Origin of the sequence: Pseudomonas sp. MYb118, assembly GCF_040947875.1 — a bacterium.
Classification (GTDB): domain Bacteria; phylum Pseudomonadota; class Gammaproteobacteria; order Pseudomonadales; family Pseudomonadaceae; genus Aquipseudomonas.
The window spans coordinates 968,457-1,081,595 of the sequence record NZ_JBFRXN010000002.1 but is presented as its reverse complement, the minus strand read 5'-3'; the positions used below and the strand labels follow the sequence as shown (position 1 = coordinate 1,081,595).

Annotated in this window: 107 protein-coding genes (2 of these 107 running past the window's edge); 67 read left to right on the top strand and 40 right to left on the bottom strand. The window is 62.4% G+C overall.

Annotation, left to right across the window (positions count from 1 at the left end; genetic code table 11):
- The 12 genes from rpsE to bfr all read left to right on the top strand — a co-directional run.
- Nucleotides 1–292 carry the 3' portion of a 30S ribosomal protein S5 gene (gene rpsE / locus ABVN20_RS10780; RefSeq protein WP_003186035.1) on the top strand. It extends 209 nt beyond the left edge of the window, so 292 of the gene's 501 nt are visible here — the last part of the coding sequence; its start codon lies beyond the left edge, outside the window; it ends in the stop codon at nucleotides 290–292.
- A 2-nt stretch (nucleotides 293–294) separates the two neighbouring features.
- The gene (gene rpmD, locus ABVN20_RS10775; RefSeq protein ID WP_003176408.1) at nucleotides 295–471 is read left to right on the top strand and encodes a 50S ribosomal protein L30; all 177 of its coding nucleotides are present in this window, start codon (nucleotides 295–297) and stop codon (nucleotides 469–471) included.
- Between the two features lie 3 nt (nucleotides 472–474).
- Nucleotides 475–912, top strand: coding sequence for a 50S ribosomal protein L15 (gene rplO, locus ABVN20_RS10770; protein WP_003228720.1), 438 nt, complete (start codon nucleotides 475–477; stop codon nucleotides 910–912).
- On the top strand, nucleotides 913–2,241 hold the full coding sequence (secY, locus tag ABVN20_RS10765) for a preprotein translocase subunit SecY (protein ID WP_368555605.1): 1,329 nt from the start codon (nucleotides 913–915) through the stop codon (nucleotides 2,239–2,241).
- Between the two features lie 27 nt (nucleotides 2,242–2,268).
- On the top strand, nucleotides 2,269–2,385 hold the full coding sequence (rpmJ, locus tag ABVN20_RS10760) for a 50S ribosomal protein L36 (protein WP_002555468.1): 117 nt from the start codon (nucleotides 2,269–2,271) through the stop codon (nucleotides 2,383–2,385).
- 130 nt (nucleotides 2,386–2,515) lie between these two features.
- A complete protein-coding gene (rpsM, locus tag ABVN20_RS10755; RefSeq protein WP_009045849.1) occupies nucleotides 2,516–2,872 on the top strand; it encodes a 30S ribosomal protein S13 in 357 nt (118 codons plus the stop codon).
- Between the two features lie 30 nt (nucleotides 2,873–2,902).
- A complete protein-coding gene (gene rpsK, locus ABVN20_RS10750; RefSeq protein WP_002555466.1) occupies nucleotides 2,903–3,292 on the top strand; it encodes a 30S ribosomal protein S11 in 390 nt (129 codons plus the stop codon).
- Nucleotides 3,293–3,310: 18 nt separating this feature from the next.
- A complete protein-coding gene (rpsD, locus tag ABVN20_RS10745) occupies nucleotides 3,311–3,931 on the top strand; it encodes a 30S ribosomal protein S4 (protein WP_122852423.1) in 621 nt (206 codons plus the stop codon).
- 22 nt (nucleotides 3,932–3,953) lie between these two features.
- A complete protein-coding gene (rpoA, locus tag ABVN20_RS10740; protein ID WP_368555604.1) occupies nucleotides 3,954–4,955 on the top strand; it encodes a DNA-directed RNA polymerase subunit alpha in 1,002 nt (333 codons plus the stop codon).
- A 42-nt stretch (nucleotides 4,956–4,997) separates the two neighbouring features.
- Nucleotides 4,998–5,384, top strand: coding sequence for a 50S ribosomal protein L17 (rplQ, locus tag ABVN20_RS10735; protein ID WP_007955635.1), 387 nt, complete (start codon nucleotides 4,998–5,000; stop codon nucleotides 5,382–5,384).
- 199 nt (nucleotides 5,385–5,583) lie between these two features.
- A complete protein-coding gene (locus ABVN20_RS10730) occupies nucleotides 5,584–7,038 on the top strand; it encodes a catalase (RefSeq protein ID WP_368555603.1) in 1,455 nt (484 codons plus the stop codon).
- 149 nt (nucleotides 7,039–7,187) lie between these two features.
- Nucleotides 7,188–7,652 carry a bacterioferritin gene (gene bfr / locus ABVN20_RS10725; protein ID WP_368555602.1) on the top strand — a complete coding sequence of 155 codons (465 nt, stop codon included), beginning with the start codon at nucleotides 7,188–7,190 and terminating at the stop codon, nucleotides 7,650–7,652.
- Nucleotides 7,653–7,717: 65 nt separating this feature from the next.
- On the opposite strand, the gene uvrA is transcribed toward bfr, so the two are convergent.
- A complete protein-coding gene (gene uvrA, locus ABVN20_RS10720; protein WP_368555601.1) occupies nucleotides 7,718–10,552 on the bottom strand; it encodes an excinuclease ABC subunit UvrA in 2,835 nt (944 codons plus the stop codon).
- Nucleotides 10,553–10,742: 190 nt separating this feature from the next.
- On the opposite strand from uvrA, the gene ABVN20_RS10715 reads away from it, so the two are divergent.
- Complete coding sequence (locus ABVN20_RS10715) at nucleotides 10,743–12,140, top strand: MFS transporter (RefSeq protein WP_368555600.1); 1,398 nt, start codon at nucleotides 10,743–10,745, stop codon at nucleotides 12,138–12,140.
- Nucleotides 12,141–12,149: 9 nt separating this feature from the next.
- The gene (locus ABVN20_RS10710; RefSeq protein ID WP_110965122.1) at nucleotides 12,150–12,662 is read left to right on the top strand and encodes a single-stranded DNA-binding protein; all 513 of its coding nucleotides are present in this window, start codon (nucleotides 12,150–12,152) and stop codon (nucleotides 12,660–12,662) included.
- A 76-nt stretch (nucleotides 12,663–12,738) separates the two neighbouring features.
- Here ABVN20_RS10710 and ABVN20_RS10705 read toward each other — a convergent pair whose 3' ends face one another.
- Entirely contained in the window at nucleotides 12,739–13,293 is a 555-nt protein-coding gene (locus ABVN20_RS10705) for a cysteine hydrolase family protein (RefSeq protein WP_368555599.1), read from the bottom strand.
- Nucleotides 13,294–13,395: 102 nt separating this feature from the next.
- On the opposite strand from ABVN20_RS10705, the gene ABVN20_RS10700 reads away from it, so the two are divergent.
- From ABVN20_RS10700 to ABVN20_RS10690, 3 genes are all read left to right on the top strand, one after another.
- Entirely contained in the window at nucleotides 13,396–14,364 is a 969-nt protein-coding gene (locus tag ABVN20_RS10700; RefSeq protein WP_368555598.1) for a GlxA family transcriptional regulator, read from the top strand.
- A gap of 305 nt (nucleotides 14,365–14,669) precedes the next feature.
- Nucleotides 14,670–15,776, top strand: a complete 1,107-nt coding sequence (locus ABVN20_RS10695; RefSeq protein WP_368555597.1) for a DUF3182 family protein — start codon at nucleotides 14,670–14,672, stop codon at nucleotides 15,774–15,776.
- Complete coding sequence (locus ABVN20_RS10690; RefSeq protein ID WP_368555596.1) at nucleotides 15,766–16,524, top strand: alpha/beta hydrolase family protein; 759 nt, start codon at nucleotides 15,766–15,768, stop codon at nucleotides 16,522–16,524. The genes ABVN20_RS10695 and ABVN20_RS10690 overlap by 11 nt, the downstream gene beginning before the upstream one ends.
- A gap of 108 nt (nucleotides 16,525–16,632) precedes the next feature.
- Here the strand turns inward: ABVN20_RS10690 and ABVN20_RS10685 are convergent, their stop codons facing one another.
- From ABVN20_RS10685 to ABVN20_RS10670, 4 genes are read right to left on the bottom strand one after another with little or no spacing between them, the layout of a single operon-like run.
- Complete coding sequence (locus tag ABVN20_RS10685) at nucleotides 16,633–17,619, bottom strand: lysylphosphatidylglycerol synthase domain-containing protein (RefSeq protein WP_368555595.1); 987 nt, start codon at nucleotides 17,617–17,619, stop codon at nucleotides 16,633–16,635.
- On the bottom strand, nucleotides 17,606–18,901 hold the full coding sequence (clsB, locus tag ABVN20_RS10680) for a cardiolipin synthase ClsB (RefSeq protein ID WP_368555594.1): 1,296 nt from the start codon (nucleotides 18,899–18,901) through the stop codon (nucleotides 17,606–17,608). Before clsB ends, ABVN20_RS10685 begins: the two co-directional genes overlap by 14 nt.
- Complete coding sequence (locus tag ABVN20_RS10675) at nucleotides 18,898–19,695, bottom strand: endonuclease/exonuclease/phosphatase family protein (protein WP_368555593.1); 798 nt, start codon at nucleotides 19,693–19,695, stop codon at nucleotides 18,898–18,900. Before ABVN20_RS10675 ends, clsB begins: the two co-directional genes overlap by 4 nt.
- The gene (locus ABVN20_RS10670; protein ID WP_368555592.1) at nucleotides 19,692–20,618 is read right to left on the bottom strand and encodes a DUF72 domain-containing protein; all 927 of its coding nucleotides are present in this window, start codon (nucleotides 20,616–20,618) and stop codon (nucleotides 19,692–19,694) included. The genes ABVN20_RS10675 and ABVN20_RS10670 overlap by 4 nt, the downstream gene beginning before the upstream one ends.
- A gap of 281 nt (nucleotides 20,619–20,899) precedes the next feature.
- Between ABVN20_RS10670 and ABVN20_RS10665 the strand changes: the two genes are divergently transcribed.
- On the top strand, nucleotides 20,900–23,011 hold the full coding sequence (locus ABVN20_RS10665) for a mechanosensitive ion channel family protein (RefSeq protein WP_368555591.1): 2,112 nt from the start codon (nucleotides 20,900–20,902) through the stop codon (nucleotides 23,009–23,011).
- A gap of 119 nt (nucleotides 23,012–23,130) precedes the next feature.
- Here the strand turns inward: ABVN20_RS10665 and ABVN20_RS10660 are convergent, their stop codons facing one another.
- On the bottom strand, nucleotides 23,131–27,429 hold the full coding sequence (locus ABVN20_RS10660; RefSeq protein ID WP_368555590.1) for a DEAD/DEAH box helicase: 4,299 nt from the start codon (nucleotides 27,427–27,429) through the stop codon (nucleotides 23,131–23,133).
- A 263-nt stretch (nucleotides 27,430–27,692) separates the two neighbouring features.
- On the opposite strand from ABVN20_RS10660, the gene ABVN20_RS10655 reads away from it, so the two are divergent.
- Both ABVN20_RS10655 and ABVN20_RS10650 read left to right on the top strand, forming a co-directional pair.
- Nucleotides 27,693–28,577, top strand: coding sequence for a sugar nucleotide-binding protein (locus ABVN20_RS10655; protein WP_368555589.1), 885 nt, complete (start codon nucleotides 27,693–27,695; stop codon nucleotides 28,575–28,577).
- Complete coding sequence (locus ABVN20_RS10650) at nucleotides 28,570–29,499, top strand: NAD-dependent epimerase/dehydratase family protein (protein WP_368555588.1); 930 nt, start codon at nucleotides 28,570–28,572, stop codon at nucleotides 29,497–29,499. Before ABVN20_RS10655 ends, ABVN20_RS10650 begins: the two co-directional genes overlap by 8 nt.
- Nucleotides 29,500–29,578: 79 nt before the next feature.
- On the opposite strand, the gene ABVN20_RS10645 is transcribed toward ABVN20_RS10650, so the two are convergent.
- The 5 genes from ABVN20_RS10645 to ABVN20_RS10625 form a co-directional block, all read right to left on the bottom strand.
- A complete protein-coding gene (locus ABVN20_RS10645; RefSeq protein ID WP_368555587.1) occupies nucleotides 29,579–30,277 on the bottom strand; it encodes an OmpW family protein in 699 nt (232 codons plus the stop codon).
- 232 nt (nucleotides 30,278–30,509) lie between these two features.
- Entirely contained in the window at nucleotides 30,510–31,028 is a 519-nt protein-coding gene (locus tag ABVN20_RS10640; protein WP_368555586.1) for a DUF3299 domain-containing protein, read from the bottom strand.
- An 11-nt stretch (nucleotides 31,029–31,039) separates the two neighbouring features.
- The gene (locus ABVN20_RS10635; protein ID WP_368555585.1) at nucleotides 31,040–32,305 is read right to left on the bottom strand and encodes an ABC transporter permease; all 1,266 of its coding nucleotides are present in this window, start codon (nucleotides 32,303–32,305) and stop codon (nucleotides 31,040–31,042) included.
- 1 nt (nucleotide 32,306) lies between these two features.
- Nucleotides 32,307–33,017 (bottom strand): ABC transporter ATP-binding protein, encoded by a 711-nt coding sequence (locus ABVN20_RS10630; protein ID WP_368555584.1) that lies wholly within the window; start codon nucleotides 33,015–33,017, stop codon nucleotides 32,307–32,309.
- 161 nt (nucleotides 33,018–33,178) lie between these two features.
- A complete protein-coding gene (locus ABVN20_RS10625) occupies nucleotides 33,179–33,775 on the bottom strand; it encodes a DUF2796 domain-containing protein (protein ID WP_368555583.1) in 597 nt (198 codons plus the stop codon).
- Nucleotides 33,776–33,910: 135 nt separating this feature from the next.
- Between ABVN20_RS10625 and ABVN20_RS10620 the strand changes: the two genes are divergently transcribed.
- Nucleotides 33,911–34,258 (top strand): hypothetical protein, encoded by a 348-nt coding sequence (locus ABVN20_RS10620; RefSeq protein ID WP_368555582.1) that lies wholly within the window; start codon nucleotides 33,911–33,913, stop codon nucleotides 34,256–34,258.
- Here ABVN20_RS10620 and trxA read toward each other — a convergent pair.
- The 3 genes from trxA to ABVN20_RS10605 all read right to left on the bottom strand — a co-directional run bounded on the left by trxA (nucleotide 34,255) and on the right by ABVN20_RS10605 (nucleotide 36,412).
- Entirely contained in the window at nucleotides 34,255–35,127 is an 873-nt protein-coding gene (gene trxA / locus ABVN20_RS10615) for a thioredoxin (protein WP_368555581.1), read from the bottom strand. The two genes, ABVN20_RS10620 and trxA, sit on opposite strands and share 4 nt — an antisense overlap.
- Before the next feature lie 167 nt (nucleotides 35,128–35,294).
- Nucleotides 35,295–35,951: a methyltransferase gene (locus tag ABVN20_RS10610; RefSeq protein ID WP_368555580.1), complete on the bottom strand. Its 657-nt coding sequence runs from the start codon at nucleotides 35,949–35,951 to the stop codon at nucleotides 35,295–35,297.
- Nucleotides 35,948–36,412, bottom strand: a complete 465-nt coding sequence (locus ABVN20_RS10605; protein WP_368555579.1) for a YbaY family lipoprotein — start codon at nucleotides 36,410–36,412, stop codon at nucleotides 35,948–35,950. Before ABVN20_RS10605 ends, ABVN20_RS10610 begins: the two co-directional genes overlap by 4 nt.
- Nucleotides 36,413–36,539: 127 nt before the next feature.
- Between ABVN20_RS10605 and nrdR the strand changes: the two genes are divergently transcribed.
- From nrdR to ABVN20_RS10545, 12 genes are all read left to right on the top strand, one after another.
- Nucleotides 36,540–37,004 (top strand): transcriptional regulator NrdR, encoded by a 465-nt coding sequence (gene nrdR, locus ABVN20_RS10600; protein WP_162634909.1) that lies wholly within the window; start codon nucleotides 36,540–36,542, stop codon nucleotides 37,002–37,004.
- Nucleotides 37,001–38,134 carry a bifunctional diaminohydroxyphosphoribosylaminopyrimidine deaminase/5-amino-6-(5-phosphoribosylamino)uracil reductase RibD gene (gene ribD / locus ABVN20_RS10595; RefSeq protein WP_368555578.1) on the top strand — a complete coding sequence of 378 codons (1,134 nt, stop codon included), beginning with the start codon at nucleotides 37,001–37,003 and terminating at the stop codon, nucleotides 38,132–38,134. Before nrdR ends, ribD begins: the two co-directional genes overlap by 4 nt.
- Before the next feature lie 45 nt (nucleotides 38,135–38,179).
- A complete protein-coding gene (locus tag ABVN20_RS10590; protein WP_085727942.1) occupies nucleotides 38,180–38,845 on the top strand; it encodes a riboflavin synthase in 666 nt (221 codons plus the stop codon).
- A 16-nt stretch (nucleotides 38,846–38,861) separates the two neighbouring features.
- Complete coding sequence (gene ribBA, locus ABVN20_RS10585) at nucleotides 38,862–39,953, top strand: bifunctional 3,4-dihydroxy-2-butanone-4-phosphate synthase/GTP cyclohydrolase II (RefSeq protein WP_368555577.1); 1,092 nt, start codon at nucleotides 38,862–38,864, stop codon at nucleotides 39,951–39,953.
- Between the two features lie 91 nt (nucleotides 39,954–40,044).
- Nucleotides 40,045–40,521, top strand: a complete 477-nt coding sequence (ribE, locus tag ABVN20_RS10580) for a 6,7-dimethyl-8-ribityllumazine synthase (protein ID WP_003228649.1) — start codon at nucleotides 40,045–40,047, stop codon at nucleotides 40,519–40,521.
- Nucleotides 40,518–41,018 carry a transcription antitermination factor NusB gene (nusB, locus tag ABVN20_RS10575; RefSeq protein ID WP_007933632.1) on the top strand — a complete coding sequence of 167 codons (501 nt, stop codon included), beginning with the start codon at nucleotides 40,518–40,520 and terminating at the stop codon, nucleotides 41,016–41,018. Before ribE ends, nusB begins: the two co-directional genes overlap by 4 nt.
- 18 nt (nucleotides 41,019–41,036) lie before the next feature.
- Complete coding sequence (gene thiL, locus ABVN20_RS10570; RefSeq protein WP_368555576.1) at nucleotides 41,037–42,002, top strand: thiamine-phosphate kinase; 966 nt, start codon at nucleotides 41,037–41,039, stop codon at nucleotides 42,000–42,002.
- On the top strand, nucleotides 41,999–42,502 hold the full coding sequence (locus tag ABVN20_RS10565) for a phosphatidylglycerophosphatase A (protein WP_368555575.1): 504 nt from the start codon (nucleotides 41,999–42,001) through the stop codon (nucleotides 42,500–42,502). The genes thiL and ABVN20_RS10565 overlap by 4 nt, the downstream gene beginning before the upstream one ends.
- Nucleotides 42,503–42,523: 21 nt before the next feature.
- Nucleotides 42,524–43,255, top strand: a complete 732-nt coding sequence (locus tag ABVN20_RS10560; RefSeq protein ID WP_368555574.1) for a substrate-binding periplasmic protein — start codon at nucleotides 42,524–42,526, stop codon at nucleotides 43,253–43,255.
- A gap of 282 nt (nucleotides 43,256–43,537) precedes the next feature.
- The gene (ribA, locus tag ABVN20_RS10555) at nucleotides 43,538–44,155 is read left to right on the top strand and encodes a GTP cyclohydrolase II (protein ID WP_368555573.1); all 618 of its coding nucleotides are present in this window, start codon (nucleotides 43,538–43,540) and stop codon (nucleotides 44,153–44,155) included.
- Nucleotides 44,152–44,571 (top strand): MFS transporter, encoded by a 420-nt coding sequence (locus tag ABVN20_RS10550; protein ID WP_368555572.1) that lies wholly within the window; start codon nucleotides 44,152–44,154, stop codon nucleotides 44,569–44,571. Before ribA ends, ABVN20_RS10550 begins: the two co-directional genes overlap by 4 nt.
- Nucleotides 44,571–45,371 carry a cobalamin-binding protein gene (locus tag ABVN20_RS10545; RefSeq protein WP_368555571.1) on the top strand — a complete coding sequence of 267 codons (801 nt, stop codon included), beginning with the start codon at nucleotides 44,571–44,573 and terminating at the stop codon, nucleotides 45,369–45,371. Before ABVN20_RS10550 ends, ABVN20_RS10545 begins: the two co-directional genes overlap by 1 nt.
- Nucleotides 45,372–45,468: 97 nt before the next feature.
- Here the strand turns inward: ABVN20_RS10545 and ABVN20_RS10540 are convergent, their stop codons facing one another.
- The 4 genes from ABVN20_RS10540 to ABVN20_RS10525 form a co-directional block, all read right to left on the bottom strand.
- A complete protein-coding gene (locus tag ABVN20_RS10540; protein WP_368555570.1) occupies nucleotides 45,469–47,322 on the bottom strand; it encodes a TonB-dependent receptor in 1,854 nt (617 codons plus the stop codon).
- A gap of 139 nt (nucleotides 47,323–47,461) precedes the next feature.
- A complete protein-coding gene (gene dxs / locus ABVN20_RS10535; protein WP_368555569.1) occupies nucleotides 47,462–49,360 on the bottom strand; it encodes a 1-deoxy-D-xylulose-5-phosphate synthase in 1,899 nt (632 codons plus the stop codon).
- Nucleotides 49,361–49,451: 91 nt separating this feature from the next.
- Nucleotides 49,452–50,339 carry a (2E,6E)-farnesyl diphosphate synthase gene (gene ispA / locus ABVN20_RS10530; protein WP_368555568.1) on the bottom strand — a complete coding sequence of 296 codons (888 nt, stop codon included), beginning with the start codon at nucleotides 50,337–50,339 and terminating at the stop codon, nucleotides 49,452–49,454.
- Nucleotides 50,336–50,578 (bottom strand): exodeoxyribonuclease VII small subunit, encoded by a 243-nt coding sequence (locus ABVN20_RS10525; RefSeq protein WP_007894317.1) that lies wholly within the window; start codon nucleotides 50,576–50,578, stop codon nucleotides 50,336–50,338. The genes ispA and ABVN20_RS10525 overlap by 4 nt, the downstream gene beginning before the upstream one ends.
- Nucleotides 50,579–51,004: 426 nt before the next feature.
- Between ABVN20_RS10525 and ABVN20_RS10520 the strand changes: the two genes are divergently transcribed.
- Genes ABVN20_RS10520 through ABVN20_RS10495 form a run of 6 tightly spaced genes read left to right on the top strand, consistent with a single transcriptional unit; the run spans nucleotide 51,005 to nucleotide 61,173 of the window.
- Entirely contained in the window at nucleotides 51,005–51,796 is a 792-nt protein-coding gene (locus tag ABVN20_RS10520) for a YfaP family protein (RefSeq protein ID WP_368555567.1), read from the top strand.
- Between the two features lie 36 nt (nucleotides 51,797–51,832).
- The gene (locus ABVN20_RS10515) at nucleotides 51,833–53,545 is read left to right on the top strand and encodes a DUF2138 domain-containing protein (protein ID WP_368555566.1); all 1,713 of its coding nucleotides are present in this window, start codon (nucleotides 51,833–51,835) and stop codon (nucleotides 53,543–53,545) included.
- Nucleotides 53,542–54,180, top strand: coding sequence for a DUF1175 domain-containing protein (locus ABVN20_RS10510; RefSeq protein ID WP_368555565.1), 639 nt, complete (start codon nucleotides 53,542–53,544; stop codon nucleotides 54,178–54,180). Before ABVN20_RS10515 ends, ABVN20_RS10510 begins: the two co-directional genes overlap by 4 nt.
- A complete protein-coding gene (locus tag ABVN20_RS10505; RefSeq protein ID WP_368555564.1) occupies nucleotides 54,177–58,739 on the top strand; it encodes an alpha-2-macroglobulin in 4,563 nt (1,520 codons plus the stop codon). Before ABVN20_RS10510 ends, ABVN20_RS10505 begins: the two co-directional genes overlap by 4 nt.
- A gap of 1 nt (nucleotide 58,740) precedes the next feature.
- Nucleotides 58,741–60,360, top strand: a complete 1,620-nt coding sequence (locus ABVN20_RS10500) for a DUF2300 domain-containing protein (RefSeq protein WP_368555563.1) — start codon at nucleotides 58,741–58,743, stop codon at nucleotides 60,358–60,360.
- Nucleotides 60,361–60,363: 3 nt separating this feature from the next.
- On the top strand, nucleotides 60,364–61,173 hold the full coding sequence (locus tag ABVN20_RS10495) for a YfaP family protein (RefSeq protein WP_368555562.1): 810 nt from the start codon (nucleotides 60,364–60,366) through the stop codon (nucleotides 61,171–61,173).
- An 8-nt stretch (nucleotides 61,174–61,181) separates the two neighbouring features.
- Here the strand turns inward: ABVN20_RS10495 and ABVN20_RS10490 are convergent, their stop codons facing one another.
- Together ABVN20_RS10490 and ABVN20_RS10485 are read right to left on the bottom strand one after the other, a co-directional pair.
- A complete protein-coding gene (locus tag ABVN20_RS10490; RefSeq protein WP_368555561.1) occupies nucleotides 61,182–61,487 on the bottom strand; it encodes a type II toxin-antitoxin system RelE/ParE family toxin in 306 nt (101 codons plus the stop codon).
- Complete coding sequence (locus ABVN20_RS10485) at nucleotides 61,477–61,716, bottom strand: type II toxin-antitoxin system RelB/DinJ family antitoxin (RefSeq protein ID WP_368555560.1); 240 nt, start codon at nucleotides 61,714–61,716, stop codon at nucleotides 61,477–61,479. Before ABVN20_RS10485 ends, ABVN20_RS10490 begins: the two co-directional genes overlap by 11 nt.
- Nucleotides 61,717–61,954: 238 nt before the next feature.
- On the opposite strand from ABVN20_RS10485, the gene ABVN20_RS10480 reads away from it, so the two are divergent.
- The 5 genes from ABVN20_RS10480 (at nucleotide 61,955) to ABVN20_RS10460 (ending at nucleotide 71,120) form a co-directional block, all read left to right on the top strand.
- Complete coding sequence (locus tag ABVN20_RS10480) at nucleotides 61,955–62,458, top strand: sigma-70 family RNA polymerase sigma factor (protein ID WP_368555559.1); 504 nt, start codon at nucleotides 61,955–61,957, stop codon at nucleotides 62,456–62,458.
- A 109-nt stretch (nucleotides 62,459–62,567) separates the two neighbouring features.
- Nucleotides 62,568–63,545 carry a FecR domain-containing protein gene (locus ABVN20_RS10475; protein ID WP_368555558.1) on the top strand — a complete coding sequence of 326 codons (978 nt, stop codon included), beginning with the start codon at nucleotides 62,568–62,570 and terminating at the stop codon, nucleotides 63,543–63,545.
- 210 nt (nucleotides 63,546–63,755) lie between these two features.
- Entirely contained in the window at nucleotides 63,756–66,581 is a 2,826-nt protein-coding gene (locus tag ABVN20_RS10470; RefSeq protein WP_368555557.1) for a TonB-dependent receptor plug domain-containing protein, read from the top strand.
- Between the two features lie 34 nt (nucleotides 66,582–66,615).
- A complete protein-coding gene (locus ABVN20_RS10465; RefSeq protein ID WP_368555556.1) occupies nucleotides 66,616–69,402 on the top strand; it encodes an insulinase family protein in 2,787 nt (928 codons plus the stop codon).
- Nucleotides 69,399–71,120: an ABC transporter ATP-binding protein/permease gene (locus tag ABVN20_RS10460; RefSeq protein WP_368555555.1), complete on the top strand. Its 1,722-nt coding sequence runs from the start codon at nucleotides 69,399–69,401 to the stop codon at nucleotides 71,118–71,120. Before ABVN20_RS10465 ends, ABVN20_RS10460 begins: the two co-directional genes overlap by 4 nt.
- Nucleotides 71,121–71,497: 377 nt before the next feature.
- On the opposite strand, the gene ABVN20_RS10455 is transcribed toward ABVN20_RS10460, so the two are convergent.
- From ABVN20_RS10455 to ABVN20_RS10420, 8 genes are all read right to left on the bottom strand, one after another.
- The gene (locus ABVN20_RS10455) at nucleotides 71,498–72,250 is read right to left on the bottom strand and encodes a S24 family peptidase (RefSeq protein WP_368555554.1); all 753 of its coding nucleotides are present in this window, start codon (nucleotides 72,248–72,250) and stop codon (nucleotides 71,498–71,500) included.
- A gap of 226 nt (nucleotides 72,251–72,476) precedes the next feature.
- Entirely contained in the window at nucleotides 72,477–73,004 is a 528-nt protein-coding gene (gene ppa / locus ABVN20_RS10450) for an inorganic diphosphatase (protein ID WP_007933577.1), read from the bottom strand.
- Between the two features lie 113 nt (nucleotides 73,005–73,117).
- Nucleotides 73,118–73,930, bottom strand: a complete 813-nt coding sequence (locus tag ABVN20_RS10445) for a zinc-dependent peptidase (RefSeq protein ID WP_368555553.1) — start codon at nucleotides 73,928–73,930, stop codon at nucleotides 73,118–73,120.
- Nucleotides 73,931–73,933: 3 nt separating this feature from the next.
- Complete coding sequence (locus ABVN20_RS10440) at nucleotides 73,934–74,590, bottom strand: DedA family protein (RefSeq protein ID WP_368555552.1); 657 nt, start codon at nucleotides 74,588–74,590, stop codon at nucleotides 73,934–73,936.
- A gap of 273 nt (nucleotides 74,591–74,863) precedes the next feature.
- Complete coding sequence (locus ABVN20_RS10435; RefSeq protein ID WP_368555551.1) at nucleotides 74,864–75,319, bottom strand: GNAT family N-acetyltransferase; 456 nt, start codon at nucleotides 75,317–75,319, stop codon at nucleotides 74,864–74,866.
- A 115-nt stretch (nucleotides 75,320–75,434) separates the two neighbouring features.
- Nucleotides 75,435–76,271 (bottom strand): ethanolamine ammonia-lyase subunit EutC, encoded by an 837-nt coding sequence (gene eutC, locus ABVN20_RS10430; RefSeq protein ID WP_368555550.1) that lies wholly within the window; start codon nucleotides 76,269–76,271, stop codon nucleotides 75,435–75,437.
- Nucleotides 76,268–77,656 (bottom strand): ethanolamine ammonia-lyase subunit EutB, encoded by a 1,389-nt coding sequence (locus ABVN20_RS10425; RefSeq protein WP_368555549.1) that lies wholly within the window; start codon nucleotides 77,654–77,656, stop codon nucleotides 76,268–76,270. The genes eutC and ABVN20_RS10425 overlap by 4 nt, the downstream gene beginning before the upstream one ends.
- A gap of 207 nt (nucleotides 77,657–77,863) precedes the next feature.
- Nucleotides 77,864–79,384, bottom strand: coding sequence for an aldehyde dehydrogenase family protein (locus ABVN20_RS10420; RefSeq protein WP_368555548.1), 1,521 nt, complete (start codon nucleotides 79,382–79,384; stop codon nucleotides 77,864–77,866).
- A gap of 296 nt (nucleotides 79,385–79,680) precedes the next feature.
- On the opposite strand from ABVN20_RS10420, the gene ABVN20_RS10415 reads away from it, so the two are divergent.
- The 4 genes from ABVN20_RS10415 to ABVN20_RS10400 all read left to right on the top strand — a co-directional run bounded on the left by ABVN20_RS10415 (nucleotide 79,681) and on the right by ABVN20_RS10400 (nucleotide 84,005).
- Nucleotides 79,681–81,594 (top strand): sigma-54-dependent Fis family transcriptional regulator, encoded by a 1,914-nt coding sequence (locus ABVN20_RS10415; RefSeq protein ID WP_368555547.1) that lies wholly within the window; start codon nucleotides 79,681–79,683, stop codon nucleotides 81,592–81,594.
- Between the two features lie 155 nt (nucleotides 81,595–81,749).
- Nucleotides 81,750–83,099: a UDP-N-acetylmuramate:L-alanyl-gamma-D-glutamyl-meso-diaminopimelate ligase gene (gene mpl / locus ABVN20_RS10410; protein WP_368555546.1), complete on the top strand. Its 1,350-nt coding sequence runs from the start codon at nucleotides 81,750–81,752 to the stop codon at nucleotides 83,097–83,099.
- Nucleotides 83,096–83,728 carry a flavin prenyltransferase UbiX gene (gene ubiX, locus ABVN20_RS10405; protein ID WP_368555545.1) on the top strand — a complete coding sequence of 211 codons (633 nt, stop codon included), beginning with the start codon at nucleotides 83,096–83,098 and terminating at the stop codon, nucleotides 83,726–83,728. The genes mpl and ubiX overlap by 4 nt, the downstream gene beginning before the upstream one ends.
- On the top strand, nucleotides 83,721–84,005 hold the full coding sequence (locus ABVN20_RS10400) for a YceK/YidQ family lipoprotein (protein WP_368555544.1): 285 nt from the start codon (nucleotides 83,721–83,723) through the stop codon (nucleotides 84,003–84,005). Before ubiX ends, ABVN20_RS10400 begins: the two co-directional genes overlap by 8 nt.
- A gap of 107 nt (nucleotides 84,006–84,112) precedes the next feature.
- Here the strand turns inward: ABVN20_RS10400 and ABVN20_RS10395 are convergent, their stop codons facing one another.
- The 3 genes from ABVN20_RS10395 to ABVN20_RS10385 form a co-directional block, all read right to left on the bottom strand.
- Entirely contained in the window at nucleotides 84,113–84,754 is a 642-nt protein-coding gene (locus ABVN20_RS10395) for an oxidoreductase (RefSeq protein WP_368555543.1), read from the bottom strand.
- A 27-nt stretch (nucleotides 84,755–84,781) separates the two neighbouring features.
- Nucleotides 84,782–86,500 carry a C13 family peptidase gene (locus ABVN20_RS10390; protein WP_368555542.1) on the bottom strand — a complete coding sequence of 573 codons (1,719 nt, stop codon included), beginning with the start codon at nucleotides 86,498–86,500 and terminating at the stop codon, nucleotides 84,782–84,784.
- 114 nt (nucleotides 86,501–86,614) lie between these two features.
- Entirely contained in the window at nucleotides 86,615–87,070 is a 456-nt protein-coding gene (locus tag ABVN20_RS10385; protein WP_368555541.1) for a MaoC family dehydratase, read from the bottom strand.
- A gap of 182 nt (nucleotides 87,071–87,252) precedes the next feature.
- On the opposite strand from ABVN20_RS10385, the gene ABVN20_RS10380 reads away from it, so the two are divergent.
- The 4 genes from ABVN20_RS10380 to ABVN20_RS10365 all read left to right on the top strand — a co-directional run bounded on the left by ABVN20_RS10380 (nucleotide 87,253) and on the right by ABVN20_RS10365 (nucleotide 89,220).
- The gene (locus tag ABVN20_RS10380) at nucleotides 87,253–87,615 is read left to right on the top strand and encodes a CidA/LrgA family protein (RefSeq protein ID WP_368555540.1); all 363 of its coding nucleotides are present in this window, start codon (nucleotides 87,253–87,255) and stop codon (nucleotides 87,613–87,615) included.
- Nucleotides 87,612–88,328, top strand: coding sequence for an LrgB family protein (locus ABVN20_RS10375; RefSeq protein ID WP_368555539.1), 717 nt, complete (start codon nucleotides 87,612–87,614; stop codon nucleotides 88,326–88,328). Before ABVN20_RS10380 ends, ABVN20_RS10375 begins: the two co-directional genes overlap by 4 nt.
- A 10-nt stretch (nucleotides 88,329–88,338) precedes the next feature.
- On the top strand, nucleotides 88,339–88,929 hold the full coding sequence (locus ABVN20_RS10370; RefSeq protein ID WP_368555538.1) for an LON peptidase substrate-binding domain-containing protein: 591 nt from the start codon (nucleotides 88,339–88,341) through the stop codon (nucleotides 88,927–88,929).
- Between the two features lie 132 nt (nucleotides 88,930–89,061).
- Nucleotides 89,062–89,220 (top strand): hypothetical protein, encoded by a 159-nt coding sequence (locus ABVN20_RS10365; RefSeq protein WP_368555537.1) that lies wholly within the window; start codon nucleotides 89,062–89,064, stop codon nucleotides 89,218–89,220.
- A 141-nt stretch (nucleotides 89,221–89,361) separates the two neighbouring features.
- On the opposite strand, the gene ABVN20_RS10360 is transcribed toward ABVN20_RS10365, so the two are convergent.
- Both ABVN20_RS10360 and ABVN20_RS10355 read right to left on the bottom strand, forming a co-directional pair.
- Nucleotides 89,362–90,678 carry a bifunctional DedA family/phosphatase PAP2 family protein gene (locus ABVN20_RS10360; protein WP_368555536.1) on the bottom strand — a complete coding sequence of 439 codons (1,317 nt, stop codon included), beginning with the start codon at nucleotides 90,676–90,678 and terminating at the stop codon, nucleotides 89,362–89,364.
- Between the two features lie 147 nt (nucleotides 90,679–90,825).
- Complete coding sequence (locus tag ABVN20_RS10355) at nucleotides 90,826–91,524, bottom strand: DNA-3-methyladenine glycosylase (protein ID WP_368555535.1); 699 nt, start codon at nucleotides 91,522–91,524, stop codon at nucleotides 90,826–90,828.
- A 188-nt stretch (nucleotides 91,525–91,712) separates the two neighbouring features.
- On the opposite strand from ABVN20_RS10355, the gene ABVN20_RS10350 reads away from it, so the two are divergent.
- The 13 genes from ABVN20_RS10350 (at nucleotide 91,713) to ABVN20_RS10290 (ending at nucleotide 104,227) form a co-directional block, all read left to right on the top strand.
- The gene (locus tag ABVN20_RS10350) at nucleotides 91,713–92,984 is read left to right on the top strand and encodes a glutamate-5-semialdehyde dehydrogenase (protein ID WP_368555534.1); all 1,272 of its coding nucleotides are present in this window, start codon (nucleotides 91,713–91,715) and stop codon (nucleotides 92,982–92,984) included.
- A gap of 25 nt (nucleotides 92,985–93,009) precedes the next feature.
- Nucleotides 93,010–93,657: a nicotinate-nucleotide adenylyltransferase gene (nadD, locus tag ABVN20_RS10345; protein ID WP_368557694.1), complete on the top strand. Its 648-nt coding sequence runs from the start codon at nucleotides 93,010–93,012 to the stop codon at nucleotides 93,655–93,657.
- Between the two features lie 71 nt (nucleotides 93,658–93,728).
- On the top strand, nucleotides 93,729–94,223 hold the full coding sequence (gene rsfS / locus ABVN20_RS10340) for a ribosome silencing factor (protein WP_368555533.1): 495 nt from the start codon (nucleotides 93,729–93,731) through the stop codon (nucleotides 94,221–94,223).
- Nucleotides 94,224–94,232: 9 nt separating this feature from the next.
- The gene (rlmH, locus tag ABVN20_RS10335; RefSeq protein WP_009051038.1) at nucleotides 94,233–94,700 is read left to right on the top strand and encodes a 23S rRNA (pseudouridine(1915)-N(3))-methyltransferase RlmH; all 468 of its coding nucleotides are present in this window, start codon (nucleotides 94,233–94,235) and stop codon (nucleotides 94,698–94,700) included.
- 9 nt (nucleotides 94,701–94,709) lie between these two features.
- The gene (gene mrdA / locus ABVN20_RS10330; protein WP_368555532.1) at nucleotides 94,710–96,605 is read left to right on the top strand and encodes a penicillin-binding protein 2; all 1,896 of its coding nucleotides are present in this window, start codon (nucleotides 94,710–94,712) and stop codon (nucleotides 96,603–96,605) included.
- 31 nt (nucleotides 96,606–96,636) lie between these two features.
- On the top strand, nucleotides 96,637–97,740 hold the full coding sequence (gene rodA / locus ABVN20_RS10325; RefSeq protein ID WP_368557693.1) for a rod shape-determining protein RodA: 1,104 nt from the start codon (nucleotides 96,637–96,639) through the stop codon (nucleotides 97,738–97,740).
- A 17-nt stretch (nucleotides 97,741–97,757) separates the two neighbouring features.
- A complete protein-coding gene (gene mltB / locus ABVN20_RS10320; protein ID WP_368555531.1) occupies nucleotides 97,758–98,768 on the top strand; it encodes a lytic murein transglycosylase B in 1,011 nt (336 codons plus the stop codon).
- Nucleotides 98,768–99,781 carry a septal ring lytic transglycosylase RlpA family protein gene (locus ABVN20_RS10315; protein WP_368555530.1) on the top strand — a complete coding sequence of 338 codons (1,014 nt, stop codon included), beginning with the start codon at nucleotides 98,768–98,770 and terminating at the stop codon, nucleotides 99,779–99,781. The genes mltB and ABVN20_RS10315 overlap by 1 nt, the downstream gene beginning before the upstream one ends.
- Before the next feature lie 181 nt (nucleotides 99,782–99,962).
- Complete coding sequence (locus ABVN20_RS10310) at nucleotides 99,963–101,120, top strand: D-alanyl-D-alanine carboxypeptidase family protein (protein ID WP_368555529.1); 1,158 nt, start codon at nucleotides 99,963–99,965, stop codon at nucleotides 101,118–101,120.
- An 81-nt stretch (nucleotides 101,121–101,201) separates the two neighbouring features.
- Nucleotides 101,202–101,477, top strand: a complete 276-nt coding sequence (locus ABVN20_RS10305; protein WP_368555528.1) for a DUF493 domain-containing protein — start codon at nucleotides 101,202–101,204, stop codon at nucleotides 101,475–101,477.
- On the top strand, nucleotides 101,477–102,124 hold the full coding sequence (lipB, locus tag ABVN20_RS10300) for a lipoyl(octanoyl) transferase LipB (protein ID WP_368555527.1): 648 nt from the start codon (nucleotides 101,477–101,479) through the stop codon (nucleotides 102,122–102,124). Before ABVN20_RS10305 ends, lipB begins: the two co-directional genes overlap by 1 nt.
- Before the next feature lies 1 nt (nucleotide 102,125).
- Nucleotides 102,126–103,148 (top strand): lipoyl synthase, encoded by a 1,023-nt coding sequence (lipA, locus tag ABVN20_RS10295; RefSeq protein ID WP_368555526.1) that lies wholly within the window; start codon nucleotides 102,126–102,128, stop codon nucleotides 103,146–103,148.
- Nucleotides 103,149–103,276: 128 nt separating this feature from the next.
- On the top strand, nucleotides 103,277–104,227 hold the full coding sequence (locus ABVN20_RS10290) for an LD-carboxypeptidase (protein ID WP_368555525.1): 951 nt from the start codon (nucleotides 103,277–103,279) through the stop codon (nucleotides 104,225–104,227).
- Between the two features lie 72 nt (nucleotides 104,228–104,299).
- Here the strand turns inward: ABVN20_RS10290 and ABVN20_RS10285 are convergent, their stop codons facing one another.
- The 5 genes from ABVN20_RS10285 to leuS form a co-directional block, all read right to left on the bottom strand.
- Entirely contained in the window at nucleotides 104,300–105,622 is a 1,323-nt protein-coding gene (locus ABVN20_RS10285) for a lytic murein transglycosylase (RefSeq protein WP_368555524.1), read from the bottom strand.
- 62 nt (nucleotides 105,623–105,684) lie between these two features.
- Nucleotides 105,685–105,849 carry an alternative ribosome rescue factor ArfA gene (gene arfA, locus ABVN20_RS10280; RefSeq protein WP_368555523.1) on the bottom strand — a complete coding sequence of 55 codons (165 nt, stop codon included), beginning with the start codon at nucleotides 105,847–105,849 and terminating at the stop codon, nucleotides 105,685–105,687.
- Nucleotides 105,850–105,938: 89 nt separating this feature from the next.
- Nucleotides 105,939–106,976, bottom strand: coding sequence for a DNA polymerase III subunit delta (gene holA / locus ABVN20_RS10275; RefSeq protein ID WP_368555522.1), 1,038 nt, complete (start codon nucleotides 106,974–106,976; stop codon nucleotides 105,939–105,941).
- Nucleotides 106,977–107,015: 39 nt separating this feature from the next.
- The gene (gene lptE, locus ABVN20_RS10270; protein WP_368555521.1) at nucleotides 107,016–107,621 is read right to left on the bottom strand and encodes an LPS assembly lipoprotein LptE; all 606 of its coding nucleotides are present in this window, start codon (nucleotides 107,619–107,621) and stop codon (nucleotides 107,016–107,018) included.
- Between the two features lie 87 nt (nucleotides 107,622–107,708).
- Nucleotides 107,709–110,315, bottom strand: coding sequence for a leucine--tRNA ligase (gene leuS / locus ABVN20_RS10265; RefSeq protein WP_368555520.1), 2,607 nt, complete (start codon nucleotides 110,313–110,315; stop codon nucleotides 107,709–107,711).
- 281 nt (nucleotides 110,316–110,596) lie between these two features.
- Here leuS and ABVN20_RS10260 point away from each other — a divergent pair, with 281 nt between their 5' ends.
- Complete coding sequence (locus tag ABVN20_RS10260; protein ID WP_368555519.1) at nucleotides 110,597–110,917, top strand: hypothetical protein; 321 nt, start codon at nucleotides 110,597–110,599, stop codon at nucleotides 110,915–110,917.
- 107 nt (nucleotides 110,918–111,024) lie between these two features.
- Nucleotides 111,025–111,786, top strand: a complete 762-nt coding sequence (locus ABVN20_RS10255; RefSeq protein WP_368555518.1) for a YdcF family protein — start codon at nucleotides 111,025–111,027, stop codon at nucleotides 111,784–111,786.
- A 39-nt stretch (nucleotides 111,787–111,825) separates the two neighbouring features.
- Here ABVN20_RS10255 and lnt read toward each other — a convergent pair whose 3' ends face one another.
- Nucleotides 111,826–113,139, bottom strand: the 3' portion of a protein-coding gene (gene lnt, locus ABVN20_RS10250) for an apolipoprotein N-acyltransferase (protein WP_368555517.1). Its footprint extends 210 nt past the window's final position; 1,314 of the gene's 1,524 nt are visible here — the last part of the coding sequence; the start codon falls outside the window, past its right edge; its stop codon occupies nucleotides 111,826–111,828.

Below are 113,139 nucleotides of genomic sequence, written 5' to 3'. Positions count from 1 at the left end.
CAACATGATTCAGGTTGACCTGAACGGCACCACTCTGCAGTACGCAATGAAGTCCGCCCATGGCGCTTCGAAGGTGTACATGCAGCCTGCTTCTGAAGGTACCGGTATCATCGCTGGCGGCGCAATGCGTGCCGTTCTCGAAGTTGCTGGCGTTCAGAACGTTCTGGCCAAGTGCTACGGCTCGACTAACCCGGTAAACGTGGTTCACGCCACTTTCAAGGGTCTGAAAGCCATGCAATCTCCTGAGTCCATTGCCGCCAAGCGTGGCAAAAGCGTCAAGGAGATCTTCTGATCATGGCTACCGTAAAAGTAACGCTGATCAAAAGCATGACCGGCCGTATCCCTAACCACAAACTGTGCGTTAAGGGTCTGGGTCTGCGTCGCATCGGTCACACTGTAGAAGTCCAGGATACTCCCGAGAATCGCGGGATGATCAACAAGGCTTACTACATGCTGCGTGTCGAGGGTTAATTGATGAAACTCAATGATCTGAGTCCAGCGCCGGGTTCCCGTCGCGAAAAGCATCGTCCGGGCCGTGGTATCGGTAGTGGTTTGGGCAAGACCGGTGGCCGTGGCCACAAAGGTCAGACCTCCCGCTCCGGTGGCACCATTGCTCCAGGCTTTGAAGGCGGTCAACAGCCGCTGCATCGTCGCCTGCCGAAGTTCGGTTTCGTTTCCCTGAAAGCCATGGACCGCGCAGAAGTGCGTCTGTCCGAGCTGGCTAAAGTGGAAGGCGACATCGTCACCGTGCAGTCCTTGAAAGATGCCAACGTGATCAACGTCAACGTACAGCGCGTGAAAATCATGCTGTCCGGTGAAGTGACTCGCGCTGTAACCATCGGAAAGGGAATCGGCGCCACCAAAGGTGCGCGTGCGGCTATCGAAGCAGCTGGCGGCAAGTTCGAGGAATAAATGGCTAAGCAAGGTGCTCTCTCTGCGCTCGGCAAAGGCGGTATGTCTGAACTCTGGGCTCGTCTGCGTTTTCTGTTCCTGGCGATTATCGTCTACCGAATAGGCGCACACATCCCGGTTCCAGGTATCAACCCGGACCGACTCGCGGACCTGTTTCGACAGAATGAGGGGACCATTCTTAGCTTGTTCAACATGTTTTCCGGCGGCGCGCTGGAACGGATGAGCATCTTTGCACTGGGGATCATGCCGTACATTTCGGCTTCGATCATCATGCAACTGATGACCGCCGTCAGCCCGCAGCTGGAGCAGTTGAAGAAGGAAGGTGAAGCTGGCCGTCGCAAGATCAGCCAGTACACCCGCTACGGCACTGTCGTCCTCGCTCTCGTTCAGGCAATTGGCATGTCCATTGGTCTGGCAGGGCAGGGCGTTGCGTTCACTGGTGACTTTGGCTTCCATTTCGTCGCGGTATCCACTTTTGTGGCTGGTGCGATGTTCATGATGTGGCTGGGTGAGCAGATTACTGAGCGTGGTGTTGGCAACGGTATCTCGATGTTGATTTTTTCGGGTATCGTCGCCGGTCTTCCGAGAGCAATCGGGCAGTCTTTCGAGTCTGCGCGTCAGGGCGATATCAACATCTTCGCCCTGGTTGCCATCGGTTTGCTGGCAGTAGCGATTATCGGTTTCGTGGTGTTCATTGAGCGTGGTCAGCGTCGTATCGCTGTTCACTACGCCAAGCGTCAGCAGGGCCGCAAGGTTTTTGCTGCGCAGACCAGCCACCTGCCGCTGAAGGTGAACATGGCCGGCGTTATCCCGGCCATTTTCGCGAGCAGCATTTTGCTGTTCCCGGCTTCGTTGGGTTCCTGGTTCGGTCAGTCTGAAGGTATGGGCTGGTTGCAGGACATCTCGCAGTCGATCGCTCCTGGTCAGCCGTTGAATATTCTGCTGTTTAGTGCAGGGATTATTTTCTTCTGCTTCTTCTATACGGCGTTGATGTTCAATCCGAAAGACGTAGCGGAAAACCTGAAGAAGTCCGGTGCCTTTATTCCGGGCATCCGTCCAGGTGAGCAGTCTGCGCGCTACATTGATGGCGTTCTGACCCGCTTGACCATGTTCGGTGCTCTTTACATGACGGCCGTGTGCCTGCTGCCCCAGTTCCTGGTGGTTGCGGCTAACGTTCCGTTCTACCTTGGCGGGACCTCGTTGCTGATCGTCGTCGTGGTTGTGATGGACTTCATGTCCCAAGTACAATCGCACCTCGTTTCGCACCAGTACGAATCCCTGATGAAGAAAGCCAACCTGAAGGGTTACGGCAGCGGCATGTTGCGCTGAGTACCCATAAGGTTCGAGGAGTTGGTGATGAAAGTTCGTGCATCGGTGAAAAAGCTGTGCCGTAACTGCAAGATTATTCGCCGCGAAGGTGTTGTTCGAGTAATTTGCAGCGCGGAACCGCGTCACAAACAGCGCCAAGGCTGAGTGTGATTGTGCTTCAAACCCGGTAGCTAGTGCGCTACCGGGTTGATTATTTGTTATTACAGCGATATTATCTCGCGCCCTATTTCTTGGCTTCCGGGGCGTAGGTAGCTGTCAATTGGAGTCCCACTGAATGGCCCGTATTGCAGGCGTTAACATTCCAGATAACAAGCATACTGTTATCTCGCTGACCTACATCTATGGTGTTGGTCGCACCACTGCGCAGAAAATCTGTGCAGAGACTGGGGTAAACCCAGCCGCAAAGATCAAGGATCTGAGCGACGAGCAAATTGAACAGCTGCGTGGCGAAGTGGCGAAGTTCACCACTGAAGGTGACCTGCGTCGCGAAATCAACATGAAAATCAAGCGCTTGATGGACCTCGGTTGCTATCGCGGTCTGCGTCATCGTCGTGGTCTTCCAGTACGCGGTCAGCGTACCAAGACCAACGCGCGTACCCGTAAAGGTCCGCGTAAGCCGATCCGCAAGTAATCGCCCCAGCGAATCGACAGGAATTTAATCATGGCAAAACCTGCTGCTCGTCCTCGTAAAAAAGTTAAAAAGACAGTGGTTGATGGCATCGCCCACATCCATGCTTCTTTTAACAACACCATCGTGACCATCACCGACCGTCAAGGTAACGCTCTTTCCTGGGCTACCTCCGGTGGTTCGGGTTTCCGCGGTTCCCGCAAGTCCACCCCGTTCGCTGCTCAAGTAGCTGCTGAGCGTGCTGGTCAAGCTGCGCTGGAATACGGTCTGAAAAACCTCGACGTAAACGTCAAGGGTCCAGGCCCAGGTCGTGAATCTGCAGTTCGTGCTTTGAACGGCTGTGGCTACAAGATCGCCAGCATCACCGACGTGACGCCAATCCCGCACAACGGGTGCCGTCCGCCGAAGAAGCGCCGCGTGTAATCCAGGAGATTGTAAAGAATGGCTCGTTACATTGGTCCAAAATGCAAACTCGCTCGTCGCGAAGGCACCGATCTCTTCCTGAAGAGCGGCGTGCGCGCGATCGAATCGAAGTGCAACATTGAAGCAGCACCTGGTATCCACGGCCAACGCCGCGGTCGCCAGTCCGACTACGGCACCCAACTGCGTGAAAAGCAGAAGGTCCGTCGTATCTACGGCGTTCTCGAGCGTCAATTCAGCGGCTACTACAAAGAAGCTGCTGGCAAGAAAGGTGCAACTGGCGAAAACCTGCTGCAACTGCTCGAATGCCGTCTGGACAACGTTGTATACCGTATGGGCTTTGGTTCGACTCGTGCCGAATCCCGTCAGCTGGTATCGCACAAGTCGATCAGCGTAAACGGCAAAACCGTTAACGTTCCGTCCTACCAGGTTCGTGCTGGTGACGTGGTTGCTGTTCGCGAGAAAGCAAAAAACCAACTTCGCATTGTCCAAGCTCTCGATCTGTGTGCCCAACGTGGCCGCGTAGAATGGGTAGAAGTAGACACTGAGAAGAAGTCGGGCGTTTTCAAGAACGTTCCAGCTCGCAGTGATCTGTCCGCCGACATCAACGAAAGCCTGATTGTCGAGCTCTACTCCAAGTAAGGGCTAGAAAATAGGTGCATCCATGCAGATTTCGGTAAATGAGTTCCTGACACCACGCCATATCAATGTGCAGGTTGTCAGTCCAACCCGCGCCAAGATCACGCTCGAGCCTCTCGAGCGTGGTTTCGGCCACACCCTGGGCAACGCGCTGCGCCGCATCCTGTTGTCCTCAATGCCCGGCTGTGCAGTAGTCGAGGCCGAGATTGACGGTGTACTCCACGAGTACAGCGCCATCGAAGGCGTACAGGAAGACGTAATTGAAATCCTGTTGAACCTTAAAGGTCTGGCTATCAAGCTGCACGGTCGTGACGAAGTTACGCTGACCTTGTCGAAGAAGGGTTCGGGGGTGGTTACCGCTGCCGATATTCAGCTGGATCATGATGTCGAGATCGTTAACCCCGATCACGTAATCGCTAACCTGGCGTCCAACGGCGCCCTGAACATGAAGCTCACCGTAGCTCGTGGTCGTGGTTATGAACCGGCCGACTCGCGTCAAAGCGATGAAGACGAAAGCCGCAGCATTGGTCGCTTGCAGCTCGACTCTTCGTTCAGCCCGGTTCGCCGTATCGCATACGTGGTGGAAAACGCCCGTGTCGAACAGCGTACCAACCTGGACAAGCTGGTTATTGATCTGGAAACCAACGGTACTCTGGATCCTGAAGAGGCTATCCGCCGCGCTGCAACCATCCTGCAACAGCAGTTGGCTGCGTTCGTCGACCTCAAGGGTGACAGTGAACCAGTGGTTGTCGAGCAGGAAGACGAGATCGATCCGATCCTGCTTCGCCCGGTTGACGATCTGGAACTGACTGTACGTTCGGCCAACTGCCTTAAGGCGGAAAACATCTACTACATCGGCGACCTGATTCAGCGTACCGAAGTAGAGCTGTTGAAGACTCCGAACCTGGGCAAGAAATCCTTGACTGAAATCAAGGACGTTCTGGCCTCCCGCGGTCTGTCCCTCGGCATGCGCCTCGACAACTGGCCGCCTGCAAGTCTTAAGAAGGACGACAAGGCGACTGCCTGATCGTCGTAATCACCGAACGTTGTGTTTGGTAAGGAATGAACCATGCGTCATCGTAAAAGTGGTCGTCACCTGAGCCGCACCAGCTCGCACCGCAAGGCCATGTTCCAAAACATGGCGGTGTCGCTGTTCGAGCACGAGCTGATCAAAACTACTCTGCCAAAAGCCAAAGAACTGCGCCGCGTTGCCGAGCCGCTGATCACTCTGGCCAAGACAGACAGCGTTGCTAACCGCCGTCTGGCTTTCGACCGTACTCGTTCGAAAGCTATCGTTGGTAAGCTCTTCAACGACCTGGGCAAGCGTTACGCTACCCGTGAGGGTGGCTACCTGCGCATCCTCAAGTGCGGTTTCCGCGCTGGCGACAACGCGCCTATGGCGTACGTCGAGTTGGTTGATCGTGCTGTCGGCGGTGAAGCTGTATCCGCTGAGTAAGACGTCAGTCTGAAACAGAAAGCCGGGCCTTCGCGCCCGGTTTTTTGTGGGCGATGGAAAAGTTTTCCATGCTCATCTTTCGATTGGATATTTCTATCAGTACTTACAGGTTAATGAATTTGTAGGTGTAACATTTGTGATCAATACTCCCTCTCAAGCCGATTAGCCGGCAGTTAAAGACTGAAGAGGAAGAGATCGCATGAGCCAGAATAAAATTCTAACCACCGCCAGTGGCGCACCTGTCGCTGACAACCAGAACTCCCGCTCCGCCGGTCCTCGTGGTCCTTTGCTCCTCGACGACTTCCATCTGCTGGAAAAACTCGCTCACTTCAATCGGGAAAACATCCCGGAGCGCCGTGTGCACGCCAAGGGTTCGGGCGCCTACGGTACGTTCACCGTGACCCGTGACATCACCGAGTACACCAGCGCCAAGCTGTTCGAAGCGGTCGGTAAGCAAACCCCGACATTCCTGCGATTTTCCACGGTGGGTGGCGAACGTGGTTCGGCCGACACCGAGCGTGATCCACGCGGCTTCGCCCTGAAGTTCTATACCGAAGAAGGCAACTGGGACATCGTTGGCAACAACACGCCGGTGTTCTTCATCCGTGATCCGCTGAAATTCCCGGACTTCATCCACACCCAGAAACGCCTGCCGCAGAGCAACCTGAAAAGTGCCCAGGCCATGTGGGATTTCTGGTCGCATTCCCCTGAGGCGCTGCACCAGGTCACCATCCTGTTTTCGGACCGTGGCATCCCGGACGGCTACCGCCACATGCACGGCTTCGGCAGCCACACATACAGCCTGATCAACGCCAGCGGCGAGCGTCACTGGGTCAAGTGGCACTACAAAACCCAACAAGGGATCAAGAACCTGGCGCCGGCAGAAGCTGCACGCCTGGCCGGTACCGATCCGGATTATGCACAGCGTGACCTGTTCGAAGCGATCGAGCGCGGCGACTTCCCGAAATGGAGCGTGTGCATCCAGATCATGACCGAAGCCCAGGCCGAGGCACATTACGAGAACCCGTTCGACGTCACCAAGACCTGGTCGCAGAAAGAATTCCCGCTGATTGAAGTGGGTGTGCTGGAGCTCAACCGCAATCCGCTGAACTACTTCGCCGAGGTCGAGCAGGCAGCGTTCGGTCCGAGCAACATGGTACCGGGTGTCGGCCTGTCGCCGGACCGGATGCTGCAAGGCCGTGTATTCGCTTATGCCGATGCCCACCGCTACCGTGTCGGCACCAACCACCAGCAATTGCCGGTGAACGCGCCACGCAGCCCGGTCAACAGCTACCAGCGTGATGGCTCCATGGCGTTCGGCAGCAACGGCGGCGCTGCGCCGAACTACGAGCCAAACAGTTACGTCGAGTCGCCCAAGCAAGCGCCTCGCTACGCTGAACCAGCCTTGAGGCTCAGTGGTGTGGCTGATCGCTATGATCATCGTGAGGACACCGACTACTACAGCCACGCCGGGGCGCTGTTCCGTCTGATGAGTGATGCGCAGAAGCATCTGCTGATCAGCAACATCGCCGGTGCAATGGCCGGAGTTTCCGGTGACGTGGTAGATCGTCAATTGCAGCACTTCTTCAAAGCTGACCCGGCGTATGGAGAAGCAATCGCAACGGTGTTGGGCATACAGCTTAACGAAGTCTAAACGAGAAGCAGAACCGCCCTCATTTGGGCGGTTTTTGCGTTATTTAAGCCGCTTTTCTCAGAATATCTTCGCTTTTATTGCGTCAAGTGAGTGACCTTCCGGTCAGGTTGGTTCAAACTACAGACTTTCAAGCAGGGAGATGTAGGGCGATGCAAGGCCATCCAGACGTAATCGATTACCTCAACACGTTGCTGACCGGCGAACTGGCCGCACGTGACCAATATTTCGTGCATTCGCGCATGTATGAAGACTGGGGCTTCACCAAGCTCTACGAGCGAATCAACCATGAGATGGAAGAGGAAACCGGCCACGCCGATGCGCTGATGCGTCGTATCCTGATGCTCGAAGGCACACCGCGCATGCGTCCCGATGATGTCGATGTCGGTACCACCGTGCCTGATATGCTCGCTGCCGACCTGCGACTGGAATACAAGGTCCGCGCTGCACTGTGCAAAGGCATCGAGCTGTGCGAAAAGCATGGCGACTACGTCACTCGTGAAATCCTGCGCGTACAGCTGAACGACACCGAAGAAGACCACGCCTACTGGCTCGAGAAGCAGATGGGCCTGATCAAGTTGATCGGTATCGAGAACTACCTGCAATCCCACGCCTGATTGCAGCGCTTATAAAAAAGCCCCTGTCACGGTTGACGTGACAGGGGCTTTTTCATGGATGGGGCTTATGCCCTGTCACGTTCCAGCAACGGCTTGAGATAGTAGCCGGTGTGCGACTGCTTCATCTCGGCCACCTGCTCCGGTGTACCGACGGCAATGATCTGCCCGCCCTTGGAGCCGCCTTCCGGCCCCAGGTCCACCAGCCAGTCGGCGGTCTTGATCACATCGAGGTTGTGCTCGATCACCACCACGGTGTTGCCGTGGTCGCGCAAGCGATGCAGCACGTCGAGCAATTGCTGGATGTCCGCGAAGTGCAAACCGGTGGTCGGCTCATCGAGGATGTACAGGGTCTTGCCGGTATCGCGCTTGGACAGCTCGCGGGACAGTTTCACCCGCTGGGCTTCACCACCGGACAGCGTGGTCGCCGATTGCCCCAGCTTGATGTACGACAGGCCGACGTCCATCAGGGTTTGCAGTTTGCGCGCCAGCGCCGGAACCGCATCGAAGAACTCCCGGGCTTCCTCGATGGTCATTTCGAGGGTTTCGTGGATGCTCTTGCCCTTGTACTTGATCTCCAGGGTTTCGCGGTTGTAGCGCTTGCTCTTGCAGACGTCGCACGGTACGTAGATGTCCGGCAGGAAGTGCATTTCAACCTTGATCAGACCATCGCCCTGGCAAGCCTCGCAGCGCCCGCCCTTGACGTTGAAGGAGAAGCGCCCCGGGCCGTAACCACGGGAACGGGACTCCGGCACGCCGGCGAACAGTTCGCGGATCGGCGTGAACAGTCCGGTGTAGGTCGCCGGGTTGGAGCGCGGCGTACGGCCGATCGGGCTCTGGTCGATGTCGACGACCTTGTCCAGGTGCTCCAGGCCCTTGATGCTGTCGTGGGCCGCCGCTTCCAGTGTCGTCGCACCGTTGAGGGCGGTGGCACTCAACGGGAATAGCGTGTTGTTGATCAGCGTCGATTTGCCAGAGCCGGAAACACCGGTGACGCAGGTCAGCAGGCCAATCGGAATCTCCAGGTCGACGTTGCGCAGGTTGTTGCCGCGCGCGCCCTTGAGCGACAGCGTCAGCTTCTTGTTGCGCGGTGTGCGCTTGGCCGGCACTTCGATCTTCACCCGCCCCGACAGGTACTTGCCAGTCAGCGAGTCCGGGTGGGCCATCACCTCTTTCGGCGTCCCTTCGGCGACGATGCTGCCGCCATGTACACCGGCGCCCGGGCCGATATCCACCACGTAGTCCGCCAGGCGAATCGCGTCCTCGTCGTGCTCGACCACGATCACCGTGTTGCCGATGTCGCGCAGATGCTTGAGCGTGCCCAGCAGGCGGTCGTTGTCCCGTTGGTGCAGGCCGATCGAAGGTTCATCGAGGATGTACAACACGCCCACCAGGCCGGCGCCGATCTGGCTGGCCAGGCGGATGCGCTGCGCTTCACCACCCGACAGGGTGTCGGCACTGCGGTCCAGGGACAGGTAGTCGAGGCCGACGTTGACCAGGAACTGCAGGCGTTCGCGGATTTCCTTGAGAATCTTGTCGGCAATTTCGCCACGACGCCCGGTCAGCTTCAGCACGCCGAAGTAATCACAGGCATCGCCGATTGGCAGGTTGGTCACCGCCGGCAGGTTTTTCTCGCCCACCCACACATGCCGCGCTTCGCGACGCAGGCGGGTGCCACGGCAATCCGGGCACGGCTGGGTGCTGAGGAACTTGGCCAGTTCTTCGCGCACCGAGGCCGATTCGGTTTCACGGTAGCGACGCTCCAGGTTCGGCACGATGCCTTCGAACGGGTGCGAACGTTTGACGATGTCGCCACGGTCGTTCAGGTATTTGAAATCGACGTTCTGCGAGCCGCTGCCCTGGAGAATGACCTTCTGCTGTTCAGCCGGCAGTTCGTTGAACGGCACGTCCAGGCTGAACTTGTAGTGCGAGGCCAGCGAACCGAGCATCTGGAAGTAATAGACGTTGCGCCTGTCCCAGCCGCGAATCGCGCCTTCGGCCAGGGTCAGTTCGCCATTGACCAGTCGCTTGATGTCGAAGAACTGCTTGACCCCCAGGCCGTCGCAGGTCGGGCAGGCGCCGGCCGGGTTGTTGAAAGAGAACAGCTTGGGTTCCAGCTCGCTGATGGCATGGCCACAGATCGGGCAGGCGAAGCGCGCGGAGAAGATGATCTCTTCACCTGGCTCGTCGTCCATCGGCGCGACCAGCGCAATACCGTCTGCCAGTTTCAGCGCGGTCTCGAAGGATTCGGCCAGGCGCTGCTGCAGGTCGGCGCGGACCTTGAAGCGGTCGACCACGACGTCGATCGTGTGTTTCTTCTGCTTGTCGAGCTTGGGTGCTTCGTCCAGCTCGTAGAGCTTGCCGTTGATCCGGGCACGGACGAAACCCTGGGCGCGCAGCTCTTCGAAGACCGACAGGTGCTCGCCTTTACGCTCGCGGATGACCGGCGCCAGCAGCATCAGCTTGCTGCCTTCGGGCTGGGCGAGGACGAGGTCGACCATCTGGCTGACGGTTTGCGCTTCCAGTGGAATGTCGTGGTCGGGGCAACGCGGGATACCTACGCGAGCGTAGAGCAGGCGCAGATAATCGTAGATTTCGGTGATGGTACCGACCGTGGAGCGCGGGTTGTGCGAGGTCGACTTCTGTTCGATGGAGATGGCCGGCGACAGGCCTTCGATGGTGTCGACGTCGGGCTTTTCCATCATCGACAAAAACTGCCGGGCGTAGGCCGACAGCGATTCGACGTAGCGGCGCTGGCCCTCGGCATACAGCGTGTCGAACGCCAGCGACGACTTGCCGGAGCCGGACAGGCCGGTGATGACGATCAGCTTGTCCCGTGGCAGGGTCAGGTCGATGTTCTTCAGGTTGTGGGTTCGGGCCCCACGAATCAGGATCTTGTCCAAAGTGGCCTCGCTTGGCGGGCGTCGAAAACGTGGAGTATACGGGCAAATACTGGATGGATAAACACTATCGAGCGAGTGTGCGATGCTCTTACATGAAGAGTCTGTCAGCGGAACGCGTCAAAGCGTCGCGATTTAACCTGTCATTCGATGGGACTGGTAGAATCGCGGCCGGTTCACACGAGGTTTTTCCATGCACGATCCCCACAGCGAACGCATGAGTGGCAGCGAGACCCGCGCGGCAAGCGGTCTGGCCCTCGTGTTCGCCTTCCGTATGCTTGGCATGTTCATGGTGCTGCCGGTACTGGCGACCTATGGCATGGATCTGGCGGGAGCGACCCCGGCCCTCATCGGGCTGGCGATTGGCGCTTACGGCCTGACCCAGGCGATGTTCCAGATTCCCTTTGGCATCATTTCCGACCGTATCGGTCGTCGCCCGGTGATTTACCTGGGCCTGGTCGTCTTTGCCCTGGGCAGTGTGCTGGCCGCCAACGCCGACTCGATCTGGGGCGTGATCGCCGGACGGATCCTGCAGGGGGCCGGTGCGATTTCCGCGGCGGTCATGGCGTTGCTGTCAGACCTGACCCGCGAGCAGCATCGGACCAAGGCCATGGCCATGATCGGCATGACCATCGGCCTGTCGTTCGCGGTCGCCATGGTGGTCGGGCCTCTGCTGACCCGTGCCTTCGGCCTGTCCGGACTGTTCCTGGCCACTGGCGGCATGGCATTGGTGGGCATCCTGATCATTGCCGTGATGGTGCCGCGCGCTGCCGGGCCATTGCAGCACCGTGAGTCCGGCGTTGCACGCCAGGCGCTGATGCCGACGCTCAAGCACCCGGACCTGCTGCGCCTGGACCTGGGTATCTTTGTGTTGCACGCGATGTTGATGTCCAGCTTCGTCGCCTTGCCGCTGGCCCTGGTCGAGAAAGCCGGGCTGCCCAAGGAGCAGCACTGGTGGGTCTACCTCACCGCGCTGCTGATTTCCTTCTTCGCCATGATTCCGTTCATTATCTACGGCGAGAAGAAACGCAAAATGAAACGAGTTTTGTTGGGCGCGGTGCTGACGCTGATGCTCACTGAGCTATTCTTCTGGCAGTTCGGCGATAGCCTGCGGGCCCTGGTGATCGGAACGGTGGTGTTCTTTACCGCGTTCAACTTGCTGGAAGCTTCGTTGCCATCGCTGATCAGCAAGGTTTCACCGGCGGGCGGCAAAGGTACGGCGATGGGCGTGTATTCCACCAGCCAGTTCCTCGGATCGGCACTGGGCGGGATACTCGGCGGCTGGATGTTCCAGCATGGCGGCCTGTCGGCTGTGTTCCTTGGATGCGCCGCTCTGGCTGCCATCTGGCTGGCCTTTGCTGTTACCATGCGTGAACCTCCCTACGTGACGAGCCTGCGCTTGCCGTTGTCGCCCGAGGCGATCCGCGAAGCGGGCCTGGTCGAGCGCCTCATGGCCGTTGTAGGGGTAACAGATGCAGTGATCGTTGCCGACGAAGCAGCGATTTACATCAAATTGGACACCGAACTATTGGATCGCACCACCCTCGAGCGTCTGGTGAACAACCCGGCCGCGACAGCGTGCGAAGCCTAGGAGAACGTTATGGCCCGTGGGGTTAACAAAGTCATATTGGTCGGCACTTGCGGCCAGGATCCCGAAGTTCGCTACCTGCCTAACGGTAACGCCGTGACCAACCTGAGTCTGGCGACCAGCGAACAGTGGACCGACAAGCAAACCGGTCAGAAGGTCGAGAAGACCGAATGGCACCGTGTGTCGATGTTCGGCAAAGTGGCGGAAATCGCCGGCGAATACCTGCGCAAAGGTTCGCAAGTCTACATCGAAGGCAAGCTGCAGACCCGCGAGTGGGAAAAAGACGGTATCAAGCGTTACACCACCGAAATCGTGGTCGACATGCAAGGCACCATGCAACTGCTCGGTGGCCGTCCACAACAGGGCGACCAACAAGGCGGTGGCAACAACTACCAGCAATCGGCCCCACGCCAGCAGGCTCCGCGTCCGCAGCAGTCGGCCCCGCAGCAGCGCCCGGCGCCACAACAGGCCGCCCCGCAACCGGCTCCGGATTTCGACAGCTTCGATGACGATATCCCGTTCTGATCGAGGGTTCCACCCGATCTGAAACAAAAAGGCCCGGCGCTCATGGCGTCGGGCCTTTTTTGTGGGCGTTCGACCCTCAATGGCTGGCGGCGAGGAACTCGTCAGTGGCCACCACCTTGGCATAGGCAAAACCCAGAGCAGCCATGAAGGCGGCGTGCACATGGGCAGCCGGTACCGTCACACCGTTGAACTCCAGGTCCCGCGAGGCGCAGGCATCGTGGATGACGGTGACCGGGTAGCCCATGTCGGCGGCGGCGCGGGTGATGCCGTCGATGCACATGTGGCTCATGCTGCCGACCACCACCAGTTCCTTGATACCTTGTTCGTCGAGGATCGACTTCAGTTCGGTTTCGCGGAACGAGTTGACGAAGTGCTTGAGCACGACGGGCTCGTCGGCGCGGTTGAGGACTTTGGGGTGCAACTTCGCGCCGTCCGAGCCCGGGGTGAAAAACGGTGCCTCGTGAGAGGTGAACTCGTGGCGGATGTGTACCACCGAATCACCCGCCGTGCGGAAGGCTTCGATCAGGCGTGCGGCGTTGTCTGCCGCGGCGTCGGCACCGGCCAGCGGCCACTTGCCTTGCGGGAAGTAGTCGTTTTGGATATCTACTACGATGAGTGCTTGCTTGGCCATGACGGTTTCCTCGAAGTGCGGGTTGGGTGTGGAATCAAGTATCGGGTCTGGCCGGCTCCGCGAGGATTGGCCGCACCGACAATAGAAAGGGGAAAACTGACAATGGATGCACAAAGGCCGATCGCCGAGCTGGGCGTGCTGATCTACCCCGGTGCGCAGATGGCGGCGGTGCACGGGTTGACGGACCTGTTTGGCGTGGCCAACCGGATCGCGGCCGACCATCAGGCCGCGCAGTTGCCGTTGTTGCGGGTCAGCCACTGGCAGGTCGATGGCGAACCACGGCGGGTCTACGACAGCCATCCGGCCCCAGGCGATGGTCTGGTGGCGCTGCTGATCCCGCCGTCGATTGCCGGCTTTTCCGAAGGCCAGGCGCCGCAGGCGTTGTTGAGCTGGATCCGTCAGCAGCATGCCGGGGGTGCGACCGTCGGCGGTGTTTGCGTGGGCTCGATTCTGTTGGCCGAGAGCGGCTTGCTCGATGGTCGCAGTGCCACCACTCACTGGACCTCGGCCAAGGCGTTCGCCGAGCGCTATCCTGCGGTCAAGCTCAAGGCCGATACGCCGATTGTCGATGACGGCGATCTGATTACCACGGCCGGCTTGATGGCCTGGTCGGAGCTGGGTTTGCGCCTGGTGGATCGCTTGCTCGGCCCGAGCATCGCCACCGGCACCGCGCGTTTTCTGGTGGTGGAACACAGCGACAGCGCCAGTGAGTGCGGCAGCAATTTCGCGCCGATTCTCAGCCATGGCGATGCCTCGATTCTCAAGGTACAACACTGGCTGCAAAGCACCGGGGCGACTGATGTTTCGTTGACGGCGATGGCCGAGCGAGCGGCACTGGAAGAGCGCACGTTCCTGCGCCGGTTCCGTGCGGCGACGGGGCTCAAGCCCACGGAATACTGTCAGCACCTGCGCGTCGGCAAGGCCCGGGAAATGCTCGAGTTCACCAACGGCACCATCGACCACATTGCCTGGACGGTGGGTTACCAGGACCCCGGCGCGTTTCGGGCGACCTTCAAGAAAATCACCGGGCTGGCGCCGAGTGATTATCGGGCGCGGTTTGGCAGCCGATAACCCATTCACCGATGACCCCTGTAGGAGCGAGCTTGTCTCCGGGCGGCGTTCCGACGATAGCGGTGTGTCAACTACAAATCTGTTTACTGACACGACGCCATCGCGAGCAAGCTCGCTCCTACAGGGTTAGTGCAAACGGTCACCATCGTGCAAATTGCAGGGGCCGTCGTGCAGAATAAAGCGCTCCCGCTATCAGGCTCCTGACGCAACTCGCTGAATTTCCGAACGTTTCTCCACCGGCCCAATTGGCCTGATCTCTGCACCCCTTCATGGACATTCATCTAGCGCCGATTGAAGGGGGACGCATGACCCCAACAAACCGCAAGAAACTGGTGGTCGCCCATTCTGTGCGGCCCGACGCTCCAGAGCATGAAGTCGAGACCAATCGTGCGTTGGCCCGTTGGCTGGCGCAGGTCCTCGGGCTCAAGTACGGCGGCAGTTACGATGCAGAGCGCCATCAGGGGCGGGACCTTTACCTGTTACCGACCCAGACGCTGGTTGGCGCCGCTGCCGGGCAACTGGGGGTGCGTGGGCCCGAGGATCTCTGGGGCGGTTATGTCGAACACGACTTCATCTGCACCAAGGCCATCAGCCATGGCCTGCGCGACAAGAATGCCCTGGCCCCGCCCGGTTGGTCGCCGTTGTTTTCCGAGCGGGTACGCGGTGTGGTGCTCGACGGCCTGAGCGTGTTTTCTTTTGATGACGCACGCTCGGCGGCGGAGCGCCTGCTCTATAACGGGCCCATTCGCCTCAAGCCGATTCATGGCTGCGCCGGACGAGGCCAGGAAGTGATCAATAGCCTGGATGAGTTCGATGCCGTGCTCGCCCGGCCGGACGCCCGCGCGCTGTTCACTGAAGGCGTGGTGCTGGAACAGGATCTGGACGATGTGGTGACCCACAGCGTCGGTCAGAGTTTTTTCGGTGACATCGTGCTCAGCTACTGCGGCGACCAATACCTGACCCGCGACGCTGAGGGCGAAGCAGTCTACGGCGGTTCCAACCTGCTCGTGGTGCGCGGCGACTACGACGACCTGCTCGATCTGGAACTGCCCGATGACGTGCGACTGGCCATTCACCAGGCGCAGGTCTTCGACCGCTGCGCGGATGAAGCCTATCCGGCGTTCTACGCCTCACGACGCAATTACGACATCGCCCAGGGCGTGGACAGCAACGGCAAGCGCCGCAGTGGCGTGCTTGAACAGTCCTGGCGCATGGGCGGTGCCAGCAGCGCCGAAGTGGCGGCGTTGCAGAGTTTCATCAACGACCCGCAGATGCGCGCGATCCGGGTGTCCTCGGTGGAAACCTACACCGACCAGGCGCTGCCGGCGGACGCCATCGAGGTGTATCGCGGGCCTGCGGAAAACAGTGATTTCCTCCTCAAATATGTAACGGTCCAATCCTATGACGGCTAGAAGCGAAAGCATTCAAATCGACATCGACGATGAGCAAATGAGCGGGACTTTCCTCAGTCCCAAATCCAAAGTTCCCGGCGTGCTGTTCGTGCACGGCTGGGGCGGGAGCCAGGAGCGTGATCTGGAACGGGCCAAGGGCATTGCCGGCCTTGGCTGCGTGTGCCTGACCTTCGATTTGCGCGGGCATACCGGTGGCACCGGCATTCCGCTGACTCGGGTCACCCGCGAGGACAACCTGCGTGACCTGCTGGCGGCGTATGACCGCCTGCTGGCCCACCCGGCGCTCGACACTTCGGCGATTGCCGTGGTCGGCACCAGTTACGGCGGTTACCTGGCGTCGATCCTGACCTCGCTGCGCCCGGTGCGCTGGCTGGCGCTGCGGGTGCCGGCGCTGTATCGCGACGAGCAGTGGCACACGCCCAAGCGTGATCTGGACAAGATGGACCTGCGCGATTACCGCAGTACCCTGGTGCGCGCTGACAGCAACCGCGCCTTGCACGCCTGTTCGCAGTTCACCGGGGATGTGTTGCTGGTGCAATCGGAGACCGACGATTACGTGCCCCATGCGACGATCATGAGTTACCGCGCGGCGTGCCAGCAGACGCATTCGCTGACCCACCGGATCATCGACGGCGCCGACCATGCGCTGAGCGAGCCGGTTTCGCAGCAGGCCTACACCTCGATCCTGGTGGACTGGATTACCGAGATGGTGGTGGGGGAGCGGTTGAGCATCATTCAGTCGAAGTGATGGGGTGGCCTTATTGGCCCCATCGCGAGCAAGCTCGCTCCTACAGGGGATCTCTGCCGCTCATGAATCCCTGTGGGAGCGAGCCTGCTCGCGAGGGGTACCCCAAGATCACTTGGGCTTCTTGGCAATCCGCAACGACTTCGCCTTCGCCTCCACCACCAGGTACATCACCAGGGTAATCAACAGCGGCAGGATGAAATAGATCGCCCGATACGCCAGCAGCCCGGCCACCAGGCTGCCGCGTGAGGCTTCGTGCTGCAACAGCGCGACGAACACCGCTTCCAGCACCCCAAGCCCTGCCGGGATGTGCGTGATGACCCCGGCGATGGCGCTGATCAGCAACACCCCGAGCACCAGTGGATAATCCAGTTTGCTCGGCAGCAGGGTGAAGATCACGGCGGCCATCAGCGACCAGTTCAGCGCGCCCAGCGCCAGTTGCAGGATCGCCATGCGCACCGACGGCAGATTGATTTCCACGCCGCGAATCGACCACTCGCGGCGTTTGGAAAAACGGCACGCGGCCAGGTAACCGGCGCTGACCAGCAACAGCACGACCCCGACCACCTGCAGCGCGTCGCTGCTGAGTTTCCAGCCAGGCGGCATGCGCACCAGACCGCTGCTGAACACCGCGCCGGCAATCAGCATGTAGCCGAACCAGTTGGTGGTCAGGCTCAGGCCGAGGATTTTCGCGATGTTGCCCTTGCTCACCCCCAGGCGTGAATACAGGCGAAAGCGCATGGCGATACCGCCGACCCAGGCACTGAGGTTGAGGTTGAAGGCGTAGCTGATGATGCCCACCGGCAGGATCTGTTTCCAGGTCAGGTCCTGACGGATGTACGTCCGCCCGATCAGGTCATAACTGGCGTAGGTCAGAAAACTCAACAAGGTCAGCCCGGCGGCGATGATCAGGGTGCGGACCTTGAAGTCGACGAGCGTTTCGAACACCTCGCTCCATTCGATGCGCTGGGCCAGCATCGTCAGCAAGACGATCAACGCGAGGAAAAACAGCATCGTCAGCGGTTTTTTCCAGCGGCTCCAGCGTGACGGTTGGGCGCTGTCTTCGTGAGTGGACGAATGAGTGTCAGCGCGGTCCATGGCGATCGTCCCCGGCGAGGTGAGTGAAGGGTTTCAAGCGCGGTTTGTGCGCTGGCAGCCAGCCCGCCCAGGCCGGGAAGTGCCGTAGAAAGTGAAACACCAGAAAGCCCACGGTCATGTGCCAGATTCGCCCGCGCGGGGCTTTTTCCGGATCCATGGCCTTGCAATGGTGTTCACTGAGGATTTCCAGGCGATCGAACAGTTCCTGATTGAACACCCGGTCACGGATCAGCACGTTGGCTTCCAGGTTCATCGACAGGCTCAGCGGGTCGAGGTTGCTCGAACCGACGGTGCTCCAGTCTTCATCTACCAGCGCGACTTTGCCGTGCAGCGGTCGCTCGCAGTACTCGTAGATCTTCACGCCGGACTTGAGCAGGTAGTCATACGTCATGCGTGCCGCCAGCTTGGCCACCAGCATGTCGGGTTGGCCTTGCAGGATCAGGCGCACATCGACACCCCGACGGGCGGCGTTGCGGATCTCGCGCAGTAATCGGTAACCGGGAAAGAAGTACGCGTTGGCGATCACCACACGCCGTTGGGCGGTACGCAGGACTTGCCGGTAAACCTCTTCGATATCGGTGTTGTGATCACCGTTGTCGCGATAGACCAGACGCACCTGGCCATCGTGATCGCTGAGCGCCAGTTCCGAGCGGCGCTGCCGGCGGCGTTGCCACCAGTATTTGGCCCGCGCTGGGCGCCCGCTTTGCAGCAGGGCGAAATGATGAATGTCGGCCACTGCCGGGCCTTGCACTTCCACCGAATAATCCTGCTTGGCCTCGGGCCCGAAGTCGCCCAGATGATCGGCGGAAAAGTTGATCCCGCCAATGAACGCCAGGGTGCCGTCGACCACCACAATCTTGCGGTGCAGACGGCGAAACCAGTTGGTGCGAAAGCCCAGATGCTTGGGGGCCGGATCGAACATCTGGATGTGCACCCCGGCCGCGCTCAGTGCCGTGAGATAGCCGGTGGTCAGTTCTCCACAGCCGAACCCGTCGAAACTGGCGGTGACGCGCACGCCACGTTGCGCCGCCTCGATCAGCACTTGCTGCAACTCGTGGCCGACCTTGTCCTCGAATACGATGAAGGTTTCCAGGAGGATTTCCGTCTTGGCCTCGCGCATGGCCTCGAACACCCTGGGGAAATAGTCTTCGCCGTTTTCCAGCAATTTCACCAGGTTATTACCCTGCCAGCCGTACTCGATGTCGGCCACGCCGGGTTCGCGTATCGCCTGGTCGGTGGGCAGATGTTCCACCCGCGGCTCTTCCAGTGGGGCGCTGCTCATAACTCGATCTCCACCGACAGCGGTGCGTGGTCGGAAAGGTGTGACCAGGGCCGCGACGCCAGGACTTGCGGGCGACTGGCCTTGAGGTTGCGCACGTAAATGCGGTCCAGGCGCAGGGCCGGTAACCGCGCCGGAAAGCTGCGCGCCGGTTTGCCGTGGTGCTCGGCGAACACCTCGCGCAGGCCACAGGGCTTGAGCAGTGCGTCGGCACGCTGGCGCCAGTCGTTGAAGTCACCGGCGACGATCACCGGGGCTTCGCTCGGCAGCTCGTCGAGAAGCCGGGCGAGCAGTTTCAACTGGGCATTGCGATGGGTTTCGCGCAGCCCCAGATGCACGCAGATCGCATGCAATTGCGGTCCTTCGCCGGGCAGGCGTAATACGCAATGCAGCAGGCCGCGGTTCTCGTGGCCGCTGATGGACACGTCGAGGTTGTCGTGCCGGATGATCTGGAATTTCGACAGCAGCGCGTTGCCGTGATCGCCCGCCGGGTACACCGCGTTGCGACCGTAGGCGAACTGCGGCCACAGCGAGTCGGCGAGGAATTCGTATTGCGGCATCGTCGGCCAGTTGCTGTAGCGCTGCGGATGATGTTCGTGGGCCCCATGGACTTCCTGCAGGAACACCACGTCGGCCGAGACACTGCGCACGGCCTCGCGCAGTTCCGGCAGGATGAATCGTCGGTTGAGCGCGGTGAAGCCCTTGTGCGTATTGACCGTCAGTACGGTGAAACGATGTACGCACGTCACGGTTGGCGTCGGGCCTTCGGCGGTGCTGAACGGCGCGGACTCATTCATGGCAGCACCCCTTCGGCCGCCGGTTCGCCGGGGGCGGTCGCAAGGTGCTTGTCCAGGTCGAAGTGCTTGAGTAGGCGGCGGGCATCGTAGGGCGCGCGGACCTTGATGTCGTTGTCGAAATAACAGAACACTTCACGGGATTTGCGCGCCCTGGGTTTTTGTCGCGGCGCGATCAGGTGCGGGTCCGAAGGTTGCCGGCCGTGGTGCCACGCTTCGATCCGTTCGCCCCAGCGATTGAGTGCCTGCGGGGTGTAACCACTGGCGTAGAGTTCTTCGGCGCCGTGCAGGCGCAGGTACACGAAGTCACTGGTGAGGTCTTCGCGATAGGGCCATTTGCCGGCCGTGTCGGCGATCACCAGCGCGACGTTGTGGCGCTTGAGCAGGCGGACAAACTCCGGGTCGATGAAGGTGTCATTCCTGATCTCCACGGCATGACGCAACGGCTTTTTTTTGTACGCCTTCGTGCTGGCCTGCCCGTGCAGGTGGGCGTCATGCTGACGGGCGAGGGCAGCGGCCTCGAGGGTGTCGTGGGGCAATTGGTCGAGGAAGTGCTCGAACAGTTGGGGGTCGAATTTGAAGGTGGGTGGAAATTGCCAGAGGATCGGGCCGAGTTTTTCCTTGAGTTCCAGCACCCCGGAGGCGAAGAAATTGGCCAGGGGCGTGTGGATGTCGCGCAGGCGCCGGATGTGGGTAATGAAGCGCGGCGCCTTGACGCTGAACACGAAGCCCCTCGGGGTTTCGTCGTACCACTGGGCGTAACGTTCCGGCCGTTGCAGGGCGTAAAACGATCCATTGATTTCGATACTGTTGACGGCCCGGGAGGCGAACTGCAATTCGCGCTTCTGGGTCAGCCCCTTCGGGTAGAAATCCCCCCGCCAGGGCGTGTAGCGCCAACCTGAAATACCGATGTGAATCGCCGCCATGTCGCCTCCCGTCCGAGTAGCCCCATTTATTGGCTGACTGCGCGAGGGCGGCGAAAGTTTCGGCGAAAATACGGACGGTCATACCGGCGATGATCGTTCCCACGCTCCGCGTGGGAATGCAGCCCGGGACGCTCTGCGTACCCATCCAACGCCGAACGCGGAGCGTCCGTGGAGGCGTTCCCACGCAGAGCGTGGGAACGATCATCGAACAGCAAAAACCGAACTTGCTGGGCAAATGCTGATCAGTTTCCTGACAGACCCTTGTCAAGGAGCGCTTCGTTTTGCTCAAGTTCAAGACCGCGATGTTACTGGGGGCTTTGCTGTTTCTGGGCAGCAACGAGCTGGAGGCCGCCACGCTGCCGGGTGTTCCCGCTGCCACCGAGGAAGAGCCGGCCAAGCCCGAGCCGTTGGTCCAGGGCGGGTTGCTGGGAGCCATCAGTTCCAGCATCGACGACGTCCAGGAAAAACTCGACCTCAACGAAAACCTGGTAGACGCCTGGCGCCTGCGTGCGGACCGGGCGGCGGACGAGGTCGGCAAGCTGGTGAACCAGCCGTCGTCGCGTTCGCCGATGAGCGTGGTCGGCGATTTCCTGTTGCTGTCCGGGGTGTGGCTGGGCGTGTTCGCCCTGCTCACGGTGCTCGGCGGCTTGCTGGCCAGGCGCTTGAGCCGGGGCCGCTGGCTGCGCCAGCGCCATCGTGCTCAGGACCTGCTCGGTTATGTGTTGCCCTATACGTTACCGGCGCTGATCTGCCTGCCGCTCACCCTGTACGTCAGCCATTTCATGCCGGTCTCGGTGGGCCGCGCGCTGGCGCTGTGTTTTGCCTACGCCACCAGCAGCGGTATTTTTTCCACGTCGATGTTCCTGTGCGTGGTGGTGCTGTTCAAGACCGGCCACAAGCGCCCGGCGGTGCAGATCATCCGCGATTACTGCCCACGCCCGCTGTTCCTCATCGGCTTTCTCGCCGCCCTCAGCGATGCGCTGACCAGCCCACAGATCGCCCGGCAGATCGGTGGCAACCTTACCAGCAGCATCGCGGTGTTCACCGGCCTGTTCGCCTCGATCATCTTTGGCCTGCTGGTGATACGCCTGCGCCGGCCGGTCGCGCACCTGATTCGTAACCGTTCGCTGACGCAGCGCCTGAAACAGCCTTCGCTGCAGGAATCGCTGCGGATCTTTTCCGGGCTCTGGTACCTGCCGATCCTGTTGATGGTGCTGGTCTCGGTGATCAACCTGATCGGTGTCGGCGAGGACAACCAGAAAGCCCTGCGCTGCGCGTTGTTCACCACCGTGCTGCTGATCGCCACCGTGTTCCTGAGCACGGTGTTCCAGCACCTGTTCAAATCACGCAAAGCCGAGGCGATCCAGCGCAGCAGCGCCTACAAGGAGCGTTTCCTCAGTTTGCTGCATGCGCTGCTGCGCATCGTCATGGCGGTGGCCTTTATCGAAATCCTCGGGCGGATCTGGGGCATTTCGCTGTTCGAATTCGCCGAGCGCAACACGGTGGGGAGGGCGATCAGTGATTCGCTGAGCAGCATCGGCCTGATCCTGCTGGTGACGTGGTTGTTGTGGGTGGTACTCGACACGGCGATCCAGGAAGCGTTGAAACCGCCGGTCAACAAACGCTCGGCGCGTCAGCCGAGTACGCGGGTCAAGACCATCCTGCCGCTGCTGCGTAACGCGATCAAAATCATCCTGGTGGTGATCTGTGCGATCACCACCATGGCCAACCTGGGGATCAACGTCGCCCCATTGCTGGCGGGTGCCGGGGTGGTCGGCCTGGCCATTGGTTTTGGTTCGCAGCAACTGGTGCAGGATGTGATCACCGGTCTGTTCATCATCATCGAAGACACCCTGTCGGTGGGCGACTGGGTGGTGCTCGATTCCGGGCACGCCGGCACGGTCGAGGGCCTGACCATCCGCACCTTGCGCCTGCGCGACGGCAAGGGCTTCGTGCATTCGGTGCCGTTCGGCCAGATCAAGGCGGTCACCAATCAATCGCGGCAATTCGCCTTCGCGTTTTTCTCGGTGCAGTTCACCTACGACTCCGATGTCGATGAGGCCATCGCGCTGATCCGCGAGGCGGGGGATTCGATTCGCGAGGACGCGTTCCTCAAGTACAACCTGCAAGGGCCGCTGGATGTGTTCGGTGTCGACAAGATGGACCTCAACGGCGTGGTGCTGACGGCGCAGTTCCGCACGGTCTCGGGTGGACAGTATGCGGTGAGCCGGGCGTTCAACCAGCGCTTGAAAAAGCTTGTGGATAACAGCCCGTCGGTGCATTTCGCGCAGACTTATCCACAGCAGGTTTTCATTCCCAAGCGGCAGGGGGGTGAGGAGGCGGTACAGAAGGAGCAGGTGGGGGTGGTGTTGCCGGATGCTTCGCGGACTTAAGGTATTGGGGGGCGGCGGCTGGCCCTATCGCGAGCAGGCTCGCTCCCACAGGGCATGTTGTTCACAGAAGATCATCTGTGGGAGCGAGCCTGCTCGCGATGAGGCCAGATCTAACAACCTCAATGCCGAATCAACTTACGCTGCAACTCCAGATCCGCCTCCACCCAGAACACTGGCTTGCCAGCAATCAATGCCGCCACAGGCAACCCGTCGCGGTACACCAGGCGGTTGCTCGCCAGTGCCGGCACCTTCGCTCCCGGCAGCAGGGTGCCGGCCAGGTTCAGCGGGTCGACCCCGCACACCGCGATCAGGCTGGCGTCATGCTCACGCCGGCGCACTTCGCGCAGTAAGGGAATCGCCTCGGGCAAGGCGAATTGTTCGCCGGCCAGGCCACTGACAAACCGCCCACCCCGTATCTCGCCCCTGGCTTCGAGTCGATGCAGGGTACGCAGCAACTCGCGCCAGCTCGGCAGCCAGTCGGCTTCGCGCTCCAGCAGGCGCCAGAACACCACGCCGTAACGCCGCAGCAGGGTCATGGCGACGTGTTCCAACGTCTCGCCGGCAATCGGCGGCGGCTTGTCCGTCACCGGTGCCGGCGAGCCGCGCCGTAGCAAGGCCCAGCGCCCGGCATCGTCCATGCCGCCGATGAACGCGCCCCGTCCGCGGCGGCTGCTACGGGCCTGGCGTTTGCTGGCCGGTGTGATCAAGGCACGCAAGCCGGCAAAGCTGTCGGCGTTCACCCAGCCGGCGCCGACCAGTTCCTGCAAGGCGATTTCCAGCTCGGTGCGTAGCAGGTGAGCTTCATGAATCAGCTCGTCGAAAAACAGCGCGCCGTGCTGGCGCAGGGCGTCATGCACCTTTTGCGCCTTGGGCGACAGTTCGTCGAGCGGGGTCTGCTGGGTCAGGCTGCTCCACAAGCCAACCTGACTGCGTGGCAGCAGCACGATCGGCGTGCTGCGCAGGGCGTTGCTGGCGCCTTTGTGCTGGGCGTTCAGGCGCATCCACACACGCTTGCCGCTGCGGCACAGCTCGTCCAGCCAACTGGCCGAGTAATCCTTGATACGGGCCGGCAGGATGTCGCTGTCCCAGGCCGACGCGGCAGCGGGGTAGCCTTCGAACTGGTCGATAATCACCGGCAATACCGCGCTGCCCTTGCCCTGGGTGGCGGTGGACAGGTGCTGCCAGTCGAACAGGAAACGCATGAAGTCCTGCAACGCCACCGGTTCGATTTCCCGGCGCAGGCGCTTGACCGTGTAGCGATGAATCCGTGCCAGCAGATGCCGCTCGCACCATTGCTCCTGGTCCGCGCCGGGGCTGAAGAAACCACGCAGCACGTAACCCTCGCGCTCCAGTTGCGCCAGCGCCTGGGTGACTGGCGCCACGGGCAATCGAAGGGGCTCGGCAATCGCACTGAGCGGCAGAGGACCAAAGGCACCGAGCCGCGCGCGGATGACTTCCACAACGGCTTCGTCCACCTCCCAGGCTTCATCGAAGCCCGGCAATGCCTGCAACGGCGGCTGCAGTTGCGCCTGTGGATAAATCGCTTGCAGGCAGGTCAGCCGTTCCAGCGCCACCCACAACGACTGTCCGTCCGCCAAGTGCAGGCGGCTGGCGCGGCCACGTTCGGCGAGGGTGTTCAACCATTCATGCCAATGCGCATTGGCCTGTGCCTCGGCGTCGCTGATGCAGGCGAGGCTCATCAGTGCCTCGTGCATTTCATCGACGCTGGCCGGCGTTGGCCAGGCTTCCTCGCGCACGGCCTGGATCGCCTCGGCATCCAGGGCACCAAGGTCGTCGGTCGATTGCGCATCGCTCCAGCGGCGGTTGAGCACCGCTTGCGTGCGTCGCTCTTCCAGCGGCGCGTCGTCAAGAAAGGTGTAGGGCCGTGCGCTGAGGATCTCTGCCGCCAGCGGCGAGGGCGCCGGCAGGTCACGGCTGATCAGGCGCACTTCGCCACGCTCCATGCGCCGCAGCAGGTTGAGCCAGCCTTCGCAGTCCATGGCTTCGTGCAGGCAATCGTCTAGGGTCTGTTCCACCAGCGGATGGTCAGGCACTTCACGCTCGCCGGCGAGGTTTTCCACGCAGGCGATCTGGTCGGGAAACACGCTGGCGATCAGGTCTTCGCTTTTCATCCGCTGGATCTGCGGGGCGACCTTGCGCCCGCCGGTGAAGCGCGGCAGCGCCAGCGCGACCCCGGCGTTCCAGCGCCAACGCACGCCGAACAGCGGGGCTTCGAGCACCGCCTGGATCAGCAGGTGCTCGGCGCTGTTGCTGTGCAGGTAACGCCAGACCTCATCCAGTTCGAAGCTGTGGCTGGTGGACAACGACAGGACAATCGCGTCTTCGCTGGCCGCAGCCTGCAATTCGAAGTTGAAGGTGCGGCAAAAACGCTTGCGCAGGGCCAGGCCCCAGGCGCGGTTGATGCGGCTGCCAAACGGCGTGTGGATGATCAACTGGGTGCCGCCGGACTCGTCGAAAAAGCGCTCCATCAGCAAGGTGTCCTGGGAGGGCAGGGCGCCTAGCGCCAGGCGCGCTCGGGCCAGGTATTCCACCAGTTGCTCTGCGGCGGCGAGGTCCAGGCCCAGGGTACCGGTCAGCCAGTCGAGAGCCGGTTGCAGCTGGCCGGGGGTAGCGCCCAGCAGTGTATCGAGATGCCCTTGCAGGCGTGCCACGGCGAACGACAGTTCGGCGCTGCGCCCCGGTGCTTCGCCAAGCCAGAACGGAATGGTCGGTGGTTGCCCCTGGGCGTCCTCGACCCGAACCTTGCCGGTCTCGATCCGCAGAATGCGGTACGAGGTGTTGCCCAACTGGAAGACATCGCCGGCAATGCTTTCCACGGCGAAGTCTTCGTTGACGCTGCCGATGTTCAGGCCCTGGGGTTCGAGCAGCACGCTGTAGTCGGCGTTGTCGGGGATGGTGCCGCCGCTGGTCACCGCGGTCAGCCGGCTGCCCCGACGGGCGCGCAAGGTGCGGGTCACGGCGTCGCGGTGCAAGAACGCGCTGCGGATGCCCTGGCGACCGTTGTAGCCTTCGGCGAGCATCTGCAGCAGCGCCTGATAGTGTTTTTCGTCCAGACCTGCGTAGGGCGACGCCTTGCGGAACAGGTCCAGCAACGCCTGTTCCTGCCATTCCTGGCAACTGACCTCAGCGATGATCTGCTGGGCCAGCACGTCCAGCGGCGCCTGGGGGATCTGCAGGATGTCGAGTTCACCGCGGCGCACGCAGTCGAGCAAGGCGGTGCATTCGATCAGGTCGTCGCGGGTGGTGGCGAACAGGCGGCCCTTGGGCGTGCCGCCGACCTGGTGACCGGAGCGGCCGACCCGTTGCAGAAAACCGGCAATCGAGCGCGGCGAGGCGATCTGGCAGACCAGGTCGACGTCGCCGATGTCGATCCCCAACTCCAGCGACGCCGTGGCGATCAGCACTTGCAGTTCGCCACGCTTGAGCCGCTGCTCGGCGTCCAGGCGAAACTCCTTGGCCAGGCTGCCGTGGTGGGCGGCCACCGCCTGCTTGCCCAGGCGCTCGCTCAAGTGCCGGCTCAGGCGTTCGGCCAGGCGCCGGGTGTTGACGAAGATCAGCGTGGTGCGGTGCTCGCGGGCGAGGGCGGCGAGGCGGTCATAGACCAGCTCCCAGACATCATTGGCCATCACCGCCGACAACGGCACTGGCGGCACTTCAATGCCCAGGTCCCGTGGGCGGGCGTGGCCGATGTCGATGATTTCGCAGGGCCGCTGGTGGCCGACCAGAAAACGCGACACCGCCTCAATGGGCTTTTGCGTGGCGGACAGGCCGATGCGCATCAAGGGTGCGCGGCACAGCGCCTGCAGGCGCTCCAGGCTCAGGGCCAGGTGGCTGCCGCGTTTGCTGGCGGCAATCGCGTGGATTTCGTCGACGATTACCGTACGGGTGGTCTTGAGCATCTGCCGGCCGGAATCGGAGCCGAGCAGCACGTAGAGCGATTCCGGCGTAGTCACCAGGATATGCGGCGCGGTCTTGCGCATCGCCGAACGCTCTTTTTGCGGGGTGTCGCCGGTGCGCACGGCGGTGTTGATCCGCAGTTCCGGCAGACCCAGGGCGCGTAGCTGTGCGGTGATCCCGGCCAGCGGGGTTTGCAGGTTGATCTGGATGTCGTTGGACAACGCCTTGAGTGGCGAGACATAGACCACCAGCGTTTCGTCGGGCAAGCCGTCGGCGTTTTCCAGGCCGCGGTGGACCAGGTCGTCGAGCACGGCGAGAAACGCAGTGAGGGTCTTGCCGGAGCCAGTCGGTGCGGCGATCAAAGTCGAGCGGTGCTGGCGGATCAGCGGCCACGCCCGGGCCTGGGCGGCGGTCACCGACGCGAATGTGCTGTTGAACCAGGCGCTGACGGCCGGGTGAAAGCCGCTCAGGGCACTGTCTGCGGGGATGGGCAGGTTCATGGGGTCAGTTATGCGGGTGGGGGTGGGAAGATGCAAGTACCGTTCAAGATCTTTGCTGGCCCCATCGCGAGCAGGCTCGCTCCCACAGTGGGGCGGTGTAGGCAAATCTATTGTGGGAGCGAGCCTGCTCGCGATGGGGCCAGTCGCAACACCACAAGACCCGGACATCGACACTTTACGGATGACGGTTGCGCACTAAACCCGCAAAATGCAACGATTCCGACAACTATCATTTCTCCAACAAGACTGGGCCTGCTGACTCTATGCGAATGCGCCTTATGTTACTGGGCGGCGGAAATGCCCTTGGGCAGGCGCTGATTCGCCTCGGTGCGGAGGAAGACATCGGCTTCCTCGCCCCCCGCCCACCGCAGGACGGCTGGGATGCCGCGAGCCTGACGCAACTGCTCGACGACACCCGCCCGGATGCGTTGATCAACCTTGCCTACTACTTCGACTGGTTCCAGGCGGAGACGGTCAGCGAGTCGCGTCTGGCCGGGCAGGAGCGGGCCATCGAGCGGCTGGCCGAGTTGTGCCAGCATCACGACATCGTCCTGCTGCAACCGTCGAGCTATCGCGTGTTCGACGGCTCCCGTGCGACGGCCTACAGCGAAAAGGACGAGCCGGTGCCCCTGGGGCTGCGCGGCCAGGCGTTGTGGCGGATCGAGCAGAGCGTGCGTGCCACCTGCCCGCAACATGTGTTGCTGCGTTTCGGCTGGCTGCTCGACGACAGCCCCGAAGGTACCCTCGGGCGTTTCCTCGCCCGTGCGGAAAACCCCGAAGAGCTGTTGATGGCTGACGATCGTCGCGGCAACCCGACGCCCGTGGACGACGCGGCCCGGGTGATCATTTCGGTGCTCAAGCAGCTCGACTGCGCGGCGCCGCTGTGGGGCACCTACCACTACGCCGGACACGAAGCGACCACACCGCTGGCGCTGGGCCAGGCAATTCTGACCGAGGCGCGCGCGCTGCATCCGCTGGCCATCGAGGAACCGACCGCCCAGGCACACGCCGCGCGCCCGGACGCCGCCGAAGAGCCACAACACGCGGTGCTGGCCTGCAAGAAAATCCTTCACACTTTCGGGATCAAGCCTCGCGCCTGGCGTGCGGCGCTCCCGGGTCTACTCGACAGGTTCTATCGCCATGGCTGACGGCCCCGTTCTCATTACCGGCGGCGCCGGCTTCATCGGCTCGCACCTGACTGACGCCTTGCTTGCCAAAGGCCGCTCGGTGCGCATTCTCGATGACTTGTCCACGGGCAAGCGCAGCAACCTGCCGTTGGATAACCCCAAGGTAGAGCTGATGGTCGGCGATGTCGCCGATGCGGCGCTGGTCGCACAGGCCATGCGCGGTTGCAGCGCGGTGGTGCACCTGGCTGCGGTGGCGTCGGTGCAGGCTTCGGTGGACGATCCGGTGAAGACCCACCAGAGCAATTTCATAGGTTCGCTCAATGTCTGCGAGGCCATGCGCCAGGCGGGCGTCAAGCGCGTGCTGTTCGCTTCCAGCGCGGCGGTCTATGGCAACAACGGCGAAGGCGAGTCGATCAACGAAGACACGCCCAAGGAGCCGTTGACGCCGTACGCCTCGGACAAACTGGCCAGCGAATACTACTTCGATTTCTACCACCGCGAGCACAAACTGGAGCCGGTGATTTTCCGCTTCTTCAACATCTTCGGCCCGCGCCAGGATCCGTCCTCGCCGTACTCCGGGGTGATCAGTATTTTCAGTGAGCGTGCGCAGAAGGGCCTGCCGATCAGCGTGTTCGGCGACGGTGAGCAGACGCGGGATTTTGTTTTCGTCGCCGATCTGGTGGACCTGCTGGTACAGGCACTCGAGCAACCCCAGGTTGAGGCGGGGGCGATCAACGTCGGCTGGAACCAGGCAACCAGCCTCAAGCAGATGCTGGATGCGTTGGAAGAGGTGGTCGGCGAACTGCCACCGGTGAATTACGGTCCGGCGCGTTCCGGGGATATCCGCCATTCACGGGCGAACAACCAGCGCTTGCAGGCGCGTTTTGTCTTGCCTGCCCGGACGTCGATGAGTGTCGGCCTGGCGCGTTTGCTGGGTCGCTGAGCGGACTGCGTTGCCATAGAAAAAGGCGCCTTCGCAGGCGCCTTTTTTTTGCAGCTCGTTCCCACCACGTGAACGATTTTTAGAACTTGTAGCCCAGGCCGACCATGTAGATGAGCGGGTCGACATCCACATTGACCTTGGCGCGGGTGCCCGCTGCGACGGCATTGTTTTCCACGGTCGCCTGGGTGTCGATGTCGATGTAGCGCACTTGGGCGTTGAGCAGGATGTTGTCGGTGATCATGTAGTCGGCACCGACCTGGAACGCCATGCCCCAGGAGTTTTTCGCCTTGAAGTTGCTGAAGCCGTTGGACTTGGCGCCGCTGCTCAGGTCTTCGTCGAAGATCCAGGTGTAGTTGATACCGGCGCCAACATACGGTTGGAACGCCGACTTGGCGTCCAGCGGGTAGTACACGACGCTCAGGGTTGGCGGCAGGTGTTTCAGGCTGCCGAGCTTGCCGTTGGCCGGGGCCAGGGCGGTGTTCTTGATCTTCACGTCGTGCTGGAACGGGGTGGCGGCCAGCAGCTCGATACCCCAGTGGCTGTCGAGCATGTAAGCGAAGTTCAGACCCAGTTGGGTGTCGCTGTCCATGGTTGCCTTGCCGCCCAGATCAGCACCTTTCAGAGGCCCCTGATCGACCTTGACGCTGGAGCTGTCGGCTTTCGGGTTGACGGTGATCGCACCGGCACGGATGAGGATGTCGCCGGCTTCGTGAGCGTGGGCGATTGGCGCGGCGAGTGCGAGGGCGAACAACGAAGCGCTGAGCAAAGACTTGTGCATGGAGGCTCCCAAAGGACGTTTTAAATTTGATGTCCTAATGGTACGGAGCCGTCTGATATGGTCTTTTGATTCAGCTCAATGAAACAGTGATGCGTGTTTTTTTGTGGAACCATCGCGAGCAGGCTCGCTCCCACAAGGTTTTGCGTTGAACACAATGTGTGTGAACAACCCCTGCTACTGTGGGAGCGAGCCTGCTCGCGATGGCTGATTGGCGATGAATAAATTGCCGCACTTACTCCGGCAATTCATACATGTAGATCTTGTCCGCCTCCATCTGATACCCAGCATCGGCCAGCTCACTGGTCGACGCTTTCACCTGCATTGCTCCCTCGATCCAGTACGGCTGATACAGTTCGTCGAGCTTCACCCCGACTTCACTTTTCACATGCACGATCTGGTTGGACGGCGGTGGCGGCACGTGAATGCAGGCGCCGAAATACGGCACCAGCAGGAACTCCGTGGTGCGGCCTTCTTCGCTGACTTCCAGCGGCACGATGTAGCCCGGCAGGCGAATGTTCTGTCCGTCCAGACTCTTCACCACCGGCGCATTCGGCATCGACTGCTTGGCCGCTGGCGCCGACTCCGCCGACAGCGCATTGCCCAGTTGCGAAAGGTCGTGCATGGGGCGCATGTCCGGCACTTCAGGCATGGCATCGGGCGGGATCATTTCCGACCAAGTCAGTTCTTTCGGCTCGGCCGCCCACAGGGGCAGGGCAACCAGCATCAACAGCGCAAGCAGGGCGCGGGGCATCATGGACTTCCTCACAATCGGATCGACAGGCCATCGGCCAGGGATTGGCGATAGGCGCGCCAGGCCGGCACGCTGCCCATCAGCAGCGCGGCGCACAGGATGCCACCGAGCAGCGTCCATTCATACTCGCTCGGCCAGGCCAGGGGCAGGTACAAGCCATAGTTGGCCTGCACGTAGCCCTGGGCCGCGGCGATACCCAGGTACAACAGGGCCACGCCGGCAATCACCCCTGACAACGCCAGGGCGAACGCCTCCAGTACCAGCAGTGTCGCGACATGCCAAGGCCGGGCACCGACCGAACGCAGGATGGCCATCTCGCGCCGACGTTCGTTGAGGCTGGTGAGGATCGCCGTGAGCATGCCGATCAACCCGGTCAGCACCACAAACAACGACACCACGAACAAGGCTTTTTCCGCGGTGCTCATCAGGCTCCACAGCTCTTGCAGCGCCACACCCGGCAGGATCGCCAGCATCGGCTCGCCGCGGAACTCGTTGATTTCACGCTGCAGCGCGAAGGTCGAAATCTTGCTGTTCAGGCCCAGCATGAACGCCGTGATCGCTTGCGGCTTGAGGTCCATGTTGCGCGCCTGATCGGCACTGATCCGCTCGTTGCCGCGCGCTGGAACACCGTTGTGCCAGTCGATGTGGATCGCCTCCATGCCACCGAGGCTGATGTGCAGCGTGCGATCCACCGGCGTGCCGGTGCGCGCGAGGATGCCGACCACGGTGAAGGGCTTGTCGTCGTGCTTGACCAGGCTGATTGCGGCCACGCCGTGGGCCAGTACCAGTTTGTCGCCGAGCTTGTAGTGCAGCGCCTCGGCCACTTCGGCGCCGAGCACCACTTCGAAGGGATCGGTGGCGAAGGCTCGGCCGTCGGCCAGTGCCAGGTGTTGCTGGCGGCCGTACTGGTAGTGCTCGAAGTACGCCTCGGTGGTGCCCATCACGCGATAGCCACGGTGGGAGTCGCCCAGGGACATCGGGATCGCCCACTTCACTTTCGGGTTGCTGGCGAAGTGTTCGAAGCTGTCCCAGCGAATGTTGTTGGTGGCATTGCCGATGCGGAACACCGAGTACAGCAGCAGGTTCACCGAGCCCGAGCGGGCGCCGACAATCAGGTCGGTGCCGCTGATGGTGCTGGCGAAACTGGCCTTGGCTTCGGTGCGCACCCGTTCCACGGCCAGCAACAGGCAGACCGACAGGGCGATGGCGAAGGCGGTGAGGATCGCGGTGAAACGACGGTTAGCCAGGCTGGCCATGGCTAGACGAAACAAATACATCTCAGACCTCTGCAGGCGTGGCGGCGCGATTGAGTTCGGCCAGCGACAGGTTGCGATCGAACAGCGGCGCGAGGCTCTGGTCGTGGCTGACGAACAGCAGGCTCGACCCGGCTTCCCGGCATTCGGCGAACAGCAGGCGAATGAAGTTTTCCCGGGCGTCGTAGTCCAGCGCAGAAGTCGGCTCGTCGGCGATCACCAGTTCCGGCTGGCCGATCAAGGCACGGGCGGCGGCCACCCGCTGTTGCTGGCCGATGGACAGCGAGTCGGCACGGCGACCGAGGATGCTTTCATCCTTCAGGCCCAGGTGCGCCAGCAGAGTGGCGGCGGCCTGGTCGACGCTGCCATGGCGCTGTTTCGCCCGGGTGGCGCGCAGTTTGGAAAAGTGGCAGGGCAGTTCGACGTTCTCGCGCACCGAGAGAAACGGCAGCAGGTTGAACTGCTGGAAGATGTAGCCGGTATGATCGACGCGAAAGCGATCCCGCGCGCCGGCGCCGAGCTGCGTCAGTTCCTGGCCGAGCAGGCGAATGCTGCCGCGATCAGGCTTCTGCACACCGCCCAGCAGGCCGAGCAGGGTGGTCTTGCCACTGCCGCTCGGCCCCTTGAGAAACAGGGTCTCCCCCCGTTCCAGGCGAAACGCCGGGATATCCAGCAGTGGCGGGTGACCGGGCCAGCTGAAGCCCAGGTCGGACAATTCGATGAGTGCTTGGGTCATGTGAAACCGGTTAGTGATTAAAAATTGCTACACCGCCCCCTGTAGGAGCGAGCTTGCTCGCGATGGACTCAAGACCGCCGCAGGGAATCAGGCAGCCCGCGTTATCGTTGACCTCCATCGCGAGCAAGCTCGCTCCTACAGGTATTCAAACATTCAGGATGTCAAAATTTCAGTGCCGCCGCCTTGGACGTCACTTCCACACCCTGCTGACCGCTCGGGCCAATCAGTTGTACCTGAATTTTCTGGGTCGCCGGGAAGGTATTGAAGATGTTCGCCAGATCCAGGGTTTTCAGCGCCCCAGGCGTGGCGCAGGTGAACTGGTAGTGAGCGTGGATTTCGCTGTGATCGTGGTGGTGTTCGCCGTTGGCCTCTTCGTCATGATCGTGATCATCGTCGGCCTCGGGCTTATCACCGAACAGCGGGCTTTCCAGTTCCTGACTCGCCACCACACAACCGGCGGCCTTTGCCAGGTTGAACAGCGCCTGGGGTTTTTCCAGCTGCGCACGCACGGCGGCGACCTTGGCTTTGTCGGCGTCGGTGGTGGCGGCATGTTCGAAGCCCACCAGGTTCATCGCCGGGCTTTGCAGTTCCAGTTCCAGGGTCTGGCCATCCAGCGCAGCGTTCAAGCGGCCGACACCATGTTCGTGGGCGCCGAGGCTGCCATGTTCGTGGTCATGGTCGTGATCATGCTCCTGCGCGGCATGGGCGACGGCCAGCGGCAACAGGGCAAACGGCAAAGCGAGCAGCAGACGACGCATGGTGAGTCTCCGGAACGTAAGATGAATAATTTGTTATGTAATCTTATAACGTAAGTGCGCAGAGTTTGACCGGCTGCTTGGCGTTGCACAAGTCCCATGGGAGCATGTGGGTCAGAAATGTGCAGGAGCGAAGCGATGTTGCGGATACGAGGAACCATCGGCGACTGGCCGGTGGATTTGACCCTGGAGATGGATGACGCCGACTGGGCACGGCTGGGCGCGCAGGTGCAGGTGGTCAAGCCGGAAGGCAGTGCGGCAGCGACGAAAACGCTGAACCAGGATGACACGCAATGGCAGATCGCCAAGGATCTGCTGCGCAAGGCCGGGCAATTGAGCGGACCGGATCTGCTCGATCAGCTGGAAGGGCTGACCGGCAACGCGGCGTCGGGCAAGCGCCTGCTGGTGCGCTTGCGTCACTGCGCCGAGGTGAAAGTGTCGAGCGGCGGGGATACGCCGCTCTACAGCTGGATCAACGACGCTTAATACAGCGCGGCGAACAGCTTGCGGCGGTAGGTGGTCACCAGCGGGTGATCGTTGCCCAGCAGTTCGAACACCTGCAGCAGGGTCTTGTGCGGCAGGCCTTCGCTGTAGCTGCGATTGCGGATGAACAGCTTGAGCAACGCATCCAGCGCCGGGTCGTACTGCTGGCGGGCCAGTTGCTGGATCGCCAGTTGGTACACCGCTTCATCGTCCTGCGGGTTCTGCGCCAGGCGCGTCTTCAGGTCGGCGGCATCGGGAAGGTCGCGGGCCTGGCCGAGAAACTTGATCTGCGCCTTGGCACCCGCCAGTGCGGCCTTGTGCTCATCGGTCTTGACCGCGTCGAGCACGGTTTGCGCCTCGCCCAGTTCACCGCGTTCGGTCAGGCAGCGGGCGTAGAGAATCAGCGCCCGCGCGTTGCTGTTGTCTTCGCCCAGCAGCGCAACCAGCACGGCTTCGGCGTCGGCGAAGCGGCTCTCGTCGAACAGCGCCTGCGCCTGTTCGAGCGGATCGGCCGCGGCCGGTGGCGGCATCTGCACATGCGGTTCGAGCAGGGCGCGTACGGCCGACTCAGGCTGGGCACCGGCAAAACCGTCGACGGGCTGGCCATCCTTGAACAGCACCACGGTCGGCAGGCTGCGAATGCCGAAGCGGGCGACGATGTCCTGTTCGATATCGCAGTTGACCTTGGCCAGCAGCAGTTCGCCCTGATAGCTCTCGGCGATGCTCTGCAGCATCGGCATCAGTACCTTGCACGGCGCGCACCACTCGGCCCAGAAATCCACCAGCACCGGTTTGTGGAAGGAGTTCTCGATCACCGACTGCTCGAAGTCGGCGGTCGTGGCGTCGAAGATGTACGGCGTTTCCTGACTCATGGGTGATCTCTTGGAAGCGTGATTGGGTTCACTATACGGCTTGGCGGGGGGTGGCCGGAAGCGCCTTCGCGTGTTGGAAACCTGTGGGAGCGAGCCTGCTCGCGATGGGTTCAGCCACACCGAGGGGGCCAGGTGGTCCACCATTATTGTTGATCACCATCGCATTTTCAGGTGCGCCGCGCGTGGTACAGGCTCACATGCCGAAACTCCTCGGGTTCGGCCAGGTCCGGCAGGGTCAGTGCCTGCAACATCTCGATGCGCTGATACAGCGGGTGACGAAAATCCCTGACCCGTGAATCGGCCACCAGCGCTTCCTGGCCGCGACTGAGGAATTCATCGAGCAGCGGCAGGTTCGCCCGGTCGTACAGCACGTCGGCCACCAGGATCAGATCGAAGCGATCGGCCTCGGCAAAAAAGTCCGCCGAATAATCGAGGTGCACGTCGTTGAGTTCGGCATTCGCCCGGCAGGCGGCCAGTGCCAGCGGATCGAGGTCGCAGGCCACCACTTCCAGTGCACCGGCTTTGACCGCGGCAATCGCCGCGACCCCGGAGCCTGCGCCGAAGTCCAGCACGCGCTTGCCCTTCACCCACTGCGGGAACTCGGCGAGGTAGCGGGCCACGGCCAGCCCGCTGGCCCAGCAGAAACTCCAGTAGGGTGGCTCATGCAGGATCCGTCGGGTTTCTTCCGGGCTGAACTGGCGATCCATGCGTTCGCCGTCGATCAGCCAGAGTTTGAGCTCGGTGCCGGGCAATTCACACACCACCAGGCGGGCGTCACCCAGCAGTTCAATCAACGCCTGTTGCAGGCCCCGCGGTGCAATCATGGTGCTTTGACAAACTGCAGCTGGCCCAGGGCCTGGGTGGTGGGCTGGGTGATCAGTTGCGAAGGCAAATGCAGTATCAGTTGACCGGACTGGCTGGCACGACCACGCAGTTCGACGCGGGCGCCCGCCGGGAAAGCATCCGGGTTGAAACGCAGGTGAAAGGGCAGCAACTGGTTGGTGCCGATCAGGCTGGAACTGGCGAGCAATTGTTGCGGGCGGTCTTTTTCGTCGATCACCAGCAGCGCCAGTTCGACCTCGGCGCCTTCCGGTACGCCTTGCAGGGTACCGCTCAGTTCACGCTGGTAAGCGGGCAGCGGCCCCAGCTCGGTGGCCTGGCGGGCTTTCTTCTGCGCCGCTTGCGGGGCAGGGCCTGGCGTGGGCGGCTGGGGTTTGGGGGCGTCGCTGCCACAGGCCACCAGCAAGCTTAAAACACTGAGCAATACGAGCGGTTTCAGGGACATTTGCGGCTCCGGCAGGGTGAAATCCATGAATGGACACTATTGCCAGTCTGTATACCGCAATCCCTATGGCTTGTCTTGCCACGGGGATGCGCTACCATGGCCCTCCCTTTTTTTGTTGCCTGCCACCATGCACTGTCCCTTCTGCGGTGCCAACGACACCAAGGTCATCGACTCGCGTCTGGTCGCCGAGGGCGAACAGGTGCGCCGCCGGCGTGAATGCCTGGCCTGCGGCGAGCGTTTCACGACGTTCGAAACCGCTGAACTGGTGTTGCCGCGCCTGATCAAAACCGACGGCAGTCGCCAGCCGTTCGACGAAGAAAAACTGCGTGCCGGCATGCAGCGGGCGCTGGAAAAGCGTCCGGTGAGTGTCGAGCGTCTCGAATCGTCGCTGGTGCACATCAAACACAAACTGCGCGCCACCGGCGAACGCGAGGTCAAATCCCTCGTGGTCGGTGAGCTGGTGATGACCGAGCTGAAAAAGCTCGATGAAGTCGCCTACATCCGCTTCGCCTCGGTGTATCGTCGCTTCCAGGACCTCAACGAGTTCCGCGAAGAAATTGATCGCCTGGCCCGTGAGCCGGAGAAAGAATGAGCGCACCCGCCGAGCAAGCCATCCTCGATGCCCATTACATGGCCCGCGCCCTGGAACTGGCGCGCAAGGGGCATTACACCACGCACCCCAATCCGCGGGTCGGTTGTGTCGTCGTGCGTGACGGGCAGGTGGTCGGCGAAGGCTGGCACGAGCGCGCCGGCGAACCCCACGCCGAAGTCCATGCCCTGCGCGCGGCGGGTGACAAGGCCAAGGGCGCCACGGCCTACGTCACCCTCGAACCCTGCAGCCACCACGGCCGCACGCCGCCTTGCGCTGATGCGCTGGTGAATGCCGGCGTCGCCCGCGTGGTCGCGGCGATGCAGGACCCCAACCCCTCCGTGGCCGGTCGCGGTCTGCAACGCCTGGCCGATGCCGGCATTGCGGTCCAGAGTGGTGTGTTGGAAGGCGAGGCGCGCCAGCTCAACCAGGGCTTCCTCAAGCGCATGGAACACGGCTTGCCGTTCGTGCGGGTCAAGTTGGCCATGAGCCTGGACGGCCGCACGGCGATGGAAAACGGCGAAAGCCAGTGGATCACCGGCGCCGCAGCCCGCTCGGCGGTGCAGCGCCTGCGCGCCCAGGCCAGCGTGGTCCTGACCGGTGCCGACACGGTACTGGCCGATAACGCACGCCTGACTGTGCGCGCCGAAGAACTGGGGCTCGATGCGCAGCAGACGGCGCAGGCGATGAGTCGCCCACCGCTGCGCGTGCTGGTCGATGGCCGCTTGCGGGTGCCGCTGGATGCGCCGTTCTTCAAGGCCGGCCCCGCCCTGGTCGCCACCAGCATGGCCGTCGAGGAACAATATGCCAACGGCCCGGAATGCCTGCTGGTGCCTGGCGGCGATGGCCTGGTCGACTTGCCGCGGTTGCTGGAGGAGCTGGCCCGGCGCGGGGTCAACGAAGTGCTGGTCGAGGCCGGTCCGCGCCTGGCCGGCGCCTTTGCCCGGCAAGGGCTGGTCGACGAGTTCCAGATCTTCATCGCCGGCAAGTTTCTCGGCTCCACGGCCCGACCGCTGCTGGACTGGCCACTGGCGCACATGAAGGATGCGCCGGAGCTCAAAATCACTGAAATTCGCGCGGTTGGCGATGACTGGCGAGTCACTGCCATTCCTGCACCAAAGGCGAGCGTATAATCCCGGGCTGCGCCACACCACGGCCCTGTTCTCGAGGAGGACTCCATGTTTACCGGCATCATCGAATCCATCGGCAGTATTCGTGCATTGACCCCAAAAGGCGGAGATGTTCGGGTACACGTAGAAACCGGCAAGCTCGACCTGAGCGACGTCAAACTGGGCGACAGCATTGCGGTCAACGGCGTGTGCCTGACCGCCGTGGAATTGCCTGGTAACGGTTTTGCAGCAGACGTCAGTCGCGAAACCCTCGACTGTACGGCCATGAACGATCTGAAAAGCGGCAGCCCCGTCAATCTGGAAAAAGCCCTGACCCCGACCACTCGCCTTGGCGGGCATCTGGTCAGCGGTCACGTCGATGGCGTGGGCGAAGTGGTTGCCCGCACCGAGAACGCCCGTGCCGTGGAATTCCGTATCCGCGCCCCGAAAGACCTGGCCAAGTACATCGCCCACAAAGGCTCGATCACCGTCGACGGCACCAGCCTGACCGTGAACGCGGTCGATGGCGCCGAGTTCCTGCTGACTATCATTCCGCACACCCTGAGCGAAACCATCATGGCCTCGTACCAGCCAGGTCGGCGGGTGAATCTGGAAGTCGATCTGCTGGCCCGTTACCTGGAGCGCCTGTTACTGGGCGACAAGGCCGCCGAGCCCGCTGCTGGCAGCACCATTACCGAAAGCTTCCTGGCCGCCAACGGCTACCTCAAATCCTGAAAGAAGGGGGTGCCTTGTGGCGCTCAATAGCATCGAAGAACTGGTTGAAGACATCCGCCAAGGCAAGATGGTCATCCTCATGGATGACGAAGACCGCGAGAACGAAGGCGACCTGATCATGGCCGCCGAGTGCTGCCAGGCCGAGCACATCAATTTCATGGCCAAGCACGCCCGTGGCCTGATCTGCATGCCGATGAGCCGTGAGCGCTGCGAACTGCTCAAGCTGCCACTGATGGCGCCGCGCAACGGTTCCGGTTTCGGCACCAAGTTCACCGTGTCGATCGAAGCCGCCACCGGCGTGACCACCGGCATCTCCGCCGCCGACCGCGCACGTACCGTGCAGGCGGCCGCCGCGAAGGACGCCAAGGCCGAAGACATCGTCAGCCCGGGCCACATCTTCCCGCTGATGGCCCAGGCCGGCGGTACCCTGGCCCGTGCCGGCCACACCGAAGCGGCCTGCGACCTGGCGCGCATGGCCGGTTTCGAGCCAAGCGGGGTGATCTGCGAAGTGATGAACGACGACGGCACCATGTCCCGTCGTGCCGAGCTGGAAGCCTTCGCCGCCGAACACAACATCAAGATCGGCACCATCGCCGACCTGATCCACTACCGGATGATCCATGAACGTACCGTTCAGCGGATTGCCGAACAGCCGCTGGACAGCGAACTGGGCCAATTCAACCTGGTGACCTATCGTGATTCGGTGGAAGGCGACGTGCACATGGCCCTGACCCTGGGCAATGTCTGCGCCGAAGAACCGACCCTGGTACGGGTGCACAACATGGACCCTCTGCGCGACCTGTTGATGGTCAAGCAGCCGGGCCGCTGGAGCCTGCGCGCCGCCATGTCGGCCGTGGCCGAGGCCGGCAGTGGTGTGGTGCTGTTGCTCGGTCACCCGCTGGATGGCGACGTGTTGCTGGCGCACATCCGCGAAACCGCTGACCAGGCGGCGGTGAAAAAACCGACCACCTACAGCACCGTCGGTGCCGGTTCGCAGATTTTGCGCGACCTGGGCGTGCGCAAGATGCGCCTGATGAGTGCGCCGATGAAGTTTAATGCGATATCCGGTTTCGACCTGGAAGTTGTAGAATACGTGCCCTCCGAATAATGACCGGTTGTTCCCGGCCAGCAATTCGCGGTTCAAATATCACTGAGGGGCGCGTAGAAGACGCGTCCCGGCTCTTTAAGAGATCTATCGAATGACCCTGAAGACCATCGAAGGTACGTTCATCGCCCCTAAAGGCCGCTACGCTCTGGTAGTAGGCCGTTTCAACAGCTTCGTCGTTGAAAGCCTGGTCAGCGGTGCAGTTGATGCCTTGGTTCGCCATGGCGTGAGCGAAAGCGACATCACCATCATCCGTGCCCCTGGCGCCTTCGAAATCCCGCTGGTTGCGCAGAAAGTCGCTCAGAAGGGCGAGTTCGCGGCAATCATCGCCCTGGGCGCGGTCATTCGTGGCGGTACTCCGCACTTCGAATACGTGGCGGGCGAATGCACCAAGGGCCTGGCCCAGGTGTCCATGGAGTTCGGCGTACCGGTCGCCTTTGGCGTGCTGACCGTCGATTCCATCGAGCAAGCCATCGAGCGTTCCGGCACCAAGGCCGGTAACAAAGGTGCTGAAGCTGCCCTGTCCGCTCTGGAAATGGTCAGCCTGCTGGCGCAGTTGGAGGCCAAGTGATTAGCGACGATAGCGATCGTTTCAACCCGCGCGATCCAAAGCCTGCGGATGCCGGCAAGCCATCGAAAAGCGCCAAGCGTCGTGAAGCCCGTCAGCTCGCGACCCAGGCGCTGTATCAATGGCACATGGCCAAGCAGTCGCTGAACGAGATCGAAGCGCAGTTCCGGGTCGATAACGATTTCACCGATGTCGATGGCGCCTACTTCCGCGAAATCCTTCACGGGGTTCCGCAGTTCAAGACCGAAATCGACACCGCGCTCAAGCCTTGCCTGGACCTGACCATCGAAGAGCTGGACCCGGTTGAACTGGCCGTTCTGCGCCTGTCCACCTGGGAGCTGCTCAAGCGTGTCGACGTGCCGTACCGCGTTGTGATCAACGAAGGGATCGAACTGGCGAAAGTCTTCGGTTCCACCGACGGCCACAAGTTCGTCAACGGTGTACTCGACAAGCTGGCCCCGCGTCTGCGTGAAGCTGAAGTGAAGGCGTTCAAGCGCTGATCTGCGCTTGAGTCTGCAATGGGTGAGTTTGAGCTGATCCGTAATTTCTTCGCCGCCGCGCCTTGTGCGCAGGGCGGCGAGGGCATTGCACTGGGGATTGGCGATGACTGCGCCCTGCTGGCGGTTCCCGCCGGGGAGCAACTGGCGATTTCCACCGACACCCTGGTGGCCGGTGTGCATTTTGCCGATCCTTGCGATCCGTTTCTGCTCGGCCAGCGCTCGCTGGCCGTGGCCGTCAGTGACCTGGCGGCCATGGGCGCCACGCCCGTTGCCTTTACCCTTGCCCTGACCCTGCCGACGGTGACCGCCGATTGGCTGCAGGCCTATGCCCGCGGTTTGAACCTGATGGCGCAGCAGTGCGGCGTCGGGCTGGTGGGCGGCGACACCACGCGGGGGCCGTTGAGCCTGACCGTGACGGTGTTCGGCCGCGTGCCGGCGGGCCAGGCGCTGACCCGCAGCGGTGCCCGGGTGGGTGATCTGTTGTGTGTCGGCGGTGAACTGGGCAATGCCGCCGGGGCCTTGCCGCTGGTGCTCGGCCAGCGCACGGCATCTGCCGTTACGGCTGAACCGCTGCTGGCGCATTACTGGTCGCCCAGGCCGCAACTCGCACTGGGCCAGGCGCTACGGGGCAAGGCCACCTCGGCGCTGGACATCTCCGATGGTCTGCTCGCCGACTGCGGGCACATCGCACTCGCCTCAACGGTATGCCTTGAAATTGAACGGGAGCGGCTGCCGCTGTCGAAAGCTTTGGTGGCTTTCCTCGGCCAGGCGGACGCCGAGCAGGCGGCCCTCAGTGGTGGCGACGATTACGTACTGGCCTTCACCCTACCGTCCGTCGAGTTGCCGCGCTTGATGGCAGATGGCTGGCGCATCCATGTGATCGGGCAAGTGCTGGCGGGGCAGGGCGTGGTGCTGCGCGATGCCGATGGACAAGACATCACCCCGCAAACACGGGGTTATCAACATTTTAGGGAGACACCGTGACAGATCATCCCAAACAGGTTCCGGCGGAGTTCGTACCGCCGTCGGTCTGGCGCAATCCCTGGCATTTTCTGGCATTCGGCTTCGGCTCGGGCACCTTGCCCAAGGCTCCGGGCACCTGGGGCTCGTTAGTTGCGCTACCCTTCATTCCGTTGTGGCAGATGCTGCCCGACTGGGGTTACTGGCTGATGCTGGGCATCACCATGCTGTTCGGCTTCTGGCTGTGCGGCAAGGTGGCCGACGATCTGCGGGTGCACGACCACGAAGGCATCGTCTGGGACGAAATGGTCGGGATGTGGATCACCCTGTGGCTGGTGCCGGAAGGCTGGTACTGGTTGCTCGCGGGGTTTGTCGTGTTCCGTTTCTTCGACATCCTCAAGCCCTGGCCGATACACTGGGTCGACCGGCATGTACACGGAGGTGTCGGGATCATGCTCGATGATGTGCTGGCCGGGGTGTTTGCGTGGCTGGCGATGCAAGGGCTGGTATGGATCTTCGCCTGAGTGGCGAAACAGGGGACTGGGATGGCTCGACGCTGGTTGGCGGTGATGGTACTTGCGATGTTTGGCGTGCTCGCCCAGGCGGGGGAGGCCGAGACGCTGCCGTCGGTCATTCATCTGGCCAGCGAAGACTGGGAGGACTACACCGCCGCTGACGGTCGCGGCCTGGGTTGGGACGTGCTGCGCGAGGTCTTCGAACCGGTTGGCGTCAAGCTGGACATTCGCACCGAGCCGTACACCCGTTCCATTGGCCTGGCGCAGCGCGGTGAAGTGGACGCCTGCGTGGGTTCCTACCATGAAGAAATCAGCGACCTGTTGTATCCACGCTGGAACTTCGACACCGATCACATCTACGCGCTGGGCCTGGCCAGCAGCCCGGTGCCGACAGCGCAGACTCTGGGCAATTATCGACTGGCGTGGGTCCGTGGCTACGATTATCAGGCCCACCTGCCCAACATCACCCGCTATAACGAGGTCGTGCGCCGCACCGGCATCCTGTCGATGCTGCTGCATGATCGCGCCGACTACTACATCGACGCCCTGACCGAAGTCGATTACGTCATGCACCGGGCCAAGGATCCGTCGCTGTTCCGCCGCACCCATGTGGCCGAGTTGCCGCTGTATCTGTGTTTTGCCAACAACCCCAAGGCGCGAAAATTGATGGCGCTGTTCGACCAGCGTATGGAATTGTTGGTGAAAAGCGGCCAGTTGAAGCCGATCTTCGAACGCTGGGAACAGCCGTACCCCTTTGACTAACCCACCTCGCTCCCGACTGGCTAACTGTAGGAGCGAGCATGCTCCGGGCGGCGTTCCGACGATGGACGATCAGACACCGCTGGCATCCAGACAGCCCACGTTTTTGTTAACGCCCATCGCGAGCGTGCTCGCTCCTACAGAAAGCAGAAAGCGATGAGTAACAAGTAGTAATCAAACATTTCGATCGTTATGCCCCACAATTCAGCCTGAGCGTCTCTCGGAACGTGCTGTTACAATGCCGCGTCTGCGAATCTCCAGTACCCCTAGATCAGGAGCACCCCGGTGTCCGTCGTTTTTGTCGCCGCTTGCAAGCTGCCAATGCCTTTTGCGCAATTCACCATGCACGGTTTTCTCGATGAGGAAAGCGGACGCGAGCACGTGGTGCTGAGCCTGGGTGAGTTCGACGATGGCGCCCCGGTGCTGGGCCGCTTGCACTCCGAATGCCTGACGGGCGATGCCTTGTTCAGCCAGCGTTGCGACTGCGGCTCGCAACTCGAAGCCGCCCTGCGGGCCATCGCCCGTGAAGGCCGTGGCGTATTGCTGTACCTGCGCCAGGAAGGCCGTGGCATTGGCCTGTTGAACAAGATCCGCGCCTATGAGTTGCAGGACGGCGGCGCCGACACCGTGGAAGCCAACGAGCGCCTGGGCTTTGCCGCCGATCAGCGTGACTACGCCATGTGCCTGCCGATGCTGGAGCACATGGGGGTCAAATCCCTGCGCCTGATGACCAACAACCCGCGCAAGGTCAAGGCCTTGACCGACATGGGCATCGTGGTCGCCGAGCGTGTGCCGCTGCACACCGGGCACAACCCGCACAACAAACTCTACCTGGCGACCAAGGCGAGAAAACTCGACCACATGATGGGCAACGAGCACCAGGGCGAGGTAGACCCGGCGTGACCCGTGGCCAGGTCCGGCGGCGACTGGCCGTCAGTTGGTGGCAATACCTGGCCCTGGGCCTGCTGCCGCTGTTCGTGATCAACGGCGTGTTTGGTACCGTCGAGCCGATGCTGCCGGTGCTGGCGATGCCCATGTTCATCGCCGGGATGGCGTCGATGTTCGTCAGCCTGAAGTTCTTCAATCGCTATAAACATGCGCTGATCGCCACCGGCAAAGCCCTCGATACGCCGGATGAACCTGCCGCCTGGATCACCCTGGCAGCCCGTCGTCGTGCGGCGTTTCTCGCTGCCGGCCTGCCGGCCTGGATCGGCGCCCTGGCGGTGTTCGTCGGCCTGGAAGCGGTGCCGCTGGTGCTGCTGGCGATATCGACGGCGGTCCTGTTTTACCTCTACCGTATCCCGCGTCAACTCAGCTGATGCCGCATGCCTGGCTGGCGCTTGTGCTGCTGGCCTTCAGCGCCATGGCCCCTGCTGCCGAGCGGGTCATCAGCCTGGCGCCGTCGCTTTCCGAAATCGTCGTTGAACTGGGCTCCGCCGACCTGCTCGTCGGCGTGCTGGATGCCGGCGAGCGTCCTGCCGAACTCAAGGACCTGCCGTCGGTGGGCCGCTATGGCCAACTGGACATCGAGCGCCTGCTCAGCCTGAAACCCGATTTGCTCTTGCTCTGGCCCGGCAGCGTCGGCCCGGCCCAACGTGACCAGCTACAGCGCCTGCACATCCCCACCTACGTCGCCGAACCACACAACCTGGATCAGCTGACTGCGCAGATCGAGGCGATTGCCGCGCAGCTCGGCCGACCCGAGCGAGGTGTTGCCTTGGCCGGCGACCTGCGCCAACAGGTGGCCGCCCTGCGCCAGCGCTATCGGCGCGATGAGCCGCTGCGGGTGTTTTATCAGGTCTGGGACCGGCCGCTGTACACCGTCGGGGGTGGGCAGATCATCAGCGATGCACTGGAGGTGTGCGGGGCGCGCAATGTGTTCGCCGACCTGAAGCTGCCGGCGCCGCAGGTCAGTGTCGAGGCGGTACTGCAACGCAATCCCGAGGTGATTCTGGCCGGAGATCAGGCGCAGCTGCAGGCGTGGCGAGCCTGGCCGCGGGTGGCGGCGGTGGCGGGCAACAAGCTGCTTCTGGTGACCGATAAAGGCCTGGAGCGGCCGAGTGGGCAGATGGTCGAGGCGACGGCCAGGTTGTGTCGGGTGATTGCGCCAGACCGTTGAACCGAGGTGCAGCTATCGCGAGCAAGCCCGCTCCCACACTGGATCGTCGGTGGTCACAAAACCCTGTGGGAGCGAGCCTGCTCGCGATAATTTCGGATCAGAGCGGCGGCGTCCAGGTCACCCCGAACATCCACGCCCGACCTTCCTCACGATACCCGTATTGCTCACCGTCATGGCTGTACAGCGCCCGGCTGTACGCCTTGTCCAGCAGGTTATCCACCTTCAGCTCCAGGGACACCTCGCGGTTCAGTGCCCAGCTGCTGCGCAGCCCCAGCAGCGCATAGCCACCCAGTGGCTGCCGATTGTTCTCATCGTCATAACTGCTGCTCACCGCCTGCCAACTGGCGCCGAGGCCCAGTCGATCGAACTGGCGGTCCAGGTCCAGGCTCAGGGTGCGGCGTGCGCGTCGGGCCAGGGTGTGGCCACTGGCGCGGTCGCGCGGGTCGATGATCGCTACACCGAGATTGCTCTGCCAGCCGAACAGCTCCTGCTTCAGCGCCGCTTCAAAGCCGTTGATCCGCGCCGAGGCGACGTTCTGCGGGCGGTCGTTGCTGCCAAAGATGATCGCGTCTTCCAGGTCGGTGCGGTACAGCGAGGCCTCGAGGCGGGCGCTGTCGCTCAACTGGCTGCGCCATTGCAGTTCGTAGCTTTTCGAGGTTTCCGGCTTGAGGTCCGGGTTGCTGAAACCTGGGTAATACAAGTCATTGAATGTCGGTGCGCGAAAGCCTTCGCTGTAGGTCAGCAGCAGATCATTGTCCGGGTTGAGTGGCAGGGTGAAGGTGCCGCTCCAACTGTTCTGGCTGCCGAACTGCTGGTTCTGGTCGCGACGCAGGCCCAGTTCGGTGGAAAAATTGTCGGCCTCGAAGCGATGTTGCACGAACGCCGCGCGGTTCCAGCGGCTGTCTTCGTCGAACGGCGTGCTGCTGTTGATGCGGTCTTCATACCAGTCACCGCCCAGGATCAGGCTGTTGCGGGCGTCGAGCGTCAGGTCGTTCTGCCAGTTCACCGAGTCGCGGTAGGTGTTGAACACGCTGTGCGGGTCGCTGAGCTTGTCGATGGTTTCCTCGCGGTTCTCGCTATGACCGAATTCGACGCGGGTTTTCCAGCGCTCGTTGACCCGCGCATCGACATAGCTGCTGAGGCTGCTGACGGTGAAGCGGTTGTAGGGTTGTTGCTGGAAAAAGGGGCTGTCGAACGCGCTTTTCCCGCGGTTATCCAAAAGATTCGCGCCCACTTCCAGGTCTTCGTTGACCGCGTGGCTCAGGGAAAGGCTGATGGATTTGTTGCGGTACTCATCGTGATCGCCGTCAACGGGAAAGGACTGCCGGGTGCGGTCGATCCCGGCGGTTTCATCGAGGCTGGCGCCGAGGTTGAAACGGGTCTGCTCGTCGCCCCCGGACAGGCCGAGGCTGCGCTCCCAGGTCTGCTGGCTGCCAAACCCCAAGTGCAGGCGAGGTTGCAGGCCTTGCACGGTGCCGCGCCGGGTGAAGATCTGGATCACCCCGCCGATCGCATCGCTGCCGTAAATCACCGAGCGCGACCCGCGCAATACTTCGACGCGCTCGACCTGCTCGATGTTGATGTGTTGCAGGTTGCTGTCGCCGGACGTCGAGTTGCCGATGCGCTGGCCGTCCACCAGCACCAGGCTTTGCGCCGACTTGGTGCCGCGGATGTAGATGCCCGGCAGGCTGCCGCGCCCGCCGGTCTGTCCCACTTGCACCCCCGGTACGCGGCGCAGCAGGTCGGTGACGCTGCTCGGTTGCAGGCGGTCGATGTCCTCGCGGGTAAACACCGTGTTGGCCGCACTGCTGTCGTTGCGCGCCTCGACCTGGCGATTGGCGCTGATCAGCACGTCAGGCAGCTTGAGGGCCTGATCGCGTTCGAAGGTGTCGGCCAGCAGCGGGGCGGATGGCAGGAGGGTGAGTGCCAGGGCTAGGCGGGGGAGGGTCATGGGCAATCCGTTCAGCACTAAAAACAACTGTGGGAGCGAGCCTGCTCGCGATAGCGGTCTGTCAGTCGGAGGGTCATTGACTGACAGGCTGCTATCGCGAGCAGGCTCGCTCCCACAGTGGGGTATGTAAATCCGCGATTCAGTTGTTCAGCAGTTGCAGGCGCTGGCGAACCGCCGCCTCGATCCCCGCTTCATCCAGGCCGCACTCAGCCAGCATCTGCGCCGGTTTGGCGTGCTCGACATAAGTGTCCGGCAGGCCCAGGTGCAGCATCGACTTGAGGATGTTTTCCCGGGCGAGGAATTCACTGACCGCGCCACCGGCGCCGCCCATGATGGCGTTTTCCTCGATGGTCACCAGCAGCTCGTGGTTGCCGGCGATTTCGCGCACGAGCGCTTCATCCAGTGGCTTGACGAAACGCATGTCGACCACGGTGGCATCCAGCGTCTCGGCGACTTTCAGCGCTTCGGTCAGTTGCACGCCGAACACCAGCAATGCGACCTGTTTGCCCAGGCGACGAACCACGCCCTTGCCGATCTCGATCGGTTGCAGGTCATTCTCGATGGTCGCGTTCGGGCCGGTGCCGCGCGGGTAGCGCACGGCCGCCGGGCCGTTGTAGAGGTGACCGGTGGTGAGCATCTTGCGCAGTTCGTTTTCGTCGCTCGGGGTCATCACCAGCATGCCGGGGATACAGCGCAGGTACGACAGGTCGAAGCTGCCCGCGTGCGTTGGGCCGTCTTCACCCACCAGGCCGGCACGGTCGATGGCGAACAGCACGTCGAGGTTCTGCACGGCGACGTCATGCACCAACTGGTCGTAGCCGCGTTGCAGGAACGTCGAGTAGATCGCCACCACCGGCTTGGCGCCTTCGCAGGCCATGCCGGCCGCAAGGGTCACCGCGTGTTGCTCGGCAATCGCCACATCGAAATAACGCAGCGGGAAACGTTCGCTGAACGCCACCAGGTCCGAACCTTCCTTCATCGCCGGGGTAATGCCCACCAGGCGCGGGTCGGCAGCGGCCATGTCGCACAGCCATTGGCCGAACACACCGGAGTATTTCGGCCCGCTGGCCTTTTTCGGCGCAGCGGCCGGCGCATCGACGGGTTCCAGCTTGGTGATCGCGTGGTAGCCGATCGGGTCGACTTCCGCCGGGGCGAAGCCTTTACCCTTCTTGGTGACCACGTGGAGGAATTGCGGGCCCTTCAAATCACGCATGTTGCGCAGGGTGGCGATCAGGGTCGGCAGGTCGTGGCCGTCGATCGGGCCGATGTAGTTCCAGCCCAGTTCTTCGAACAGGGTGCCGGGGACCAGCATGCCCTTGGCATATTCTTCGGTACGACGGGCGATTTCCCAGGCGCCGGGCAGGCGCGAGAGGACCTTCTTGCTGCCCTCGCGCATGCTCGCGTAGGTACGGCTGGAGAGGATCTTCGCCAGGTAGTTGGACAGGCCGCCGACATTGCGCGAAATCGACATGTCGTTGTCGTTGAGGATCACCAGCATGTTGGCGTCCACTTCCGGCGCGTGGTTCAGCGCTTCGAAGGCCATGCCAGCAGTCAGCGCGCCATCACCGATCACCGCAATCGCCTTGCGCTCGCTGTTTTGCAGGCGGGCGGCAATGGCCATGCCCAATGCGGCGCTGATCGAGGTGCTGGAGTGGCCGACGCCAAAGGTGTCGTACTCGCTCTCGGAACGGCGCGGGAAGGCGGCAATGCCGTCCTTCTGGCGCAGGGTGCCCATGCGCTCGCGACGGCCGGTGAGGATCTTGTGCGGATACGCCTGATGACCGACGTCCCACACCAGCCGGTCGTCCGGGGTGTCGAACACGTAATGCAACGCGATGGTCAGCTCGATGACGCCCAGGCCGGCACCGAAATGCCCACCGGTCTGGCCGACCGTGTAGAGCAATTCCAGGCGCAACTCATCGGCCAGGGTTTCCAGCTCGGCTTCACCTAGCCGGCGCAGGCCGTCCGGCGTGTTGGCGCGGTCGAGCAGGGGCGTGGTCGGGCGCTTGCGGGGAATCTCATGAAACGTCGTGGGCATCAGGCGAATCGTTATAGGTATAAAAGATGCGGCAGTTTACCTGATGCATCGCCCCCTGCCCACGCGTTGGTATTTTTTGGCCGATACGCCGTCAGCTGCGACGGCCGACGATATACCGGGCCAGATCGCGCAATGGCTCTGCGCACGCGTCAAACGGTCGCAGCGCATGCAGGGCCTGATCGCGCAGTTCCAGGGCGTAGGCCTTGGCCGCATCGAGGCCGAGCAGGGCCGGGTAGGTCGGCTTGTCGCGCGCGATGTCGGCGCCCTGGCGCTTGCCCAGGGTCTCGGTATCGCTTTCGACGTCGAGAATGTCGTCCTGCACCTGGAACGCCAGGCCGATGGCCTGTGCATACGTCTTCAGCGACTTCAGTTCGTCCTTCTCGGCGCGGCCGCTGGCCAGGGCGCCGAGCTTGACGCTGGCTTCGATCAGCGCGCCGGTCTTGTGCCGGTGCATGTATTCGAGGGCTTTCTGGTCGAGCTTCAGGCCCACCGAGCCCAGGTCGATGGCCTGGCCACCGACCATGCCGGCGGGACCGGCCGCCAGGGCCAGGGTGCTGACCATCTGCAGGCGGATTTCGGCTTCTACCGAGCTCAACTGCGGGTCGAGCAGGGCACTGAAGGCCAGGCTCTGCAGGCCGTCACCGGCGAGAATAGCGCAGGCTTCATCGAATTTCTTGTGGGTGGTGGGCTGGCCGCGACGCAGGTCGTCGTCGTCCATCGCCGGCAAATCGTCGTGCACCAGGGAATAGGCGTGGATCAGCTCCACCGCGCAGGCGGCGCCGTTGGCTTGTTCGGCCTTGCCACCCAGTGCTTCGCACGCGGCATAAGCCAACAGCGGTCGAACGCGCTTGCCGCCGTTCATCACGCTGTAGCGCATGGCTTCGTAAAGCCGTGCCAGTTCAGGGCTTGGCGCGGTGAACAGGGTTTCCAGCGCCGCGTTGACGCGGGCCTGGCTGGTGGCGGAATACGCTGCAATCATTCTGGCTGATCCGCATCGAAAGGTTCCTCGGCCAACTCGCCATCACGCTCGAGCAACACCTGCACCTTCTGCTCGGCCTGGGCCAGCGCTGCCTGGCAATCACGAGTCAGACCGATGCCCTGCTCGAAAGCCGTCAGCGAGTCTTCCAGCGACAATTCGCCGTTCTCCAGTCGCTCCACCAGCGTTTGCAGGTCGGCGAGGGATTGTTCGAAATCCAGTGCAGCTTTTTTGCGGGCCATGGCGGCTATTTCCGGTTGACGTTAAACCGGCGGGACACTAGCAGATAGGGGGGTTATGGGCAAATTGACGGGCGTATGATCTGGCCCGATTCCCTGTGGTGATCGTTCCCACGCAGAGCGCGGGAACGATCAAATCGCGAGCAGGCTCGCTCCCACAAAGAGTTTCAGAGATGAGCCGATTAATCGCTTTATTCGGCTCATACAGTGAGCCGAATAGGCCGTGTATTCGGCTCACCGTCCAGCGGCGGACGTGAACGAGGCCGCATTTAAGAAGGCCACCAATTGTTAAAAAGCCACCAAATGGCTAACCTTCGCGCCTTCCATGACCCAAGAGTCATGGGTCTTTCTGACGAAACGCAGTGTTTGCATCTGTCACGCGCCGAGGATCGGGCGCAAGGTTTCGTTGTGCATGGCAGGAGGCGTCACATGCGTTCATTTCTTCTGGTGTTGATGGGCCTGGCAGCGGCCTCGGCGGCCTGGGCCGCGCCGACGGCCGAGCTGGCCGAGCCGGTGGGCGGCTGGCGTTTCAACGGCCTGCTCGATCGCAGTGAAAACCCGCGCGTGGCCTACCCCACGCCGCCCATCGACCGGGGCGTGCAACGCAATCGCACGATGATCGAAGGCCAGCTCAAGGCCATCGGCAAGCAACGTGGGCCGCACACGCTGGCGGTCAACGGCAACCCACTGAACCTGTACACCGACGACGCCGGCCGTTTCGCCAGGCCCTACGCCTTTGGCGCGGGCTCCAACAGCGTCGAAGTGCGCAGTGCCGAAGGCCAGTCGCTCAAGCGCGTGCAATTCTATGAGGCCAACAACCTGCGCACCCCGGCGCGAATTCGCGTGGTGCTGGGTTGGGACGACCCGAAAGCCGAACTCGACCTGCACATCATTACCCCCGACGGCCAGCATGCGTTTTTTGCCCACACGGCATTGACCAATGGCGGTGGCCTGGACCCGGATGGCGTCGATGGCCCCGGCCCCGAGATGTTCACCATGACGGCACCGCTGCACGGCACCTACCTGGTCTACGTGAACTATTGGGGCAACTTCGGCAGCGGCGGCTATAACTTCGATGAGGCCAGCAACCAGAACGAGGTGATCACCTCGCAGATCAACCTGGTGCTCAACGAAAACACCGTCGACGAAAAACGCGAGACCTTCATCGTCCCCTTGCGCGCCATCGGTGACCTGCTGCTGGTCAAGACTTTCAACTATTAAGCATCCCGCTCCACGGATGAATTGGGCTTTGTGAACATGAGCGATAACACTGTTACCCCGGCCACCGAGTCACCTGCAGGCTCTACTCCCCGCCGCTGGCCGGCGCTGCTGATCGGCTTGTGCCTGGTGGCTGGCGTGGCGGGCGGGCTGGGCTGGTTCATGCACAAGCCGGTGACGCCAGCGGCGCAACTGGCCAGCGACAAATTGGGCATGAGTCGTCCGGACGGCCTGCTCGAAACCCGTTCCTTGAGCCAGTTGCCCAAGGACCTGCTGGCCGTGCCATTCCTCAAGGAAACCCTGACCGAAGATTTCGTCTTCTACTACGAAACCCATGCCGATCGTCTGGGCCTGATCGGCAGTCTGCGGCGGATCATCTACGAGCATGACCTGAAGTTGCAGGACAGCCTGATCGAGCAACTGTTCGATCAGCCGGCGGATGTGGCGTTGTGGCGCGGGGCCGATGGTCGCCTGAAGGACTTTTTGCTGGTGATGGACCGTGGGGGCCTGGCCAAGGTGCTCGAACCGCTGGCGAAAGTCGCGCTGGACGACACGCAACTCAGCAAGGTCGGCGAGGTGAAGGTCGGCGCCGACGACGTGGCGCTCTATCAACTGACCTACAGCGCCAGCAAGGCGCTGCTGTTCGCCTCCCATGGCGACAAACTGGTGGTGCTGTCCAATCCGACCAAGCTTTATGACGCCCAAGCGGGTGAGCCGCAGGAACCGGGCAATGTCTCGACGCAAGCCCTCGGTGCCTTGCTCAAGGGCGACAAGCTGTTCCCCGAGGCGTTCGGCCTGGCGCCGCGCGCGCCCGAGGTGAAACAACGCCTGGCGGTCAACGCCAGCGTCCTGGCCATGGGTTACCAGCGTTTCATCCCGAATTTCGCCGGCCTGCGTTTCGACATGGATGACCAGGGCTGGCACAGCTTCCTGGCCATGGACGAGCTGGAGAACCAGCCGGACTTCGACTTCAAGCCGATCTGGCAAGCCATGCCGATGGGCGCCAGCGCCTGTGTGGCCCTGCCATTGGCCGCCGAGCAGCAGAGGCCGTTGCTGGTCAAGCTCGGCGCCGAGGAAAAAGTCGCCCAGGCGCTGACCGAGCAGGTGGCGGGTGCCGCCGGGTTGTGCTGGTACGCCGATTCGCGTTTGTACACGCCGCTGCTGGTGGCCAGCCTCAAGGAGCAGGACAACGCCAGCCTCGACGCTGAACTGGGCACGCTGTTCGGCTCGATGGTCGGCGCCTTCGAAGGCAATGTCGAAGATCAGTCGTTCCCGGTGGTCGAGAAGCAGCAAGGCGCCAGCCACCAGTGGCTGCGTCAGGTCAGCTCCAATTTCGGCCCGTACAAGGCCAAGGAAGCCGAGAACCCTGACGCCATCACCGGCAAGGCGTTCATGAAAGTCAGCCTGGCGCGCCACGGTTCGACCCTGCTGTTTTCCCTCGACGACAAGCTGGTGGACAAGGCCCTCGGCACCCTCGACAAACGCTTCCCGCCGATGGCCGACGTGGTGCCCAAGGACCTGTTGATGCCGGTGTATTTCGGCCCGGATTCGATGGCGCAGTTGATGCAGCAGGAAACCCTCGACAGCCTGCCGCAGGACATGGAGCCGGTGTTCTACAACGCCGCGCAGACCTACCTGATTCCCAAGCTGCGCAAGCTCGGCGGCTACGGCAAGTACGCGCTGACCCTGCCCGCAGGCAGTGAGCCGGACGGCCACTGGCAATGGCTGCCGCTGGAGTGGAAAGCGCTGTGACGACAGTGATCCGCAGCCTCGGCCTGCTGGCGCTGTTGCTCGCCAGTCGCGCCTTTGCCAGTGACGCTGCCGCACTCGATCCGCAGCAGTCCCAGGTGTTCCGCGCCTGGTTCGTGCGCATCGCCCAGGAGCAACTGAGCAAAGGCCCGAGCCCGCGCTGGTATCAGCAGGACTGCGCCGGCCTGGTCCGTTTTGCCGCCAACGAAGCGTTGAAGGTGCACGACGACAAATGGCTGCGCAGCAATGGCCTGTCCAACCGCTACCTGCCGCCGGAGCTGGCACTGAGCGACGCCCAGCGCGGCCTCGCCCAGCAATGGCAGCAGGGCGGCGGCAAGGTCGGGCCGTACGTCAACGCGATCAAGCTGATCCAGTTCAACAGCCACCTGGTGGGCCGCGACGTGACCCAGGCACGGCCCGGCGACCTGATGTTTTTCGACCAGGGCGACGACCAGCACCTGATGATCTGGATGGGCCGCTATATCGCCTATCACACCGGCACCACCACCCCTACTGACAACGGCATGCGTTCGGCAAGCCTGCAACAACTCATGACATGGAAGGACACCCGATGGATACCCGATGCAGCCAACCCCAACTTCATCGGCGTCTATCGACTGAATTTTCTGACCCAATGACCGGTGCCCGCATGCTGCGCATTTGCTCACGACTTTTCCTGCTGCTGGCACTGCTGGTGCCAGTGGCCCACGCCGAAGACACCGTCGAGCCGAGCGGCTACACGCCGGTGGCCGGTGAGAGTTTCTTCCTGCTGGCCGACAGCAGTTTCGCCAGTGACGAGCAGGCGATGGTGCGCCTCGAAGCGCCGGGCCGCGACTACCGCCGGTTCCGCATGGAGCCCTACGGCGGTGCCGATATCCGGGTCTATCGCATCGACAAACCACTGGATTTCCTCAAGCGCCAGAAGAACCTGCACCGGGTGGTCAGCGATGGCCAGTTCAAGGGTGAAGGCCTGTCGAACACCCTGGCGTACCTGTGGGACAACTGGTACCGCAAGTCCCGTCGGGTGATGCAGCGGGCGTTTTCCTACGAGTCGCGTAAACAGGTGACCGAGGAGGTGCCGGAGCTGAAGATGGGCACCGCGATTGCCGCGCCGACGCCGTACGACGCGCAACCGCAATTCGCCCTGATCCCCGGCCTGCCGGTGGTCAGTCAGTTCCGTTATCCGCTGTGGCAAGCCAAGCCGATCCAGCCACCGGCTGGCGTCAACCTGGCGGGCTCCTCCAGTGAATTTGTCAGCGTCGCGCCGGGCAACGTCTACATCCCGCTGGGCAATCTGAAACCCGGCCTGTACCTGGTCGAAGCGCTGATCGGCAAATACCGCGCGACCACCATGGTGTTTGTTTCCAACACCGTGGCCGTGAGCAAGATTGCCGGCGATGAGCTGCTGGTGTGGGCGGCGCGCAAGCACGAAGGCAGTTCGGTGCCCAAGGTCAATGTGCTGTGGACCGATGGCCTGGGCGTGATGAGCAGCGGCGCCACCGATGTCGATGGCTTGCTGCGCCTGAAACACGTCAGCCCCGAGCGTTCCTTTGTGATCGGCGAGGACGAAGAGGGCGGGGTGTTCGTCTCCGAGAACTTCTATTACGACAGCGAAATCTACGACACCAAGCTCTATGCCTTTACCGATCGTCCGCTGTATCGGCCGGGCGACTGGGTGTCGCTGAAGATCGTCGGGCGTGAGTTCAAGAATGCCCGGGACTCGGTGGCGCCGGGCGCCGCCGACGTCAACCTGACCGTGCTCGATGCCACCGGCACCGCCCTGCAATCGCTGGCGCTCAAGCTCGATTCGAAGGCCGGCACCCAGGGCCGTTTCCAGTTGCCGGAGAACGCGGTGGCGGGTGGTTATGAGCTGCGTTTCACCTACAAGGACCAGGCCTACAGCAGCGCCTTCCGCGTAGCCGAATACATCAAGCCGCACTTCGAAATCGCGCTGAACCTGGCCAAGCAGGATTACCGCACCGGCGAGCCGGTCAAAGGCAACCTGGTGTTGCTCTACCCGGACGGCAAGCCGGTGGCCAACGCGAAATTGAGCCTGAGCCTGCGCGCACAACAACTGTCGATGGTCGATAACGAGCTGCAATACCTCGGGCAATTCCCGGTGGAGCTGACCAGCACCGAACTGACCACCGACGCCAAGGGCAGTGCGACGCTCGACCTGCCGGCGGCCGACAAGCCGAGCCGCTACATGCTCACCGTGTTCGCCAGCGATGGCGCGGCGTATCGGGTCAAGACCACCAAGGAAGTTCTCATTGATCGCGGTGCGGCAAACTTTCGCTTGAGTGCACCACAGCGTTTCAGTGCGGTGGGCGACAAGGTGGTGTTCAGCTACGCGAATGAGAACGAGCAGGCCCGAGCGGTCGCGCCGAGCAGCTACAGCTGGGTGCGCCTGGAAGACCAGAGCACCGGCGAAGGCAAACTGGCGGCCGGCGACACGAGCTTCACCCAGGCCTTCGACCGGCCAGGCACCTACAACCTGACGCTCAAGGACGAGCATGGCCGTGTACTCGGCGCCACCGGGCATTCGGTGACGGGCGATGGCGTGAAAGCCGTGCCCGGCACCGTGGAAATCGTCCTCGACAAGCCCGAGTACAAGACCGGTGACGAAGCCCTGGCGCTGATCACCTTCCCGGAGCCGGTCAGCGATGCCTTGCTCTCGCTGGAACGTGACAAGGTCGAAGCCACGGCGTTGATGTCCAAGGGCGGCGACTGGCTGAACATGGAAAAACTCAGCGATACCCAGTACCGCGCACGCATCCCGGTGAAAGATCATTTCGCCCCGAACCTGACCTTCTCCGTGCTGTACACCAAGAGCGGCCAGTACAGCTTCCAGAACGCCGGTATCAAGGTGATTGCGCCGCAGATCGACGTTGCCATCAGCACCGATAAAGAGGCCTACAGGCCAGGGGATACGGTGTCGGTGGACCTCACCACCGCGTTCGCCGGCAAGCCGATCCCGGCGCACCTGACGGTCAGCGTGGTCGATGAAATGGTCTACGCGCTGCAACCGGAAGTCGCGCCGAGCATCGACCAGTTCTTCTACCACCCGCGACGCAACAACGTGCGCACCAGCGCCAGCCTGTCGTTCATCAGCTATGACGTGGCGCTGCCGGGAAGCCCGGGTGCACCGGGCAAGGCCAACCGCAGCGAGCGCGGTGTGAAGGTGCTGGAGCGCCCGCGTCGCGAAGACGTCGATACCGCCGCCTGGCAGCCGGAGTTGATCACCGACGCCAATGGCAAGACGCGCTTCACCTTCACCATGCCCGACTCGCTGACCCGCTGGCGCATCACCGCCCGGGCCATCGCCGACGACGGCCAGGTCGGGCAGAAGAAACAGTTCGTGCGCTCGGAAAAACCGCTGTACCTGAAGTGGAGCGGGCCGACGCGATTCCGTAGCGGCGACAAACCGGACCTGGGCGTGTTCGCGTTCAGCCAGGCCGAGCAACCGGTCAAGGCCGAACTGCTGGTGCATTACGCCGGCAGCGAGCAGCGCCTGCCGGTGACGCTGAACAACGGCATCAACTACATCGCCTTGCCGGCATTTGCCCTGGCCGATGGCGAGTGGCGTGCCGAGCTGGTCCAGGACGGCAAGAGCGCCGATGCCCTGGCCGTGCAATTGACCGCGAGCGGCGATGGCTGGCAAGTCACCCAAAGCCAGGCCCTGGATGCGGCCAGCGGCGACACTGCGCTGAACCTGCCGGCCGATGCCAGCGATGTGCGCCTGCGCCTGGACGACAGCCCGCAAGCGCTGTTCCGTTCGGCACTCGACGACTTGCTCAGCTACCCCTATGGCGGTGTCGAGCAAACCGCCAGCCGTTTGCTGCCGTTGAGCATCGCCTACCCAGCCTTGTCCGCGAACCCGCAGATCGCCGATCGCCTGCGCCTGATTATGCAGAACAGTCGCCTGCGCCTGGTGCAAATGGCCGGGCCGTCGGCGAGTTTCACCTGGTGGGGCATGGACGGTGAACCGGATGCCTTCCTCACTGCGTACGCCTACTACGCCGACTGGCATGCCAGCAAAGTGCTGGAGCTGAGCCTGCCGCCGGAGCATTGGCAGCGGGTGCTGGAGGTTTACGCCAAGCAGGCGCAGAACACGCCGCTGCTGCAGCGGGCGCTGATCCTGTCGTTCGCCAAACAGATGCAACTGCCGGTCAACACCCTGCTCAGTGGCCTGATGCAGGACCTGGCGCAGGCGGGCGAGGGCAGTGCCGCGAACCTGATGGACGATGGCGAGGACAGCCTGGTCATGAGCGATCCGAATTCGGCGCTGGGCCTGGCCGCCGCGCGCAGCTTGACCGCGGTATTGGCCCGGCAAGCGAAGGTCACGCCGCCCGAGGCGTTCAACCGCCAATTGGCCGAGGCGCAACAGCGTCTGGCCGTGAGTTCGCAGCCGTTCGCCGAAGCCTTGAACCTGTCGTTGCAAACCTTCGATCAGGCGCGGGCGCAGGCATTGCTGCAACGCCTGTTGCCACAGCAATCGACGCTGGAACGTGCGCTGGCGCTGACCTGGCTGCAACGCAGCATCGAGCAGGCGTCGCCGACCATCGCCCTGGCGCCCGGCGCGGGCTGGAAGAAAAACTACGGGGCCAGCGGTGAGATGTACTGGACGTGGCAGGGCGCAGAAAAAGTGCCGAGCGTGTTGTCGCTGAGCGGCACCCAGGAGCGTCCGCTGCGCGCCATGCTCAGCTATCAGACGCGTCAGCCGGCGGTCGAGCCGATGGCGGTGAACATCACGCGGCGCCTGTCGCGCCTGGTGCCGGGTGACGAAGCGTTCACCTTCAAGCTCGAAGCGGTCGGTACGCAGCCATTGTCCAGCGACAGCCTGTACCTGGATGAAGTGATCATCACCAGCAAAGCCGCCAAACCGCTGCGCTACGGCATGCTTGAAGTGCCGTTGCCGCCGGGCGCCGACGTCGAGCGCACCACCTGGGGCATCAAGTTGCAAGGCAAGACGGGCACCGAGCCGACAGCGCTGGAAAAGGCGCGTTTCGAGCCGGGGCAGATGGCCTATGCGGTGCCCGTGGATGCCCTGAGCGGCGAGTTGCGCTTGCGGCACCTGGTGCGCTTCTCGCAGAAGGGGCAGTTCAGTCTGCCACCGGTGAAGTTCACCCAGGTCTACGCACCGCAACACCAGGCCCAGGAGCAAAAACCGGCACTTGGCCAGGTCACGGTCCACTGACATGCCCTGGCGCTGGCTCGGCTTTTGGTTGTGCTTGATCCCTGCGCTGGCCACGGCGCAGGACGAGCCGTTGCGCCTGGCCTACAAGGGCGAGCTGTTGTCGCTGAACCGTACTCAGTTGATCGCCCGCGAACCGCTGACCGCTGATGTACAGGCGCCATTGGGCAGCCTGTGGAAACTGTTCGTGTACGCCTGGCTGGTGGACACCGGCGCCCAGGAGCCACCTTACCAATGTCGCGGGCAATCGAAGGAAGAGGTGTATTGCTGCGCGGCGGGAGGAACGATCGCCCGTGACCAGGCGCTGGTGAAGTCCTGCGGCTTGTACTTCGAGCCCGCGCGGTTGGGCATTGCCGCGACCGATTGGCGTCAGTATTGGCAAACCCGACAGGCGCCTGAGTGGCTGCTGGACTTGCCGTCGTTGCAGCCGGCCACCCGTGTGCAGGTCAGCGAACTGCTCAAGGCGCTAGCGGCGATGCCGGCGCAGGAACAGGCGCGCCGGGTGCTGCTCGACGTGGTCCTCAATGCTGCGGACGGCAATGTGGTGGGTGAACTCGGCGGCCGGTTGCGGGTGAAAACCTGGAGCTGGCTGGGCGACCAGGACACTTCGTCACGCCAGGGTGGGTTTGCCGGTTGGACCACTGATGGCACGCCGATCTGGGCCGGTGGCCGCGGCACCAGCCAGACGGTCCTGCGCCAATACGGGCCGGTGCTGGCCGAGCTGTTGCCGGTGAATTGGCCGGCGGACGCCGGGCGCTGTGTCGAGGTCGGCCTGTTTTCCCGCTACCCGCTCAAGCGGGTGCTGGCCGGAGAACGCGTGGTGACGTCCGGGCCGATGATGGGCGATTACCGGGTCGAATTCAGCAACGGCAACCAGCTGGATATTCACAGCGATGGCGAGCTGTTTTTGCTCGACGGCAAGCTGGTCGCACGGCTGGACCGCGAAGAATACGTCGCCCGCGTCCTGCAACGCGAAGCCAAGGCACAACCCGCCGAAGCGGCCAAGGCCCTGTCCGTCGCCATTCGCACCTACCTGCTGCAAAACGCTTCACGCAACGGCGACTGCCTGAGCATCGACGACAGCAGCAACCGTCAACGGGTGGCACCACGTCCGGCGACAGCTGACGCGCGCCACATCGCCGCCTGGACCCATGACCTCGTCCTCGCTGGCAGCACCGTCACCTATCACTCGGATCAACCCGGCCCGGACAAGCTGTCCTGGCAGCAGGCCGTCGAGCAGGCCAATACCGGCCAGCGCTACGACGCCATCCTGCTGCACGCCTACCCCCGCGCGAGCCTCAGTCGCTGGGACAACCCCGTCGCGTCCTGCGAAGCGCTGCCCGCCGCGCAAGACTGGTTGCAGCAACAACGCCGCACCTGGCGTCAGCGCCTGGAAAGCGAAACCGGCTACAACGACGTCAGCACTTTCGCGGTCTGCCGCCTGGCGTTCGGCCGTCCCTATGTCGACCGCGAACGCCAGCGCATCTACGTGCGTGGCGTGCTGTCGCTGCAGGATCGCCTCGACCTGACCCACGAATACCTGCACCTGGCCTTCGAAGCACACCCCAACGGCCAGGATGAAACCTACATCGAAGGGCTTGCCCGCCACCTCTTGCTGGAATAGGCCATGAAACTCCGTTATCCACAGGTCTTGCTGTTCCTCTGCGCCTTGGGCGCCTTGCCATCGAGCCACGCTGGCGCTGTCGAACTCGACACCCTGGTCGGCGGCTGGCGCACGGGCGCGAGCGGGGGCGAAGGCGAAAACTTCCGCCAGACCGTCAACTACCCGGCCTCTTCGGTCAACACCCCGGCCGGCCAGGCCAACACCGCCCGCATCAGCGGTCAGATCAAGACCACGCCGAAGTCCGGCGAACCCGGCCGACTGATCGTCAACGGCGTGAGCATGCCGCTCAAGGTCGACCCCGCCGGACGCTTCGACCGCCCGTTCTCGTTCCCCAATGGCAGCAACAGCGTCGAAGTGCGCAGCCCCGACGGCCAGCAACGCCACCGCACGCAATTTCTCAACAGTAGCGGCGGCGCGACCCCGGCCAAACTGCGCGTGTTGCTGGCCTGGGACAGCGACGGCACCGACCTCGACCTGCACCTCATCACCCCCGACGGCGCGCACATCTGGTACGGCGACCGCGTAGCCCCCAACGGCGCGGCGCTGGATGTCGACGTGACCACCGGCTACGGCCCGGAAATCTTCGCCATGCCAGCGCCGATCAAGGGCCAGTATCTGGTGTATGTGAACTACTTCGGCGGCGGCTATCGCGAGGATGAAGACGGCCAGCAAGAGGCCGCCCAGGCACTGACCACGGCACAGGTGACGGTGATCACCGAAGAGGGCACGCCGGACGAGAAGATCGAGAACTTCCTGGTGCCGATGCGGGCGGTGGGGGAGCTGACGTTGGTGAAGGGGTTCAGTTATCCGTGAGGGGGGGGCTAATCGTGTCGCAACGTCGCGTCAATTCGGTCCTGTGCATCCTGATAAGCGGCTTCCCGCTCACGCTTGCCGATGGCGATAACGAAGACCACAACCTCGCGATCGATGACCTGATAGATCAGTCGATAGCCGGCGCTGCGCAACTTGAGTTTGTAGCAGTCGGGTAGCTGACGAAGTCGATTGGCTTCGATGCGAGGGTTTTCCAATACTTCAGCGAGTTTCTTTTTGAATTGCTGGCGGATGGTATCGCCCAGTTTGTTCCACTCCTTCAGTGCACGCCGATCGAATTCGAGGTCATAGGTCATCCAGGCTTACCTTTACTCGCTGGGGGGCGGCAAGGCGTTCTGTCGCGACGGCGATCAGGGCTTCATCTTCTTCACTGAGCAGGGCTGCCTTGAACGGCAATTTCCCGCGCTCTGCGACGTACTGGAGTGTCTGGCGCAGCAGTTCTGAGGGCGTAACTCCGAGTTTCTCCAGCTCAGCAAAGGAACGCTGTTTCAAATCGTCGTCGATGCGGATGTTGATGGATGCCATGATGAATATCCTGTAATGACGTTTGTCATTACGTTAGCAGTCGTGAGCCTGGCCGGCAATCTGCGAACAGATAATCCGGACGATGGGTCTCTGGTCAATGGCGGGGCCAGTTATCCGTGAAACTGATATTCACTGCCGTACTTGTTGATAATCATTATCAACTAAAGGTAAGCTGCGCGCCCTTCAACTTCCCTGTCTGTGCTCAACCGGCACATTCGCGCGCAGGCAACTGATCACCGTGGCGGATGCAAAACTCCAACTGTACCTCACCCACCGGGCCGCGCTGCTGGACTATGCCGCGCCTATCGTGGGGTGCCGTGCGCGGGCTGAAGACGTGGTCCAGGAAGCGTGGTTGCGTTTCAACAGCCAGGACCAGCAGCTCGATATCCGTCATCCGGCCAGTTACCTGTATCGCATCGTGCGCAACCTCGCCCTCGACCTGACGCGGCGTACCGCCACCGAACGGGTGCAGCCGGGCGGGGACGAATTGCTCGATGACCTGCCCTCCAGCAGCGCCTCGCCGGAGCACGAAGTCAGCAGCCAGAACGAGCTGGAAGTCATCGAGCGAGCCCTGGCCCAATTGCCGGAACGCACCCGTCGTGCCTTCGAAATGCATCGCCTGGGCGGCTACACCCTGCAACAGGTTGCCAGTGCCCTGGGAGTTTCCACGGCGCTGGTGCATCAGCTGGTGCACGATGCGCTGCGCCATTGCCTGGATTGCCTGGAGCCAGACGATGACTGACCGATCGCCGTCGTTTCTGAAAAAAACCAGCGCCAATGCGTCTTTTGCAGTGAAGGGCGAATCCGTGGGATCCTGCCCGCCGATTTTTGCCAATGGAGAAGGCTCATTCATGCCCCTTGAGGATGGCGCCAACGCCCGTCGGGACCAGGCCGTGGACTGGCTGCTGCGGTTGCAGCAGGCACCGGCCGATGAGGTCCTGCGCGCGCAATTCGTTCAGTGGTGCGAGGCCGACACGGCCAATGCCAAGGCTTATGGCAAGGCTGAACGGGTGTGGCAGTTGACCGGGCGATTGGCGCCGGCTACCTCCGAAAACGGGTCTCCTGCCACGGCCCCGATCGCCGCGAACACGGCGCAGCCACGCCTGGTTGCCCGCCCACGTCGGGTGCGTCGCTGGGTGGCGGCGGCGATTGCCGCATGCCTGGTGGTGGCGTTGGCGCCCAGCCTGATCCTTGGCTGGCAGGCCGATTACCGGACCGCCTCGGGCGAGACCCGTGATGTCACCCTGAGCGATGGCAGCGTGGTGCAGCTGGACAGCCACTCGGCCATTGCCGTGGACTTCAGCGGTCAGCGCCGCGATGTTCGACTGCTGGTGGGGCAGGCGTTTTTCAAGGTGACGCCGGACAAGAGCCGGCCGTTTCACGTACGAGCCAAGGCCATGCAGATCACGGTGACCGGTACGGCGTTCAACGTCGACCTGGATCGGGACGGCATGAGCGTGGCGGTGCAAAACGGTTCGGTCAATGTCCAGGACTGGCAGGCCGGTCGTGCCCTGGCCAGCCTCGTTCCCGGGCAGCGCCTGAGCTATCGCGGCGGGCAGGCCGACCTTGCCACCTTCGCCCCCACCCAGGCCGCGCCATGGCGCCAGGGACAACTGATTGCAGATGACCTGCCGATCAGCGAGGTGGTCGAGCAGCTTCGTCGCTACGTGCCAGGGCTCATCGTGTTGAACGATGCAGATCTTGGCGCACAACGCGTGACCGGGGTCTACGACCTGCGCAAGCCCCAGGCGGCGCTGCAAGCGATCCTCAAGCCCTCCGGTGCCAAGGTCAGTCGCTACAGCCCTTGGTTGTTTGTCCTCAGCCGGTAAGCCTTGCCGGGCGAATTCGCCGGGTTCATGTACCTGATCATGTCAGCCAATCAGCCTGCTCCCGGAGCGGGCTTTTTTGTGCCCTCTGAAATTATTTTCATTTTTTTCTGAAAATCCTTCGAGCTGTCCCGTCTTCTGTCCCGCGCGCAGCAATTGAGATGTATTCGTATTCATTGACTGGCCGGTAATAACCGGCGCGGGGATCTTTGCATGACACACACCCTTGACCGCTTGCCTGGGACTCCAGGCGTGTGGCCGCTGCGCCTGAAAAAAGGCGCGGCCGCCGGCCTGCTGGGGCTTTGCTGCGCGCTCGGACCGCTACCCCTGGCACTGGCGCAAACGGATACGCCTGTCACCAACGCCGGTTTCAGTATCCCGGCGCAACCTCTGGCCGCCGCCTTGATTGCGTTCGGCCAGCAAAGTGGCGTGCAGATCAGCGTCGACCCACGACTGCTCAAGGGGGTGAATTCCAAAGGCGTCAACGGTGCCATGAGCAACGATGCGGCCCTGGCTTATCTGCTGCAGGGCACCGGTATCGGCTGGGGTTATGAAGGCGACACCCTGGTGTTTCATCGCCTGCCCGAGGCCGGTGTCGACCAGCCCATGGAGCTGGATAACACAGTCGTGCTCGGCTTCACCCGGGAGAACTCCTACCAGGGCGCCACGGTGATCGATCACAAGGCGATCCAGGCGTTTCCCGGTGCCAATGGCGACATCACCACCTTGCTGAAGATGCACCCCAACGTGAAGTTCAGCAGCGATCAGCAGAACTCCAATGCCCCGGGGGAAATCGACCCGGCGGACATCAGCATCAACGGCGCCAAGTTCTACCAGAACAATTTCATGATCGACGGCATCTCGATCAATAACGACCTGGACCCCGGCGCCCATGGTTTTGGCGAGACCCGTCAATTCGACGCAGCGCCCAGCCGCTCCCATGGCATTGCCCTGGACGCCGACCTCCTGGAAGAGGTCAAGGTCTACGACAGCAACGTGCCCGCCGAGTACGGTGGTTTCAACGGTGGCGTGGTCGACGCCATCACGCGTCGCCCGAGCCAGGATTTGCACGGCAAGGTGTCCTATTCGATGAGCCGGTCGGCGTGGACCAAATACCACATCACCGAACAGGACCAGGCCAGCTTCGACAACGCCTCCAGCGAGCAGTACCAGCCCGAGTTCGAAAAGACCACGGTGCGCGGCATGCTCGAAGGGCACCTGACCGAGGACTTCGGCGGCATCCTGAGTTTTTCCCAGAAGCGCTCGACCATTCCGCTCAATGTCTACGCTGGCGGCTACAACAGCCCGAACGCCGACAGCAGCAAGGACCAGACCCGCCAGCTCGACAACTACATGGTCAAAACCTACTGGAACGTCAGTGATCGCCTGAGCCTCGACGCCTCGTTCATCCAGGCGCCCCAGGAAAACTATTACTTTCGCGAGAACTACCTCAATTCCGGCTTCACCAACATCAACGGTGGCTGGCAGGGTTCGCTCAAGGCGGTGTGGGAAGGGGATACGGCGCGCTGGTCGCACACGCTGGCGCTGGGCGACCTCAACAGTTCGCGCGAGACCGAATCCAACGACGTCATTGCCTGGTATTACTCCAGCGTCAAGAACTGGGGCAACCCGACCTCCAACACCTCGCGCAGCGGTGAAGGCTCTTTCGGCAACCTTGAGCAAACGCAGCGCACCATCAACTACAAACTCAAGGCGGACTGGCAGGGATTCAACTGGGCTGGTGCCGAGCATGCGGTGGTGAGCGGCCTTGAACTGACGCGCAACCAGGCCACCTGGGAGCGCGACACCATGGCCACTTCTGCCACCATGAACCGCCGCGACAACGTGGCCACCTGCGCCAACAACGACAGCCTGTGTTCCGTCGGCCAGTTGCTCAATGGCAACACCCGCCAGTGGGCAAGCAGCCGCCTGGAATACGGCGCCGGCAAGCTCGACATGACCGAAAACAAATATGCGTTGTTCGTCGAAGATGCCATGCAGTTCGGCAAGCTTGGCCTGCGCCCCGGCCTGCGTCTGGAGAACGACGACTACATGGGCAAGACCAACCTGGCGCCGCGCTTCGCCGGTGACTATGACTTCTTCGGGGATCGCAGCACCGTGCTGGTGTTCGGCGCCAACCGCTATTACGGGCGCAACCTGTTCAAGTACCGCCTGGCCGAGGGCCGCCAGGGGTTCAACACGCAGTACACCCGCACCACGCAGACCGGCGCCTGGCGTGCCACTCAGGTGGAGAACCTGAACAAGTTCACCGACCTCAAGGTGCCCTATGACGATGAATGGACCCTGGGGGTCGACCAGCGCTGGCTCGACACCGAGTTTCGCCTGAAGTACGTGCACCGCGACGGCAAGGACAAGATCGGCAAGTCGTCCTCCCGGGTCATGGGCCTGGGCCCGGAGGAGGGTTTTGACAGCATCTACTACACCTACAACAACAAGGCTTCCAGCGAGAGCGACAACATAACGCTGAGCATCACCCCCCTTGAAGAGCTCAAGTGGCTGGGCACGCGCACCAGCCTGCAGATGGCCTTCGACTGGTCCCGCACCAAGGATGCCTACGGCACCTACGAGTCGGGCATCACCGCCGATCAATACGTGAACGGCGACGTGATGTTCGACGGCAAGCGCATCGCCTACAGCGATTTGCCGGCCAGCGACTTCAACCGTCCCTGGACCGCACGCCTGACGGCAATCACCGAGATCCCGCAGTGGAACCTGACCGTCAGTAACTTCCTGCGTTATCGCGGTGCCTACGACCAGTTGATCGACACCGGCGAGACCGTCACCGACCACGGTGAGGACCTGGTGGTGTACGACACCGCCAAGGTCAAGGCCGCGCCGACGTGGGACATGCGCGTCAGCTGGGACATTCCCACTGGCAAGGACCAGGCGCTATTCGCCGCCGTTGACATCACCAACGTCACCGACCAGGTCAACGAGATCGTCGGCAGTGGCAGTTCGGCCACCGTCAGCTACGAAGTTGGCCGCCAGTACTGGCTGGAAGTCGGCTACCGCTTCTGATTTTTCCCGTGACCTGATTAGCCTGGATACCCTGATGAAAAAGCTCCTTGCCGGCCTGCTTGGCCCGCTGCTGCTGTGTGCCTGCGCATCGCCGCCCAACGAAGACAACACGCCCCTGGCCTGGTCGCCGCAAATCGTGCGCGGGCAGTTGGCCAATGGCCTGGAATACCGCCTGGTGCGCGACAGCAGCCAGGCGGGTCGCCTCGACCTGCGCCTGACCGTGCGCGCCGGCTCCGTCGATGAAGACGACGACCAGGTGGGCGTGGCCCACATGCTCGAACACCTGACGTTCCACAGCCGCGCCGGCCTGGATCGCAACCTGCGGCAACAGATGAGCGAACTGGGCTGGGTGCAGGGGCGTAACTACAATGCCGTCACCAGCTACGACCGCACGCAATACCTGCTCAGCCCCAACGCCGGAACCCGGCACGCTGCGCAGGCCCTGGAAAAACTCGCGCAGCTGGCGTTTGCCGGTGACTACACGGCGGCCGATCTTGAGCGTGAGCGGCCAATCGTCATCGAAGAGTGGCGCGGTGGGCTGGGCGTGGCCCAGCGCATGAATGACCAGCGCGCGGCCTCACAGCGTGTCGGTTCGCGCTACCCCGAACACCGCACCATCGGCAACGAGGCGGCCATTCGCGCGGCCTCGTTGCCGGCGTTGCAGCGCTTTCAACAGCGCTGGTATGTGCCCAACAACATGATTCTGTCGGTGGTCGGCGATTTCGAACCGCAGGCCCTGAAGCAGCAGATTCAACAGGTGTTCGGCGCAGCGCCAGCCAAGCCACTGCCTGAGCGCGATCACCGCGAACTGACCCTTGATGGCCAGCTGAAAATCTTCCGTCTGCAAGACCCGCAATCGGGCAGCAACCAGGTGTCGTTGCTGTTTCGTCTGCATGAGCCGGACAGCCGTGGCTCCACATCGCAGGCCATGCGCGAGCGCCTGATCGATCGGCTGACCCTGGCCGCGCTGGTCGCGGAACTGCGTCGCCAACCTCGGCAGGACGGAGTGCGTAGCCTGACGGCGCAGAAGACCCTGATTGGTGAGTACTCCACCGTGCTGGGGGTGGCCGCCGGCGTTGACGGCGCTCATCACGACGTGGCCCTGAAACAGCTTTTGACCGAACTCGAGCGCCTGCGCCAACACGGCTTGAGTGAGGCGGACCTGAGCAGCGAGCAAGCGAACATTCGTCGAGTGGCCAATGGCATGCTGGCCAGGGATGAATCGCGCACCTTCGAGCAATGGGTCAACAGCCTCAACGATGCCGCGGTGCAGAACCGCGCGGTTGCCGCCCCCCACCAGATCGCCCGGCGTTACCTGCAGGTGCTCGACAGCATCGATCGCGCCGACCTCAACGCCAGGCTGCGCCGCTGGATCGACAGCCCGGACCAGGTATTGCAAGTGACCGCGCCGGGCAGCAGCACGGTGCGCTTGCCGTCGGTAACCGATGTGCAGCAGTTGCGCGATACCCTGGCCGGCACCTCTTTGCCTGCACCCGCTGCCACCGAGGCAGCCGAACCCGAGGTGGCCAGTTTCACCCCGCAGGCCGTCGAGGCACCGGGCGATGTGGTCTCCCGTCGTGTGTTCGAGGCGGAACAGGTGCAGCACTGGACCTTGTCCAACGGCGACAAGCTGGTCTGGCTCAAGCGTAACGCCGAAGCCGGCCAGTGGCGCCTGCAAGCCGAGTCGTCCGCCGGCTTCAACCGCAGCGATGCGCCGGCCTGGCGTCTGCAAATGGCGGCGCAATTGGGCGCCCAGAGTGGTCCCGCCGGTGTCGCGGCCGACAGCCTGGAGGCCTGGCGCAAGCTGCAGCGAGCCAGCCTGAGCCTGGACCAGAGCGCCACGCGCTTGCACTTGAGCGCCACCAGCCAACCCAACGCAGCGGCCTTGAAGTCCCTGCTGCAAAGCTATCGCCAGAGCCAGGTGGGGGCGGTGATCGACGACGATCTGTTCAGCGCTGCCCGGGATGACCTGCTCCAGCGCCTGCGCACCCGGCCCGACGATGTCCGCACCCGCCAGGCGACTGCCGAGCGGCAGTTGCGCTACGGCAGTGACATTTGGCAAAACCCGGATGAGCAAGCGTTGCGGGCCCTGGATGCCACGCTGCTGACCCGGGACTGGCAACAACTGGCGCAATCGCAGGTGACGTACTACCTGATGGCGGACATCGAGCCGAGCGTGCTCGAGACGGCCGTGCGCGAGCAGTTGGCGAACATCCCGCGCCGCGAGGCGCTGCCTGTGCACGCCACGCTGCAAAGCGTCGGGCAACGTCGGGCCGACCTGGCCATCGCCCTCGAACCACGGGTGGTCATCCAGGCCAGCAGCTTCAGCGAACACACCTGGACACCCCAGGCGGCTGCCCGTGTCGCAGCCCTGCGCGAGCTGGCCAACCAGAAGCTCAAGCAGCGCCTGCGCGGTGAGGCATCCGGGGTGTATCGCTTGCGCTTCGACAGCGAGCTCAACCCGCAGACCCAGCGCATCGAAAGCCAACTGAGTTTCACCTGCGACCCGCAACGTACCGACGAGCTCTGGGCGATGGCCCGCCAGACCCTGGCGCAACTGGATAAAGCGGTAGACGCACCTTGGGTCGCCAATGAGCGTAGCCACCTGCGTCGTGAGGAAAGCAAGCGCCGCACGGACCCCGCCGTGCAATGGCGGCGGTTGCAGCTCAGCGAACGGCAGTGGCAGGACCCACGTTACCTGAGCAGCCAGGCCAACCTGGTCGACGGCATGCGCATTGACCTGCTCAAGCCCCTGGCCACCCGGCTGTTCCCGGTGGAGAACCAGGTGCAACTGCGCGTACTGCCCAAGGACAGCCTGTGAACAGCTTGCGCACCTTTTACCGCCTCGCCGCGCCGTTCTGGCGTAATGGCGGACAGTGGCTGGGTTGGCTAATGCTGGCCAGCATCATCGGCATGGGCCTGCTGATCGTGCAGATCAACGTGCTGATCAACGCCTGGAGCAAGACCTTCTACGACACCCTCGGCGAGTTCGACACCCACGCCCTGTATGCATTGATGGGCCGCTATGCCTTGTACCTGGGCGCCTATGTGTTGATCGTCGTGACCCTGGACTGGGTGCGCAAGGCGCTGGTGATGCGCTGGCGGCAGGCCATGACCGAACGGTTCACCCACGCGTGGCTGACGGACCAGGCGTTCTATCGTCTGGGCCTTGCGGGCGAGCCGGATAACCCCGACCAGCGGATTGCCGAAGACGTCGACATCGTCACCGACCTCAGCGTGGAGCTGGTGGCGTCGTTCATCATCAACATGGCGCAGGTGGGGGCCTTCATCAGCATCCTCTGGCAATTGTCGGGAGTGCAGACCTTCACCCTGGGTGGCTACAGCGTCACCTTGTCTGGCTATCTGGTGTGGATCGTGGTGCTCTATACCCTGGCGGGCAGTCTGATCACCCACTGGGTTGGCCAACCGCTGCATCGCTTGAACGTGGATCGTCAGCACTTCGAGGCGGACTTCCGTGCCAGCCTGTTGCGCAAGCGTGAGCATGCCGAGCAGATCGCGTTGTATCGCGGTGAGGCGGTGGAGCGCCAGCACCTGGCCGAGCGCTTCGGCGCCATCGCGCGCAATTGGCGACAGCTGATGGGGCGTGAACGCAACCTCAGCCTGTTCGTCGTCAGCTACGAGCGGGTCAGCCTGATCATCCCGGTGTTTGCCGCACTGCCGGCCTTTCTCGCCAAGACCATCACCTTGGGTGGCCTGATGCAGATTCGCAGTGCCTTCAGTGCCGTTCAGGGGTCGCTGAGCTGGTTCATCAAGCTGTATCCGAAACTGATGCGCTGGAGTTCGGCGGTGGAACGCCTGGGGCAATTCGAACAGGCGATCGCTGCCACCCGGGTCCAGGCCAGGTCACCGGTGATCGGCGATTGCCTGTGCATTGACGGCCTGGATGTCCTGCGTCCGGACGGCGCCGTACTGCTGGCGGGCATCCGTATGCAAGTGCAGCCGGGCCAATGGCTGCTGATTGCGGGTCGCAGCGGTATTGGCAAATCCACCTTGTTACGCACTTTGCAGGGCATCTGGCCATACTGCCGAGGGGGCTGGGGATTGCCACCGGGGCGCAGCCTGCTGCTGCCGCAAAAGCCTTATCTGCCCAGCGTGCCATTGCGCACCCTGCTGGCCTATCCTGCCGTGCAAATTCCTGGCGATGAACGTCTGGTCGACGTCCTGCATCAGGTTGGCCTGCCGGGGCTGGTGACTCGCTTGGGCGATCAGGCCGAATGGGCACGCGAACTCTCGGGCGGCGAGCAGCAACGCATTGGCCTGGCGCGGGCGCTGCTGTACGCACCGGATACGTTGTACCTGGATGAGGCCACCAACCAGTTGGACGAAACCAGTGCGCTGGCGCTGCTGGTGCTGCTGCGTGAGCAATTGCCGGCCTGCACGGTGATTGGCATCAGCCACCAGGCGACATTGACGACGTTGTTTGACCAGACGTGGACGCCGACCTCACGTGAGGAGCCGCAGAAAGGGGAGTGCTGCCTGGCGCCGGCGTGCTTCACAGCGGCCACCGAGGTGGGCTGAACCGTGCAGGAAAGCCTGGGAGAGGGAGATTCCAGGCATTAAAAAGCCGGCTTGTGGCCGGCTTCTCGGGGACTGGCTTGGTTCATTTTTGGTAAACCTCGCCAGCCTTCAAAACGTACACCCGGATCTTGCGTCCGGCTGTGGGACTCGGCGAGAAAATCATCTGCTTCGTCAGGGCGGATCTGCGCCGCAGAGCGGGGCGATGCGCAAATGTGGGGCGCAGCATACTGATTTTTTTGTGAAATTCCCAGCCTGACGTTCACCCACCCCTGTCCTGTAGGAGCGAGCTTGCTCGCGATGCGGTGTGTCAGCCGACATCATCGTTGACTGACACGCCCCCATCGCGAGCAAGCTCGCTCCTACAGGACAGGGTGGGTTTATAAAAACGGCAGGGGCGGGCGCCGCTTGTTCAGGGTCGCGCTCCAGAACACCCATCCCAGCACCCTGATGTTCTGTTCTTCGATCTGTGCGGCCCTGAAGATTTCATCCGGGTATTCCGCGCTATTGTGGCTGCGCAGCCGCAGTCCATTGCCGGGCAAACGATGCAGGTATTTGATTCTGAGCATGCCGTCGTGCTCGATCGCATAGATTTCCCCGTCGACGATCTGGGTCAGGCCGCGATCAATGGCAATGGTGGAGCCGTCTCCAATCTTCTCGGCCATGCTGTTGCCGATCATGTGGGCGCAGATGGCATCGGCGTAGTTGATGTCCAGGGCGTCGAGGTAGCTGCGCGGCAGGCGCATGGGCTGGTGGTTATCCACGATGACGTGAGTTTTGTGGGAGCCGGGTGCGACCGGTGCTTCCTTGAAAAAAGGCAGATCGACCTCGGTGGGTTCGACAACGGTGTAGACCCCCCGCAAAGCCTGGGCATCGAACGTATCGCCAGAATCGCTGACCAGGCGCAGGTGCCTGGCGTCTTTCGGACCGTCGCCGGTTTTCAGCCATTCGCTGTTGACCGAGAGCTTGCGGGCAACTTCCTCAAGGCAGTGGTCTGGCACGCCACGGGTGTACCAGTTGTGAACGGTTTGCGCCTTGTCGTAATTAAGGAGATGGGCGAAATCAGTCGTCGAGATGCCCGCCGTTTTCAGGAGCATTTTGAAGCGGAGGCCGCAGGTTTTGTTCTTTTTCATAAACACGAGTCTATGCGTGCAGCACGGGGGTTTGAATAAACGACCCGTTCAAATTACGCGGGAAATTTGCGACCTCATGTAAGACGTATCTTGTGGAAATTAAACAAGAAAAACGAAACCTTCGAATCTTTAAACACCATGTTTAAAAGCAATCCGGCAGGCACAAAAAACCCCGGTTCAACCGGGGTTTTTCTTGACGCTTGCAGCTCAGGGCTTGCAGCTGTCTTTAGCCTTTATAGGCAGCAACTGACTTGGTGATTGCGGCACGGGCGGCGTCTGCACCGTCCCAGCCTTCGATTTTCACCCATTTGCCTTTTTCGAGATCTTTGTAGTTCGCGAAGAAGTGCTCGATCTGCTGGATCAGCAGGGCTGGCAGGTCGGTGTATTCCTTCACATCGACGTACAGCTGGGACAGCTTGTCGTGTGGGACTGCGATGACTTTGGCATCGCCGCCACCGTCGTCGGTCATGTTCAGGATGCCGACCGGACGTGCGCGGATCACCGAACCTGGTGCCACCGGGTAAGGGGTCACGACCAGCACGTCGAGGGGGTCACCGTCGTCAGCCAGGGTGTTCGGGATGTAACCGTAGTTGGCCGGGTAGAACATCGGGGTGGCCATGAAACGGTCAACGAACAGGCAATCGCTGTCTTTGTCGATTTCGTATTTGATCGGGGCGTGGTTGGCCGGAATCTCGATCGCGACGTAGATGTCGTTCGGCAGGTCTTTGCCAGCCGGAATCTTGCTGTAGCTCATTGGGCGTTGCCCCCGTTAGTTGACCAAAAACACTTGGCCGGATTGACCAAAAAGTGGCGGCGATTATAGGCACATTCCGCCGCCGACGCTATGCACCAGAAGTCGCCTGGACCTTAGTCGCGTGCCTGATAGACCGGGTCGTGCGCCAGAAGTTGCCGCAGCCGGGCCAACGGGTCCTGGCGGTAAAACAGCTGCAACTGTTGGTAGACCTCTGGATAGGATTCATGCAGCAGGTCCGGGGCGCTGAAGAAGTATTCGCTGGTGACGGCGAAGAATTCGGCCGGGTTTTCCGCCGCGTAGGGGTCGATGGCGGTTTCGGCGTCCGGATTGCGTTCAAGTTGCTGATCCAGGTCGTCGTAGGCCGCTTGCATGACGCGGGCCCATTCACTGACGCGCATGTCGGGGTGCAGCGGCGGCAGGCCGTTGGCATCGCCGTTGAGCATGTCGAGTTTGTGCGCGAGTTCGTGGATGACCAGGTTGTAGCCTTCCCAGCCGCCGCTGGCCATCACCCCCGGCCAGGCGAGAATGACCGGCCCCTGTTGCCAGGCCTCACCGCTGTGTTCGCCGTCCCATTCGTGTTCGACACCACTGGCATCGCGATGGCGCTGGGGGCTGAGGAAGTCGTCGGGGTAGAGGACGATTTCATGGAAACCCTGATACCAGTTGAGCTCGCCGAGGTTCATCAGGGGCAACTGCGCCTGGGCCGCAAGCAGCAGGCGCTGCTCCTGATGCAGTTCGACGCCGGGGAGGGCGGTCAGGTATTTGTCTTCGAGGAACAGCACACAGGCTTCGCGCAACCACTGGTCTTCAGTGGCGCTGATGCCGTCGAGGAAACTCAGGTGGTGGCGCACCCGCTGCCACATGTCGTCGGCAATCGGGTGTTTGGCCAGAGTACGCCGGCGCCGCCAGGCGCTGAGCGACCACATCGCTCAGCGCGGTTCGGCTTTGGACGCGGCGCTGCCGAAGCGACTGCGGAACACGCCGATGATCATCGGCACCAGCGACAGCAGAATGATACCGACCACCAGCAGCGACAGGTTTTTCTTGATGAACGGTACATTACCGAAGTAGTAACCGAGGGTGACCAGGCCGCCGACCCAGAGGATTGTGCCGAGCACGCTGAAAAAGAAGAAACGCGGATAAGGCATCTTCGCCACGCCGGCGACGAACGGTGCAAAGGTGCGCAGGATCGGCAGGAAGCGCGCCATGGTTACGGTTTTGCCCCCGTGCTTGTCGTAGAAGTCATGGGTTTGCTGCAGGTAATCACGGCGGAAGATCTTCGAGTTCGGGTTGCTGAACAGCCGCTCGCCCGCCGTTCTGCCGATGGTGTAGTTGGTGCTGTCGCCGAGGATGGCGGCCAGCATCAACAGGCCGCCGAGCAGCACCGGGTCCATGCCGCCACCGGCCGCGACGGCGCCCGCGATGAACAGCAGGGAATCGCCCGGCAGGAACGGCATCACCACCAGGCCGGTCTCGCAGAAAATCACCAGAAACAGGATGGCGTAGATCCAGGGCCCGTAGTTGTTGACCAGCAAATCGAGGTACACATCGAGATGCAAGATAAGGTCGAGCGGGTTGAAATCCATGGGGGCACCTGTAATAGCGGCCCGACTCGGCAGGCCTGTGCGGATGACTTCGCGAAAGGCTACACACCAGTGTAGTTTTTCTTACAAGCCGGAAAGGTCCGCATTATACGGTCTGACAGGTGAAAAGCGCGTTGAGTTTGTAGCGGGGGATTTCGTCGGGGGATCCCTGTAGGAGCGAGCTTGCTCGCGATGACGGCGTATCAGTCGACATCATCGTTCACTGGAACACCGCTATCGCGAGCAAGCTCGCTCCTACACCTACACCATCGTGGATCAAAGCTCTTCGCTGATCGGCAACACGTAGTTCTTGAACTCGGTGTCTTCCTTGAACCCGATGGACTCGTAGGTCTTCTGCGCCACCTGGTTGTCGCTGCTGGTGGACACGCGCATGCGCACGGCGTTGGTTTCCTTGGCCATTTTCTTCGCGGTACGGATCAGGTTGTCGGCGACCAGCTGACGGCGGGCGTCTTCGGCGACGTAGATGTCGTTGAGGATCCATACGCGCTTGAGCGACAGCGAGGAAAAGCTCGGGTAGAGCTGGCAGAAGCCCATCAGTTTGTCGTCATCGGACAGGGCCAGGTAGATCACCGACTCCTTGCGACGCAGGCGTTTCTCGAGGAACGCCCGGGACGAATCCGGATACGCCAGCGAGCCGTAAAACTCGCGATATTTGACGAACAGCGGGGTTAACAGGTCAAGGTGTTCGAGGGTCGCTTGAATAATCCGCATTCGATAGGTCTCGTCTTCAAGTGGCTGTCTTACATCGTGACGGCGATAGGAAACCTTTGGCGGCCGTGATTCGATCCTGCCTGAAACGGACGCCGAAACGCAATGCGGAAACGGTTCAGGCTTTCGGCGTATTCAGTAGGAAATTACCTTTCATGTCCGTTCCTGCGTCGCAGGCCAGCGTCTGCACTTGCGCCTCATCCTTCAGGTGCACACCCGACAGCTGCCGCCGACAGGCTTCACGCATCAGATACGACAGACGGTGCGCCGCCATGCCATAACTCAACCCCTCCAGCCGCACATTGGAAATGCAATTGCGCTGGGCGTCTGTCAGGCCGACTTTGGGATTGTAGGTGAAATACAATCCCAGGCTGTCCGGGGAACTGAGGCCAGGGCGTTCGCCGATCAGGATCACCACCATCCTGGCACCGAGCAGTTGGCCGACTTCATCGGCCACCGCGACGCGGCCCTGTTCAACCAGGATCACCGGCGATTGCGACCAGCCATCGGCGGCGAGTTGCTCTTGCAGGCGCGCCAGCAGAGGCACGCAATGCCGATGGACCGCCAATGCCGATAAACCATCGGCGACCACCAGTGCCAGATCGACACCACCGGGATGGGCGGCGGCGTAATCGCGCAGGGCCTGCGCCGACGGGTCGCTCAATTTTCGCCCCAAATCGGGGCGTTGCAGGTAGGTGTCGCGATTGTCTGCCGCACTGTGCAGCAACAGGCTGTCGCGACCGCTGTCGGCCAGTTGCGCACGCAACCCGGCATGGTCGAACGCCAGGTGCACCGCGTCCCGGGCCTGGGCATGGGCGAACTGGAAATCCAGCTGCGCGGCGGTGGGCAGGCTGGTGCCGGTGCGGCCCAGGGCGATACGTGCAGGCGTCAGGCGGCGCAGCGCCAGCAGCGGGTCTTGCGGATCGACAGGCAATTCATCCATTTCAACACTCATCCCAGTTGCGCCACGGCCTGGCGGAACGCCGGCGGCAGTTGGCTGCCGAACTGAATCCTGCCATCGGCCTGGGTGAAGATGCCCATGTTTTTCAGCCACTGCTCGAATTCCGGTGCCGGTTTCAGGCCCAGGGTGTGCCGGGCGTAGAGCGCGTCATGGAACGAGGTGGTCTGGTAATTGAGCATGATGTCGTCGGAACCGGGGATGCCCATGATGAAGTTGATCCCGGCCACGCCCAGCAGGGTCAGCAGGGTGTCCATGTCATCCTGGTCGGCTTCGGCGTGGTTGGTGTAGCAGATGTCACACCCCATGGGTACGCCCAGGAGTTTGCCGCAAAAGTGATCCTCGAGACCGGCGCGGATGATCTGCTTGCCGTTGTAGAGATACTCCGGGCCGATGAAGCCGACCACCGTATTGACCAGGAACGGCTTGAATCGTCGTGCCACGGCATAGGCACGGGTTTCACAGGTTTGTTGATCGACGCCGTGATGGGCGTTGGCCGACAGGGCGCTGCCCTGGCCGGTCTCGAAATACATCAGGTTCTGCCCGCCGCGCTTGAGGCTGAGCCCCGCCTCGTAGCCTTCCTGCAACAGATTCAGGTTGATGCCGAAACTGGCGTTGGCCGCCTCGGTACCGGCGATCGACTGGAACACCAGGTCCAGCGGCACGCCACGGTTGATCGCCTCGATGGACGTGGTGACGTGGGTCAGTACGCAGGCCTGGGTGGGTATTTCGTAACGCTGGATGATCGCATCGAGCATTTCCAGCATCGCGCAGATCGAGGCGATGCTGTCGGTGGCCGGGTTGATGCCGATCATGGCGTCGCCGTTGCCGTACAGCAAACCGTCGAGAATGCTCGCGGCAATACCGGCCGGTTCATCGGTCGGGTGGTTGGGTTGCAGGCGTGTCGACAGGCGGCCACGCAGGCCCATGGTGCCGCGGAACTGGGTGATCACGCGGATTTTCTGCGCCACCAGCACCAGGTCCTGCACGCGCATGAGTTTGGACACCGCCGCGGCCATCTCGGGCGTCAGGCCGGGGGCGAGGGCGCGCAGGCTGTGTTCGTCGGCGGCATCGCTGAGCAGCCAGTCACGAAATCCGCCGACGGTCAGGTGGCTGACGGCGGCGAAGGCGTTTTTGTCGTGAGTGTCGATGATCAGTCGGGTGACTTCATCGGATTCGTAGGGAATCAGCGCTTCCTGCAGGAAGTGCGCAAGAGGAATGTTTGCCAGGGCCATCTGCGCGGCAACGCGTTCGCCGTCGTTGAGCGCGGCAACACCGGCCAGAAAGTCGCCGGAGCGCGCGGGGCTGGCCTTGGCCATGACCTCCTTGAGGCTCTCGAAGCGATAGGTCTGGGCGCCGATGGAATGGGTGAATGTGGCCATGGTGTCCTCCCGGCGGGTTGAGTGCCAAGCAAAGAGGCAAGGCTCGTGCCAGCGTAGCAGGTCGGTTAAATCTGTATTTTTGAGGGCGCTATCGCGAGCAGGCTCGCTCCCACATTCGTCCTGTGTACACAGTTCCAATGTGGGAGCGAGCCTGCTCGCGATAGCCATTTGAAGGGCGACACAGAATTACCCGTGCCGCCCCGAGCTTTAGAAGAACCCAAGCGGATTGATGTCGTAGCTCACCAGCAGGTTTTTGGTCTGCTGATAATGATCGAGCATCATCTTGTGGGTTTCACGCCCAACGCCGGACTTCTTGTACCCGCCGAACGCGGCATGCGCCGGGTACAGGTGGTAGCAGTTGGTCCACACCCGACCGGCCTTGATGGCGCGGCCCATGCGATAGGCGCGGTTGATGTCGCGGGTCCACAGGCCGGCACCCAGGCCGAACTCGGTGTCGTTGGCGATGGCCAGGGCTTCGGCTTCGTCCTTGAAGGTGGTGATGCTCACCACCGGGCCAAAGATTTCTTCCTGGAACACGCGCATTTTGTTGGTGCCCTTGAGCAGGGTCGGCTGGATGTAGTAGCCGGTTGCCAGGTTGCCATCGAGTTTCTCGACCTTGCCGCCGGTCAGCAACTCGGCGCCTTCGCCCTTGGCGATTTCCAGGTAGGACAGGATCTTGTCGAACTGCTGCTCGGACGCCTGGGCGCCGACCATGGTGTCGGTGTCGAAGGGGTCGCCACGCTTGATTTGCAGGACCTTCTTCATCACTACTTGCATGAACTCGTCGTAGATCGACTCCTGCACCAGGGCACGCGATGGGCAGGTGCACACTTCGCCCTGGTTGAAGAACGCCAGCACCAGGCCTTCGGCGGCTTTCTCGATGAAGCTCGGTTCAGCCTGCATGATGTCTTCGAAGAAGATGTTCGGCGACTTGCCGCCCAGTTCCACGGTGGACGGGATGATGTTTTCCGCCGCGCATTTCATGATGTGCGAGCCCACCGGGGTCGAGCCGGTGAAGGCAATCTTGGCGATGCGTTTGCTGGTGGCCAGGGCTTCGCCGGCCTCTTTGCCGAAGCCTTGCACGACGTTGAGCACGCCCGGTGGCAGCAGGTCGCCGATCAGTTCGACCAGCACGCTGATGCCCAGCGGGGTTTGTTCGGCAGGCTTGAGCACTACGCAGTTGCCGGCGGCCAGGGCCGGGGCGAGTTTCCACGCGGCCATCAGGATCGGGAAGTTCCACGGGATGATCTGCCCGACCACGCCCAGCGGCTCATGGATGTGGTAGGCCACGGTGTTGCCGTCGATCTCGGCGGCACTGCCTTCCTGGGCGCGCAGGCAGCCGGCGAAGTAACGGAAGTGGTCGGCGGCCAGCGGGATGTCGGCGTTGAGGGTTTCACGCACGGCTTTGCCGTTGTCCCAGCTTTCGGTGAGCGCCAGGGTTTCCAGGTTCTGTTCGATGCGGTCGGCGATTTTCAACAGGATCAGCGAGCGTGCCTGGACGGACGTGGCGCCCCAGGCATCGGCCGCGGCGTGGGCAGCGTCCAGGGCCTTGTCGATGTCTTCGGCCGTGGAACGGGGGAATTCGGCAATGGCCTGGCCATTGACTGGCGAGGTATTGGTGAAGTACTGACCTTTGACAGGCGCGACGAACTCGCCGCCGATGTAGTTGCCGTACTTGGCCTTGAACGTGACGAGAGCGCCTTCGGTACCGGGGTGAGCGTAACGCATGATGGGTTCTCCTTGGCTTGTTGTACTTATAAGGAAGCGCGCTGATGCGCGTGCATTAAGCGTAGAGCAAAGGTCGGGCCACTGCCCTGCAGCGCAGGTAAATCAACACCTTGCGCGGTTTTGGTCGGACGGGCGGGGGCTGGCTGTGGCGCTTTCGATACGCAGCTCGTGACACTTTGTACCGTTATTGGCACAGCGTGTGACGGCGCGGGTCGGCCAGCATTGCAATACGCGACCAGCAGGAGGATGCTCAGGCTCACGCTCGATGCCCAACCCTGCGGAGAGAACAACAAGAAATGCACGACAACCATTTGAGTCGCCATGCCCAGCAAGTGTTGACCGTGACCCAGGGCAAATCCCACCTGCACGGCCCCGGCAGCGATCCGTCCATTGCCCGCTCCTGGCTGCGTTGCCTCGAGGACTACCATCTCGACCCGGCCCTGACCGTGGCGCCCACCGTGCTGGAACACGGCCGCCTGCTGGAAAGTCGCGAACGCCTGCAACACGTGTTGCAGATCGCCGGCAATGAAATGAGCAGCCTGCACCAGCAACTCTCCGGCGCCGGCCATGCAGTGTTGCTGACCGATGCGCGCGGGGTGATCCTCAATTGCGTCACCGCGCCCACCGAGCGGCGCATTTTCGAACGCGCCGGGCTGTGGCTCGGCGCCGACTGGAGCGAGGCCTGCGAGGGCACCAACGGTATCGGCACCTGCCTGGTGGAGCGTCAGGCCCTGACCATTCACCAGGACGAACATTTTCGTGGCCGCCACACCGGCCTGACCTGCTCGGCGAGTCCGGTGTTCGACCCCCATGGCGAACTGCTGGCGGTACTCGATGTGTCCTCGGCGCGGCACGATGTCTCCCGGCAAAGCCAGTTCCACACCATGGCGCTGGTCAATCTGTCGGCGAAGATGATCGAGAGCTGCTATTTCCTGCGTTATTTCGACAATCAATGGTTGCTGCGTTTTCACTTGCAGGCCGAATCCGTCGGGCTGTTCAGCGAAGGGTTGCTCGCGTTCGATGGCGAAGGGCGGGTCTGCGCGGTCAACCAGAGCGCACTGAACCTGCTGGGGCAGGTTCGCGGCTCGATGCTGGGCCAGCCGGTGGAAGCGTTTTTCGACTGTGCGCTGGATGAACTGCTCGGCCGCGCCAGTGTGAACGCCAGCGCCAGTTGGCCGTTGCGCACCCGTGATGGCCGCAGCCTGTTTGCCCTGCTGCGCGGGCAGCCTCGTAGCCCTACGGTGCCTGTGGCGCCAGCCCCGGTCGTGGCCGAACCGTCGCGCTCGCCGGGCATTTGCCTGGGCGATGAACGGTTGCAGGCGGATTTTCGCAAGGCGTTGCGGGTGTTCGAGCGCGATGTGCCGCTGTTGATCAATGGCGAGACCGGTTCCGGCAAGGAGGCGTTCGCCAAGGCCGTGCACCAGGCCAGCCAACGTGCCGACAAACCCTTCGTCGCACTCAATTGCGCGGCGATTCCCGAAAGCCTGATCGAAAGCGAGCTGTTCGGCTATCGCGGCGGCAGCTTCACCGGTGCACGCAAGGAAGGCATGCGTGGCAAGTTGCAGCAGGCCGACGGCGGCACACTGTTCCTCGACGAAATCGGTGACATGCCGCTGGCGATGCAGACCCGCTTGCTGCGGGTGCTCGAAGACCGACAGGTGGTGCCGATTGGCGGCGCGCCGGAGTCGGTCAATGTGCGGATCATCAGCGCGACCCACCGCGACTTGCTGGAAAGGGTGCAGGCCGGCAGTTTCCGCGAGGACCTCTATTACCGGCTCAACGGCCTGGAAGTCGGGTTGCCGGCCCTGCGTGAGCGCAGCGACCGGGCGCAGTTGCTCGACTACTTGCTGGCGCAGGAAGCGGGCGGTGAACCGGTAATGATCGACGAGCCTGCCCGCCAGGCATTGCTGGGGTTCGGATGGCCCGGCAATGTGCGACAGATGCGCAATGTGCTGCGCACACTGGCAGCGCTGTGTGACGGCGGGCGGGTGGGCCTGGAGGATTTGCCCGCGATGATTGTCCAGGTGCGCCCGGCAGCGACCTCGGCGGAGGAGCCTGTCGGCGAGCACCCACTGGAAGATGCCGAGCGGCTGGCGCTGCTGACGGCGCTGGAACAGCAGCGTTGGCACATGACCCATACCGCCCAGCAGCTGGGGGTGAGCCGCAACACCCTGTACCGAAAATTGCGCAAGCACGGCATTGCCCGCTGAGCCCCTGTAGGAGCGAGCTTGCTCGCGATGGCGATTTCGAGGACGCCATCGCGAGCAAGCTCGCTCCTACAGGGAGACGGTGCGTCGCAATCGAAACAAAGGTGCGATTTTCCCCTCCCTACGCTAACCTGCGGCCATGTTTTACGAGGTCGACTATGCACATTCATATTCTGGGTATCTGTGGCACTTTCATGGGTTCGATGGCGGTTCTGGCCAAAGAGCTGGGCCATCACGTGACGGGCTCCGATGCCAACGTCTATCCACCGATGAGCACTCAGTTGCAGGCGCAGGGCATTGAACTGACCCAGGGTTATGACCCGGCGCAGCTCGATCCGGCCCCCGACCTGGTGGTGATCGGCAACGCCATGTCCCGTGGCAACCCGGCGGTCGAGTACGTGCTCAACAAAGGTTTGCCTTATGTGTCCGGCCCGCAATGGCTGGCCGACCACGTGCTGCAAGGCCGCTGGGTGCTGGCCGTCGCGGGCACGCACGGCAAAACCACCACCAGCAGCATGCTCGCCTGGGTGCTGGAGCACGCGGGCATGAGCCCGGGCTTCCTGATCGGCGGCGTGCCGCAGAACTTCTCGGTGTCCGCGCGGCTGGGCGGCACGCCGTTTTTCGTCATCGAAGCCGACGAATACGACAGCGCGTTCTTCGACAAACGTTCCAAGTTCGTCCACTACCGCCCGCGCACGGCGATCCTGAACAACCTGGAGTTCGATCACGCGGACATCTTCCCCGATCTGCCAGCCATCGAACGGCAGTTCCATCACCTGGTACGGACCATCCCGAGCGAAGGCCTGGTGATTCATCCCACCACCGAGCCCGCCTTACAGCGTGTGATCGAAATGGGCTGCTGGACCCCGGTGCAAACCACCGGTGCCGGCGGGCAGTGGCAGGTCAAGTTGCTCAAGGACGACGGTTCGGCCTTTGAGGTGATGTTCGACGGCGTGGCCCAAGGCGTGGTCGAGTGGGACATGACGGGCCAGCACAACGTCGCCAATGCCCTGGCGACATTGGCTGCAGCGCGCCACGTCGGTGTTGTGCCGGCCATGGGCATTGCCGCCTTGAGCGCGTTCAAGAGCGTGAAGCGGCGTATGGAAAAAGTCGCAGAAGTGCGCGGCATCACCATCTACGATGACTTCGCCCACCACCCGACAGCGATCGCTACCACCCTCGACGGCCTGCGCAAGCGCATTGGCGACGCGCCGTTGATCGCGATCATCGAGCCGCGTTCCAACTCGATGAAGCTCGGCGCCCACCGTGACGGCTTGCCCGAAAGCGTGGTCGATGCCGATCAGGTGATCTGGTACGCACCGGCCAACCTCGGTTGGGACCTGGGCGCCACCGCAGCCCTGTGCACCGTTCCGTCGATCGTCAGCGATTCGCTGGAAGGCATCATCGAGCGCGTGAAAAGCCAGGCCCAGCCAGGCACCCATGTGGTGATCATGAGCAACGGCGGCTTTGGCGGCCTGCACGGCAAGCTGGCCGAGGCGCTGAAATGAACAACGGCCCGGATCGCATCACGCTGGCGATGACCGGTGCTTCCGGCGCCCAGTATGGCTTGCGCCTGCTGGACTGCCTGATTCGCGAAGACCGCGAGGTGCACTTCCTCATTTCCAAGGCCGCGCAACTGGTGATGGCCACGGAAACCGATGTGACGCTGCCGCCGAAAACCCAGATGATGCAAGCCTTCCTCACCGAGTACACCGGCGCTGCCGACGGACAGATCCGCGTGTATGGCAAGGAAGACTGGATGTCACCGGTGGCTTCCGGCTCTGGCAGCCCGGCGGCCATGGTGGTGGTGCCGTGCTCCACCGGCACGCTGTCGGCCATCGCCACTGGGGCGTGCAACAACCTGATCGAGCGTGCCGCCGATGTCACCCTGAAGGAGCGTCGCCAGCTGATCCTGGTTCCCCGTGAAGCGCCGTATTCGAGCATTCATCTGGAGCACATGCTCAAGCTGTCGAACATGGGCGTGACGATCCTGCCGGCATCGCCGGGTTTCTATCACCAGCCACAAACCATCGACGACCTGGTCGACTTCGTCGTGGCGCGGATTCTCAATCTGCTGAACATCCCGCAGGACATGCTGCCGCGCTGGGGTGAACACCATCTGAGCAGCGATGACTAAGCTGCTGGTGATGGTGCTGGCCTTGCAATTGGTCGGTTGTGCCACCGCGCGTACGCTGGACGCCGCCAAGCCGGGGGCGCCCATCGTGTATGCCGGGACGCGGCTGGACTTGTATGCGTTGAACGGTGGTTGCTGCGCGATAGACCGCTTTGGCGCAGAGGCGCCGAGTTATCCGGGCGTCGATCTGCCGGCCAGTGCCTTGCTCGATACGCTGCTGTTGCCGTTGTCGGTATTGACGGTGATCGGGGTGAGTTTTCAGGCGACGGGTGGGTTGTAGCGCCTGGTCACCCATCGCGAGCAGGCTCGCTCCCACACGGGTTCTGTGTGCACAAATCCAATGTGGGAGCGAGCCTGCTCGCGAGCCTTTCCCATAGGCACCACCAATCACTTGCCCAACTTGCGCAGCTCATCCGACTCGATCACCCGCACCCCGTCCTGTTCTTCCAGTGCCAGGCGCCACATGGCGCGGGCCAGTTGGCAGGCTTCGATGCCGCGGTACTTGCCTGGAATCAGGCGCGACAGCGGTCCGGCGAACTGCTCGGCCATGCGTGGTTCGATACGCTCGCCCAGCAGCAGTGAAGGCCGGCAGATGGTCAACTGCGGCCAGTCCTGCGCACGCAGGGCCTGTTCCATCTCCCCTTTGACCCGGTTGTAGAAGATCGACGATTTCGGATCGGCGCCGATCGCACTGATCACGATCAGGTGCCGCGCGCCCATCTCCCGGGCGCGTTTGGCGAAAGCCACCACCATGTCCAGATCGACCGCGCGGAACGCCTCTTCCGAGCCCGCCTGCTTGATGGTCGTGCCGAGGCAGCAGTAGGCGATGTCGACGCGACCGTTCAACTGCGGCAGGAACACCGCCGGGTCGCCGACCGGGTTTTCCAGGTGAGGGTGTTCGGCCAGCGGCCGACGCGAAGGGGCCAGGACACGGGTGATGGTCGGCTCGTTGAGCAGGCGATCGAGCAAATGTTCACCGGTCAGCCCGGTGGCTCCGGCAAGCAATACATGCTGAGGCGTCAAGTACATAGTGTGTCTCCCTTGATACTGTTCAGCTTAGTTGCTCTTTGCATCCTCGCTGCTGATAGAGACACTTTGTAGTGCTTTTCGTGCCTGCTGTTTGCGCAGTAATTGCCAGTGCGAAAGCACGGTCTTGGGCGCCCAGATCTGTGGCTCGGACGCTTCGAAGCCGTCCGCCAGTTCACGCTCGGCCACGGTGGCCCTGGCCAGCTTGAAGGCCTGTTCCAGGTCGTCGGTCTGGTTCAGGGCCTGGGCGAACAGCGCGTCGCCGAAGTAGGTGAAGTTGGCTTCTTCCGAGCAACCGAAGGACACGCGGTCCGCGCGCGAGGCGGTCATGATCAGCGTGCGTTCGTCCTTGAGGGCCGGGATGAAACCGCCGGAGTAGCAGGACGAAATCACGATCACCTTGTCGCGGTTTCGCAGCGGTGCGAGCACGGCGGCGAGTTCATCGGCCGGCAGGTCGGCCAGCTCCATGCGCGGCTGGTCGAGCACCAGTTCATGCTCGCTGGTGCCGTGGCTGGTCAGGTAGATGAAGATCAGGTCTTCCGGGCCGCTGCGTTCGGCCAGCGTCAGGGCGGCGCGGCGCAGGTTTTCCCGGGTGGCCATCGGCCGGTCGACGAGGTGGTCGCGATGATTGACCAGGCGGATCTGGCCAAAGGCACCGAAACGGCTGGCGAGCATGTTGCTGACGTAGTCGGATTCGCGCAGGAACACGCTCTGCTTGCCGTCGCCGCCGAGGGTCAGGGTGTACAGCTCGACCGCCGAAGTGGAGGCCGGCACATTGGCCAGTGCGTTATCGAGCAGGCGACCCTGGGCCAGCAGGCCGAGTTCGAGGCTGTCGGGCAGCAGCTTGCCATCGGCGTCGCGTACCCGTTGGCCGTTGGCCCAGATGCCGCTCTGTACGGTGCCATCGGTGAGCACCAGCGTGCCACGGCCGTTATAGCTGTCACCTTCGAACTGGCCGATATAGAAGCTGCCATCGGACAGGTTCAGTCGGCCCTGGCCGCTGAAGCGCCAGTCGCTGAACTGACCGAGGTAATGGCTGCCATCGGTGCCGATCAGCTCGCCCTTGCCGTTCAGCGAGCCTTCCTTGAACTGGCCCAGCCAGACATCGCCGTCGGCGTTTTCGTAGCGACCCTTGCCGTTCAACTGGTTGTTCTTGAACCCGCCAACATAGATATCGCCATCGGCGCTGTTGAAGGTGCCGTTGCCTTCCAGTTGCCCGTCCTTGAAGTGTCCGGTGAATTGATTGCCGCTGCCGTCGCCGCGCTGGCCCTCGCCGTTGGGCTTGCCGTGGACGAACTGGCCCTGATACGAACTGCCGTCTTCAAGTTCGAGGCGGCCCAGTCCCGAATACTGATCGGCCTTGAATTCGCCCCGGTAGGTCATGCCGTTTTCCTTCAGGCTGCCTTCACCATCGCGCCGCCCCGCCTTGAAGCCGCCGGTGTAGCTGCTGCCACTGGTGGTCAACGTGCCCTGGCCGTCGAACAGGCCCTGGTTGAAGGTGCCGCGATAGACTTCGCCGTTGCTGCCATGCCATTCGCCCTGGCCATGCCACTGGCCCTTGTCGAAGCCGCCGGCGTACCAGCTGCCGTTGGGGTAGTCGACGCGGCCCTGGCCCTGCAGCAAGCCGTCGACCAGGTCACCGCGATAGCGTCCGCCGTCCGGCAGGCGGGCGTCGGGGGGCAACAGCGATTCGCCGTCGCCGCAAGCGGTGAGCATCAGGGTCAGGGTGAGCAGTGCAAGTGAGCGCATAGCGGGATCCGGGCAATTAGGCGACCGAGTATGCCGCAGCTCCATGACCTTATATAGATGGGGGAATGGCGACAGGTCGCGAAACAGCATGCGCTGCTTCGCATCCCGCGGGTTTTACACGAAGCAGAGGGACAGCGGCTCGGCGATGTAGGCCGGTTTTTCCGAGCCGTCGATCTCCAGGGTGGCGGTGGCCTTGAGCAGCCATTGGCCGGGTTTCTTCTCGGTGACTTCGGTCAGGTCGACCTTGAGTCGCACTTTCGAATCGACCTTGACCGGCTGGATGAAGCGCACGCTGTCCAGGCCGTAGTTGACCACCATCTTCAGGCCTTGCGGCAGGACGAGGATGTCTTCCATCAGTTTGGGAATCAGCGACAGCGACAGGAAACCGTGTGCAATGGTGCTGCCAAAGGGCGTTTGCGCGGCCTTGACCGGATCGACGTGGATGAACTGATAGTCTCCAGTGGCTTCGGCGAACAGGTTGATGCGCTCCTGGTCGATCGTGAGCCATTCGGAACGTCCAAGTTCCTTGCCGACATAGTCTTTGAGCTCTGCAACGGGAACGTAGGGCATTGAGACTCTCCTTGTATTCATCGGTTTTATAATTTTGAAGGGGAGGATTCAGGCCTCCCGGAATACCACTGTAGATCACCATGAGCGAATGCTGCGGTCAACCGACCATGCTTTTGGCGAATGCCGGTCCATAGCGCTGGCATGCTTATAATGCCGACGCGAATTTGTGGGGGAGAGGACGGATGTTGTTACGTGGCCTGACCTGGCTGGTGTTGTTCCAATTGCTGGGCACCGCCATCAATCATTTGTGTGTGCCGGTGTTGCCGGGGCCGATCATCGGCCTGTTGCTCCTGCTGGTGTACCTGATCGTGCGTGGCCAGGTGGGTGAGCCCTTGAGCCTGGCGGCCAGCAGCCTGTTGCGTTACCTGCCGTTGCTGCTGGTGCCGCCGGCCGTGGGCGTGATGGTTTACGCCAGTGACATTGCCGCCGACTTCTGGGCGATTGTCGGTGCGCTGGTGTTGTCGCTGCTGCTGTCCATGGCGTTCGCCGGGGTGCTGATGCAGCGCATGGTCAAGCCTCACGCCCATCGAGAGGATCAGCCATGATGCTCGACTGGCAAGGCGCGTGGACGTCGGTGATTCATCACCCGCTGTTTGGCATCGGCATCACCCTCGGTGCCTATCAACTGGTGCTGGCAGCATTCGAGAAAACCCGCTGGATCTTCCTGCAGCCGGTGCTGGTCTCCATGTTGCTGGTGATCGGTGTCCTGGTGGGTTGCGGCCTGACGTACGCCGAGTATCGCAAGAGCACCGAGATCCTCAGCATTTTGCTCGGCCCCGCCACGGTGGCGCTGGCCGTACCGCTTTACCTCAATCTGCGGCGTATCCGGCAGTTGTTCTGGCCGATTTTTACTACGCTGGTGATAGGCGGCGTGGTTGCCACGAGCATGGGCGTGCTGCTGGGCTGGTGGTTCGGCGCCGAACACATGATCCTGATGACCATGGCGCCGAAATCGGTGACGTCGCCGATTGCAATGCTGGTGGCCGAGCAGATCGGTGGCGTCGCGGCACTGGCGGCGGTGTTCGTGTTGATCACCGGGGTGATTGGCGCGATCTTCGGCCCGAGCCTGCTCACCCGGCTTGGTGTGCACAGTCCCGAGGCGCGTGGCATGGCGCTGGGCATGACCGCCCATGCGGTGGGCACGGCGGTGGCCATGCAGGAAAACGAAGAATGCGGTGCCTTCGCGGCACTGGCGATGAGTCTGATGGGCGTGGCCACGGCGGTCCTGCTGCCGCTGGCGGTGTCGATGGTGGTGTAAGGAAATGTCTATGAGCCTGCCGCTTTTCCCGTTGAACACGGTGCTGTTTCCCGGTTGCATCCTCGATTTGCAGATATTCGAGGCGCGCTATCTGGACATGATCAGCCGCTGCATGAAACAGGGCGGCGGGTTCGGGGTGGTGTGTATCCTCGACGGCGAAGAAGTCGGAATCGCCCCGTCGGGCTATGCGCTGGTCGGTTGTGAAGCGCTGATCACCGATTTCAAGCAGCAGGACAACGGCCTGCTGGGCATTCGAGTGCAAGGTGGCCGGCGTTTCCATGTGCTGCGCAGCGAAATCCAGCGCGATCAGTTGACCGTCGCCGATGTCGAGTGGCTCGAAGACGAACCCGAGCAACCGTTGCAGGACGAGGATGCCGATCTGGTGGCCTTGCTCAAGGCGCTGGCCGAACACCCGATGGTCGAAGCGCTGAACATGGGGACCGACGCGACCGGGCAGCAATCGCTGGCCAATCAATTGGCGTATTTGTTGCCGTTCGCCGAAGTCGACAAGATCGACCTGTTGCAACTCGATGACCCGCAACAGCGACTGGATGCCATCCAGGCGTTGCTGGATGAGTTGCAGGGTGAGTTATTCGCTTAGTTCAACTATGAATTGAGTTAATTAATTGGTAATAGTTGGCCGGTTTGCCTGGCATTGCATAGAGATCAAGTTGTGGTTAGTTTTAATTGCCCGCAAGAAGCGGGTCAATCAAACCACAAAGGGATTTAAATAATGCCAATCTACGCTAACGAACGCGCTACCTGGGAAGCCGCTGCAGTAGGCTTTCTGCTGAAAATTTCCGGCCAGCAATCTTTCGAAGACACCGCCAGGCTTGCTTGTGCAATGGCCGATGCCCTGATCCTCGAACAACGCAAACGCCAGTGGGTTTAAGCAGCCCGTAGGAGCGAGCTTGCTCGCGATCAATGCCACGAATAAATCAAACTCTGCGAGTCAACGAATTATCCTGTCATTGATCAACAGCAAGCTCGCCCTGCACTAAATACCCGATATATATATTTACCCTCGCCCTGATCAGTACGCATACCTGAGCATCGCATGCGGCAAATGCCGCAGTGCAAAGAAACCGAATAGCGCGAGCATCGAAGGCAATACCAGCCACCAGATTTTCGGAGGCATGGCGTTGAGAGGTGTCTGGCGCTGAATCAACCCCAGACTCGCCGCACACACGCACGCCGCCAGCATGGCGCCGGCCAGCACATCCGTCGGCCAGTGCGCGCCCAGATAGACCCGCGACAGGGCAATCGCCAGCGCCGGCAGGCAGCCCAGCAGCAACCAGGTCAGGCGCATGCGTGGCGGTTGTCCGCGTCCGGCGAGTACGGCCAGCGTCAAAAACAGCGCAAAGGAGCCCGAGGCATGACCGCTGGGCATGCTGTAGCTCGTCAACGGATCACTGAGGACTTCGGGGCGCACGCGGGCGAAAAACTGCTTGGTGAACGTATTGCCCAGCGCGGTGACGAGCAGGGTGCTGCCGGCGAATATCGCCTGGCGCCATTGCCGGGTGAGCAGCAGCAAAGCGGTGAGCAGGGCACTGAACAGCAGCATGTTGCGGAACTCGCCGATCAGCGTGAACGTCACGGCGACTTCGTCGAGGACCGGGCTGCGGTGTTCCTGCACCAGTGTCATGACACCCTGGTCGAGAGCAGTCAGGTACGGATAGCCGATGAACAGGCCCGCCAGAATCAGCACGCTCATTGCGGCAATCAGGATCGTCGCCTTGCGATGACGGCGCAGGCTGCTGGTCACGCTCAGGCCGATCATCACCGCGATGCTGCCTGCGACAATCCCGGCCTCAGGCCAGAAGCCCTCCGGCAATGGCAGGCGAATGGCGGCGCCGGTGGCCCAGCCAGGGAGCAGGTAGGCAACGCTCCAGCCGGCAGCGGCCAACAGGCTGACGGCGGCAAAACGCGGGAAGGGCATGTCGAACATGCCGGCGACCATCGGCAGCATTGGCCGCAATGGCCCGATGAAGCGCCCGACCAACAGGCTCGCGATGCCATAACGCTGGAAATAGGTTTCGGCCCCGGCAATCCATTCCGGGTGATGACGCAGGCCGGGCAGGCGGCGGATGTTCTGATGGAAATGGCGACCGATGAAGTAGGACACGACATCGCCCAATACCCCGGCGACGAAGCCCAGCAGCAGCGTTTCACTCAGCGACAGCGCGCCGCTGCCGGCCAGCACCGCGACGGCGAACAGCAGCACCGTGCCGGGTACGATCAATCCGGCGATCGCCAGGCATTCGACAAAAGCCACAATGAACACCGCTGCGGCGAGCCACTGCGGGTTCGCCGCCAGCCATCCGGTGACGCTATCGAGCCATGGGCCCATAAATACAACTCCATCAATTGTTTTAAATGCACCGCCTGCCCCTGTAGGAGCGAGCTTGCTCGCGATGGCGGTGTGTCAGTAAAGCAAACATCCACTGACACACCGCCATCGCGAGCAAGCCCGCTCCTACAGGGGGCGTTGTTCAACTTAAGTCAGCACAAAATAGTCGCGACCTTCGACCTGCCCCCGTCGCAGCGGGTTCCGCGTGCAGTAGGGTGCATAGGCGGCATCGACGAAGCGATACATCAAATGCTCGTCGCGGCCGTGGGGAATGCCCAGGCGGGTTGTCTGGATGATCTGGCCGGGCGGCGGGCCGATATCCTCCACCAGCAGCACCTCGTGATCAAAACGCTTGGCGTCCCACACCGGCACCTTCAAGCCCAGTGCCTTGCACAGCAGGGTCTGCCCGGCGCAGAGTTTTTGCGAAGGGCGCGGGTGGCCCTGGGCGTCGGGGTTGTTCAGCAGCATCTGCGCCAGGCTGGCCGGCCCGCTCACCTCATCGACCCACGGATAGGCGGACTTGATCAGTACCGCATTGCCGGGGCCCTGCGCGCTGAAGTTCAGCGAATCACCGCCGCGGGCGTAGTACATATAGATGTGTCCGCCGTCCAGAAACAAAGCCTTACGCTTTTCTGTGTAGCCGAGGGACGCATGGCTGCCTTTTTCCTCGAAGTAATACGCTTCTGTCTCGATAATTCGAGCGCTGAGCCACAGATCGCCGACCCGATGACGGATGACTTTGCCGAGCAGGTCACGGGCCAGTGTTTGCGCATCCCGATTGAAGAACGCGTCGGGAAGCCCGACGGGCAGGGGCGCGGAGGGGGCGCGAGCTGTCAGGTTGGACATGGTGGTCGGTGTTCGTCCGGGCGAAATGAACCGTGATGATAACAATTTGCAGCTTAATCACGGCTGAACGTCGGCAAATGGCGCTCCATTTCGACCATCCGCCCGTCACCGCTGTTAGTCAGTGGACGCGACAGCTATAATCTGCCGCTTTCTCTTCACCAAGACCTTTGCAAAGACCGCCATCGACCATGACTGAGTCCGTTCTCGACTACATGACCCGCCTGGGTCGCGCTGCCCGCGAGGCATCGCGCATCATCGGCCGTGCCAGCACCGCGCAGAAAAACCGCGCCCTGCAGGCCGCCGCCAATGCGCTGGACGCCGCGCGTGCCGAGCTGACGGCCGCCAATGAGCGGGATCTGCAAGCGGGGCGGGCCAATGGTCTTGAGCCGGCGCTGCTGGAGCGGCTGGCGCTGACCCCGGAGCGCATCGACGGCATGATCGTCGGCCTGCGCCAGGTCGCCGCGTTGCCGGACCCGGTGGGGGCCATTCGTGACATGAGCTTCCGTCCGTCGGGGATTCAGGTCGGCAAGATGCGCGTGCCGCTGGGCGTGATCGGGATCATCTACGAATCGCGGCCCAACGTGACCATCGACGCCGCCAGCCTGTGCCTGAAGTCCGGCAATGCCACCATCCTGCGTGGCGGCTCCGAAGCCATTCACTCCAATCGTGCAATCGCCGCCTGCATCCAGCGAGGCCTGGCCGAAGCGGATCTGCCCGCCGCCGTCGTGCAAGTGGTCGAGACCACCGATCGCGCCGCCGTTGGCGCGCTGATCAGCATGCCCGAGTACGTCGATGTCATCGTGCCCCGTGGCGGCCGTGGCCTGATCGAGCGGATCAGCCGTGATGCGCGGGTGCCGGTGATCAAGCACCTGGACGGCATCTGCCATGTCTACGTCAGTGCCGGTGCCGACCTGCCGAAAGCCCGGCGCATCGCCTTCAATGCCAAGACTTATCGCTATGGCATCTGTGGCGCGATGGAAACGCTGCTGGTTGACCAGACCGTTGCCCAGGATTTCCTGCCGCCCATGGCGGCCCAGTTCCGCGAAAAAGGCGTCGAGCTGCGCGGTTGCGAGCGCACCCGGTCGATCATTGATGCGATCGCCGCCACCGAGGAAGACTGGCACACCGAATACCTGGCGCCGATCCTGTCGATCCGCGTGGTCGACGGGCTGGACCAGGCCATCGAACACATCAACCATTACGGTTCCCACCACACCGATTCGATTGTCAGCGAACACCTGGGCGAGACCCGGCGTTTCGTCGCTGAAGTCGACTCGTCGTCGGTGATGATCAACACCCCGACCTGCTTCGCCGATGGTTTCGAATACGGATTGGGTGCCGAGATCGGCATTTCTACTGATAAGCTGCACGCCCGTGGCCCGGTGGGCCTGGAAGGCCTGACCTGCGAGAAGTACGTCGTGGTCGGTGATGGCCAGTTGCGCGGTCAGGCGTCGGTCTGACTTGAGCGACCTCAATCCCTCGGCCATGGCGCCGCGCCGAATCGGCGTACTGGGCGGGACGTTCGATCCGGTGCATATCGGCCACTTGCGCGGTGCGCTGGAAGTCGCCGAATCGCTGGCGCTCGATGAGTTGCGACTGACACCCAGTGCCAGGCCGCCCCATCGGGATACGCCGCAGGTGTCGGCGAAAGACCGTCTGGCGATGGTCGAGTGCGCGGTGGCCGGTGTGGCGCCGTTGGTGGTGGACGCCCGCGAATTGCAGCGGGACAAACCGTCCTACACCATTGATACCCTGGAACTGATGCGTGCGGAACTCGCCGCGCAAGACCAGGTTTTTCTGCTTTTGGGCTGGGACGCTTTTTGCGGCCTGCCCACTTGGCACCGCTGGGAAGAGTTGCTCCAGCATTGCCATATCCTGGTGCTGCAGCGCCCGGATGCCGACAGCGAACCGCCGGATGCCTTGCGCAACCTGCTGGCAGCGCGCTCGGTGAGCGACCCGCTGGCCCTGAAGGGGCCGAGCGGACAGATTGCATTCGTCTGGCAGACGCCGCTCGCGGTTTCTGCCACCCAGATCCGTCAACTGCTGGCCAGCGGTAAGTCGGTACGTTTCCTGGTGCCCGACGCGGTCCTGGCCTACATCGATGCGCACGGTCTGTACCGTGCGTCGAACTGAACAAGGGTGCGTTTCAGCCACGTGAATGCGTGTAGCGAAGCGCCCGAACATACGAGCAAAACGAGTTTTATATGACTGACAAAGACGTAGCTAAAGTTAAGCGCAAAGGCACTTTCAAGAGCGCCCCGCTGCCAGTGGAAGCGCCAACCGGTGAAGTGCTGGCTGGCGAAGAGCTGGTCAAGGTTTCCGTAGCCGCCCTGGAAGACGTCAAGGCCCAGGACATCCAGGTGATCGACGTTCGTGACAAGCAGAGCATCACCGACTACATGATCATCGCCACCGGTACTTCCAACCGCCAGATCGGCGCAATGCTGGACAAGGTCCGCGAAGCGGTGAAGGCCAAGGGCGTCAAGCCGCTGGGCGAAGAAGGCAAGGGCGACAGCGACTGGGTGTTGCTGGATATGGACGATGTCATCGTGCACATGATGACCGCCTCGGCTCGCCAGTTCTATGACCTGGAGCGCCTGTGGGCCGGTGCCGAGCAGAGCCGTTCGGCCAGCGGCGCGCACCACAGCCCGGAAAACCCGCACGAGCATTTCACCAAGCTCAACAAAGACCAGCAGTAAGGGACCGCTGTGCGACTGCGACTGATCGCCGTCGGTTCACGCATGCCCAAATGGGTGGAAGAAGGCTGGCATGAATATGCCAAGCGTCTTCCGTCCGAGCTGGCTCTGGAACTGGTGGAAATACCGCTCAACACCCGCGGCAAGAACGCCGACGTGGCGCGCTTCATCCGTCAGGAAGGCGAAGCCATGCTGGCCAAGGTCGGGCAGAACGAGCGGATCGTTACCCTCGAAGTCCACGGCAAGCCCTGGAGCACCGAGCAGTTGGCGGTCGAGCTCGATCGCTGGCGCCTGGACTCGCGCACGGTGAATTTCATGGTCGGCGGCCCCGAAGGGCTGGCGCCGGAAGTCTGTGCGCGGGCGGATCAGCGCTGGTCGTTGTCGCCGCTGACGTTGCCGCATCCGCTGGTGCGGATTCTGATCGGCGAACAGCTGTACCGTGCCTGGACAGTGCTGTCCGGCCACCCTTACCACAAGTAGTTCTGCCTCATGTCCCAGCCGATCCGCATCAAGGACCACGAAAAAGACGCCCGCCTGGTGCGTGGCCGCGTCGTGTTCGGGGCTATTGCGGTGGTGGCGCTGATCGGCGTGCTGATCGCGCGCCTGTATTTCCTTCAGGTGATCCAGTACGACTATCACTCGACCCTGTCGGAAAACAACCGCGTCCATGTGCAGCCGATTCCGCCGACCCGCGGGCTGATCTTCGACCGTAACGGCGTGGTCGTGGCCGACAACCGGCCCAGCTTCAGCCTGAGCATGACCCGCGAGCGTTCCGGCGACTGGCAGCAAGTGCTCGACGTGATCGTCGAAGTGCTGGAGCTGACGCCCGAAGATCGGGTGATCTTCGAAAAACGCATGCGCCAGGGGCGCCGGCCATTCGAGCCGGTGCCGATCCTGTTCGAGCTGACCGAAGAGCAGATCGCCCGCATCGCCGTGAACCAGTTCCGCCTGCCAGGCGTGGAAGTGGTTGCGCAACTGGTGCGGCATTACCCGCAGGGCGCGCATTTTGCGCACTCGGTGGGGTACATGGGGCGGATCAACGAGAAAGAGCTCAAGACCCTCGACCCGGTGAACTACAGCGGCACCCACCACATCGGCAAGACCGGCATCGAGCGTTTCTACGAGCCCGAACTGCATGGCCAGGTGGGTTACGAGGAAGTCGAAACCAACGCCCGGGGCCGCGTATTGCGGGTCCTCAAGCGTACCGACCCGATTCCCGGCAAGGACATCGTCCTGAGCCTGGACATCAAGTTGCAGGAAGCCGCCGAAGCGGCGCTCGGCGGTCGCCGTGGCGCGGTGGTGGCACTGGACCCGGCCACTGGCGAAGTGCTGGCGATGGTCAGCCAGCCGAGCTTCGACCCTAACCTGTTCGTCACCGGCATCAGCTTCAAGGCCTACGCCGAGCTGCGTGATTCCATCGACCGGCCGCTGTTCAACCGCGTATTGCGTGGCTTGTACCCGCCGGGTTCGACCATCAAGCCGGCGGTGGCGATTGCCGGCCTGGACGCAGGTGTGGTCACGGCCACGTCGCGAGTCTTCGACCCCGGTTATTACCAGTTGCCCAACTACGATCACAAATACCGTAACTGGAACCGCACCGGTGATGGCTACGTGGATCTGGACACCGCGATCATGCGGTCCAACGACACCTACTTCTATGACCTGGCGCACAAGCTGGGCATTGATCGGTTGTCGGCCTACATGACCAAGTTCGGGATCGGCCAGAAGGTCTCGCTGGACATGTTCGAAGAATCGCCGGGGCTGATGCCTTCGCGCGAATGGAAGCGCGCCACCCGCCGTCAGGCCTGGTTCCCGGGGGAAACGCTGATTCTCGGGATCGGTCAGGGCTACATGCAATCCACCCCGCTGCAACTGGCCCAGGCCACGGCGCTGGTGGCCAACAAGGGTGTGTGGAACCGCCCGCATCTGGCCAAGACCGTCGAGGGCGAACGGCCCAAGGATGACAACCCGATGCCGGACATCGTCCTGCGCGACCCGTCCGACTGGACCAAGGTCAACCACGGCATGCAGCAGGTGATGCATGGCGCCCGGGGTACGGCGCGCAAGGCTTCGATCGGCGCGCAATACCGGATCGCCGGCAAGAGTGGTACGGCCCAGGTCGTGGCCATCAAGCAGGGCGAGAAATACGACCGCTCCAAGGTTCAGGAGCGCCATCGCGACCACGCCCTGTTCGTGGGCTTCGCTCCCGCCGACAACCCGAAAATCGTCGTGTCGGTGATGGTCGAGAACGGTGAATCCGGTTCCGGCGTCGCCGCTCCTGTGGTGCGACAAGTCATGGATGCCTGGCTGCTGGACCAGGACGGTCGGTTGAAGGCCGAATACGCCAGCCCTATCAGTGCGGAGGCTACGGCCCGTGAAGAGTAATTTCGATCGCATCCTCTCCAGCGAGGATGTGATGCGTCGCCGTGCGACGCTGTTGCAACGCATGCACATCGACGGCCCGTTGCTGATCCTGTTGCTGACCCTGGCGGCCGGCAGCCTGTTCGTGCTGTATTCGGCCAGCGGCAAGAGCTGGGACCTGCTGGCCAAGCAGGCCACCTCGTTCGGCATCGGCCTGACGTCGATGATCATCATCGCCCAGTTCGAGCCGCGTTTCATGGCGCGCTGGGTGCCGCTGGGCTACGTAGCCGGCGTGATGCTGTTGCTGGTGGTGGACATCATGGGGCACAACGCCATGGGTGCGACCCGCTGGATCAACATCCCCGGGGTGATCCGCTTCCAGCCGTCCGAATTCATGAAAATCCTCATGCCGGCGACCATTGCCTGGTATTTGTCCAAGCGCACCCTGCCACCGCAGCTCAAGCACGTCGGGGTCAGCCTGATGCTGATCGGCGTGCCGTTCATTCTGATCGTGCGCCAGCCGGACCTCGGTACATCGCTGCTGATTCTCGCCGGCGGGGCCTTCGTGCTGTTCATGGGCGGGCTGCGCTGGCGCTGGATTCTCAGTGTGCTGGCCGCGACCGTGCCGGTGGCGATCGCCATGTGGTTTTTCGTCATGCACGACTACCAGAAGCAGCGTGTACTGACCTTCCTCGATCCGGAAAGCGATCCGCTGGGCACCGGCTGGAACATCATTCAGTCCAAGGCCGCCATCGGCTCCGGCGGCGTATTTGGCAAGGGCTGGCTGCTCGGCACCCAGTCGCACCTGGACTTCCTCCCGGAAAGCCACACCGACTTCATTATCGCGGTACTGGGTGAAGAGTTCGGTTTGGTCGGCATCTGTGCGCTGCTGCTGATTTATCTGCTGCTGATCGGCCGCGGTCTGGTGATTACCGCCCAGGCGCAGACGCTGTTCGGCAAGTTGCTGGCGGGCGCCCTGACCATGACCTTTTTTGTTTACGTTTTCGTCAACATCGGTATGGTCAGTGGGCTGTTGCCGGTCGTGGGGGTGCCGTTGCCGTTCATTAGCTACGGAGGAACTTCGCTGGTCACGCTGCTGTCAGCGTTTGGGGTTTTGATGTCGATCCATACCCATCGCAAGTGGATCGCACAGGTTTGAATAAGGTGAAGAGTTCAATGCAAGCAGTGCATGGCTGGGCGGCTCGATGTGCGTCATGGGTCGGTCTGGTGGGCATCCTTGGCTCGGCGCAGGATGCGTTGGCCGGCGACTACGAAGGCACCCCCCAGGTGGCCGAGTTCGTCGGTGAAATGACCCGCGACTACGGTTTTGCCGGTGAGCAGCTGATGGGCGTGTTCCGCGAAGCCGAGCGTAAACAGTCGATTCTCGACGCCATTTCCAAACCCGCTGAGCGCGTCAAACAGTGGAACGAATACCGCCCGATGTTCATCACCGATGCGCGCATCGCCCGCGGTGTGGATTTCTGGCGGCAGCACGAAGCCGTCCTGGCCCGTGCCGAGCAGGAATATGGCGTTCCCGCCCAGGTGATTGTCTCGATCATCGGCGTTGAGACCTTTTTCGGCCGTAATACCGGCAATTTCCGCGTCATTGATGCCCTGTCTACCCTGGGTTTCGACTATCCTCCTCGTGCCGAATTCTTCCGCAAGGAATTGCGTGAGTTCCTGTTGCTGGCCCGGGAAGAGCAGGTCGACCCTTTGACCCTCAAGGGTTCCTACGCCGGGGCAATGGGCTTGCCGCAGTTCATGCCGAGCAGTTTTCGCGCCTATGCGGTGGATTTCGACGGTGACGGCCACATCAACATCTGGACCAACCCGGACGACGCCATCGGCAGTGTCGCCAGTTATTTCAAGCGCCACGGCTGGGTCGCCGGCGAACCGGTGGTCAGCCGCGCGGATGTACGAGGCGAGCAGGTCGACCAAGGTTTGACCACCGGCATCGAGCCGACGAAAACCGTCGGGGAGTTGCGAGCCCTGGGGTGGTCAAGTCATGATGCGCTGCGCGATGATATGCCGGTCACGGCATTCCGCCTGGAAGGTGACAATGGCCCTGAATACTGGATGGGCCTGAAGAATTTTTACGCGATCACGCGTTATAACCGCAGCGTGATGTACGCCATGGCCGTACATCAACTGTCTGAACAGCTGGTCCAAGCACGGGGCGTCAAGTAATGCGGGCATTGCCTATGAATAAACCCCTGAAGCTGATGGCATTCGCCACCTTGGCGGTGCTGGTCGCCAGTTGTTCGACCAGCCGTGCGCCCTCGCAGAAGTCTTCCTCCACCGCCGTGCGTTCGGCGCCGGGGCTGGACATCAACCGCGCCCACAAGGATGGCGCGCCCTGGTGGGACGTCGATGTCTCGCGCATTCCGGACGCCACGCCGACCCTGCACACCGGCCCCTACAAGGCCAACCCGTATACGGTGCTGGGCAAGACCTATTTCCCGATCCAGGAATCCAAGTCTTACGTCGCCTCGGGCACGGCATCGTGGTATGGCACCAAGTTCCACGGCCAGAACACCGCCAATGGCGAGGTCTATGACCTGTATGGCATGAGTGCCGCCCACAAGACTCTGCCACTGCCCAGTTACGTTCGCGTGACCAACCTGGACAACAACAAGACCGTGATCCTGCGGGTCAACGACCGTGGGCCGTTCTACTCGGATCGCATCATCGACTTGTCCTACGCGGCCGCGAAGAAACTCGGCTACGCCGAAACCGGCACGGCACGGGTCAAGGTCGAAGGTATTGATCCACAGGCCTGGTGGGCACAGAGAGGGCGCCCGGCGCCGCTGATGCTCAACGAGCCGCAGGTCGCACAAAACAATGCGCCGGCGATTACCGCGTCGGCCGGCACTGTCGAGCAATGGACACCACCGCCGCAGCAACACGCCGCGGCCGTCGTGCCGGTACAGATAGATGCAAAAAAAAACGCTTCTGCACCAGCGTCTGGCCAGTATCTGCAGGTGGGCGCGTTCGCCAACCCGGACGCTGCAGAACTGCTGAGGTCGAAGCTCAGCGGGATGGTGAGCGCTCCGGTGTTCATCAGCTCGATCGTGCGCAACCAGCAGACACTGCATCGGGTGCGCCTGGGGCCGATCGGTTCGCCGGGTGAAATCCAGCAGGTGCAGAACAGTGTGCGACTGGCCAATCTCGGTTCGCCGAGCGTGGTCACCGCCGAGTAAGACGCAGTACTTGAATGACGGTTCACTTGCGGTTTTGGGGGATGAACCAGGTTGTTGGCTCGTTGAAGAACAAAAGCCCGGCAAGGGTTACTTGAGTGAACGACTGAATACGCGATGACCCCAGGGTTGTCTGAATAGTTTTGCCCTTGGGGCAGTTTCCATTAGCGATTTCGAGAGACGGATGAACATCACCACCTTTGCCAAACGCCTGTGCCTTCTAGTCCCGCTGCTGCTTTCGCCCGCCGCCTTCGCGGTCGAGATGATGCCGTCGCCGCCACAACTGGCCGCCAAAGCCTACGTGCTCATGGACGCCAGCAGCGGCAACGTGCTGGTCGAGAACAATGGTGACCAGCGTCTGCCGCCGGCCAGCCTGACCAAGCTGATGACCGCGTACATCGCGACCCTGGAAATCCGTCGCGGCCAGATCGGCGAGAACGATCCGGTGACCGTCAGCGAGAACGCCTGGCGTACCGGCGGTTCGCGGATGTTCATCAAGGTCGGCTCGCAGGTGACCGTCAGCGACCTGCTGCACGGCATCATCATCCAGTCGGGTAACGACGCCAGCGTCGCGCTCTCCGAGCACATCGCCGGCAGCGAAGACGCCTTCGCCGACATGATGAACAAAACCGTGGCCGACCTGGGCATGACCAACAGCCACTTCATGAACCCGACCGGCCTGCCGAACCCTGAGCATTACTCGTCGGCTCACGACATGGCCGTGCTGGCTCGCGCGATCATCCACGAAGACCCGGCTCACTACGCGATCTACTCGCAGAAAGAGTTCTTCTGGAACGGCATCAAGCAGCCTAACCGCAACCTGCTGCTGTGGCGCGACAAGACCGTCGACGGTCTGAAAACCGGTCACACCGAAGAAGCCGGCTACTGCATGGTGTCCTCGGCTGTCCGTGATGGCATGCGCCTGATCGCCGTGGTGTTCGGCACCAACAGCGAAGTGGCCCGTGCTGCTGAAACCCAGAAGCTGCTGACCTATGGTTTCCGTTTCTTCGAAACCCAGACCTTCTACCAGAAGGGTACTGAACTGGCCCAGGCGCCGGTGTGGAAGGGTGCGACCAACCAGGTCAAGGCCGGCCTGGCCGAAGACCTGACCATGACCCTGCCGAAAGGCCAGCTGAAAAAGCTCGCCGCCAGCATGACCATGAACCCGCAACTGGTCGCGCCGATCGCCAAGGGCGACGTGATCGGTAAAGTCGAAGTCAAACTGGACGACAAAGTGGTGCACAGCGCCGACCTGATCGCCCTGGACGGCGTCGAAGAGGGTGGTATCTTCCGCCGCATGTGGGATAGCATCCGTCTATTCTTCTACGGCTTGTTCAACTGATTCAGTGTTGACCTGCATGGCCTCGCTCCCCACCCGGAGCGGGGCCGTGTTCGTTGGCACGGCTTACGAGGCCGTTACGCCATGAGCGATACCGAAGTAAAGGCGCCAAAGATCGAATTTCCCCAGGTCGATTACCCTGTCAAGGTGATCAGCGACACGGGTGTGGGCAACAAGGACAAGATCATCGACATCGTCAGGAAGCACGCCAAGATCAATGATCAGCGTGTGGACGAGCGTCAGAGCAGCAACGGCAAGTACACCACCATCCAGTTGCACATCGTCGCCACCGACCAGGACCAGCTGTACAACATCAACAGCGAACTTCGGGCCACCGGCTTCGTGCACATGGTGCTGTGATGTCTGACACGCTGGGCTTTCGCGAGCTCGGCCAGATGGCTTACGAGCCGGTCTGGCACGCCATGCAACGCTTTACCAACGAACGTGGCAGTGATGCCGCCGACGAAATCTGGCTGGTGGAGCACCCGCCAGTGTTCACCCAGGGGCAGGCCGGCAAGGCCGAGCACCTGCTGCTGCCCGGAGACATCCCGGTGGTGCAGGTCGATCGTGGTGGCCAGGTGACTTATCACGGTCCTGGCCAGTTGGTGGCCTATCTGTTGCTCGATGTACGCAAGCTGGGTTTCGGCGTACGCGAGCTGGTCACGCGCATGGAGAATTGCCTGATCGAGTTGCTGGCCAGCTACGGCGTTAGTGCCGCAGCCAAGCCGGATGCGCCGGGTGTCTACGTCGACGGTGCGAAGATCGCCTCCCTGGGACTGCGGATTCGCCACGGCTGTTCCTTTCATGGCCTGGCCCTGAATGTGGACATGAACCTGGAACCGTTTCGACGGATTAATCCCTGCGGCTACGCCGGGCTGGCGATGACCCAGCTGCGCGACCACGCAGGAACGATTGAATTTGCCGAGGTAAGTGCCCGGCTGCGTGCGCAGCTCGTCAAACACCTCGACTATGCTGAGCAGACGACCCTAACGGGCGGAATCGACTGATATGACTACTGATGCAGTGCAAACCATCATCCCGACGCAGGATGTCACCGAGCGTCCGGCCCCGCGTGCCAAGGTAGAAGCCGGCGTCAAGCTGCGCGGCGCCGAGAAGGTTGCACGCATCCCGGTGAAGATCATCCCGACCACCGAACTGCCGAAGAAACCCGACTGGATCCGCGTGCGCATCCCGGTTTCCCCGGAAGTCGACCGCATCAAGGCGCTGCTGCGCAAACACAAGCTGCACAGCGTCTGCGAAGAAGCGTCCTGCCCGAACCTGGGCGAGTGCTTCTCCGGTGGCACCGCGACCTTCATGATCATGGGTGACATCTGCACCCGTCGCTGCCCGTTCTGCGACGTGGGCCACGGCCGTCCGAAGCCACTGGACGTCAACGAGCCGGAAAGCCTGGCCATCGCCATCGCCGACCTCAAGCTCAAATACGTGGTGATCACCTCGGTGGACCGCGACGACCTGCGTGACGGCGGTGCCCAGCACTTTGCCGACTGCATCCGCGAAATCCGCAAGCTGTCGCCGAACGTGCAGCTCGAGACCCTGGTGCCGGACTACCGTGGCCGCATGGATATCGCCCTGCAAATCACCGCGGCCGAGCCACCGGATGTGTTCAACCACAACCTGGAAACCGTGCCACGCCTGTACAAGGCGGCCCGTCCGGGTTCGGACTACCAGTGGTCGTTGACCCTGCTGCAACGCTTCAAGCAGATGATGCCGCACATTCCGACCAAATCCGGCCTGATGCTCGGCCTGGGCGAGACGGACGAGGAAGTCATCGAAGTGATGAAGCGCATGCGCGAACATGACATCGACATGCTGACCCTGGGCCAATACCTGCAACCGTCCCGCAGCCACTTGCCGGTACAGCGCTTCGTGCACCCGGACACCTTCGCCTGGTTCGCCGAGGAAGGTTACAAGATGGGCTTCAAGAACGTCGCTTCCGGCGCTCTGGTACGTTCCTCGTACCACGCCGACGAGCAAGCCAAGCTGGTCAAGGCCGAGCTGATGTCGTCCTGATCCAGCCCCAAATACCCGCAGGGCCTGTCCGGTCCTGCGGGTATTTTTTTGCCTGGCGCGCCTGCCCCTTCTGTTTATCCCCGTTCCTGACTACTGTGTGCTGATGTTTTGCGCAGGGAGATGCATGGATGACCGTTCGACCGACCCACACACTGATTCCGCACACGCCCGTGCCGGCCTTGCCGGCGCAGGGGGTGATCGGCGTAATCGCGCCGGCGGGCCCTGCCGCGCTGGACACCGACAAAGCGCTCGCCTGGATGCGCGCGCGGGGTTATGCGCTGCGAATCTTTCCCGGGGTTTTCGAACAGGATGGTTACCTGGCCGGTAGCGACGACGTACGGCTCCACGACCTGCACGCGGCGTTCGCCGACGACGAGGTCGATGCCATCATCTGCCTGCGCGGCGGTTATGGCACGCCGCGCCTGCTGGATCGCATCGACTACCAGCTGCTGCAAAACCACGCCAAGCCGTTCATCGGCTACAGCGACATCACCGCGCTGCATCTGGCGATCAACCGCTATGCCGGGTTCGTGACCTTTCATGGTCCCTTGCTCAATGCCGACCTGCTGGGTGACAAGCGCAAACCCACCGAGGCGTCGTTTTTCAACATGCTCAGGGGGCAGGTGAGGGCGGGCAGCACTCTGGCGCACCCGGTGGCCTACCCGTTGACCACCGTTGAGCCTGGCGTCGCTCACGGGCGCCTGCTGGGCGGCAACCTGTCGATGATCGCTGCTACCATGGGCACGCCCTATGAAATCGACGCCGAGGGCATCGTCCTGTTCATCGAGGATATCAATGAGCCGTTGTATCGCATTGACCGGCTGCTGACCCATCTGCGCCTGGCTGGCACGCTCGGCAAGCTGCGCGGGGTGATTTGCGGGGATGTGGCAGGTGTCGACACGATGGCGCTGGAGCGTTTGCTCAAGCAGACCTTCGAACCGTTGCGCATTCCGGTGCTGAGCGGCTGGCGCAGTGGGCATTGCGATCCGAACCTGACCTTGCCGATGGGGGCACTGGTGCGCCTGGATGCGGGGCGGCAGGAGTTGGTGTTGGAGCAGGATGTGGTGGTCGGGCGCTGATTCTTCGGCGCCTGTCAGTCAGTCATCGCGGGCAAGCCCGCTCCTGTAGGAGCGGGCTTGCCCGCGATGCTTTTAGCGGTTACGCAGGCCTTCGAGCAACTTGTGCGTCGGATACCCATCCGCCGGCCAGCCGAACGACTGCTGGGCGCTGCGGATCGCCTTGCGCGTGTTGGCGCCAATGATCCCGTCCGCCGCACCTGCGTCATAGTTCTGCGCACTGAGTAAAGTCTGCAGTTCGATCCGTTCGGTCCGGCTCAGCGGCAGATCATCCTTGGGCCAGGTGCCGTCGATCAGGCCGGCGCCGGTGAAGCGCTCGGACAGCAGGCTCACGGCCAGGGCATAGGACGACGAGTTGTTGTACTTGAGGATCGCACGGAAGTTGTCGAGCACCAGGAACGCCGGCCCGCGATAGCCCGCCGGTAGCAACAGGGCCGCCGACAACTGTTCGGAGCCGGCTGGAGCCCGCCCGCCGTTCGGCAGCTGGACGCCCAGCTGCTGCCATTCGGCGACGCTCTTGCGCGTAGCGCCATCGGCCAATACGTAGTTGAAATTGCCCGGCAACCGCACCTCGAAGCCCCACGGCTGGCCTTTCTGCCAGCCGGAGCTTTGCAGGTAATGCGCGGTGGAGGCCAGGGCATCGGTGGCGCTGCCCCAGATGTCGCGGCGACCGTCACCGTCGAAGTCCACGGCATGGGTGTTGTAGGTGGTCGGAATGAATTGGGTCTGGCCCATGGCACCGGCCCAGGAGCCGAGCATTTTCTCCGGTGCGATATCGCCTTGTTGCAGGATCTGCAGGGCGGCGATCAATTGTGCGTGGGCAAAGCCCGGGCGCCGGCCTTCGTAGGCCAGGGTCGCCAGGGAGTTGATCACCGATTTGCTGCCCTGGAACTGGCCGAAGTTGCTTTCCATGCCCCACACCGCGACCAGGGCGCGACGATCGACGCCGTAACGCTGTTCGATGCTTTGCAGGACGTCCGCGTACTGGTTGACCAGCGCCTGGCCTTTACGCACGCGCAGCGGCGACAGGGCGCCGTCGAGGTATTCCCACACCGGACGGGAAAACTCCGGCTGGCTGCGGTCGGCGCGGATCACGCTGGTGTCCAGGCTGACATTGGCAAAGGCACGGTCGAACAGGTCAGCGCGAATACCGGCGGCCAGGGCGTCCTTGCGGAAACCGGCCTGCCATTCGGCGAAGGTCTGCGTCGGCTGGATATCGAGGTTTTCCCCGGTCGGTACCACGGGTGGAATCACCGCGGGAGCAGGGGAAACGGGAACGGTCTGAAGCGGTTGGGCGTCCGCGGCGGTGGGTTTTTCCGCGCAGGCGACAAGCAGAATGAGGCTGGAGGCAGCGATCAATTGGCGCAGATGCCAACGACGAGTAATACAAAAGGGCATGCACGGGTCCAGGGAATACGAATCAGGTGCAGACCTTAACATGTTGAGCGCTGGCTTGCCTTTCAGGCCGCCAGAAAGTAAGAAGCCTCCCAGTTGTCAGACTGGAAGGCTTCGCGGCGGTAGCTGCCTTTGCCCTTGCCGGCTCGTTCCTGACGGCTGCGGAACAGGGGCTGGGCGACGATGGATTTGGCCTTGTTTTGGCCATTGCGTGATGGCTTTTTGCTCATGAGCGGATCTCTCGATGGGGTGGTTTTTGCGCGGGCAATCATCTGCCGAAGTCGGGGTTCTGTCCAGCCCCCGCACTTCGTAGGATTTGTTACTCGGCAGGCAATGGCAGACGTTGGCCGGCCATCAGCAGCGACAGCCGACTCAGACTCATCCACGGCGAACCGGCGGCCTGACCCTTGATCTGCGCATCAATACGCTGCGCTTCCAGCAACAACTGCGCCCAGCGTTGCACCGAGTAGCGTTGCAGGGCCTTGCTCATCAGGGGTTTGCGCTTGTCCCAGACCGGTGGCCGCGCCGAACTGAACGCTTTGTCCAGCGGCACGCCCTGGCTGTATTGCAATGACAGGTTGGCCAGCAGGCGCAGTTCACGGGCCAGGGCCCAGAGAATCACCGGCGGTTCGACGCCTTCACCGCGCAAGCCTTCGAGCATGCGCAGGGCATGGGAGGCCTCGCCGTTGAGGATCGCATCGGTCAGCCCGAAGACGTCGAAGCGTGCGCTGTCGGCCACCGCCGCCTGGACGGTTTCGACGGTGATCTGTCCGGCTTCGGCCATCAGCTTGAGCTTTTCGATTTCCTGGGCGGCGGCCAGCAGGTTGCCTTCCACGCGTGCCGCAATCAGTTCGACGGCGTCCTGGCTGGCAGACAGCCCGGCCTGTGACAGGCGCTGGCGGATCCAGCTCGGCAGCTGGCTGGCATCCACCGGCCAGATCTGCACGAACTGGGTCTGCTGGCCTTCGACCAGTGCCTTGCCCCATTTGGTTTTCTGCGCGCTGCCGTCGAGCTTGGGCAGGCTGATCAGCAGCACGGTGTCTTCGGCCGGGCGCGAGCAGTATTCGATCAGTGCCGCAGCGCCCTTGTCACCGGGCTTGCCTGAAGGCAGGCGCAGTTCCAGCAGGCGTTTTTCCGCGAACAGCGACATGCTGGCACCGGCCAGCAACAGCGTGCCCCAGTCGAAGTTGGCGTCGGCGGCGAACACCTGGCGTTCGTCAAAACCCTGTTGGCGCGCGGCGGCCCGAATGGCATCGGCGGCTTCCTGGCACAGCAGCGGATCATCGCCACTGATGACATAAACAGGCGCGAGCGTGCCTTGCAGGTGTTTGGCGAGTTGGGCGGGGGCAAGTTTCATAAGAGAGGGCGAGCGGGGCGCCTGGGCGCCCCGCAAGTCTTACTGCTGCGGGATTTCGAGCGGCGACTGGCGCGGGGTTTCCGCTTCAGCCTTGCGTGCCGCTTCCAGTGCCGCGGCTTCGGCCTTGGCCTTGGCTTCGGCGGTCTGTTGCAGCTGGTCCAGTTGCGCCGGGGTCAGTCGTTGCAGGCGCAGGATCATCCGTTGCACCAGTTCGCGACGCATTTCACGTTGAGCGTCATTGGCTTCCTGATCGGAACCGACCAGGTTGTTGCCGTCGTGAATGAAGACCTTCTGCACTTCGAGCTTGTCGCTCAGCAGCGGCAGGTTGTGCTGGTCACGGATGTCGAAGCTCAGCACCGTACTCGTCTGGTACTCACCGGTACGGCCGGCACCGGCGTAGCTGAGGATGCGCTGAGAGGTTTGCTCATCGGTCAGGATCAGCTTGTAGGGTGCGCCGGTGTAGACCTTGACCCCACTGCTTTCCAACACCTGACGCAGTTGCGTCACGGTTTCGCCGTAGGCATTGCGGGCACTCACGTCGAGTTCCTTGATCGCCAGTTCAGCGGTGCCGGTGCCGCGCAGCTGGAAACCGCAGGCGCTCAACAGGACTGCGAGGCCCATCACCAGCAAATTGCGTTTGATCATCTTGTTGCTCCCCTTGAAACCAGGTGGGCCGATAATGCGGCCCGAAAGGTTTTATTCGGCGCCAGGCTGACCTGGCGCCTGATCCAATTAGCTGGCGACGATGTTGACCAGTTTCCCGGGCACCACGATCACTTTACGAATGGTCAGACCGTCCACGAAACGCAGCACGTTTTCGTTGGCGCGGGCGGCGGCTTCGATTTCTTCGCGGGTGGCGCTGGCTGGCATGTCGATCTGGCCGCGCAGCTTGCCATTGACCTGAATGACCAGTTGCAGGCTGTCCTGCACCAGGGCGCTTTCATCCACCACCGGCCAGGCTGCGTCGATCACGGCATCGGCATGGCCCAGGCGGTTCCACAGTTCATGACTGATGTGCGGCGTGATCGGTGCCAGCAGCAGGGTTACGGCTTCCAGGCCTTCCTGAACCAGCGCGCGATCCTGTTCGGTCGCTTGTGCAGTCTTTTCCAGCACGTTCATCAGCGTCATCACCTGGGCGATGGCGGTGTTGAATTTGTGGTTCTGCCCTACGTCGTGGCTGGCCTGCTTGATGGCCAGGTGAATCGAGCGGCGCACGGCTTTCTGTTCGTCGGTCAGGCTGGCGATGTCCAGTTTGCCCGGCAGGCCCTGGGTGACGTGGGCCTGGGCCAGGCGCCAGACGCGCTTGAGGAAACGGTGCGAACCTTCCACGCCGGAGTCGGACCATTCCGCGCTCATGTCCGGTGGCGAGGCGAACATCATGAACATCCGGCAGGTGTCTGCGCCGAACTGGTCGATCATCGACTGAGGGTCGACGCCATTGTTCTTCGATTTGGCCATCTTCTCGGTGCCGCCGATTTCCACCGGCAGGCCGTCGGCTTTCAGCTTGGCACTGATCACCTTGGCCTTGCTGTCGCGCTCGAGTTCGACGTCGGCCGGGTTGAACCAGGTGTAGGCGCCATTGGCTTCGCGACGATAATAAGTCTCGGCGACCACCATGCCCTGGGTCAGCAGGTTCTTGAACGGCTCGTTGGAGCTGACCAGGCCTTCGTCACGCATCAGCTTGTGGAAGAAGCGTGCGTAGAGCAGGTGGAGAATGGCGTGCTCGATACCGCCGATGTACTGATCCACCGGCAGCCAGTGGTCGGCAGCGGATTTTTCCACCAGGCCACCGGTAAAGTGCGGCGAGGCATAACGGGCGTAGTACCACGAGGACTCGACGAAGGTGTCCATGGTGTCGGTTTCACGCTTGGCAGGCTGGCCGCATTTCGGGCAGCTGCACTCGTAGAACTCGGGCATGCGTGCCAATGGCGAACCGGCGCCATCGGGTACGACGTCTTCAGGCAGTACCACCGGCAGTTGATCTTCCGGCACCGGCACGTCGCCGCAGCTGGCGCAGTGGATGATCGGGATCGGGCAGCCCCAGTAGCGCTGACGGCTGATGCCCCAGTCGCGCAGGCGGAACTGGGTGCGCGAAGCGCCGAGGTTTTTCTTGATCAGCGCCACTTCGATGGCGTCGAACGCGCCGGCAAAGTCCAGGCCGTCGAATTCGCCGGAGTTGATCAGCGTACCGTGTTCGCCGTAGGCGTCCTGCCACGGTGCCGGGTTGGTGTCGCCGGAACTGGTGCGCACCACCGACTTGATCGGCAGGTTGTACTTGGTGGCGAATTCGAAATCGCGTTCGTCGTGAGCCGGTACGGCCATGACGGCGCCGTCGCCGTAGTGCATCAGCACGTAGTTGGCGACCCACACTGGCAGCTTTTCGCCAGTCAGCGGGTGCTCGACGAACAGCGAGGTCGGCAGGCCTTTTTTCTCTTGGGTGGCGACATCGGCTTCGGCGACGCTGCCGCCCTTGCATTCGGCGATGAACGCTTGCAGCTCAGGGTTGTTCTGCGCGGCCAGGGCAGCCAGCGGGTGCTCGGCGGCCACGGCGACGTAAGTCGCCCCCATCAACGTGTCCGGACGGGTGGTGAAGACTTTCAGTGCACCGGCTTCGCCGATGGAGTCGACGTTGTACGGGAACTGCACTTCCATGCCACGGGATTTGCCGATCCAGTTGCGCTGCATGGTCTTGACCTGTTCAGGCCAGCCGTCCAGTTCGTCGAGACTCTCCAGCAGTTCATCCGCGTAGGCGGTGATCTTGAAGTAGTACATCGGGATTTCGCGCTTTTCGATCAGCGCGCCGGAACGCCAGCCGCGACCGTCGATCACCTGCTCGTTGGCCAGTACGGTCTGGTCGATCGGGTCCCAGTTCACGGTACCGTTCTTGCGGTAGATCACGCCTTTTTCGAACAGGCGGGTGAACAGCCATTGTTCCCAGCGGTAGTAATCGGGCTTGCAGGTGGTCACTTCGCGGGACCAGTCCACGGCCAGGCCCAGGCTGCGCAGCTGGGACTTCATGTACGCGATGTTTTCGTAGGTCCACTTGGCCGGCGCTACGTTGTTCTTCATCGCGGCGTTTTCCGCCGGCATGCCGAAGGCGTCCCAACCCATGGGTTGCAGGACGTTCTTGCCGAGCATGCGCTGATAGCGGGAGATCACGTCGCCGATGGTGTAGTTGCGCACGTGCCCCATGTGTAGCTTGCCGCTGGGGTAAGGGAACATCGACAGGCAGTAGTAAGTCTCCTTGCCTGGCTGTTCACTGACTTCAAAGGACTTTTGCTCGTCCCAGAACGACTGGGCGGCGGCTTCGATTTCACGGGGCTGATATTGTTCGTGCATGGCTACTTTTGAACTGGATAGGGGTGGCCTAATCCTCTTCAATGCGACGCTGGAGGCAGATCACGCCAATTCGGCGTTTCGCTGTCCAGACGGAGCTGGAAGTGGAGTTACAGGAAGCGCCGTAGCATACATGACCGCACTCTACCGAGGGAAACCCTGATTGCTGTCGCGCGACCTGCAAAAACCGCTGCGAGGGCCGTTGGTCGCGGCACTCAGCCGGTTTGCCCATGGAAGCTAAGCTCTAAATGGGGAGCGAGTCTTATCTTCCAATGAGGTGAGGGATGGTTGAGTCACGGCAAAAAGCTACTAAACCCGAGCTGTACGAAAAACTGATCGATCGTCTGGGCATAGCTCTGGACGCTGCCAAAACCGCTGGTCGGCTGCGTGATGAGCGTCCCCTGGAGCTGGAACTGCGTGGCCTGAGCCCCGCAGAGTTTGCATTGGTCAAGGCTTACCTGGACCGCAGTGAACGTGAAACACATGGATGCCTGTCAGAAGCAGTGAAGCAACTCGACGCACCACGTTCGGCCAAGATCATCTGGCTCAAGGACAAGGCACCCGACAGAGACGCGGTAAAGGTCCGGTCTCTGCAATTCAAGTAAGGGCACTTGAAGCCATGGCGTATGGTTTTTTGAAGCATAGTCCTTCCGCATTTGTTGTCGCATCGCGTCAACCCACTTAGGCTTCGGGCATCTTATGGAGATGCTCGATGCCTTTTCGTTACTTCATCAAACAATTGTTGCTGCCGCCCGGCATCCTCTTGCTGTTGCTGCTCCTTGCCTGGTGGTTGCGCCGCTCAAGGCCGCGGCTTGCCGGGCTGTGCTTTGCATTGGGCCTGGGCGGGTTGTGGTTGATGAGCCTGCCGGTGGTGGTGCAGTGGAGTGCCAATGCCCTGGAGCGCATACCGCCGCTGACACGTGACGAATGGGCGACGCTGGGGCAGCGTGCCGATGCCATTGTGGTACTGGGCTCGGGGCGTGAGCGCGGCGACCCCGCCTGGGGCACGGATCAGCCTACCGGCGTGGGGCTGGAGCGCGAACGTTATGCCGCACGACTGGCGAAGGCTTCGGGGTTGCCAATCCTCACCACAGGCGGCCTGCATTACGGCTCACCGCCCTCTGAAGCCAAACTGATGGCGGATTCGCTGCTCGATGATTTCGGCGTCAGCGTGCGCTGGCAGGAGGAGCGCAGCCGCACCACATGGGAGAACGCACAGCTCAGTGCCGAGATGTTGTTGCCACAGGGGATCAAGCGTGTGGTAGTGGTGACCCAGGCCTGGCATATGCCGCGCTCGGTCTGGAGCTTCGAGCGTGCGGGGTTTGAAGTGGTGCCGGCGCCCGTGGGCTTCCTGGGCGTCGACAATGCCCGCCCGTTGGGCGGCTGGATGCCGGAATTCAAGTCGATCTGGCAGAGCGGGCAGTTGTTGAACGAAGCGGTGGGGCAGGTCGGATATTCGTTGTTTTACCGTTGAAAGCGCAGCGTTCCCCCACAGGGGAACGCGCGTTCCGGGTCAGACCGTCTTGGCCATCCGGTTTGCCATCAGCGCCCAGCCAAACAGCAGCACGCAGATAATGATCAACGGCCACGAGCGCCATTGCAGGTAAGGCGTCAGGTTGTGCATCGGCACCACCTCGCCATACAGCACGCCTTGTTCGAACTGCGGGATCTGCTCGGTTATCTGGCCGAACGGGTTGATCAGGCCGGTCACGCCATTGTTGGTGGCGCGGATCATCCAGCGTCCGGCTTCGAGTGCACGCATCTGCGCCATCTGCAAATGTTGCAGCGGGCCGATGGAGGTGCCGAACCAGGTGTCGTTGCTGATGGTCAGCAACAAATCGCTGCGGGCCGCCAGGCCGGCGGCAAACTCCGGATAGACCACTTCGTAGCAGATGAACGGCGCAATCTGGTAGCCCTTGGCCTGGAGCAGCGCCTGGTCGGCAGGGCCCCGGGCAAAGTCCGACATCGGCAGGTCGAAGAACGCGATCAGGCCGCGCAACACATCCTGCAAGGGCACGTATTCGCCGAAGGGCACCAGTTTCTGCTTGAGGTAAGTGCCATCGCCTTCGCCGACCACGGTAATGCCGTTGAAAAAGCGTTTCTGGTGATGGACTTCCTGGCGGATTGGAACCCCGGTGATCAGCGCGCTCTTACGCTCGGCAGCGAAGTTTCCCATCATGCTCAGGTAGCCCTCGGCGGACTCCTTGAGTACCGGGACCGCCGTTTCCGGCCAGATCAGCAGGTCGACCGGCTTGGAGCGGAAGCTCATGTCACGGTACAGCGCCAACTGCGAGTTGAGCTGCGCCGGGTCCCATTTCATGCTTTGTTCGATGTTGCCCTGAATGGCCGCCACCGTCAGCGGTGCGCCGGATGGGCTGGTCCAGGCATGGTGTTTGAGCGCGATGCCAGCGACCCATGGGCCGACCAGCAACAGCACGCCCGCCGCCATGAAGCCCTTGCGCGCGCCCTTGATCAGCCGCGAAGCGTTGCAGATCAGCGCGGCGGTCAAGGCCAGGATGAAGGACACCAGCCACATCCCGCCCACGGGGGCGAGGCCGGCCAAGGGGCCGTCGAGCTGGCTGTAGCCGGAGTAGAGCCATGGGAAACCGGTAAGGAACCAGCCGCGAAAGGCCTCCTGGCCGACCCACAGCGCGGCGAAGGCCATGGCGTCGGCCAGTGGTGCTTCGTTGCGGCGCAGCCAGCGCGCCCAGACCCAGGCGGGCAGGGCGAAGAACCAGGCAATCGCCGCGGTGAACAGCAGCATCAGGAACCCGGCCAGCAACACCGAGGCGCCGCCAAAGTTGTGGATGCTGTAGTAGATCCAGCT

Coding starts and splice junctions, on each gene's coding strand:
- ABVN20_RS10385 (WP_368555541.1), bottom strand. CDS start 87,070: ATGCCCTACGTTCCCGTTGCAGAGCTCAAAGACTATGTCGGCAAGGAA.
- ABVN20_RS10700 (WP_368555598.1), top strand. CDS start 13,396: ATGGATGCACAAAGGCCGATCGCCGAGCTGGGCGTGCTGATCTACCCC.
- rplO (WP_003228720.1), top strand. CDS start 475: ATGAAACTCAATGATCTGAGTCCAGCGCCGGGTTCCCGTCGCGAAAAG.
- arfA (WP_368555523.1), bottom strand. CDS start 105,849: ATGAGCAAAAAGCCATCACGCAATGGCCAAAACAAGGCCAAATCCATC.
- ABVN20_RS10650 (WP_368555588.1), top strand. CDS start 28,570: ATGGCTGACGGCCCCGTTCTCATTACCGGCGGCGCCGGCTTCATCGGC.
- ABVN20_RS10415 (WP_368555547.1), top strand. CDS start 79,681: ATGCACGACAACCATTTGAGTCGCCATGCCCAGCAAGTGTTGACCGTG.
- mltB (WP_368555531.1), top strand. CDS start 97,758: ATGCAAGCAGTGCATGGCTGGGCGGCTCGATGTGCGTCATGGGTCGGT.
- clsB (WP_368555594.1), bottom strand. CDS start 18,901: ATGAGCAGCGCCCCACTGGAAGAGCCGCGGGTGGAACATCTGCCCACC.
- ABVN20_RS10380 (WP_368555540.1), top strand. CDS start 87,253: ATGTTGTTACGTGGCCTGACCTGGCTGGTGTTGTTCCAATTGCTGGGC.
- ABVN20_RS10395 (WP_368555543.1), bottom strand. CDS start 84,754: ATGTACTTGACGCCTCAGCATGTATTGCTTGCCGGAGCCACCGGGCTG.
- ABVN20_RS10520 (WP_368555567.1), top strand. CDS start 51,005: ATGCGTTCATTTCTTCTGGTGTTGATGGGCCTGGCAGCGGCCTCGGCG.
- ABVN20_RS10420 (WP_368555548.1), bottom strand. CDS start 79,384: ATGCGTTACGCTCACCCCGGTACCGAAGGCGCTCTCGTCACGTTCAAG.
- ABVN20_RS10365 (WP_368555537.1), top strand. CDS start 89,062: ATGCCAATCTACGCTAACGAACGCGCTACCTGGGAAGCCGCTGCAGTA.
- ABVN20_RS10440 (WP_368555552.1), bottom strand. CDS start 74,590: ATGGATTTCAACCCGCTCGACCTTATCTTGCATCTCGATGTGTACCTC.
- ppa (WP_007933577.1), bottom strand. CDS start 73,004: ATGAGCTACAGCAAGATTCCGGCTGGCAAAGACCTGCCGAACGACATC.
- ABVN20_RS10685 (WP_368555595.1), bottom strand. CDS start 17,619: ATGGACCGCGCTGACACTCATTCGTCCACTCACGAAGACAGCGCCCAA.
- ABVN20_RS10715 (WP_368555600.1), top strand. CDS start 10,743: ATGCACGATCCCCACAGCGAACGCATGAGTGGCAGCGAGACCCGCGCG.
- ABVN20_RS10255 (WP_368555518.1), top strand. CDS start 111,025: ATGCCTTTTCGTTACTTCATCAAACAATTGTTGCTGCCGCCCGGCATC.
- ABVN20_RS10645 (WP_368555587.1), bottom strand. CDS start 30,277: ATGCACAAGTCTTTGCTCAGCGCTTCGTTGTTCGCCCTCGCACTCGCC.
- ABVN20_RS10625 (WP_368555583.1), bottom strand. CDS start 33,775: ATGCGTCGTCTGCTGCTCGCTTTGCCGTTTGCCCTGTTGCCGCTGGCC.
- secY (WP_368555605.1), top strand. CDS start 913: ATGGCTAAGCAAGGTGCTCTCTCTGCGCTCGGCAAAGGCGGTATGTCT.
- lipA (WP_368555526.1), top strand. CDS start 102,126: ATGACTACTGATGCAGTGCAAACCATCATCCCGACGCAGGATGTCACC.
- ABVN20_RS10305 (WP_368555528.1), top strand. CDS start 101,202: ATGAGCGATACCGAAGTAAAGGCGCCAAAGATCGAATTTCCCCAGGTC.
- bfr (WP_368555602.1), top strand. CDS start 7,188: ATGCAAGGCCATCCAGACGTAATCGATTACCTCAACACGTTGCTGACC.
- ABVN20_RS10705 (WP_368555599.1), bottom strand. CDS start 13,293: ATGGCCAAGCAAGCACTCATCGTAGTAGATATCCAAAACGACTACTTC.
- ABVN20_RS10710 (WP_110965122.1), top strand. CDS start 12,150: ATGGCCCGTGGGGTTAACAAAGTCATATTGGTCGGCACTTGCGGCCAG.
- rodA (WP_368557693.1), top strand. CDS start 96,637: ATGCGTCGCCGTGCGACGCTGTTGCAACGCATGCACATCGACGGCCCG.
- ABVN20_RS10425 (WP_368555549.1), bottom strand. CDS start 77,656: ATGGCCACATTCACCCATTCCATCGGCGCCCAGACCTATCGCTTCGAG.
- ABVN20_RS10620 (WP_368555582.1), top strand. CDS start 33,911: ATGTTGCGGATACGAGGAACCATCGGCGACTGGCCGGTGGATTTGACC.
- ABVN20_RS10730 (WP_368555603.1), top strand. CDS start 5,584: ATGAGCCAGAATAAAATTCTAACCACCGCCAGTGGCGCACCTGTCGCT.
- ABVN20_RS10375 (WP_368555539.1), top strand. CDS start 87,612: ATGATGCTCGACTGGCAAGGCGCGTGGACGTCGGTGATTCATCACCCG.
- lptE (WP_368555521.1), bottom strand. CDS start 107,621: ATGATCAAACGCAATTTGCTGGTGATGGGCCTCGCAGTCCTGTTGAGC.
- ABVN20_RS10525 (WP_007894317.1), bottom strand. CDS start 50,578: ATGGCCCGCAAAAAAGCTGCACTGGATTTCGAACAATCCCTCGCCGAC.
- ABVN20_RS10435 (WP_368555551.1), bottom strand. CDS start 75,319: ATGCGGATTATTCAAGCGACCCTCGAACACCTTGACCTGTTAACCCCG.
- ABVN20_RS10445 (WP_368555553.1), bottom strand. CDS start 73,930: ATGTGGTCGCTCAGCGCCTGGCGGCGCCGGCGTACTCTGGCCAAACAC.
- eutC (WP_368555550.1), bottom strand. CDS start 76,271: ATGAGTGTTGAAATGGATGAATTGCCTGTCGATCCGCAAGACCCGCTG.
- ABVN20_RS10465 (WP_368555556.1), top strand. CDS start 66,616: ATGAAAAAGCTCCTTGCCGGCCTGCTTGGCCCGCTGCTGCTGTGTGCC.
- ABVN20_RS10660 (WP_368555590.1), bottom strand. CDS start 27,429: ATGAACCTGCCCATCCCCGCAGACAGTGCCCTGAGCGGCTTTCACCCG.
- ABVN20_RS10500 (WP_368555563.1), top strand. CDS start 58,741: ATGCCCTGGCGCTGGCTCGGCTTTTGGTTGTGCTTGATCCCTGCGCTG.
- ABVN20_RS10590 (WP_085727942.1), top strand. CDS start 38,180: ATGTTTACCGGCATCATCGAATCCATCGGCAGTATTCGTGCATTGACC.
- rpsD (WP_122852423.1), top strand. CDS start 3,311: ATGGCTCGTTACATTGGTCCAAAATGCAAACTCGCTCGTCGCGAAGGC.
- ribD (WP_368555578.1), top strand. CDS start 37,001: ATGAGCGCACCCGCCGAGCAAGCCATCCTCGATGCCCATTACATGGCC.
- rpoA (WP_368555604.1), top strand. CDS start 3,954: ATGCAGATTTCGGTAAATGAGTTCCTGACACCACGCCATATCAATGTG.
- ABVN20_RS10455 (WP_368555554.1), bottom strand. CDS start 72,250: ATGAAAAAGAACAAAACCTGCGGCCTCCGCTTCAAAATGCTCCTGAAA.
- ABVN20_RS10475 (WP_368555558.1), top strand. CDS start 62,568: ATGCCCCTTGAGGATGGCGCCAACGCCCGTCGGGACCAGGCCGTGGAC.
- ABVN20_RS10400 (WP_368555544.1), top strand. CDS start 83,721: ATGACTAAGCTGCTGGTGATGGTGCTGGCCTTGCAATTGGTCGGTTGT.
- ABVN20_RS10290 (WP_368555525.1), top strand. CDS start 103,277: ATGACCGTTCGACCGACCCACACACTGATTCCGCACACGCCCGTGCCG.
- thiL (WP_368555576.1), top strand. CDS start 41,037: ATGGGTGAGTTTGAGCTGATCCGTAATTTCTTCGCCGCCGCGCCTTGT.
- ABVN20_RS10640 (WP_368555586.1), bottom strand. CDS start 31,028: ATGCCCCGCGCCCTGCTTGCGCTGTTGATGCTGGTTGCCCTGCCCCTG.
- ABVN20_RS10495 (WP_368555562.1), top strand. CDS start 60,364: ATGAAACTCCGTTATCCACAGGTCTTGCTGTTCCTCTGCGCCTTGGGC.
- rpmJ (WP_002555468.1), top strand. CDS start 2,269: ATGAAAGTTCGTGCATCGGTGAAAAAGCTGTGCCGTAACTGCAAGATT.
- trxA (WP_368555581.1), bottom strand. CDS start 35,127: ATGAGTCAGGAAACGCCGTACATCTTCGACGCCACGACCGCCGACTTC.
- ABVN20_RS10630 (WP_368555584.1), bottom strand. CDS start 33,017: ATGACCCAAGCACTCATCGAATTGTCCGACCTGGGCTTCAGCTGGCCC.
- ABVN20_RS10545 (WP_368555571.1), top strand. CDS start 44,571: ATGCCGCATGCCTGGCTGGCGCTTGTGCTGCTGGCCTTCAGCGCCATG.
- ABVN20_RS10350 (WP_368555534.1), top strand. CDS start 91,713: ATGACTGAGTCCGTTCTCGACTACATGACCCGCCTGGGTCGCGCTGCC.
- ABVN20_RS10310 (WP_368555529.1), top strand. CDS start 99,963: ATGAACATCACCACCTTTGCCAAACGCCTGTGCCTTCTAGTCCCGCTG.
- rpsM (WP_009045849.1), top strand. CDS start 2,516: ATGGCCCGTATTGCAGGCGTTAACATTCCAGATAACAAGCATACTGTT.
- ABVN20_RS10675 (WP_368555593.1), bottom strand. CDS start 19,695: ATGAATGAGTCCGCGCCGTTCAGCACCGCCGAAGGCCCGACGCCAACC.
- leuS (WP_368555520.1), bottom strand. CDS start 110,315: ATGCACGAACAATATCAGCCCCGTGAAATCGAAGCCGCCGCCCAGTCG.
- dxs (WP_368555569.1), bottom strand. CDS start 49,360: ATGCCCACGACGTTTCATGAGATTCCCCGCAAGCGCCCGACCACGCCC.
- ABVN20_RS10370 (WP_368555538.1), top strand. CDS start 88,339: ATGAGCCTGCCGCTTTTCCCGTTGAACACGGTGCTGTTTCCCGGTTGC.
- ABVN20_RS10490 (WP_368555561.1), bottom strand. CDS start 61,487: ATGACCTATGACCTCGAATTCGATCGGCGTGCACTGAAGGAGTGGAAC.
- ABVN20_RS10360 (WP_368555536.1), bottom strand. CDS start 90,678: ATGGGCCCATGGCTCGATAGCGTCACCGGATGGCTGGCGGCGAACCCG.
- ABVN20_RS10285 (WP_368555524.1), bottom strand. CDS start 105,622: ATGCCCTTTTGTATTACTCGTCGTTGGCATCTGCGCCAATTGATCGCT.
- ABVN20_RS10260 (WP_368555519.1), top strand. CDS start 110,597: ATGGTTGAGTCACGGCAAAAAGCTACTAAACCCGAGCTGTACGAAAAA.
- ABVN20_RS10505 (WP_368555564.1), top strand. CDS start 54,177: ATGACCGGTGCCCGCATGCTGCGCATTTGCTCACGACTTTTCCTGCTG.
- ABVN20_RS10610 (WP_368555580.1), bottom strand. CDS start 35,951: ATGATTGCACCGCGGGGCCTGCAACAGGCGTTGATTGAACTGCTGGGT.
- ABVN20_RS10355 (WP_368555535.1), bottom strand. CDS start 91,524: ATGTCCAACCTGACAGCTCGCGCCCCCTCCGCGCCCCTGCCCGTCGGG.
- rsfS (WP_368555533.1), top strand. CDS start 93,729: ATGACTGACAAAGACGTAGCTAAAGTTAAGCGCAAAGGCACTTTCAAG.
- holA (WP_368555522.1), bottom strand. CDS start 106,976: ATGAAACTTGCCCCCGCCCAACTCGCCAAACACCTGCAAGGCACGCTC.
- ABVN20_RS10690 (WP_368555596.1), top strand. CDS start 15,766: ATGACGGCTAGAAGCGAAAGCATTCAAATCGACATCGACGATGAGCAA.
- ribE (WP_003228649.1), top strand. CDS start 40,045: ATGACCCTGAAGACCATCGAAGGTACGTTCATCGCCCCTAAAGGCCGC.
- ABVN20_RS10485 (WP_368555560.1), bottom strand. CDS start 61,716: ATGGCATCCATCAACATCCGCATCGACGACGATTTGAAACAGCGTTCC.
- ABVN20_RS10655 (WP_368555589.1), top strand. CDS start 27,693: ATGCGAATGCGCCTTATGTTACTGGGCGGCGGAAATGCCCTTGGGCAG.
- ABVN20_RS10560 (WP_368555574.1), top strand. CDS start 42,524: ATGGCTCGACGCTGGTTGGCGGTGATGGTACTTGCGATGTTTGGCGTG.
- ABVN20_RS10470 (WP_368555557.1), top strand. CDS start 63,756: ATGACACACACCCTTGACCGCTTGCCTGGGACTCCAGGCGTGTGGCCG.
- lipB (WP_368555527.1), top strand. CDS start 101,477: ATGTCTGACACGCTGGGCTTTCGCGAGCTCGGCCAGATGGCTTACGAG.
- rplQ (WP_007955635.1), top strand. CDS start 4,998: ATGCGTCATCGTAAAAGTGGTCGTCACCTGAGCCGCACCAGCTCGCAC.
- ABVN20_RS10605 (WP_368555579.1), bottom strand. CDS start 36,412: ATGTCCCTGAAACCGCTCGTATTGCTCAGTGTTTTAAGCTTGCTGGTG.
- ABVN20_RS10635 (WP_368555585.1), bottom strand. CDS start 32,305: ATGTATTTGTTTCGTCTAGCCATGGCCAGCCTGGCTAACCGTCGTTTC.
- ABVN20_RS10695 (WP_368555597.1), top strand. CDS start 14,670: ATGACCCCAACAAACCGCAAGAAACTGGTGGTCGCCCATTCTGTGCGG.
- rpmD (WP_003176408.1), top strand. CDS start 295: ATGGCTACCGTAAAAGTAACGCTGATCAAAAGCATGACCGGCCGTATC.
- ABVN20_RS10390 (WP_368555542.1), bottom strand. CDS start 86,500: ATGCGCTCACTTGCACTGCTCACCCTGACCCTGATGCTCACCGCTTGC.
- mpl (WP_368555546.1), top strand. CDS start 81,750: ATGCACATTCATATTCTGGGTATCTGTGGCACTTTCATGGGTTCGATG.
- rpsK (WP_002555466.1), top strand. CDS start 2,903: ATGGCAAAACCTGCTGCTCGTCCTCGTAAAAAAGTTAAAAAGACAGTG.
- ABVN20_RS10670 (WP_368555592.1), bottom strand. CDS start 20,618: ATGGCGGCGATTCACATCGGTATTTCAGGTTGGCGCTACACGCCCTGG.
- ABVN20_RS10315 (WP_368555530.1), top strand. CDS start 98,768: ATGCGGGCATTGCCTATGAATAAACCCCTGAAGCTGATGGCATTCGCC.
- mrdA (WP_368555532.1), top strand. CDS start 94,710: ATGTCCCAGCCGATCCGCATCAAGGACCACGAAAAAGACGCCCGCCTG.
- ubiX (WP_368555545.1), top strand. CDS start 83,096: ATGAACAACGGCCCGGATCGCATCACGCTGGCGATGACCGGTGCTTCC.
- ispA (WP_368555568.1), bottom strand. CDS start 50,339: ATGATTGCAGCGTATTCCGCCACCAGCCAGGCCCGCGTCAACGCGGCG.
- nadD (WP_368557694.1), top strand. CDS start 93,010: ATGGCGCCGCGCCGAATCGGCGTACTGGGCGGGACGTTCGATCCGGTG.
- nrdR (WP_162634909.1), top strand. CDS start 36,540: ATGCACTGTCCCTTCTGCGGTGCCAACGACACCAAGGTCATCGACTCG.
- ABVN20_RS10540 (WP_368555570.1), bottom strand. CDS start 47,322: ATGACCCTCCCCCGCCTAGCCCTGGCACTCACCCTCCTGCCATCCGCC.
- ABVN20_RS10515 (WP_368555566.1), top strand. CDS start 51,833: ATGAGCGATAACACTGTTACCCCGGCCACCGAGTCACCTGCAGGCTCT.